Origin of the sequence: Marinovum algicola, from assembly GCF_900109145.1 — a bacterium.
In the GTDB taxonomy this organism is placed as follows: Bacteria; Pseudomonadota; Alphaproteobacteria; order Rhodobacterales; family Rhodobacteraceae; genus Marinovum; species Marinovum algicola.
Genome location: NZ_FNYY01000016.1, coordinates 1 through 112,885 on the forward strand (window position 1 = coordinate 1; position 112,885 = coordinate 112,885).

Genomic DNA, 112,885 nt, shown 5'->3' on the forward strand with positions numbered 1-112,885 from the left:
AGCGGTGGTTCCGGTTCCGGCGGCAGCAAAGGGTCGGGCTCTGGCGGCTCGGGCAGCGGCGGCTCCGGTTCGGGTGGCAGCAAGGGCTCCGGTTCTGGCGGCTCCGGCAGCGGTGGCTCCGGTTCCGGTGGCAGCAAAGGCTCCGGTTCCGGCGGCTCGGGCAGCGGATCCGGAGGCTCCGGTTCCGGCAGCGGTGGCTCTGGCTCTGGCTCGGGCGGTTCCGGCAGCGGATCCGGTGGCTCGGGCTCCGGTGGGTCCAAGGGATCCGGCTCTGGCGGGTCAGGCAGCGGTGGCTCCAAGGGCTCGGGGACCGGCGGGTCCAAGGGCACCGAGGATTGGGCGGCGGCGTCCGGTCTGCCGGCCTTTACCCCCGATCCGACCGATTATCCCGACATGTCGGAAGACGCGGTCATGAAGATGATGACCCAGGGCGCGGACGATCAGGAAACGCCCGAAGACGAGACCCCGGACGACTGGGACGACAGCGACATCATGGTCTGAGCCTCCGGCCCGACATGACGAAAACGCGCGGCACGAGAAATCGTGCCGCGCGTGCCATTTGCAGGCCAGGCCCGCGCGAGGTCAGTAATTCCACATCGTGCCGTCTTCGAGCCGCACGACCGGATGGCTGCCGGGCTGGTATTCGTAGCGCGCGACTTCGGTTTCGTCGAAATCCACGCCAAGCCCCGGCGCGTCCGAGACATAGACCATGCCGTTCTCCATCCGGTGCTCCGACGGAAACAGCGCGTCGCATTCCGGGGTGCCCAGCACCAGGTATTCCTGCACGCCAAAGTTCGGCGCCCAGGCGTTGAGATGCGCCTGCGCCGCCATGCAGAGCGGTGAATGGCTGGGCGCACCGTGGAAACCGGTCTTGACGTGGTGCAGCGCGGCCAGATCGACGATCCGTTTCACATGGGTGATGCCGCCGGCATAGGTCACCGCGACGCGGATGTAATCGATCAGCTCCTGCTCGATCAGCTTGTTGCAATCGTAGATCGAATTGAACACCTCGCCGATGGCCACCGGCACCGTGGAATGCCGGCGCAGGAGCTTCAGCGCGTCCTGATCGTCGGCCGGGGTCGGATCTTCCAGCCAGAACAGGCCGACCGGCTCCACCGCCTTGGCAAATTCCGCCGCCTCGCGCGGGGTCAGCCGGTGGTGCACATCGTGCAGGATGTGCAGCTCGGGGCCAAACCGCTCGCGGATCCGCATCAGCGCCTCGGGCATGAAGCGCATGTATTTGCCGCTGTCCCATATCTCGACCGTGGGCCGGATGCCGCTGTAATCGGTGATGTAGTTCCGGGCGCCCTTTTCCTCCGGCACCGCATAGCTGGCCGTCGGCATGCCGGGAATGCCGCATTGCACCCGCACCGCCTTGTAGCCTTCGTCGACATAGGCGGCGACGGAGTCCATCAAATCCTCGAGATCGGCGCCGGTGGCATGGGCGTAACACATGGCGCCGTCACGGCTCTTGCCGCCAAAGAGCTGATACAGCGGCATGTTCGCCAGCTTGCCCTTGATATCCCAGAGCGCCATGTCGATGGCGCCATATGCCGCCATGGCAATCGGCCCGCGCCGGAAATAGGCGCCGCGATAGAGGAATTGCCAGATATCCTCGGAATTGCGCGGGTCCATGCCGATCAGATTGGGGATCAGGTAATCCTGAAGGTATTTCGCCGGCAGGGTCTCGCGGTTGTTCAGCGTCGCATCGCCGAGACCGTAGACACCCTGATCGGTCATGATCTTGAGCGTGACATAATTCTTCTTGGGGCCGCCGACAAAGACCCTGGCGTCGGTGATTTTCATGCTGTCTCCTCCTGAAAAAGCCGCCCCCGCGCCCTCTGCGCGGCACCGGGCGGGGAATACCTGGGGCGGGCTCAGCCCAGATCGGTCACATCAGTCCAGCTCCGGTTCTGGCGGAGCCGCTCGATGATCTTCTGGTCGCGGCTGCCCTCTGCAAAGGTCGGGTAGGGCGCCACCGTCTCGCCCTGGATGTCGCGCAGGAACTCCCGCGCGAGGTAATGCCAGCACAATTCGGTCTCGCCCGCGACTTCAGGCATCCCGGCGGCAATCTCCGGCGGCAGGGCCTGCGCCTGCCACTGTTTGTCGGCGCCGTAGTGAAAGAGCTGGCCGCTGCCGTAATGGCCCTTGATGTAGATCGCGCCGGCGGTGCCATAGACCACGATGTGATCTTCGTGAAAGCGCGGCACCAGACCGCCGTGCTTGAACAGCACCGACACCGGCTTGTCGGCCAACGGGCTTTCGAGCTGCGCCATCACGGTATACGACCATTCGACATTGCTCTCGCCCCATTGCAGCGCGGGATCCTCCAGGTTCTCGGGGATGAAGTTCCGCCGCGTGGCAAAGTTGTGCACCCCCTCGACGATGGGCGCGCGACCCAGATCGTCGCGCACCTCGCCGGCGATGTTGAGGATGCGGTCGCCGACAAGAGCGCAGGCAATCGACAGCGTGTGGGTGAAATTGTTGTTGAGCCGCCCGCCGCCCTGTTCGCGGCGGTGCGACCAGCCGAAGGGGATCGCGCGCTCGAGGTTGAAATGCGAGATGCATTCGATTTCGGTCGGTTCGCCAATCGCGCCTTCGGCCACTAGTTGCCGGGCGTGCAGCACCGAGGGCGTGTAGCGGAAGCTGGCGGCATAGGCGGTTTTCACCCCCCGGGCGGCCGCCAGATCGCGCAGTTCGACGGCGGTTTCCGCGCTCTCGGTCATCGGTTTGTCGCAGAACACATGGCAGCCGGCGGCAATGGCGGATTTGATCGGCGCGTAATGCGCCCCGCCGGGGGTGGCGATCGAGACGATATCGGGCTGGCAGGCGGCCAGCGCCGCATCCCAATCGGTGCCGGCATAGGGAATGCCGCCGGCCTCGGCCACCTCTTCGACCACCCGCGGCGTGCGGCCGACGATGCCGACAATCTCGGCCCCGGCGCCGCGAAAGGCATCGGCATGGCCTTGGCCGGCAAAGCCGGTGCCGGAAATCAGAACTTTCAACGGGGCGCTCATGGGGTCCTCCTCAAATTAGACGACTAGTATACTAGATGCTTTACTTAAGCGGAGCAATGGCAATTTACACCCCTGCGCAGGACTTGGCCGGTGCGATTTTCCGGTTACATTTCCTCCTGAATTCAGATATTTAACGGGGGATGGCCGGGAATTTCGACAGGAGTGACTTGCATGACGCCCGATTGGATGCGCGACGCCGCCCGACGCTACGAAAGCTGCAACCGGGCGACGCTTCGCTGGCTTGTCGCGCGCGACGATCCGGGGGCCGGCTTCCTCGACACCAAGGTGCATTCGATCACCGGGCAGGATTACGATGCCACCTCGGGGCTGCGCGGCCCCGGGTATACCTATGGCTGGATTCAGGGGCGCGGGCTCGAGGCACTGGCCACATTTGCCGGCCACTACCGGGGCACCGATGCGGCCTTTGCCGCCGAACTGGAAACCGCCGCCTCGGCGCTGTACCGGCGGCTGGCCGAGCTGCACGCCCGCGACGGGCACGCCTATTTCCTGTATGACCGCGACCTGCGGCCGGTGGTGTCGCGCGACGGCGACCTCGCGCCGCAGACCGAAGCCGGCGCGATCTTCAGCTATTCAGATGCCTTCGTGGCCAAGGGGCTCTGTGCCGCCGCGCCTCTGTTCGCGCCCGAGGCACAGACCCGCCATCTTGCCTCTCTGATGTCGGTGATCGACGCGATCGAGGACGGCCGGTTCCAGATGGACGAAACCAGGCCATTGTTGCCCGCAAGCGTGGACGCGGAGCCGGACGATTTCGGCCCGCGCATGATCCTGCTGGCGGCGGCGGGGCTGCTGCACCGCCTGGGCCATTCCGACAAGACCGGCTTTGCCGACCGGTTCATCGATCACGTGCTGGAGCGCCATTTCGACCCCGCCTCCGGCCTGCTGCTGACCATCCGCGGCGAGGACATCTGCAACATCGGCCATGCCGTGGAATTCTGCGGCTTTGCCTTCGAACATCTCCTGACCCGCCCCGACGATCCGCGGATCGCGCCGCTGGTCGACATCCTGCTGCGCTGTCTCGCGGTCGGAATGCAGGGCCCGGGGATCGCGCTGTATCTGTCGGCGCGAACCGGCGACCTGGCCTCGCCGTATTTTCCCTGGTGGCCCATGCCCGAGGCGATCCGCGCCTGTGCCCTGGGCTTTCAGCTGACCGGCGACCGCCGGCTGATCGCGCCCTGGCAAGAGGCCGATGCGGCGTTCTTTTCGCACTATTGGCGCGACGACAAGAGCTTTGCCTATCAGACCAGAACCCTCGAGGGCCCGGTGGATTTTGTCCCGGCGACCCCCGATCTCGACCCCGGCTATCACACCGGGCTGAGCCTTCTGGCCGCGATCCGGGCGATCGGCGCCTAGGCGTCGATACGCGCGCCGGTTTCGGCGTCGAAGAGCTGGGCGAAGACGGGGTCCACGGTCAGGCGGTGGCGCTCGCCGGGATGGCAATCAAAGCGTTCGCGCAGCAGCGCGGTGATCGACTGGCCGGCCAGATCGGCCTGGATCAGGGTTTCCGATCCGGTCTGCTCGCTCGACTCGATTGTCACGTTCAGCCCGGCTGGCTCGGCAGTATGGCGCAGGTGTTCGGGCCGCAGCCCGAGGTCGAAGGCACCCGAAAGCGCCCGGAACTGCGGCAGGTCGAGGCTCTGGCCATCCGCCAGCACCACGGCATCCGCGCCCGCCGTGCTGGTCACCGGCACGAAATTCATCGCCGGCGAGCCGATAAAGCCGGCAACAAAACGGTTGACCGGGCGGTCATAAAGCTCGAGCGGCCGGCCGACCTGTTCGACGTGGCCGTCGCGCATGACCACCACGATATCGGCCATTGTCATCGCCTCGATCTGGTCATGGGTGACATAGATCGTTGTGGTGCGCAGCCTTTGGTGCATCGCCTTCAGCTCGGCGCGCATCTGCACCCGCAGCTTGGCGTCGAGGTTCGACAGCGGCTCGTCGAACAGAAACACCTGCGGCTGCCGGACGATGGCGCGGCCCATGGCGACCCGCTGGCGCTGCCCGCCGGAAAGCTGCTTGGGAAAGCGGTCGAGAAGCCCGTCGATCCCGAGGATCGTGGCCGCCTCATGCACCGCCGTCTCGATGTCCTTTTTCGGTTTCTTCAGCAGGCGCAGCGAAAACCCCATGTTCTGGGCCACCGTCATATGCGGGTAGAGCGCATAGTTCTGAAACACCATGGCGATGTCGCGGTTCTTGGATTCGACGTCGTTGACCACCCGGTCGCCGATCCGGATGTCGCCGCTGGTGACCTCTTCGAGCCCGGCGATCAGCCGCAGGATGGTCGACTTGCCGCAGCCCGACGGCCCCACCAGCGCGGCAAAGGCGCCTTCGGGGATCTCGAAAGAGACGCCATGCAGGGTCTCGACGGGGCCAAAGCTTTTCCGGAGGTCATTGATTTCAACTTGGGTCATTGCCGGTCTTTCAGAGGTCGGTGAGCGGAGGTCGCGCCTGGTTTCATTCTTTCATGCCGCTTGCCGCGATGCCTTCGACGAAGTTGCGGCGCAACAGGACAAAGGCGAGCACCGAGGGCACCATGACGGCGGCCGAGGCGGCGCTGAGCAGCGAAAGCTCCACGGTATAGGCACTCTGGAAATTCGCCAGACCGACCTCGATGGTGAACGAGGTCTTTCGGGTCAGGGTGATGATCGGCCAGGCAAAGGCGGTCCAGGCCTGGAAGAACGCCAGAACCGCCAGGGCGGCCAGCGGCCCGCGCAACAGCGGCACCACGATATGCCGGAAAATCCAGAATTCGCCGGCGCCATCGATCCGCGCGGCTTCCAGCAGCTCGTCGGGGATCGAGGCGATGACATTCTGGCGGATCAGGAAGATCCCGAAGCTCATCACCAGATAGCCGATCAGCAACCCGGTGATCGAGTTCAGCGCGCCAAGCGCCTTTACCTGGAAATAAAGCGGGATCATGTAGACTTCGAAGGGGATGATCGCCGTGGTCAGGAACAGGATGAAGATTACATTGATCGATCGGAAGGGGAACTTGGCCACCACATAGCCGGCCAGCGCCGAGGTTGCGACAATGGCGATCATCGACAGCGTCGCAAAGGCCAGGCTGTTGAACATCCAGCGCAGCAGCGGCGTCTCGGTGAAGACCGTGACAAAGTTTTCCAGCGTCGGGTTGCGGGGCAGGATGGTGGGCGGCCAGACCAGCATTTCCGCCGGTGTCTTGAAGCCGTTGGCGATCAGCATGATCAGCGGCAGCAGCAGCGCCAGGCAGATGAAGAACAGGCAGACATCGATCAGGAAGTTGCTGCGGCGGGCACGGGCCTTGGCGGACATGGTCACTTCCCCCCTTTCTGACGCAGCATGCCGAACTGCACCGCGGTCAGCACCAGCACGATGGAGAGCAGGATGACAGCCTCGGCGGCGGCATAGCCGACACGGAAGTTCTGAAAGCTGTTTTCCAGCATGTCGAGCACCAGCACCCGCACCAGCCGGCCGGGCGCGCCCTGGGTGTCGGACGCCAGCACATAGGCCTGGGCATAGACGTTGAAGCCGGAAATCAGCGTCACCACCGAGACGTAGAGCGTGATCGGCTTCAACAGCGGCACCGACATGAAGAAAAACGATTGGATGCCGTTGGCGCCGTCCAGCTTGGCGGCCTCATAGACCGATTTCGGCAGGTTGCGAAAGCCGACCAGATAGATCAGCACCGCATAGCCAAGGGTTTGCCAGGACACCAGAAGGATGATGCAGACCACCGACAGCACCGGATCGAACAGCCAGGCCTGCGCCTCGCCGCCAAGTGCCACGATGACCGCGTTGAGCGGCCCGAGCTTGGCATCGAATATCCATTTCCACGCCATCGCCGCCGGCACCAGCGAGACCACATGCGGAATGAAGACCGCGGTTTCGTAGAACCCGGCAAAGCGGCTGCGGGTGCGGTGATAGATCACCCCGGCCAGCGCCATGGACACCGGGATCGTCACCGCCATGGCGCCAAAGGCGATGATGGCGGTATTGGTCAGGGCATCGAGAAACTGGTCGTCGCCAAACAATTCGATGAAATTGGACAGGCCGACAAAGGTCTTGTCCCGCGACAGAAGGTTCCACTGGAACACGCTGAGCCGAAGCGTCTCGACGATGGGATACATCCGCACCCAGCCAAAGATCGCAAAGGTCGGAATGATCGCCATCACGGCGAACAGGAACCGTTTTCGTTTCAGCATCGTCATACCCCTGGTTTCGGGCGGCCCGGCTAGAGAGAGAGGCGCCGGGCCGCCGGATGGCGTTTACTCGGCCAGGATGCCGGCGCGATCGAGGATCGCGTTGGTCTCTTCCTCGGCGGATTCGAGCAGTGCCATCATCGCCGCGTCATCCCCGGCAAGCGAGGGGTCGGCAAAGGCTTCGGTTAGAACCGCCGCGAAACGCGTCAGGATCTCGTTGATCGGCTCGATCGAGGGCAGGGTGAACAGATCGTAATCCTCGGGCAGATCGACAAAGGCCGAAAACTGCGGCTTGGCCTCGATGACGCCGCTGTAATCCACGCCCGCCCGGTTCGGCAGCCAGCCGACATTGTCGAGCAGCCAGATCAGGTGCTCGGGCTTGTTGGCCTCGATGGCAAAGGCCCAGGCCGCGTCCTGCGCCGCGTCGGAGCCGCCGGAAACATAGAGATTGACCGGCAGCGCGATGGAGCCGCGCGGCAGCAGCGCCGTGTCATAGTTGAGCTCGGGCGCCTTTTTCTCGGTGTCGCCGATCACCCAGCTTTCCCGGATAAACATCGCGGTCTGGCCGCGTTGAAAGGCGGCCGCATCGGCCGGCATGTCGATGGTGACGGTCTTGTCGCCGCTGACCGCGTTCACATATTGCCGCAGCGCCGCCAGACCAGCCTCATTGGCATAGGCGGCGCGGTATTTGTCGCCGACCGGTTCCAGCAGCGCGCCGCCGAACTGGTGCATGTTGATCCAGAACTTCTCGGCAATGCCGCCGCCGCCGCCGGACAGGCGCAGCGACCAGCCCGAGACCGTCGGATTGCCATCGGCATCGCGCTGGGTCAGCTTGGCGGCATAGTCGTCATATTCCTCCATCGTCGTCGGCGGGCCGTCCAGGCCGGCCTCGGCCAGCATGTCGGTGTTGTAGAACAGCGCGCCCTGGCCACGGAACAGCGGCACGCCGTAGACGGTGCCGTCCACCGTGGCGGTGTCGCGGAAGAACGGTTCGAAATTGCCGGCATCATTGACGAAGTCGGCGATGTCGTCGGGCGCGGGCGGCAGCAGATCGTTCACGATATAGCGGTTCGCCGTCGATCCGATGAGTTCGAGTACCGTGGCATCGTCAAGCCCGGACGACAGGCCCAGCGCCACCCGCTTTTCGTGATCGCGCAGGCCGATCGGCTCGACGATCACGTTGAGATCGGGATATTCGTCGCTCATGCCCTCGGCCACGCGCTCGTAGAAATCCGCCAGTTCCGGGAAGCCGCCCCAGATCACGACGTCCTGCGCCTGGGCCGACAGCGTGCCGGCCAGCATCAGCCCGGCAGACCACATGGTCGCCCTGGCGACGGTTCCGTTTCTACCCCTGAATGTCATGTGAACTCTCCTTGTTGTTGGACGTTTTGATTGAACAGCCTTCAGCGGTCGCAATCGCCGCTGTTTCGGCGGCACGTTGGGCTGCTTGGGACAACGCCTCCGCCACGCCGGGCGCGATCGACGCACCCATTCCGTAAAATCTATGTGCTTCCTCAACCTCGTAGCCGCCCGCGTCAAATTCTTCGCGGGGCGGGATATAGCCGGGATTGTCATCGGCATAAGCGATGATGTGGAGCGGCCCGGTTCCGCCCAGCGACTGCCGCAGGTCAAGCGCGGTCCGGGCGAAGATCTCGCCCGGCAGCCCGAGGATGCGCGCCCCGGCCCAGTGCAGCGCGGTGCAGCGGGCGGGCATCGGATCGATCTTGCGGCCCATCCTCTGTTCGGCCCACTCCGCCCAGATCGCATGGATATCGCCCGGCGCCTGCGACGCGGCACGCCAGCGCCGCGCCAGATCTGCGCGGTCGCCCACCTCGCGCGGCGCGAACCTGAGGCTGTCAAAGCCCTCGCCGGCGCCGCTTGCGCCGGTCAGCGGCGCCAGATCGGCGGCGAGCGCGGCCTGTGCCACACCTTCGCCGATGATGCGGGCCCGGTCGTAAGTCCGGTCACTCTGACGCGCACGGCTCAGCGAGGCGGCGGCGCTGTGCCCGGTGTTCACATCGCCGGCGCAGCCGGTGGCAAAGATCGCAATCGCCCCGGGGCTGGCCGCTTCGAGACGGGCGCGCAGGAAATGCGGATAATCGGCGGTCCAATGCAGGTTGTCGGCGCCCAGCACCACCGGATGGCAGGCGTAAGAGACGAAATAGGCCAGAACCGTCCCGTCCATCCGGTCAAACCGCAGCACCGGCACCCCCCGGTCGACCGGCCCGCCGGCGTGCCGCCGGTTGCTGGCAAATCCGGGCTCGGCGCCGCATCCGCCGTACAGCCTGGCCGGCTGGCGCGCCTGCGCGGCCTCTTCGATGGCGCGCAGGATACCGGTTTCCAGCCGCCGCAGGAATTCGGCATCGGCGCGGCCCGCCAGCCGGCCCGGCATCGAGACCGGGCCGCCATGGGTATGGGTGGCCGCAAGGGTGATGTTCTGCGCCGGCAGAGGGCTGCGGGCGCGGACCCGCGCCGAGAGCGCGGCGTCGATGCCGATCACGTCCACCGCCACCAGCGCCGTGTCCTCCACCACCAGGGCCCGCACCGTCAACGCATCATGCGCGCCCTCCGCCGGAGCCTGCCGCGCCGCGAACCCGGACATGGCGCCCCCCGGCGGCGGGGTGATATCGACGACCGAGACCCCGACCCGCGTCATGAGCGCACGCTGACGCCGTCAAAGACGATCTCGGCCGGAAGCAGCCGGCCATCGGCGGCGGCGCCTTGGAACAACAGGAAATTGGCCGGCGCACCGGGGCTCAGGGCCAGGTCGCGGCCGATCATCCGCGCCGGGTTGACCGTGGCCATGCGCAGCGCGTCAGTCGCCGGAAAGCCGGTAAAGGCCTGATAGCCGCAGACGATATCCAGCAGGCAGGCGCCGCTGCCGGCCAGGTATTCGGTGCCCGCAATCGCCACTTGGCCGCAGTCGCTGACCTCGACATCGCCGCCGATCGGCGATTGGTAGCGGCCCGGCGCCATGCCGGCGAATTTCACGCTGTCCGAGACAAGAACCACCCGCTCGTCCCCCTTGGCGCGGATCATGGCGCGGGCGGTGGCGCGGGACAGGTGATGACCATCCAGGATCAGACTGGCGGTGAGCCGGTCGTCGGACAATTGCGCCCAGATCGCATTCGGGTGGCGCGGCAGGGTGGCAGCGATGCCGTTGCCCAGATGGGTCGACATCCGCGCCCCGGCGGCAACGGCGCGCGCGATATCCTCTTCCGTCGCGTCGCAATGGCCCAGCGCGACACAGATGCCGCGATCGGCCAGAGCTTTGATATAGGTCGTCGCCCCGGCTGTTTCGGGGGCGAGGGTGACCATCCGCACCAGCCCGCCGGCGGCGTCCTGCCAGCGGGCGAACTCCTCGGTCGCGGGCGGGCGCACATGCGCCAGCGGATGCGCCCCCCTCGGGCCGTCCTTGGGCGAGATCGACGGGCCTTCGACATGGATGCCAGCGATCATCTTGCCGGCCAAGGGCAGGGTCTCCTGCGCCCTGCGGATCGCCGATAGCCGCTGGCAGAGCGCGGCCTCGGAGGCGGTGATCAGCGTCGGCAGAAAGGCCGCCACCCCGACCTTGACCAGCGCCTTGCACAAAGCCTCGACCGCCTCCGGCGTCAGCCTGCCGTCGTTCAGATCATGGCCGCCAAAGCCGTTGACCTGAAGGTCCACGAAGCCGGGCGACAGCAGCGGCAGATCCGCCTCGTCGCACCTGGTCACGGCGGCGATCCGACCGTCGCGCAGATGCAGGGTCTTGCCTTCGCCGCTCAGAACGTCGCGGCCCGAGAACGTGGCGACAGAGGTCAAAGCGCGCGTACCCTTCCGCGAAAGTTGCCCAGGAATTTCCGGTTTGCCTCGTCGCCGCCCGGCGCATTGCCGCTGCGCCAGACCGGCGGCTCGACGCCCTTGTCGCGCAGATGCAGCACCGTGCGGATCACCAGCGTGTTCAGCGCCGTGGCATTGGCAAAGGTCGACACCGCCGCGATGCGTTCCGCCATGCCGGGGATCTCGACGATGGCGTCGCCGATCTGAACCTTGCTGTCGATGGCCACGTCGACCAGATCATGCAGGTTCTGTTTCGACGGATGCCGGGCCGGGTGATCGGCGGCGGTGCTCTCGGCGTGCTGCCGCGAGGAGATGCCGATGGTCTTCACCCCCCGTTCCTTCGCCACCAGTGCCGCGTCGATCAGCGCCGCGTTGATGCCATAGGCGTTCACCAGGATCAGCAGATCGCCGGCGGCCAGCCCCTGGTCCTCGATCACGATCCGGCCATAGCCCGGCGTCCGTTCGATCGCCATCGAGCGCAGAGCGCCGTTCGACAACAGCGTGCCTTCGTCGAGGATGGCATTGACATGCATCAGCCCGCCGGCCCGGAAAAACACCTCTTGCGTGGCCAGGTTGGAATGGCCGCCGGGGCCAAAGACATGCACCAGCCGATCCTCGGCCACATGATCCGCGATCATCCGCGCGGCGGCGTCCAGCGGGCCGGTCTCTTCGCGCTGGATGCGGCGCATCAGCGTGACGACATCCTCCAGATAGCCGGTGCAGATCTCGTCGGCGGTGCGGGGGGTCGGGTCATCCATGCGGGGCGGCCTCGCGGTCAAGGTAGATGGTGCAATTTCGGTGGGTCCGAAGGATACTGGCCGGGCAATCGGTGCTGATCGGCCCTTCCAGCGCCGCCTTGACGGCTGCACGCTTGCGGGCGCCGGGCACCGCGCAGAACAGCGCGTCTGCGGCCATCAGCGTCGGAATGGTCAGCGTGATCGCCCGCTCCGGCACCGCCTCGAAACGCGCGAAACATCCGTCGTCGACTTGTTGCTGGCGGCAGACCCCGTCCAGCTCGACAACCCGCACCGCCTGGCTGTCGTGGAAATCGGCGACCGGCGGGTCGTTGAAGGCGATATGCCCGTTCACCCCGATGCCGAGACAGACGATATCGATCGGCGCCTCGGCCAGACGCGCGGCGTATCCCGCGCAGATCTCGTCGGCGGTGCCCTCGGCGGCAATCCGGTGCACCGCGCCAAAGGGCACCTTGGAAAACAGATGCGCCTCGAGCCAGTTGCCGAACCGCTCCGGCGCCGCGGCCTCGAGGCCGAGGTAATCGTCCATGTGAAAGGCGGTGACCTGCCCCCAGGGAATATCCGGCAGGGCGACCAGGCTGGCCAGCATGTCCGACTGGCTGGGGGCGGCGGCAAAGATGATCCGCACCTCGGCCTTCCGCGCGGCCACCTGGCGGATCCGGGCCGCGACATCCGCGGCAACGGCGGCGCCCAGGGCCGGGCGGGATTCATAAATCTCGACGCAGTATTTTTCGCTCAGCCCGCTGGCCCTGCGGCCCGGCACCTCTGAAACACGCTCGCTACTCTTCATGACTCACATTCCCCTGATTGACAGTCAGCACACCATGCAATCGATTGCATGTCAACGCCTGTCTCTGCAAACCGCCGATTTGGCCGGTTCAGCCCCGTCCGGGTGCGCTCACTGTCTGGCGAATGACCAATTCGGTCTCGAGGACCACGCGCAAATCGCCCTCGGGCGGGGCGCCCAGCGAACTGGCCAGCATTTCGACGGCTTTCTGCCCGGCCTGCGCCGAGGGCCCCGAGACCGTGGTCAACATCGGATAGCCCAGGATGTCATCGCAGCCGACGACGCTGTAATCGGCCGGATTGCTCAGCCCGTTGTCCACCAGACCGCTACAGATGCCATGCGCCAGAACATCGTCGAAGGCGATGCAGGCGGTGGCCCCAAGCGCCAGTAGCTGGGGTACGATCTCGGCCCCCCGGGCGAAAGAGGCGGTTCCGGCGGACAACGTGCTGAGCGTGAGCCCATGCGCCGCCGCGGCGCGGGTGACCGCCTGATGCCGCTGGTCGTTCGACCACGAGTTGTCGGGCCCGCCGGCATAGGTGATGTGGCGATGGCCCAGGCCCGCCAGATGCGCAACCGCCTGCGCCATGCCCTGGCCGGAATCGATCAGCACCCGCGGCACGCCCTCGATGTCGCGGTTGATCAGCACCAGCGGGGTATCGCGCGCCAGATCGTGGATCTGCTGCGACGCCGAGCGGGGCGAGGCCAGAATGGCACCGGCCACCTGATCGGCCAGCCGGTTCAGCAAATCCACCTCTTGGCTGGGGTTTTCATCCGCATTGCCGATGAACACTGCAAACCCGCGTTTCGCGGCTTCTTTCTGCACCGCCAGCGCGATCGGCGGCATGAAGGGGTTGGTCAGATCGGGCACGATCAGCGCGATATTGCTGTTGCGCCCGGTGCGCAGCGCCCGCGCCGCCGAATTCGGCGAATAGCCCAGCTTTAGCGCCACGTCCTTGACGCGTCTGACAGTCTCTTCCAGCAGGATATCGGGATTGTTGAACACCCGCGACACCGTCGAACGGTCCACGCCGGCCGCATGCGCGACCTGTTGAATGGTGACCCGTTTGGTCGCTCTCGGTTTTGGTGCCATGCGGCTGATCTGCCAAAACTCCGGGAATTTTGCAACTCGGACGAGAGCGCATAGGACGAATTATGTAATTGGATGGGCGCCGCGCGCCTCACGTTTGAGTGATTGCTCAATTCATCTATTGAGTGATCGCTCAAAGTTGCCATATCAGTCCGACGCGACCCGGACGGGCTGCATTGTTCACGCAAGCTACAGACCAACAAAGGATGCCAATGACCGATTTTCCGCTTCACACCGAAGAGACCGCCCCAGACGCCGCCAAGCCGCTGCTGGCGAAATCCAAGGCAGCCTACGGCATGATCCCCGGCCTGCACGCCGTTATGGCCGAGGCGCCCGGCCTGCTGGAAGCCTACCAGCGCGTGCATGAGCTCTTCGTGGATTCGAGCTTCGACAAGGACGAACTGACCGTCGTCTGGCAGACCGTCAATGTCGAGAACGCCTGTCACTACTGCGTGCCGGCCCATACCGGCATCGCCAAGAGCATGCAGGTCGACGACGCCATCACCGACGCCCTGCGCAACGGTACGCCGCTGCCGAACGCCCGGCTCGAAGCGCTGCGCAGCTTCACCCTGCAACTGGTCCGCCAGCACGGCAATCTCGAGGAATCCCAGGTGCAGGCCTTCCTCGAGGCCGGCTTCACCAAACGCCACATCCTCGAGGTGATCCTGGGCTACAGCCAGAAGATCATGTCGAACTACACCAACCACCTGGCCGAGACCCCGGTCGACAAGGTGTTCGAGAAATTCGCCTGGGCGCCCGCCGACAAGGCCGCCTGAGCCGCACGTCCCGCCACAGCCCGAGGGGCGGCCCGCCGGCCGCCCCTTACGCCCGCGCCGGCCGCGCCTTATATCGCCAGGCAGACAGGCCCCAACCCGCCGAAAGGCCGCAAAATGACCGATCAGACCCTTCGTATCGACATCGTCTCTGACGTGATGTGCCCCTGGTGCATCATCGGCTATCGCCAGCTCGCCCAGGCGCTCGAGGCGACCGGCACGCCGCATGAAATCCACTGGCACCCCTTCGAGCTCAACCCCGAGATGCCGCCCGAAGGCCAGAATCTGCGCGCGCATATCACCGAGAAATACGGCTCCACCGCCGAACAATCGGCGCAGAGCCGGGCGCAGATGACCGAGCTGGGCGAAAGCCTCGGCTTTACCTTCGCCTTTGCCGAGGACATGCGGATGCACAACACCTTCGCGGCGCATCAGCTGCTGCACTGGGCCGGCGAACAGGGCCGGAAACAGGCGCTGAAGATGGCGCTGTTCAGCGCGCATTTCACCCACCGCCGCGATCTCTCGGATCCGCAGGTGCTGGCCGATGTCGCCGGCGAAATCGGTCTCGACCGGGCCGAGGCGCTGGCGGTGCTGGCGGACGGCCGCTTTGCCGATATCACCCGCGAGCATGAGCGTTTCTGGCTGCAACAGGGGGTGCGCGGCGTGCCTGCCATGGTGTTCGACAGCAAACATCTTGTCACCGGCGCCCAGGGCGAAGAGAATTATGCCCGCATCCTGACCCATCTGACCCAGCAAGAGGCCTGACCCATGCCGCGCGCCGCGCCCTATGACCGCGACACCACCCTCGAGGCGGCGATGGGGCTGTTCTGGCACAAGGGCTATCACGCCACCTCGCTCAAGGATCTCGAGGCCGCGCTGGCAATGAAACCGGGCAGCATCTATGCCGCCTTCCAGAGCAAGGAGAACCTCTATCTCCTGGCCATGCAGCGTTATTTCGACCGGTTTCGCGGCCAGTTCCGCGACCGGATCGTCGCGGCGGCATCGCCGCTTCAGGCGCTGGCCGATCATCTGCGGGCCTATGCCGCGCTCTCGCCCGGGGATGCCAACGCCCAGGCCTGCATGCTGATCAAGAGCTTTGTCGACACCCGCGGCACCGAACCCGCGATTGCCGAACAATCGCAGGCCTATCTCGCGGCCATGCGCGACGAGATCGCCGCCGCCTTCGCCGCCGCGAAGGCCCGCGGCGAGATTGCCGAGGACAGCGATTGCCCGGCCCTGGCGCGGCGCTATCAGGCCTATGTCAACGCCCTGCGGCTGGAGCTGCATCAGGGCACCGCGGCCGCCGAGGTCGCGGCGCTGGCCGACAGCCTCGCGCGCGAGGTCGAGGCGCTGCGCCGCGCCGGCTAATCGGCGATCCGGCAATCGGTCGCGGCATATTCCGTCATCAGCAGCTCATAGACAAAGATCTCGGCGTCGAGCTCGTTGAGCATGAACTGCCGCCATTCTGCCAGGCTCTCCGGCAGCCCGGCGCCCTCGGCCTGCATCGCGTGCAGCGCCTCGGCAGCGGCGTCGAGATGCCTGCGCAGCCCGGCGTCCTCGTCGGCCTCGGCGATGTCCAGGGCCACCGCCGCCGCGCCAAGCGCCCGGGCGGCCACCAGCCGCCGATGGGAAAAGCCGCCGCCGGGCCCCGCCACCTGCGGAAGAAAACACGACCAGCGCCCGGCCAGGCAGATCAGCGCCGCTTGTTGCCGGTCGACGTAATCATCGGCGCAGAGCGTCTGGATCACCAGCCGGCCCGACCGCGCCACAAGCTGCGCCCCCTGCGCCGCGCCCAGAAGCTGCGCCCCCCGGCTGTGCACCGACAGCGCCCGGAACAGCCCGCCGCTCAGCAGGATCGTCTCGCGCGCGCGCAGCCGCAGCCCCTTGCCGGAACTGTCGATCACCGTGCGCAGCCGGGTCTCCAGCGTCGCCCGCAGGCTCGGCCGGCCGGCCAGTGCCGTCATCGCCCGGCGCGCGCATTCCTCGATCTCGCGCTGTGGCGCCCGGGTCAGCAGGGCATAGCGGCTGCTCGCCTCCTGCCGCGCCTGCACCAGATCGGCACAGCCCGCGACCGGGCAGGCACTGACGCGGCCGACCTCCAGCCGGATCGTCATCGGGCCTCGCCCCGGCCCGCCAGGGGCCGGCATCTCCGGTAAGCACTGCGCCGAAACAAAGTCACCCAAGCCCCCAAAGCCCAAAGCCTGACTTCAGAATAGGTATTCTTTCCCGGATGTTACCATCGGTGCGGCCGTTAAAAAGACGTCAATGGCCACAGCGCCGCCGCGTCAGACCGATTTGACCAACCCGATCGCCCGCAGCCCCGGAACCGGGTATTCCTTGTCGCGGAGGGAATCGATGGTGAACTCCGGTTCAAGCCGCCGCAGCCGCCGGATCGCCAGCCGCAGCTCCTCCATGTCACCGCGCGCCGCATGGATCGCGGTGAGATAGCGCAGCGGCGCCCGGTAAAGCGGCGCCTTCTTCGACGCCCGTTCGGCATAGCGCACCGCATCATCCAGCATCCCGGCGCTGGTGGCGGCGGCACAGCTGAAGGTATCGACCACATAGGAATAAAACCCGCCGCCCTGGATGCGCTGGGAATATTCGCTGTCGCGCAGACCGCGCTCGCCATCGCCCTCCAGCGAATAGGCGGCGCCGCGAAACAGCCAGGCCAGCGGATTGGCACGGTTGATCTCCAGCGCCTGGGTGGCCAGCTCGACGCCGCGCGCCCGGTCGCCCAGGATGAAGGACGAGGTATAGGACACCAGCGCCAGCGTCATCGAGCCATAGGGATCGAGCTCCAGCGCCTTGCGGCACAGCGCATCGGCGTTTTCCTGCAAGGCGCGCTGGTCGCGAAAGTCCTTCTCGGCGCGCTCCAGCGTGGTGACATAGGCCAGCCAGGCCAGGTAGATGCCCTTGCGGTGCACTTCGAAGTTGCGCGCCAGCTGGGTCTTGGCCAGCTTGAGATCGCCGGGCCGATTGCGAAAGATCAGCCGCACCGCGCCCAGCGTGCCGGCGGCCAGGTAATCATTGGTCGCCGCATCCGCATGGCCCGGCGCCAGATCGAGCATGGTGCGCTCGACCGTGCGGTTGACCAGCCGCAGCATCTCGGAATCGTCGAGCAGCGCCACCGGATCGGCGGTGATCGCCGCCGACATCGACCATTTCGGCGCATAGGGTTCCCCCTCCGCAAGCGCCACATGCGCCGCCGCCCGCTCGCCGTTGGCCTCGACCCGGGTCGAGAGCAGATATTGCGCCAGATCCTCGGGGCCATTGCGCGCCAGCCTGTCGGGATCGTCGGCGATGGCGGCAATGCGCAGCGCGCACCAGTCGCCGATCGAATTGGCGATGCCATGCGTCAGCAGCCGGTGATGCATCTCGTCGGCCGAGCCGGCGCTGCGGATCTCGACCGGCAGCCGCCGCGCCAGCCGTTCCTGCACGCTGAACTGGCCGCGCATCTGCGCCAGCCACTCCGACAGCGCGCCGTCGGTGCTCTGGACATCCTCGAGAAAGGGCAGGCCCTGCGCGGTCTTTTCCTGCGCCGCGTCGATATCGGTCTCGACCGCGCCGGGACGAAAGGCCACCGCCTTGCGGTCGGCCTGAAAGGCGTCGGCGGCGGGGCCAAGCGCGCTGCGGATTTCGCTGATCGCCTGCCGCAGGCTGGCCAGCGCCTGGGCCTGCGCCCGGTCCGACCACAGGCTCTGCGCCAGATAGGGCCGCGACCGGCACTGATCCGGCGCCATCAGCACCATGGCGACAAGCGCCTTGGCCTTGGCGCCCTTGGGCGTGCGGTCCGCGCCAGCGGCATCGGTGATGCGGAACGGGCCGAACAAGCCGACGCGCAGCTCTGCCGCCCGCGCAGCCGAACCGTCCCCCCCCGGTGTCTGTGCGAGTTCGTTCAAATCACTTGTTCCTCGCGTCGGATTGTTCAAAAGATATCACAAAACAAGGCGCTTACCCCAGCAAAAGCGTTAAAAATTCGCAATTCGGGGCCTTGCCCGACCTGCATGGTTGAGAAATTAATCGCATATAAACGAATTCTTAACGGATTCGTTCGCGCGGGCCGATCATTTTTTCTACGGCCCAGATAGTCAACCAAGGGAAGAGCCATGTCATTGAACAATATTGGGAATATCGGAAACATCGGGAATATTGGAAACATCGGCAATATTGGAAACATTGGCAATATCGGCAACATCGGGAATATCGGAAACATAGGCAACATCGGCAATATCGGTCTCGAAGCGGTGCCCGGCGCGGCCTCGGGCGCGATGATGCTGGCGCGTGACGGGGTGGTTGGCGCCCGTCAACCGGCGGCCCACACTCCCACCCATCTGCCGATGAACAGCCCCGAGAACCTGTTCCGCTGGGATCCCGGCTCGCGGCAATCGGCGGTCTTCGTCGACACCATGTCGGGCCTCGACGTGGCGTTCGACGCCGCGGCCGAAACCGCCAGCGTCACCGTCGCCGGCGCCAAGCTGTTTCACACCGACCGGCCGAGCGAGGCCGGGTTCACGGCGCAGGTCGATGACATCAAGGCCGCCGCCGATCTGCGCGGCGACCGGGCGCCCGAAATCCTTGCCCAGACCACCGATATCCTGTCCTTCCTCGCGATGCCGCTGTCGCTCAACCTTGCGCGGCACAAATGGACCATCGAGCTGTTGCAGGCGGTGATGCTGCCGGTGGTGGCGGTGGAAAAGGCGCTGAAAAACGGCCTCGCCTGCCGCCGGCCACAGGAATACGACGCCCAGATCCAGCCGATGATCACCGCGCCGGCGCATAGCGCCTTTCCCTCTGGTCACGCCACCGAGGCCTTTGCCATCGCCGAGGTGCTGAGCCTGGTTTCCGGCGCCAGCGGCGACCGGGCCGCCTATGGCGAGCAGATGACGCTTCAGGCCGCGCGCATCGCCCACAACCGCGTGGTTGCCGGCGTGCATTTCCACGTCGACAACATCTGCGGCGCCGCCCTGGGCCGCAGCCTGGCCCGGATGCTGCTGCACCGCGCCGGCGCGCTCGGCGGCCATCACTGCATCGGCGTCAAGGCGCAGACCGCCGCACTGGCCGGGGCGAAGCTCTCGCTCGACGATCTCGACGCCGCCTTTTCCGGCGGCACCGCCGATCACTACGACGCCAGCGAGGTCGCCAGCGTCGCCCCCGCGCCGCTGCTCGCCGCGCTCTTTGCCGCCGCCCAGGACGAATGGACCTGAGATGCCCGGCTGGACAGAAACCCCGCTCGACGCGGATGAGGCGCACCGCCATCCCTACGAGCTCTGGTACGCCAGCCCGCCGGGCGCGGCCGAGATCGGGGCCCCCCGGCCCGACCGCTATTATCCCCAGATCGTCGCGCTCGAGCTCTCGGTCAGCGGCAAGACGACGCCGCTCGGCGCCTTCCTCTCCCGGGCGCACGCAGCCTGGCAGGCGCTGACCCGGCCGGCCCCCGCCGGGGGCAGCGCGCCCTTTGTCGCCACCCCGCATGATGCCGCCTATGCCTTTGCCGCACTAATGCGCGCCATCCACGCCGGCGAGGCGGCCAGAACCGAACTGCTGCTCTTTCTGCGCGGCGACCTGCTGCAATCGCCGCTCGAACGCCATCTGCCGCGACCGGAAAACGCCGCGCTCGCCGTCACCTCGGCGCAGATCCTGCGCGGCGACACCGGGCTGACCCCGGTGCGCGGCTGCCTGCCGCCCGAGGGCTCCGACACCGCCCTGCTCGCCCCGCTCGAAACCGCGCTGACCGCGGGCACCGCCCTGCCTCCGCGCCCGTCCGAGGCGCCGCCGGTCGGCGTCGTCATCGATCACGCCATCGGTTTCGCCAATCAGGTGTTCCGCCGCCGCACCCCGAAAACCGCCAGCCTGCGCAGCCGCTTCATCCGGTTCTGGGCCCAGGGCGACGGGCTGGACGACAGCCCCGGCATCGGCACCGCGCTTGACGCTGCCCGGATCAACCGCGCCCTGCACGAACTGACAGACAGCCCCTATCGCACCGAAGCCGACCTGTACGAACGCCTCGGCCTCGCCGCCGACGGCCCCGATCACCACCACCTGAAGAAACGCGCCTCGCATGGCACGGCGGTCGGGCATGTGGCCTTTGGCACCGATCCCGATGCCCCCGAGGCCGGCCTTGACGGCGTCGATCTGATGGGCATCCAGCTTCCCGCCGCCTCGGTCGCGCGCACCAACGGCCACCTGCACGATCTCTACGTGATCTCCGGGCTCAACTGGCTCTGGTATCACCGGCTGCAAGAGGCGATCGCCGGCCGCCCGGCGCCGGATTACCTTGTCACCCATTCGTTCGGCACCTTTGCCGGGCGCCATGACGGCCTTGACGGGCTCAGCGCCGAGTTCGACCGCAGGCTCGACGCCGGCGAGATCCGCGCCGTCGCCGCCGCCGCCGGCAACAGCCTGCAAAGCGCCACCCACGCAAGGCTCACCGCCGCCGACCTCGCCGACAGCGCGAAATGCGACATCGGCCTTGCCATCCAGCCCGACGACCGCAGCGCCAGTTTCGTGCAGCTCTGGAGCGACCTGGCGGCGCCCGCCGGGGGGTCGGGCTTTCCGGTCGGCCTCTCGCTCACCCTGCCCGACGGCACCAGGCTGGACCCGCCACAGGGCGGCTTCCGCCCCGGTCATGCCTATGATTACGCCATGCGCGGCCAGACCGTGGCCCGGCTCTACTGCCAGCGCAGCCTGCCGCGCGCCGTGCCGGGCGCCCAGGGCCACGAACGCCGCAGGCTCACCCTGGCCATCCCCGCCACCGCCGATGGCCAGGGCCGGCCCGGCACCGCGCCCGAAGGCCTCTGGCGCCTGCGCCTCGGCCCGGCCGAACAGGGGTTCGCCGATCAGGTCGCCCTCTGGGTCGAACGCGGCGAAACCCCCGAGGGCTTTGCCCCCGCCGGCCGCCAGGCCTATCTCGAACACCCGGCCTATCTGCGCTTTGACGCCGAGGGCCGCCGCCCCGCCGGCGACACCGGGACCGCGCCGATCAAACGCTTCGGCACGCTTTCGGCCGCCGCCGGCTCGCGCGGGGTCATCACCGCCGGCTCCTGCCGCGCGTCCGATGCCAGCGTCTCGGCGTTTTCCTCGGCCAGCGCCGGGCCCGATCCAGCGCAACCCACCTGCGCCGCCGTGTCGGAAGCCAGCGACATCCGGCCCGACATCCTGGTCACCGGCACCTACAGCGGCAGCACGGTCGCGGTTCGCGGCACCAGCTTCGCCGCGCCCTTCGCGCTCAGAACCGCGCTGGCCAGGCTGCTCACCGGCGCCCCCGGCACCCCGCGCGAGATCCTGACCCGGAGCCTCGCGCCGTCGGAGGCCGATCCCCGCCACATCGGCCAGGGCCGGGTTCCCGGCATGTTCAGCCCGACGCCCGACAGGTTCACCCGCCGCTAGGATGCCCCCGGGGCGGCGCGGTCAGGGCGCCGCCCCGGCGCCGACCAGCCAGTCACAGAGCAGATGCGCCTGATGCGAGGCATGCGGGCTGACCTTGATGTAGAAATCCAGCGGCGAGGGCACGCTCACATCGAGCAGCGGCACCAGTCGCCCGGCGCGCTCCAGCCCCGCCGTCAACCCCTCCCAGCCCAGCACCGCGCCCATGTCGTCCTCGGCGGCCTGCAAGCCGATGACGTAATTGTTCACCCGCAGCCCGCCGCCCACCGGCCCCTCGTGCCCCAGCGCCCGGCACCAGTCGCGCCACGAGGTCCAGCCGGTCTCCGCCCGGTCGACATGGACCAGCGGCAGCCGCTCGAAATCCGCCACCCGCCGCACCGCATGCCGGGCGGCAAAGCGCGGGCTGGCCAGCGGCTTGATGCAATCGTGGATCAGCAGCCGGCAATCGCCGCTGTCGCGCGCCATGTCGCCGTAATGGATCGCCAGGTCGCTGTCCTCGCCGCCGCTGTCCAGATCGCTGACATTCTGCGCCACGGTGATATGTCCATGCGCGCGCCAGAATGCCCCCAGTCGCGGCGTCAGCCAGAGCGCGCTGACCGCGGTTGTGGCCCGGATCGTCACCGCCGGCCGGGTCGCCCGCGACCGCAGCTGATCCACCGCCCCGGCCATTTCCTCGAAGCCGCGTTGCAGCGCCACCAGCAGATAGGCGCCGGTCTCGGTCAGGCTGACCCCGCGATGATGGCGGCGAAACAGCACCTGCCGCAGCTCGGCCTCCAGCGCCTTGACCTGATGGCTGATCGCCGCCGGGGTGACGTTCAGCTCCTGCGCGGCGGCCTTGAAGCTCTCATGCCGCGCCGCGGCCTCGAAACTGGCAAGCGCGGTCAGGGGCGGCAGATCATAGGGGCTTTGCGACATGAACCTGTCTTGTGCAAGGGGGCCACGATCCGCGATCATGCTGTGCCGTGACGGGATCATGACTCAATCAATCTAAGTCATAGCCGAATATTTTTGCGATTGCCAGCCCGCCCCGCCCGGGCCGAAACTGTCGCGCAACCGCAAAGGAGCGCCGCCGCCATGCTCGACCGCACCGACAGACCTGCCCGCAAGTCCCGCCGCAAATCCCGGCCCGAACGCAGCGCCGCGCCGGGCCAGAACCCGCATCTGCATGTGCCCTTCATCCGCCGCAGGACGCCCCCCTATGACATCCTCGACCCGGCCAGCCTGGCGCGGATCGAGGCCGCCGCCGACCGCATCCTCGCCGAGATCGGCATCGAGTTCCGCGACGATCCCGAGACCGTGGAGCTGTTTCGCAAGGCCGGCGGCGTGGTCACCGATCATGGCGAGAACCGCTGGCGCATCCGCTTCGAGCCCGGGCTGATCCGCGCGCTGCTGAAAACCGCCCCCGCGCGCTTTACCCAGCACGCCCGCAACCCGGCCCGGAATGTCGAGATCGGCGGCGATGCGGTGGTCTTTGCCCCCTCCTACGGCTCGCCCTTCGTGATGGATCTCGACCGGGGCCGGCGCTACGGCACGCTCGAGGATTTCCAGAACCTGATCAAGCTCGGCCAGTCCTCGCCCTGGCTGCACCATTCCGGCGGCACCATCTGCGAACCGACCGACGTGGCGGTGAACAAACGCCATCTCGACATGGTCTACAGCCACATCCGCTATTCCGACCGGCCGTTTCTCGGCTCGATCACCGCGCCGGAACGGGCGGCGGATTCGATCAAGATGTGCCGCCTGCTGTTCGGCGCCGATTTCGTCGACCGCCATTGCGTCATCATCGGCAATTTCAACACCACCTCGCCGCTGGTGCTCGACGGGGTGACAACCCGCGGCATCCGCGAATATGCCGGCGCGGGCCAGGGCTCGATCATCCTGCCCTTCCTGCTCGGCGGCGCGGTCGCGCCGCTGACCATGGCCGGCGCGGTGGCCCAGAGCCTGGCGGAATCCATGGTCGGCTGCGCCCTCACCCAACTGGTGCGCCCCGGCGCCCCGGCGGTGCTGGCGGGGTTCCTGTCGTCGATGTCGCTGCGCTCGGGCAGCCCCACCTTCGGCACGCCGGAACCGGCCCTGGGATCGCTGGTCCTGGGCCAGCTCGCCCGGCGGCTGGGCCTGCCGCTGCGCTGCGCCGGCAATTTTAGCACCTCCAAGCGCCCTGACGGCCAGGCAATGCAACAGGCGATGATGTCGATGCTCTCGGCGGTGCAATGCGGCGCCAATTACGTCCTGCATTCCGCCGGCTTCCTCGACGGGCTGCTGTCGATGTCCTACGAGAAATTCGTGATGGATTGCGACATGTGCGGCGCGCTGCACGCCTATCTCGGCGGGGTCGAGGTCAGCGACGACAGCCTCGGCGTTGAGGCGCTGGCGCAATACGGGCCGGGCGAACATCTCTTCGGCACCGATCACACCCTGCGCCACTACCAGACCGCCTATTGGGACAGCGGGCTGAACGACGACCAGCCCTGGGAAACCTGGGACGAACAGGGCGCGGAAGATTACGCCGTCCGCGCCAATGCCCGCTGGAAACAGCTCCTGCATGACTATCAGGCGCCCCCGCTCGATTTCGACACCGACATGGCGCTGCGCGATTTCATCGCCCGTGAGAAGGCATCGAAAGAGGACATGTGGTACTGACGCCTTGCGCTGTGCAGGCGGCCATGATGGCCTGCCCCAAAGGATAGCCGGCGCGCCCTCTGCTCGGATCTCTACGCATTCGCGACCCGGATCGCGGCCGTTTCCCTTGGTAATGTGATCTCAACCGCTCAGACACCAAGGGAGCCAGAGACCATGACCAACTACATTAACAAAGCCCGGCAAGGCCGCGTCAAAGCCCTCGCCTTTCTGCAACAGAAACAGCTCGGCACCGCCGAGGGCTACGCCTCGCAAAGCCACTTCGGCACCCCGGAAATGATCCGCCGGTCCGAACTCAACCTCTGGGCGCCCGAATTCGGCGGGATGGCACGCACATGATCCTGGTTCTGCTTCTCCTCTCCATCGCCCTCGGCGGCGCCTGCGGCCTGACCGCCTTTCTCTGCGACTACGGCATGTTCCAGTCGCTGGTGATCTACGCCGTCGCCGGCCAGCTGCCCTTCCTCCTGGCGCCGCTGATGGGGCCGATGCTCGGCATCTTCACCCCGTCCGAACCCGACCGCACCCAGGCCTATCACCCTGGTTTCGCCCCTCTCGAGGCGCGCTGACCACCGCCCCTGGTGTCACGGACAGCCCGGCTTGCCTGCCTTCTGCCTCTTCCGGAGCGCGGCCCTCCAGACCGGCCCCCGGAGCTTCAGGCGCCCAAGCAAAAACAAAATACGAAGGCACCCAAGCGGGCAGCCCGGCACCGAAAGGCGCCGGGCTTTATCGTCCCGGGCGCGGGCTGGCATCACCGCCCCGAGGCCGTCCATCCCCGGCCCCGCCCCGGGCTCACAGGCTGTCGAGGTACGGCGCCTCACCGTCGATCAGCAGGTCCACCAGCTCATGCAGGGCCTGCATCTGCGCCGCCGTGAGCTTGCGGGAAAAATGCGTATTGTTGTCCTGAACCAGCGGCTTGCAGGCCATCAGCTTGCAGCGGCCCGCGGCGGTCAGCGTCAGCTGCCGGTTGCGGCCATCGTCGGGATCAAGCGTGATCTCGATCAGCCCGTCGCGGGACATCGCCTTGATCAACCGTGACAGCATCGGCCGCGTCACACCCAGGTTGTCGGCAATGCCCGACGGCGTCGAAATCCCCTCCAGCCCGATGCTGCTCAGAACGCACCAGGTCAACCGCGTCAGCCCCTGCGGCGCCAGAACCGCCTCCAGCCGCTGCTGCATCAGGCGCGAGGTCCGGCTCAACTTGAAGCCGAGCTGCTGCCGCAAGGCATACTCGGCCAGCTGCCGATCTTCGACTGTCTCTTCGCGCACAAGGGCCTCCGTCATCCGAGCCGGCAGGGTGCCGCAAATTCAATTTGCATTATTTGATTAACCATGGCAACTATAAACTCAGGCAATCTTTTACCCGACACAAGAGGCACGCCATGGGCATCCGTCTGTTCTCCGACAAGAACCGCCCCGTCCACATGGGCCGCTATCCTTCGGAACTGCTGGCGCGCAGCTGGACCCTACCGGATCTGGCGCAGGTTCCGGCCTTTGTGCCGCTGTCCTTCGACCGGTCGGACAGGCCCCATTGCATCGTCAATGCCATGCGCGAGCATCAGGCCATGCTGGACGTGATCCGCGACGGCATCGTCAACCCCGCGATGGCGGCATGCCCGACCGACCCGCTCGAGCGCGCCAACCATATCAAGGCGTTCTCCTACTTTTCCGATGCCGCCGTCACCGGGGTCTGCGCCCTGCCCCGGGCCGCGCGCCTGCCCGAGCCGCACCAGAACCCCGATGTCGCGCATCTGGCGCAACAGCTGAAAACCCGCCAGACCAAGACCTTGGCCGCCGGCATCGATCAGATCATGGCCGATCTCAAGGAGTCCGCCGAGGCGCCGCCCTCCTCGATCGACGGCCACACCCACGCGGTCGTCTTCCTCTATGAAAACCCGCGGGATCCGCGCCCCGATGAGCCCGGCACCGCCTGGTTCAAAGAGGCTTACGCCCATCGCGCGGCGCTGCTGGCGGCGGAAACCGCCTCGGTGCTGGCGAATTACCTGCGTGTTCTGGGCCATGACGCGCGGGCGCATACCGCCTCCTGCGCCGACGTCGATCTCAACCGGCTGGCGGTCGCGGCGGGGCTGGCCACGGTCGAAAACGGCGTGCTGACCCATCCCTATATCGGCACGCGCTTTGGCCTGTCCGCCATCACCACCAGCTTTGAACTCGCCCCCGATCTGCCGCTGGTGCCGCTGGAACAGCAGCCCAAAACCGCCTTTGGCACCGCCTGGAAGCTGGGGCGCGGCTTTGCCAAGAACGCCTCCAACGCCCTGCCCTACCGCACCCGCCGCTTTGTCGATGGCGCGCATCCCTTCGAAACGCTGAACCGCGTGGACACCCCCACCACCTATATCGACGAGGCCAATGTCGCCCGCGTGCCCAAGCGCGCCGACATGTTCGCCCGGTCGGTGTTCGGCGATCTCGGCAAACATGTGCAGGACGGCGCCCGTGGCGGGCATTACGTGTTCAAGGCCGCGCCCTCCACCGCGCAGCGCCGGGCGCTTGGCGCCTTTACGCTGTTGCAGGACGGTGACCCCGCGCCCGACAAGGCCCGGATCGCGCCCGAGGCCGCCGCCGATCTGATCAAGGCCACCAGCTATTTCCTCGGCCTCGATGCCGTGGGCATTTCCCGCTGCCCGGAGTGGACGTGGTACAGCCACGACGCGCGCGGCGAACCGATCCGGCCCGACCATGACCAGGCGATCAGCATGATCGTCGACCAGGGCTATGAGACCATGGAAGGCTCATCCGGCGACGACTGGATCGCCGTGGCGCAATCGATGCGCGCCTACCTGCGGTTTTCGCTCCTCGGCGGGGTGATCGCCAAACAGATCCGCAACCTCGGCTACAAGGCCAAGGCGCATACGGTGATGGATGGCGAGGTGCTGCAACCGCCGCTCCTGCTGCTGGCCGGGCTGGGCGAGGTCAGCCGCATCGGCGAGGTGATCCTGAATCCGTTTCTCGGCCCCCGGCTGAAATCCGGCGTCGTCACCACCGATCTGCCGATGACCCCGGACAAGCCGATTGATTTCGGGCTGCAAAGGTTCTGCGAAAGCTGCAACAAATGCGCCCGCGAATGCCCCTCGGGGGCGATCACCGCCGGGCCGAAACTGATGTTCAACGGCTATGAGATCTGGAAGAGCGACAGCCAGAAATGCACCACCTACCGGATCACCACCCCGGGCGGGGCGATGTGCGGGCGCTGCATGAAAACCTGCCCCTGGAACCTCGAAGGCCTGTTTGCGGAAAAGCCGTTCCGCTGGGCCGCGATGAACATGCCCGGGGCCGCGCCGCTGCTGGCCAAGCTCGATGATTACGTCGAAAACGGATCGCTGAACCCGGTCAAGAAATGGTGGTGGGATCTCGAATTGCAGGCCGATGGCGCCTATCGCCCCACCGACAAGCCGGTCAACACCCGGTCGCTGCAAACCGATCTGGATCTGAAATACGAAGATCAGACCCTGGCCGTCTATCCCGCGCCCTTGGCGCCGCCGCCGCATCCCTACCCCTTCCCGATGGACCGCGAAGCCGGGATCGAGGCCTATCAGGCGATGATCACCGCCGAGGAATACCAGCGCCGCGCCGCCGAGGGCACGCTCGAGCCCTTCCTGCACAAATACACCGCCGATGGCGAAAGCCCGGTTATCCAGGTCACGATCTCCAGGGCCGAGATCATGGCCCAGGGCGTGACGAAATACGAGTTTCGCCCGGTCGATGGCCAGCCGCTGCCCGAATGGCGCGCCGGCGCGCATCTGGATATTGTCGTCGCGCCGGATTTCCTGCGCCAGTATTCCCTGTCCGGCAATCCCGCCGACCGCGACCGTTTTCAGATCGCCGTGCTGCGCGAAGACGCCGGCCGGGGCGGCTCCAAGCTGCTGCACCGGATTTTCAACGAGGGCCGCCGGGTCTTCGTGTCGAAACCGATCAACCATTTCCCGCTGGCGCCCGAGGCCAGCCATTCGGTGCTGATGGGCGGCGGCATCGGCATCACCCCGATGCTCGCCATGGCGCATGAGCTGCACGCCGAGGGCCGGAGCTTCGAGATGCATTATTCCGGCCGGTCCCGCGACACGATGGGCTTTCTGGCCGATATCGAGGGCTTTGCCTGGGCCGACAAGGTGCAGCTCCACATCTCGAACGAAGGCAGCCGCGTCGACCTTGCCGCCATCATGCGGCGCTACGCGCCCGGCTGGCATGTCTATACCTGCGGCGGCGACCGCTACATGCGCGCCGTGATCGACGCCGCCGCCGAAGCCGGCGTCCCGGAAGAGGCGCGGCACCTGGAATATTTCTCGGTGCCCGAGCAGCCCGATTACGTGAACCACGATTTCGAGATCAGGCTGGCCAGATCCGGCAAGCGGCTCACCGTCCCGGCGGACAAGACGGCGGCGGATGTGCTGGTGGAAAACGGCTATCCCATCGACATCAAATGCGCCGACGGCATCTGCGGGGTCTGCAAATGTGGGCTGGTCTCGGGCGCGGTCGAGCACCGCGATTTCGTACTGTCCAAGGCGCAGCGCGCCTCCGGGATCATCCTGTGCCAGTCGCGGGCGGCGGAAAAGGACGGCGTTCTGGAGCTTGATCTCTAGATCGGGCGGGCCCGGATTTGCGGCCCGGCGAGGCCCGGCGGCTTTGCCGCTGATCCTGCCCGTGGCGTGAAAGCAAAAGGCCCCGCCTTCGCAGCTCGCTTCGGGCGCCGCCTCTCGTCATCTGATCCGGCGGGGCCGGTGCCGGTCAATTCGGCGCCGGCCGCTCGCCTCACTCCGGCCGCACCGCCACATCCAGGAGCACCGGCAGACGCTGGTCGCGGATGACCGTCACCGCCTCTTGCAGCACGGCCGGCAGATCCTCGGCCCGGTCCACCCGGCGCGCCCAGAGCCCGCAGGCCTCGGCCACCTGCGCATGGTCCGGGTTCGCCCCGAATTCCGTCAAAGGCACCTGCGCCGCACCCGAGGTCACACCCTCGGGATAGACCTCCAGCGCCGACAGCCGCACCGCGTCCCAGCCGGAATTGTTCAGCACCACGGTCAGCACCGGCAGCGCATTGGCCTTGGCGACCTGGTGGCAGACCACCGGATTGGCAAAGAGATGCGACCCGTCGCCCACCACGCAGACCACCAGCCGGTCGCGATCCGCAAGCTGCACGCCCAAGGCCGCCGGGCCGCCCCAGCCCAGCCCGCCGGCGGGCGTGTTGCCAAAGAACCGGTTGGCGCCAAGCTCGGGATAAAACGGCGCCGGCGCGCCCCGCTCCGACACCACAACCCCGGTTTCGCCCAGAATGCCGGAGACACATGCGGCCACGTACGCCTTGCTGGCGGTGCCGGTCGATCCGGCCCGGGCCGCCCCGGCCACGCGGGCCAGATAGGCCGCGTGGTCCGCCGCGATGGCCGCGCTGTCCCGCGCCCTGGCCGGCACGGTCTCGAGCGCCGCATCCAGCGCCGCCAGCGTGGCGGCAGTATCGCCCGCCAGCCCCAGCGTGGTGCGATACGACCGCATCGGCATCCGCGCATGCAGCGGGTCCGGCCCGACATGGATCACCTTGGCCGAGGCGCGGGGGCGGTTGTGATGTTCGATCCAGGCCACCGGCGCATCGACCACCAGCACCACATCCGCCTCCGGCAGCCGCTGCGACAGGTCCGGCCCGACCGCCATCGGATGGGTGCCGCGAAACACCTTGCGCGTGGCAAAGACCTCGGCCACCGGCAGGTCATGCGCCTCGGCCAGATGCTCCAGCACCGCCGCCACCCTACCGCCGGGATCGCCGCGCTGGCAGATGATCAGCGGATTTTCCGCCGCCGCCAGCCAGCCGGCGGCGGTGGCAATGTCCTCCTCCGCCGCCGCCCCGGCCCGCGACGGCGCCTGAAGCGGATCGGCCGCGACATCGGCGCCGGTCAGCTCGGTCAGCGGCTCGCGCGGCAGGCTGAGGTACACCGGCCCTTCCGGCGCGCTCTTGGCGACGGCCAGCGCGCGCGACAGCAGCGCCGGAACCGTTTCCGGGTAGCGCAGCTCGAAATGCCACTTCACCACGTCGCGCACCAGCGACGCCTGATCGAATTGCTCCTGCCCGTACTGGATCGGCGTGCGCCGGGCGCCGGGGCGGTCGTGTTCGGTCAGCGGCGTGCGGCCCGACATCAGCAGCACTGGCACATCGTCGGCGCGGGCATTGATCATCGCCATCGCCGCATTGGCCAGCCCGACATTGACGTGCACCATCGCCGCCTGCGGCCGCCCGGTCGCCAGCCAATAGCCATGCGCCATGCCCACCAGCGCCGATTCATGCGGCACGATCACCGGTTCCGGCAGATCGGGCGAGCCGCTGCCCACCCGCGCATAGGCTTCGACGATCGGGGCGAAATCGCTGCCTGCATTGGCAAGGAAATGATCCATGCCCTGCGCCTTCAGGCTGCGCAGCAAGAGCTCGCCGCCCGACATGGAGTTCTTGAGATCTTTCATATCGATGTTCCCTTGGTTCCCGTCAGACCCGCTGCATCCTGTCGCGCACCGCCAGCACCGAGGAATAGGTCGATACGCAATAGGGCACGAGAAAGGTCAGCCCGATCCGGGCCAGCGCGGCGCCGTCTGTCGCGCCGGCGATCAGCCGGTGGCCATGGTTGATGAGCGCCAGCACCACCCCCACCACCAGCGCGATGCGCGCGGCCCGGATCACGACGCTGCGCTCGGTGGCGATGGCCCAGAACGCCGGCGGGGTGTCTTGGCGCGCGGCGCTCACAGAAGAAAGCCCCCGGGCCCGGAAATCGAATGCGCCTCGGTAAAGGCCAGCACGCCGTCATAGCCCAGATTGCGCCCGATGCCCGAGTTCTTCACGCCACCAAACGGCCCGCGCCCGTCCTGCGCCATCGGCCCATGGCCGTTCAGATAGGTATAGCCCGCCTCCAGCCTACGCGCGACGCGCAGCGCGCGCTCGGCATCCGGCGTCCAGACCGACGAACAGAGGCCGAATTCGCTGTCATTGGCCAGCGCAACGGCCTCGTCGTCGTTGCGGAACTTCATGATCGGCAGGCAGGGGCCGAATTGTTCCTCGCGCACGATCGACAGGCCGGGATCGGCATCATAGACCAGCACCGGCTTCTGGAAATAGCCGCCACCGTCATAAAGCGCCGGGTCCGGCACCTGCCCGCATTCGCGCAGCTCCGCCCCGCTGGCGCGGGCCTCGGCGATCATGTCGGTCACCACCTTCAGCTGTCTGGCATTGTTGACCGGCCCCATGGTCGTCTCGGGCAAGAGCCCGTCGCCCACCACCGCCCGCTCGCAGGCGGCGGTAAAGCCATCGACCACCTCGTCATAGCGGCTCTCATGCACATACATCCGCTTCAGCGCCATGCAGATCTGGCCCGAAGATGCGAAGGCGGCCCAGTACATCTTGTCGAACACCGCGTCGTTCAACTCGATGTCTTCCAGCATCAGCGCCGCGTCATTGCCGCCCAGCTCCAGCGTCACCGGCGTCAGGTTCTCGGCCGCGACCTTCATCACGTGTTTGCCCACCGGCACCGAGCCGGTGAAGTTCACCTTGCGCACCAACGGATGGCCGGTCAGCACATCGCCGATCTCGCGGCTCGATCCGGTGAGCACGTTGACCACGCCGGGCGGCAGCAGTTTCGCGATGATCTGCAAGGTCAGCATCGGCGCCAGCGCCGAGTTTTCCGCCGGCTTGACCACCACGGTATTGCCGGTCACCAGCGCCTGCGGCAGCTTGGCGCCGAGGATCGACAGCGGCCAGTTCCACGGCACGATCAGCGCCGCCACCCCGCGCGGCTGGCGGGTGATGATGGTGTCGAACGCCGGGCCGGCCTCGGCCGGGCCCATCTTTTCGTCAATCGCCATGCGCTCGCCATAGGCGGCGGCCTGCATGAAGCGATCCCCCAGCCGCGACATCTCCAACAGGGTCTCGCGGGCGATCTTGCCGTGTTCGCGGGTAAAGAGCCGCGAGCGGAACTGCACATCTGCCTCATCCGCCGTCAGCGCCCCGGCCACCTCGCGCAACAGGCGCGCGCGTTCGGCAAAGCCCAGATCGGCCCAGGCCGGAAAGGCCGCATGCGCCGCGCCGACAGCGGCCTCGACATCCCTGGCCGTGGCCGCCGCCGCATGGCCCACCAGCTCTGCCGGCCGCGCCGGGTTGAACAGGTCATAGGTCGCCCCGTTCGATGCCGGGCGCGCCGCGCCATCCACAAAGATCCCGGTCTCTACAATCCGGTCCATGGTGCTCATGCCGGCCTCCTCCCCTTGTTTCTGATCCGCCACGCCGGCGCGAACGCCGCAGCCCTGCTGATGCGTGCTTTGTATCCAAAAAACGCGGATACCCTCCCATATGACATATTCGTAGCATGAACGTATCCGTATTTCAAGAACGGATGCATATTCCGCCAAACACCGGCAACATCGCGACAAATGCTCGATCAATGTATTCAAAGCGGCCGAGACCCGGGCTCCGACGCCCTCTCGCAAAAACGCCCCCGCATCGCTGCGGGGGCGCATGGCCTTGCGATCGCCGGGGCCGTCAGCCGCCGAGAAACCGGTCGAGCTGGTCCCACAGGCTGTCGTCCAGCTTCAGCCGCAGCTTGAGGTAAAACCCGTCCTCGAAGATGGCGCTGTCATAAGGCAGGGTTTCGCGGGCGTGGGTATACCCCAGCGATACCATCACCCCCTCATCCACCACCAGCCCCGCCTCGACCCCCAGCGCCTGGCTGGAAAAGCCGCTGTTGTCCCACATGTGGTAGGCATTGACCGAGGCCTCGAGCCGGTTGGCGATCACCTCGCCGGTCACCCCGGCCTGCACCAGCTGCATCAGCCCGGTCGCATCGGCGCCGTTCTCGAAGCCCTGGGCGCTGTACTGGCCGGCGTATTTGCCGTTCAGCCGCAGCCGCGGGTTGGCGTCCCAGGTGCCGGCGACCGACCAGAGATGATCGACGCTGCGGATGGTGTTCACCTCGAGTCGGTTCTCGTACCAGGCCAGCACATTGGCCCGCGCCTCGTTTTTCGGCCGATAGGACATGCCGGTGCGCAGCCGGTGCCGGTGCTTGTCGGCGCCGTCGCGGCCGTCAAAGGCGTAGCGGCTGCGCGCCAGCAAGGTCAGATCGGGCGAGACCTGCCCGGCCAGGCCAAGATCGGTAAACGCGGTATAGCCGGCCGACTCGACGGTCTGGTCAAACGCGGCCTCGCCGATCCACCGGCCATCTTCCGAGGTCCACTTGGCCCCAAGCGCCAGGCTGGTCAGGCCGCTGTCGGCCGCGCCCAGGTCAAAGCTGTGCTCCAGCCCGGCGCGCAGCGAGACCCGTTCGCTCAGCTCCCATTTGCCATCGAGGCCCTGCACGACCCGGGTGCCCTGATCGACGGCCGAGGTCATCTCGGACCGGCCGGTCAGCCATTCGGTCATGCGGTATTCGGCGCCGATCTGCGCATCGGTCAGCGCGTCGCCCAGCGGCCCGAAGGACAGTTCGGCCTGGCCAAAGATCCGCAGCCCGTCGCGCAGCTCGTAATCGCCACCGATCCGCAGCGTGCCCTGCTCGACCCCGACGAGCGGCAATTCGAGATCGAAGGAGAGTTTCACGCCCGGCGTGCTCTCGGGCCGCCATTCGGCGTTCTGCACCCAGAGCAGCTCGGTGCCCTCGTCGGCATCGGCTTGCAGATCGCGCGACAGGCGCAGCGCGTCGGTCCGGCGGGTGGTCTCGCTGATCTTGCGGCGCACCCCCAGCTCGGCATTGGCGCGTTCGGTCCCGGCAATCCGGTCCTGCACGTATTCCGCGCTGGCGGTCAGCGCCGCGGTCTCGGTCAGCTTGGTCTCATACGACAGCTTGGCCTGGGTCGTGCCGGGGCGCACCGGCGCACCGGGCGGGGCGAAATCCTCGCTCGCGGTCGAGGCCTCGATCTGGAATCGGCTCTCGTCGGTGGCGTATTCGTAGGCGATCCGCGCCGCCGTGCCCTGCGCGCCCTGTCCATTCTCGGACCGGGCGATCTCGGCGGTGACGCTGGCGTTGCGGCTCAGCTGGTGTTCGACAAAACCGGCATCGATGGCAAAGCGCTCGTCGCTGCCCTCGCGCCCGTCAGACCGCACCACCCGCACCCCGGCGCGGCTGCGCTCGGAGAGGTCGATCCCGGCTTCGGCACCGTACAGCCAATAGGTCTCGTCGCCCTCGCCTTCGATCTGATAGGTCACCCGCACCGAGATCGGGTTGCCCTCCTCGTCGGCCTGCCGCAGCGGGGTGTCAAAGATGATCGTGTTGCGGAAATAATCCAGCGTGTAGTCGATCAGCCGCCGCAGCCGCGTGGTCGACAGGATCTCGCCGGTGTCTTCGTCGCGCACCAGCAGCTCCACCAGGTCCGAGCCCTCGCGGAAATCGCGCAGGTCGATGTCATAGGGCCCCGAGATGCCGCGGCCGCGAAGCTCGACGGTGCGGCTTTTCTGCGCCGTGCGCGCGGCAAAGACGGTCACCCGGGCGGTCTCGCCTTCCCAATGCGCCTTCACGCCGGTGGTCACATCGCGGTAGCCGCCCAGCTTGAAGGCCGGATCCTCGGGTTCGATGGCGATATCGCCATAGAGGATGTAAGAGGCGCCCTTCTCGACCTTGACGAAGAGGTTGGTCGAGGATTGCGCGTCGAACCCGCGTTCGGAATTGTCGCCGTAGACCGGGTAATATTCATCGGCGCGAATGTCGCGGAACAGCCGGTCCTCGGTGTCGCGATCCGAGCTGTAGCGCAGGGTCAGCAGCGCGTCGCCACGGATCCGGCCCTTGAGATAGACCTCGCCGCGCAGGCCCGAAACGCTGTCCTCAAAGGGGCTGAGCGCGGTGTCCTCGACGTGCAGCGCCCCGTCCCGCAGACCGACCGCGCCTTCGATCAGGCCGACCAGAATGCGATCGGCCAGGTCGGGCTTGAACAGGATGCGGGTGCTGGCGTCGCCAAAGCCGCTTTGCACGCCGATGGTCTCGGGGCCGGCGTTCTGCGGCGCCAGCAGATCATAGGTCGCCTCGCCATTGTCGAGATAGACCTGCACCCCGGGCTGATCGTCGCGGATGTCGGTCACGTCCCATTCGGCGTTGCGCGCCATCAGCGTCACCACGGCGGCGGCCTGCGCCGGGTTGCCGCGCGCGTCGAGAATGCGCACCAGCACCGGGATCGCGCTGCCGGGGGCGGCCTGGGCCTCGGCCGGGGCGACGATCTCGATCCGCGCCGGATCGCCGGGGGCGGTGATGGTGATCTCGGCGGATTTGCGGGCGATGCCAAAGGGATCGGTGCCGCTCAGCCGGATCTTGTTGGCGCCGGGATTGAGCCGCAGGGCGATATATTCCTTGGCCTGAAGGTTGCCGCCTTCCCAGACCGCATGTTCCCCCACCCGGTCGCCGCCGACCTCCTTGCCATTGACCTCGAGCCGCAGGGTCAGATCCGCCGGGCCCTTCACCCGCAGCTTGAGGCTGCGGCGGCTGACCCGGTCGCCATCGGCAAGCCCGAGAAAGCCAAAGCCCTGATCGAGCTGCTTGATGATCTCTTCCAGCGTGCCGGGCTGATTGGCGGCCTCGGTCTGATCGGCCGGCAGGTCCGCGGCACCGGTCAGCGGTGTCTGGCTGCCATAGACCTGGGTGGTGGTCGCAAGTCCGGCCTCGGAGCGCGCCGAACGGCTGTCCGGGTTGCCGCCGTCGATCGGCAGATCCGAGAGCAGCTTGGCCTCGCCGTCGTCGCGGTCCTGCATCGCCTCGGCACGGCGCTGCACCTCGGCAAAGGCGGCCGGGGTACAGCCTTCGAGCGGGAAATTCTCGGCCCGTAGCTCGCCCCGCTTGAGCGCCACCAGCCGCGAGCCGGCTTGCAGCATGTCGGCGGTCCGCGACACCCGCGGTTTCGCCGAAAGCGGCAGGGTCGAGGATTGCAGCGCCAGCACATGGCTGATCGGTTTCAGCCCGAACAGCGAATATTTTCCATCGCGGTCGGTAACCACCGCCAGCCCCTGCTGGGTGACAAGACGCACGCCGGGCACACCGATCTCGGCGTCACCGTCCATGATGCCGTTTTCGTTGCAGTCGAGAAAGACCGAGCCGAGGATCGTGCCTTCGCGCGAAAACACCCCGCCCTCGGCGTTCAGCCGCACCTTGGCGCGGGCGATGTTCGACAGCCGGCGCTGGCCGGTGCCGGCCTGATCGCCGAACAGCACCGCCTCGTTGATCCGGTCGCCGCTCTTGGTGGTGGGGGTGAAGCGCAGCACATATTCCAGCGTCACGCTCTCCAGCGGCGCCAGATCGCCAAGCTCGAAGACCACCGCGCCGGCGCCATCGGCCTGCGGATCGTCGATCTTTTCGCCGGCCAGCCGGGCCGAGTCGCCGACCATCACCGCATTGCGCGGCAGCCGGTCCGAGATCCGCGCCCCGATCAGCGCCTGGTTCATGTTGTTGGTGGCGGTCAGGGTGTAGAGCACGAATTCGCCCGATTGCACCTTGGTCTTGTTGGCGGATTTCTCCAGCGCCAGCGGCACGCCGTAAAACGGATCAAGCGGGATGTCCATCCGCGCCATCATGCCGCCGCCATGGGTCCAGACCTGACCGAAGGAGGCCCGCGGCATCACCTTCCGGCCATAGCCGCCAAAGGCATCGCGCACCGAGGGAAAGCTGTATTCGGCGGGCGGGCGCACCATCAGGCTGTAATCGCCGGGCACGGCCTGGCCCATCGCGGCAAAACCGTCGGGCCCCGAGGTCGAGGTGGCGACAACGGTGCCCGAGGCATCGGTCAGCTCGATCACCGCGCCGGCGACAGCGGCGTTGGTGACGCTGTCGAACACCATCAGGCCGGGGGTGATCATCAGGTCGTCGGCGGCGGAAATCCCGGCGCAGACCACCAGGCCCGACAGCAGGTCACCCTGCACCGAGGCCATCACGCCATCGCCCGCCACCGGAGTCAGCATCTCGGCGATCGGCAGCGCGGCGGTGTCGAAAATACCGGTGTTGGGGCCGGTTTCGGTGGCGGTGACATATTCCACATCGCCGGTGATGGTGCTGCGCACCTCGATCTCGACCCGGTCGATCTCGCGGCTGATGTTGCAGGCGCCGGACACCACGCGCAGCGCGGTATCGGTGCCGGGATCGGTGAAATCGACGCGCTCGTCGGTCTGCGGATCGACGAAATCGAGCGTGATGCTGGCCTCGGCCGCCCCGGCCAGGCGCACCCGGTTCGAGGGCACCTGATGCATGCGCGAGGCGCCTTCGACAAAGGTCTCGGCGATGTTGAGCACTTCGCCGGCGCTCAGCGCGAGCGGGCGCAGCACGGTGAAATGCACCTCGCGGAACTGGCCCACCGGATAGGCCCCGCGGTGAAAGAACGCCACCGCGTCGACGGTGGCCGGATCGGCCGGCCGGGACGAGACATATTGTTGCTCCGGCGTACCTTGCAGATGGTAGAGCGTGACCAGCGACATGGTGCTGCCGGCCGAGACGAACTCGGTGTTGAGCGGGATCGCATCGCGCACCACCACGCCGGTGGCGGCCGTGCCGTCGATCATGATCGGCGCGCCGTTGACGCTGTCATAGGCGGCAACCGGGCTTTGCGAATTGTTGTAGAGCCGCAGGCGATAGGTGATCTGCGTGCCTTCGGCGGTCTGCATGTGGCTGAAGGTCTTTTCCAGCTGCAAGGCGGCATCGACGATCTCGACGCTGCCCATCGCCTGGCCGTGGCTGGCGGCGGCGACGGCGCCGTTGGCGGATTTGCCACTGGCCATCAGCTCGGACATCAGGGTATCGCCGGGGGTGGCGTCATGGGCCACGTCAAAGACATAGATCAGCGCGAGGGTCTCGTCGACGCCCAGCGTCACGGTCTCGCCCATGGCAATCTCGCGGTCGGCGCTGTCGACGATGCCGTTGCCGTTGACGTCGATGAACAGGCTGCGGTCGGTGATCACCCCGGTGGTGCCGCTGTCGGCGACGTCGAAATCCATCTCGAGCACCACGTTGCCCACGTTGGTCACGTCATACTGATGAAACGAGGTGGCGCCGCGCGCCAGGATCAGGTCGCTTCGGCCCGAGAGCTCGAAGGCCGGAACGGCGACAACCGTGGCGGCGACGGTGTTGGAACGGACGGTTTCGACCAGGCCGAGGCGGGCGTTGAAATAGCTCGCGGTGGCGGTGTTGCGGATGATCAGCCCGGCGCTGGCGGTCTGGCTGCCGGCGGTCTGGGCAAAGGCGACCGCCGCGCCGCAGGTGGCTGCCATGATGAAGGCGAGCAGGAGCGGCGCGAAAAGCTTGAACCAGTCTATTCTTGAGAACCACATGAAACACAACCCGAACTCTGAAGGGAAAGGAGGGGGGTCCACCCGGCCCCGGGGAGGGCTGGGCCGGGTGGACCGGGGGTCGTTACTCGGAGACCTTCACGGTGAACTCGAGCCGGGCAAAGTCACCGGGCAGAACCGTGTTGTGGAAGCTGTCCGCAGTGGTGCCGGTGATGGTCACCGAGGATGCGGGCTCGGCCGGATAGACCGAGTAGGTGCAGGCGCCGCCGCAGGTGTGGATCGTCGAGTAGGCCGGGGCCACGTCGCGGATACGCACGTTTCCTGCATTGGTCGTGCCGGTGTTCTCGGCTTCGATCTGGTAGCGGATGCACTGGCCCGGCTCGACGTCGAGACGGTTCTTGGTGAAGGTGCCAGGCGCACCGGTGCAGAGCGGATCGATGTACTGCATCTTGGTCAGCGTCACGTCACCCGAGACGATCACCACCTTGTCGTTCACCGCGTTGTCGGCAGTGTCGACATCGGTATCGGCGCCCGCGTTCAGCGTGTTCGCCAGGGCGATGGTGCCGATTTCGGACAGGCCGGGGGTGGCGCTCGACGGGGTCTGCACCCGGTAGATCAGCGAGATCTGGTCGCCTGCGGCAAGCCCGTTGGTGCCCGCTGCAACACCGTCAACCAGGTCGTCGAAGTTGTCGACGATGACCTCGGTCGCATCGATCACGCCGTTCTGGTTGGCGTCCCAGTAGATCGCGCCGGAGAAGTCGGTCAGACCGCTCTGGGAGATCGCACCTTCGGTGATCGCGACGTTCGAGTTGTTGGTCACGGTGTGCACCATGTCGACGATGCCGCCGGGGGCTGCCTGGGCTTCCTGATCGGCCTCGATGGCCACGTCGACAACCTTGTTGATGGTCAGCTGGTTGACGATGCGGTCGGATTGGCCGGTGACGGCCGACGACACCAGGATGTCGATCGGGTTGTCGCTCGGCGGATAGCCTTCGGTCGGCGTGATGACGACGTTGAAGTCCTTGCTGCCGCCCGCCGGGATGGTGCCGGTGTTGGAGACAACGGTTCCGTCAAGCGTCTGGAACTCCACGGTCCAGCCCGCCGGAATGGCCTGCGCCAGTTCCAGGTTGAAGCTGTCCGAGGTGGTGCCGCCGTTTTCGACATTCATCGGGAAGGACACCGCCACACCGGGATCGGTGGTCTGGGTCACCCAGGGCAGGCCGCCATTGGTCGGCGCCGCGCCGTCACCTTCGGATCCCGCGACCTTGTTCTCGAGGTCGATGGCCGAGGCCAGAACCGCACCGGTGTATTCCGCGGTCGAGCTGTCGAAGGTGCCGCTGTTTTCCGAGGTCGCCACCACATTGGCGGTGTACTCGGTGGTCGGAACCGGGGTCACATCGGTCGGCAGGGTCGCCAGCAGGGTCACCTTGACCGCGTCACCCGAAACCAGCGGGCCGACGGTGCCGACGATCGGCGTCGCGCCGTCTTCCGCGACCATGCGGAAGGTGGTGCCGGCCGGGAAGTCGACGTTGTTGACGTCAAGCGTGTAGCTGTCGGTCACGTTCGAGGTATTCGAGATCACGAATTCGAACGGGATCGTCGCGCCCTGATAGACATCGGCATTGTCGGTCACCACGTCATTGGCGGCGGCGTCGGTGTCGGTGGCCGAGGCGACGGTGCCGTCACGGGTGCCGTCCAGGTTGATCTTGGTGTCGTCGATTTCCAGGCTGAACTGCTCGTCCACGGTCACCGAGGCGGTGTTCGAGTCCGGGAAGGCCGCGCCGTCGACGGTCTGGGTGGCGGTGTTGGGGATGATGCCGGCCGGGGCACCGTCGGCGATGGTGGCCTTGAAGGTCACGCTGCCGGAGCGGCCCGAGGGCACTTCGGACAGGATGAACTGCAAGGTCTGGGCGTTGTCGTAGGACCAGGCGATGGTCTGGCCGCCGCCGTTGGTCTGGTCGGTGGCATTGGCCGCGTTGGCTTCGCCCAGGGGCCCGGTCGCATCCGACCAGGTGGCCGAGTTCGCCACATAGTTCAGGCGGCCGTCGAGGATGTCGCGGACCACGTAGTTGTTGGCCGAGACCAGGCCGGTCGACGAATAGGTCAGCGTGATGGTGACTTCATCGCCGGAGTCGACAATCGCGTTGTTGCCGGTGCCCGAGGCGGGATCGACGGTCATCGACTTGACGACTTCGACAATCGCGCCGTTCGAGATGGTCAGCGTGTCGACATTGGCGTCGGTGACGGTGTTGTCGAGCGCCGAAACGGCGAGGACGTCAATGTTGTCGGTGCCGGTCTGGGTCGAGGAGGCCGAGGCCTCGATGATAAAGCCGTATTGCTCACCGGGCGCCAGCACCGGGGTGCTGGTGATCGGCGTGGCGCTGTCGGCGACACCGTCCATGTTGGCATCCGGGTAGAACACCAGGGTGGTGTCCAGGGCGCCCGAGTCCTGCTCGGTCGCGGTCAGCGCGAAGCTGTCGGGGCCGTTGCCGTCGTTGGTCACGATGTGCGGCAGAAAGGCCTTGCCGCCCGGGGCGATGGCTTCCGAATTGTCGGAGATCATCGTCAGGCCGGCGACCTGCTGGACGACGGTCTCGACCTTGTTCGACGTGACCGTGATGGTATCGCCGGAGCTGTTGGTATAGGTGGCAACCGCCTGGTTGCCGATGACCGAACCGGCCTCTGGTGCGGCAGCATAGGCTGCGGCCCCGAAAACCGACATGAGAGCGACAGCACTACAGCCGCGTTTGAAGTGCGCTTGAGTATTCACTTGTATTCACCATTGAACATATTGAGTTGACGGGGCTCCACCCCCGGGGACGAGGACCGGAGGGATCAGTTGACGACCACCCGGTAGGAGTTCAGGGCCTCGTCGCCGGCGGCGAGCGAGGTGCCGAGCGTCCAGCGGACGGCTTCGACGATGTCTTCGGGAACCGGTTCCATGCGCACGGTTCCGTCGTCTTCAATGATCTTGCGCAGCGCCGGCAGGGTCGACCATTCGAGGCCGGGCAGCTCGGGGTCCATTTCGGCCTGGATCTCGAAGGTGGCGTCATGCGAGCTCTGCTCGGTGCCCAGCTTCAGGGTCACGCCCTCGGGCACCGGACCGACGATGACCAGGTCGGCCATGGCGTCATCGCTGAGGTTCTCGTGCTGGATCGCGAAATGGATGGTCTCGCCGGGCTTGACGCTCTCGCGCTCGACGAGCTGCTCGAGGCCGGCCTCATCGCTTTCGACGATGAACAGTTCGAAATTGGCGCGCAGCTCCTCGGCCTGAAGGGCCAGGGCCGATGTGGCGAGCATCGCCACTCCCAGACCTGCGCGGGTGATGGTCGTTACGAGGCACATAGTTAAAGTCTCCTGCTGTCAGGCGGGCCGGCGGGCCGGCATCGCTTGTCGGGTTGATCGGCCCACCTCGGAGATGAGGCGAACTACAGCGACTTTTTCGCGTGAATGGCCTGCTGCTCACATCCCCGAGACCGGATAGGAGAGGGCACCGGTTGGCGGATCCCGCACTGCCAAAGCGCGCCGCGCGTCCGGTTGGACGGCAGGCTCTGCACCATGGGCGGGTCGCCCTGTCCGAAGGGATAGGCGGTTTTGCCGCCCGGCGGGCGCCTCGGCCCGGGAAATCCGGTCAAAGCGCAGGCTCCGGGCCGGCGGCTGCTGGGGATTCGCTATCAGAGGCGGCGGTCAAGCTCTTGTCGGCAAAGGGCGAATCGGTCGGGCGACCGTATCGGAGCGACGCCGCGAAGGATCAGCGCCGCCAGCAAAGGGCACGCCGCCTATACCGCCGGAGAGGCCCGCCAAGACGAAAGAAGCCGCCCGAAGGCGGCTTCTTTCTGCAAGGAGATGCGGTCTGGGATGTTCTCCGGCTCGGTTTGAGCCCGGCGCGCGCGGGGTGGGATCAGACGAAGCCGGCTTCCTTGGCGATCAGCGCCGCATGGGTCCGGTTGCGGGCGTTCAGCTTGCGGCTGAGGGTCTTGACGTGCAGCTTGACCGTGACCTCCTGAAGATCGAGATCGCGGGCGATGGCCTTGTTCGACTGCGCCTTGGTCAGCCCGATAAACACCTGCTTTTCCCGGTCGGTCAGCAATTCGTCGAAGGCATGCGCCGGATCGTCTTCCTTCTGCGCCATGAAGCTCACCGGGGCAAAGGTCTCGCCGGCGGCCATGAAGCGCACCGCGTTGCGCAGCGACCGCGCCGCCATGGTCTTGGGCAGGAACCCCGCCGCCCCGGCCTCGAGCGCCTCTTCGGCGACGGTGCGCGAGGCGGTGCCGGAGAGAATGCCCACCGGGTTGCGGCCATTGACCTCGATGGTTTCGGACAGGCCGTCGAGCCCGTTCATTCCGGGCATGTCGAAATCCAGCAGGACCAGATCGAACGGTCCTTTCTGCCGGATCAGCGACAGCGCCCCGCCCAGGTCGTCGGCGGTGTGTACCTGGATGCCATCACCTTCGAGGAAGGCCGCAATGGTGTCGCGCACCAATTCATGATCGTCTGCTATCAGAACATGCATTCTGTCTTGTTCCTATCTCGGCGACCCTTCGGCCACTTGTTACCCATTTCGCTCATTCCGCGCAAGTCTATGGAATAGTTCTGCCTTAGAGTGAACGCATTCTACAATCCGTATGTATGCTCTAGCGGCGGCGCTTACGGTCGATCAACCCTAATGTGCGACACCAATACCACTGACACTCGGCGACTATACCAAAGGTTATAACGAGCATCCTAATACGCCAATGCAGTATGCGATCAGGACGGATTAATATGGCTCGTACAAACCCTGCACTTTAAAGAGTAAGGACCCCGCGATGACCTTGACCCTCAGGCCCCCTTCGACCATGGCCGCGATGCTTTTGCTGACACTGGCCTTTTTTGCCACCACCGCCCTGTCCGAAACGTTGAAGGCACCGGAGGGCGAGGTCATCCTGACGGTCACCGGCAACGTGCATGTCACCAATGCGATGGACAAGGCGGAGTTCGATCTCGAGATGCTCGAGGCGCTGCCGGCCACCGAATTCACCACCTCGACGATCTGGACCGCCGGCGAACAGACCTATACCGGTGTCGAGCTGAAGACCTTTCTCGACAGCCTGGAGGCCACCGGTACAATGATCGATGCCACCGCGATCAACGATTATTCGGTCGAAATCCCGATCAGCGACGCGGTCGAAGGCGGGCCGATCCTGGCCTACAAGAGCGATGGCGCCTATATGTCCCGCCGCGACAAGGGCCCGATCTGGCTGATCTATCCCTATGATCAGAACGCCGACTACCGGTCCGAAACGATCTACAGCCGGAGCATCTGGCAGCTTGACCGGCTCAACGTCAAGTAATTCAGAAGTTAAGACAAAAGGGCGGACCGCATGGCGATCGGCGCAAATATTTCGCACGACAACAGCCTGCGATTTCGCAGGCTTCGCCTTGTGGTGCTGGTCATTGTCCTGGGCGGCCTGGCCACCGCCGGGCTGATCGCGGTCGAGCTTGGCGGCAAGATCCGCGAGCTCAGGCAGGTGCCGCGCGACAATATCCAGTGGAATACCGCGCAGCTCGAGGTGGATTTCCTCAAGCTGCGCACGGCGCTTGACGCCGCCATCGAAGATCCCGCCACGCTCGACGAGCTGCGCAAGCAATTCGACATCTTCTACAGCCGGGTGAAGACGCTCGAAGGCTCGACCCAGACGCTGAACCTCGCGGACAACCCCGAGCTGCGGACGCATCGGCACGACCTCGAGCATTTCCTGATGATGACGGTGCCGCTGATCGATTCCTCCGATGCCGTTCTGATCGATGCGCTGCCGCAGATCGATAGCTGGATCGAGGAGCTCGTCGCGACCCCGCGGCTGTTCGCGCTGGGGGCGGTCCAGGTCATGGCCAGCCTGTCGGACCAGCAGCGGACCGAGATCGTCGAGCTGTTGCGCCGCCTGGCGCTGGTTGCTCTCGGGGTGTTCGGCGCGCTGATCCTGACCCTGGCGACGATGACCTGGCAGCGGCTCGAACTGTCGCGCCGCGCGGCCGCGATCTCCCGCGCCGGGCGGATGCGGGAATCGACGCTGCGCGCCTCGCTCGACGCCATCGTGGTGATCGATGATCAGGGGCTGATCACCGATTTCAACGGCTCGGCGGAAAAGATCTTCGGCTTTCGCAAGGACGAGATCATCGGCCGCAAGCTGTCCGAAACCATCGTGCCGCCGGCCTTCCGCGAGGCCCATGCCGAGGGATTTGTGCGCTACACCTCCTCCGACACCTCCAACATCGTCGATCAGGGCCGGCTCGAGCTGATCGCCATGCACCGCGACGGCCACGAATTTCCGATCGAAGTGTCGATCTCGGAAACCGCGGGCGAGACCGGGCCGGCCTTTGTCTCTTATATCCGCGACATCACCGAGGAAAAGCGCGCCAAGGCCGAGTTGCAGCAGGCCCGCGACGACGCGCTCACCGCCTTCCGCGAGAAATCGCATTTCTTCGCGGTGATGAGCCACGAGATGCGCACCCCGCTCAACGGCATCATGTCGGCGCTCGACCTGATGACCGACGATCCTTTGACCGACAAGCAGAAACGCTATGTCACGATTGCCGAATCCTCCAGCCAGGTGTTGCTGGGCCATATCAACGACGTGCTGCTGATCGAACGGCTCGATTCCGGCGAAAGGACCGCCCCGCTCGCGCCCTTCCGTCCGGTCGCACTGGTCGACGCCGTGGCCGACAGCATGCGGCCGGTGGCCGGGCAGCAGAACACCACCGTGGTGACCGAGCACAGCGGCCCCGACGCCTGTGTCCTGGGCCAGTCGCGGGCGCTGCAACAGGTGGTGATGAACCTGCTGAGCAATGCCGTCAAATTCACCCCCAGCGGCAAGGTGACGATCCGCACCGCCACCCGCGCGGCCGGCAATGACGAGGTCGAGCTTGCCATCGCGGTGGCCGACACCGGCATCGGCATCTCCGAGGAGGATCAGGCGCGGATCTTCGAGGATTTCGTCACCATCGATTCCCCGTACGAGCGGACGGCCACCGGCACCGGCCTCGGGCTGGGCATTGTCCGCCGCCTGGTGCAGCAGATGCAGGGCGAGGTGACCTGCGAGAGCGTGCACGACGAAGGCACCACCTTTCATGTCACCCTCACCCTGCCCCGCGCCGAGGACGAGGACCGGCCCGCCGCCGCCTCCGGCCCCGCCCGCGACACCGCCGAGATCGCCCCGCTCGATGTGCTGGTGGTCGAGGACAACCCGATCAATGCCGAGGTGCTCGAGGCGATGCTGCTGCGCGAGGGTCACAAGGTCTCGCATGCCAGCGACGGCTTCGAAGGCGTCCATGTGGCCAGCCGCACGCATTTCGACCTGATCCTGATGGATGTCAGCATGCCGAACATGAACGGCATCAAGGCCACTCAGGAAATCCGCGCCTCGCGCGGGCTGTCCAAGAATTCGCCGATCTATGCCGTCACCGCCCACGCCATGCCGAACGAGGTCAAGGAGTTTCTCGCCGCCGGGATGGCGGGCTGCGTGCTCAAGCCGATCCGGCCCGACGCGCTGCGCAAGGTGCTGCACGAGGTCGCGCGCGACCAGGAACACGGCCAGGTGACGGCCCAACCCCATGCCCCGGAGGAAACCGACATGACAAACGCCATGCTGATCGATCTCGACAGCCTCGAAGACATCGCCGCGCTGCTGGGCCAGGAGCGGTTCGACGCCAAGCTCGACAGCTTTGCGACCGAAGCCGAAGACGTGTTGCGCCAGATCGATGCCGCCGCCGCCGCCGGCGACCTGCCGGCGCTGCAATCCGACGCCCATCGTCTTGCCGGCTCTTGCGGGGTCTTTGGTGCAGTGGCGCTGCACCGCGAACTTCAGGCGATCGAGGCGCGCTGCAAGGCCGATGACAAAACGGCCGCCCTCGACATGGCGGCCGGTCTCCCGCAAACTTGGGAGGCGACGCGCCGGGCGCTCAACACGGCGCGGGTCTGAGCCCTGCCCCCGGTCACTGACCGAGGATGCGTTTGACGTAGTTGCGGGTCTCGCGGAACGGCGGCACGCCACCGTATTTGCGCACCGCCCCCGGCCCGGCATTATAAGCCGCCAGCGCCAGCCGCCAGTCGCCGAAGCGGTCATATTGCGCGCGCAGGTACTTGGCCCCGCCGCGCAGGTTCTGCACCGGATCATGCGGATTGACCTTCAGCTCGCGCGCCGTGCCCGGCATCAGCTGCGTCAGCCCGATGGCGCCGACATGCGACCGCGCCTTGCTGTTCCAGCCCGATTCCTGCTGGATCAGCGCCAGAAAGAGCTCTTCGGGAATGCGAAAGGCCGAAGCCTGGCGCTTGGCCTCGTCCAGATAGGCCCCGACATGTTTGCCTCGCGGCCTGACCTTGATCCGGGCCAGTTGCAGGCTGCCGGCGGTGGCAATCACCGCCGAGGCGCCCACCGGCGGCGGCGCGGGCGCCACATCGCTGCGGGTCGACGTCACGCCGACACGTCGGTCGATCACCGCCGATTGTGCCTGCAAGATCTCCATCCGGCTGGCGCCTGCGGCGCTGAACAGCGCATCCGCCAGCATCGGGGTCGGGCAGGCCAAGAGAACGAGGGGTAGCAGTCGCCTTGTCACAAACACGTCACTCACTCCTAAAGTTGATTACCAAAGAAGCAGTAGCGGTTTCCCGGCGAGATTTCGGCGACCCGGATGTCGAGCGCAGGGCGCAAAAGGTTAGCCGCCCCAAGGCTTTCGAGAGCGCGCGGCACCGCACCGGACGACACAGGCCAAGGAATGGGTTGCACGGCGGCGCCGGCATGCCTATACGTCAACCCACGCAGGGGAGTCCCGCCGAGGGGACTGAGAGGCAGACAGGGCTTTGGCCCGGTGACGCGACCCTTTGAACCTGACCCAGTTGACACTGGCGTAGGAAGCTGAGGGCGCATCATGGGGGGTTCCCCCGGCTCCCTGACAAGTCGGCCCCGCGCCGCCGCCTCCTCTCCCGGATCATCTGGTGTCTTTTTGAGACTTGAGCTTGAGGAGCGCCACAATGAACGTGCCAAACCCCACCATCACCACCGGCCCCCTGCCCGCATCGCGCAAGATCCACGTGCCGGGCGTGCTGCACCCCGAGATCCGCGTGCCGATGCGCGAGATCTCGGTGCATCCCACGGCCGGCGAGCCGCCGCTGCCGGTCTATGACAGCTCCGGCCCCTATACCGACCCCGACGCGCAGATCGACATTGCCAAGGGCCTGGCGCCGCTGCGCCGCGCCTGGATCGAGGCGCGCGGCGATGTCGAGGAATACGACGGCCGCGAGGTCAAGCCCGAAGACAACGGCTTTGTGCAGGGTGACCGGCTGACGCCGGAGTTCCCGGTGCGCCCGCGCCCGCTGCGCGGCAAGGGCGCCGTCACCCAGCTGGCCTATGCCCGCGCCGGCATCGTCACGCCCGAGATGGAATTCGTCGCCATCCGCGAGAACCAGCTGCGCGAGGCGGTGGGAGAGCGCGACGGCGAGGATTGGGGCGCCAACCTGCCCGACCACGTGACGCCCGAATTCGTGCGGGACGAGATCGCCGCCGGCCGCGCCATCATCCCGGTCAACATCAACCACCCGGAAAGCGAACCGATGATCATCGGCCGCAACTTCCTGGTCAAGATCAACGCCAACATGGGCACCTCGGCCGTGACCTCCTCGATGGAAGAGGAAGTCGACAAGCTGGTCTGGTCGATCCGCTGGGGCGCCGACACGGTGATGGACCTCTCGACCGGCCGCAACATCCACAACACCCGCGAATGGATCATCCGCAACAGCCCGGTCCCGATCGGCACGGTGCCGATCTATCAGGCGCTGGAAAAGGTCAACGGCATCGCCGAAGACCTGACCTGGGAGGTGTTCCGCGACACGCTGATCGAACAGGCCGAACAGGGCGTCGATTACTTCACCATCCACGCCGGCGTGCGGCTGCACATGGTCCCGATGACCGCCAAACGCGTCACCGGCATCGTCTCGCGCGGGGGCTCGATCATGGCGAAATGGTGCCTGCACCACCACAAGGAGAGCTTCCTCTACGAGCATTTCGACGAGATCTGCGACATCTGCCGCCAGTACGACGTCAGCTTTTCGCTGGGCGACGGTCTGCGCCCCGGCTCGATCGCAGATGCCAATGACGAGGCGCAGTTTGCCGAGCTGGAGACCCTGGGCGAGCTGACCAAGATCGCCTGGGCCAAGGACTGCCAGGTGATGATCGAAGGCCCCGGCCACGTCGCCATGCACAAGATCAAGGAGAACATGGACAAGCAGCTCGAGTGCTGCCACGAGGCGCCGTTCTATACCCTCGGGCCGCTCACCACGGATATCGCGCCGGGCTATGACCACATCACCAGCGGCATTGGTGCCGCGATGATCGGCTGGTTCGGCTGCGCCATGCTCTGTTATGTCACGCCCAAGGAACACCTTGGCCTGCCCGACCGCGACGACGTGAAAACCGGGGTGATCACCTACAAGATCGCCGCCCATGCCGCCGATCTGGCCAAGGGCATGCCCGGCGCGCAGCGGCGTGACGATGCGCTGTCGCGCGCCCGCTTCGAGTTCCGCTGGGAAGACCAGTTCAACCTGGCGCTCGACCCGGAGACCGCGCGGGATTTCCACGACCAGACCCTGCCGAAAGAGGCGCACAAGGTGGCGCATTTCTGCTCGATGTGCGGGCCCAAGTTCTGCTCGATGCGGATCAGCCACGACATCCGCGCCGAAGCGCAGAAAGAGGGCATGGAAGCGATGGCCGCCAAGTTCCGCGAGGGCGGCGAGCTGTATGTGCCCGCGAAAAAGGCGGAACCGGCGGAATGACCACGCTCCGCATTGCCGGGGCGGGGCTCGCGGGCCTCGTCTGCGGCTATGAGCTGGCGCGCCGGGGGGCGCGGGTGGTGCTCTATGAGCGCGCGCCCACCCTCGGCACCGCCAGCGTGGCGCGCTTTGCCGGCGGCATGCTGGCGCCCTGGTGCGAGGCCGCCACGGCCGAGCCCGAGGTGGTGACCCTGGGCCGGGGCGCCGCCGATTGGTGGGCGCAGGTGACAGAGGTGACGCGGCGCGGCACGCTGGTGCTGGCACCGCCGCGCGACCGGGCCGAGATCTCGCGGTTCGCCCGGCGGACCGAGGCGCATCGGCCGGTGGATGACGCGGCGATCACCGCGCTCGAGCCCGACCTTGCCGGGCGCTTCTCGCAGGGGCTGCATTTCGCGCAGGAGGCGCATCTCGACCCTTCCCGGGCGCTGCAAGATCTGGCGCGGGGGATCGCGGCCCATGGCGGCGAGATCCGCCATGGCACCGACGCCCCCCGGCGGATCGACATCGATTGCACCGGCATGGCGGCCCCCCTGCCCGATCTGCGCCCGGTGCGCGGCGAGATGGCGGTGCTGCATTGCCCCGAGGTGTCGATCACCCGCACCCTGCGGCTGTTGCACCCGCGCATCCCGCTCTATCTCGTGCCGCGCGGCGGCGGCACCTATATGATCGGCGCCACCATGGTCGAGAGCTCGTCGGACCGGCCCGCCACCCTGCGCGCGCTGACAGAGCTGTTTTCCGCCGCCTTTGCCCTGCATCCCGGCTTCGCCGAGGCGGCGGTGATCCGCAGCGGCGCCGGGCTGCGCCCGGCTTTCCCCGACAACCTGCCGCGCCTGACCTGTCAGGAGGGCATCTGGCACCTCAACGGCCTTTATCGCCACGGCTTCCTGCTGGCCCCCGCCATGGCGCAACGGCTGGCCGACACACTGATCCCGGAGACTGGACATGAAGATACTGGTGAACGCAGAACCGCGTGAGGTCTCGGGCCTCACCCTGTCCGAGGCGCTGGCCGAGCTGGGCTTTGACAGCCCCGCCGTCGCCACCGCGCTGAACGGCGATTTCGTGCCGCGCGACAGCCGCGCCGCGACCGCCTTGCAACACGGCGACCGGCTGGAAGTGCTGGCCCCGATGCAGGGAGGCTGAAATGCGGATCTACGGAGAGACAATCGCCTCGCGGCTGCTGCTCGGCACCGCGCAATACCCCTCGCCCGCCGTGTTGCAGGACGTGATCCGCGCCAGCGGCACCGGCCTTGTCACCGTCTCGCTGCGTCGCGAAACTGCCGATGGCGCCGGCGAGGGCTTTTGGCGCACCCTGCGCGAGACCGGTGCCCGCATCCTGCCCAACACCGCCGGCTGCCACACCGTCAAGGAAGCGGTGACCACCGCCCATATGGCGCGCGAGGTCTTTGCCACCGACTGGCTCAAGCTCGAGGTGATCGGCCATGCCGATACCCTGCAACCGGATGTCTTTGCCCTGGTCGAGGCAGCGCGGATCCTCACCTCGGAGGGGTTCAAGGTGTTTCCCTATACCACCGATGATCTGGTGGTCGGCGAACGGCTGCTTGATGCCGGCTGCGAGCTGCTGATGCCCTGGGGCGCGCCGATCGGCTCGGGCCAGGGGCTGCGCAATCCCGATGCCCTGCGCGCCATGCGGGCGCATTTCCCCGGTGTTCCGCTGGTCGTCGACGCCGGCATCGGCCGGCCCTCCGACGCGGCGCAGGCGATGGAGCTGGGCATGGATGCGGTGCTCCTGAACACCGCCGTGGCCCAGGCCGGCGACCCCGCCGGGATGGCACGCGCCATGGCGCTGGCCGTCGAGGCCGGGCGCGCGGGCTTTGACGCCGACCCGATGGACCGCCGCGACCTGGCGGTGCCCTCGACCCCGGTGCTCGGCCTGGCGGAGCTGGCGTGATGCAGCGGTTCTATCTGATCGTGGGCCATGTCGCCCGGCTGGAACTCTTGGTGCCGCAGGGGGTGAAGCTGGTGCAGCTGCGCATCAAGGACCAGCCCGAGGCCGAGGTGCGGCGCCAGATCGCCCGCGCCCGCGATATCTGTGCCGTGCAGGGCGCGCAGCTGGTGGTCAACGATTTCTGGCAGGCGGCGCTCGATCTGAACTGTTCCTTCGTGCATCTCGGGCAGGAGGACATGGAGACCGCCGATTTCGCCGCCCTGCGCCGCGCCGGGGTGCGCTTTGGCCTGTCGACCCATGACGACGCGGAACTGGAGCGTGCCCTCTCGCTCGATCCGGCCTATGTGGCGCTTGGCCCGGTCTATCCGACATTGCTGAAAAAGATGAAATGGGCGCCGCAGGGCCTTGACCGGGTGACCGCCTGGAAACGCCGTACCGGCCAGGTGCCGCTGGTGGCCATCGGCGGGCTGACGCCCGAGCGCGCGCCCGGGGTTCTGGCGGCCGGCGCCGACAGCCTCGCGGTGGTGACCGATGTGCAGCAGGCCGAAGACCCCGAGGCGCGGGTGCGCGACTGGCTGAAGGTCTGCCAATGAGCCGCTATGCCCGCCAGGAGATCCTGCCCGAGGTCGGCGCCGCCGGCCAGGAGCGGCTGCGCCAGGCGCATGTCGTTGTGATCGGCGCCGGCGGGCTGGGCTGTCCGGTGCTGCAATATCTCGCCGGTGCCGGTGTCGGGCGGATCACGCTCTTTGATCCCGACCATGTCGAGGAAAGCAACCTGCACCGCCAGCCGCTCTACCGCATGGCGGACCTTGGCCGCCCCAAGGCGGAGGCCGCCGCCGAAGCCTTGCGCGGCTTCAACCCCGAGGTACGGCTGCGCGCCCATGTGGCGCCGCTGGGGCCCGGCCTTGCCCCCGGTCTGGTGCAGGCGGCCGATCTGGTGATCGATGCCGCCGACAGTTTCGCGGTGTCTTACATCTTGTCCGACGCCTGCCTCGCCGCCGGCACGCCGCTGATCTCGGCCAGCGCGCTGGGCCAGTCGGGTTATGCCGGTGGATTCTGCGGTGGCGCGCCGTCGCTGCGCGCGGTTTTTCCCGATCTGCCAACCTCGGGCGCCACCTGCGCCACCGCCGGCGTCCTCGGCCCGGCGGTCGGCATGATCGGCAGCTTGCAGGCGCAGCTGGCCTTGCAGCTTCTGCTCGGCACCGGCGCGCCGCTGGGCCGGGTGGTCTCGGTCGATCTGGCCACGATGCGCTTTGGCGGTTTCACCTTCCTCGGCAGCCCCGAACCGGCGCGCCCCTGGCCCTTTCTGGCGCCCGCGATGCTGCGCCCGGACGATCTGGTGATCGAGCTGCGCGACGCCGCCGAAGCCCCCTGCCCGATCACGCCAGAGGCGCTGCGGCTGCCCATGGAAGAGGTTCCCGGGCTGACCCCCGCCCCCGGGCAACGGCTGGTCCTGTGCTGCGCCTCGGGGCTGCGCGCCTGGCGCGCGGGCTTGACGTTGCAGGCGCAAGGCATTGAAAATATGTCGATTATCGCCGCGAAGGCCTGCGCGTGACGGGGAAATTGCCCATGGGCAATTTTGTCATTCCGCCGCCATCTCCTCTTCGGCCGCCGGCAGCCAGACGGTAAACTCGGCGCCGCCGGCCTTGCGGTTGCGCACCGAGATCAGCCCGCCGGCGCGCTGGATCAACGTCTGCGAGATCGACAGGCCAAGGCCGGTGCCCTCGCCCCGTTTGGTGGTGAAAAACGGATCGAAAACCGCGCTCAGCATCGCGTCGGGCACCCCGGGGCCGCTGTCGCGCACCTTGAGCGCGGTGCCGCGGCGGCCGTTGCGGCGCGCTTCGGTCAGGAGAAGCGCGAGCCGGCCGCCCTGGCCCATGGCCTGCACCGCGTTGATGATCAGGTTGACGACCACCTGCTGCATCTCGCCGGGGGCAATGCGCACCGGCGGCACGTCGTCCAGCCGGGTTTCGACACGGACACCGGCCTTGTCGATCACATGCTCCACCAGAACCAGGCAATCGCCGAGCACCGGGGCAAGATCGACCTGGCCGCCCATTTCCTCGATCTCGCCGGGGGCGGCGAATTTCAGCAGCTTGCCGACAATCGCCTGAATGCGCCCGACCTGGGCGTCGATCAGGTTGAGCTCGGTCGCGACCGGGGCGGCGCGCTCCTGCAAGGCCTCGCGCATCACGTCGAGATTGCCCTGGATCACCGCCACCGGATTGTTGATCTCATGCGCCACGCCGGCGGTGATCTCGCCGATCGAGGCCAGCTTTTCGCTCATCACCAACTGCCGGTAGGTTTCTTCCAGCTTGGCGTTGGCCGCACGCAGCTCGGCGGTGCGTTCCTCGACGCGGGTGTTCAGCTCATCGGCCCAGGCGCGCAGCTTGCGGTCGCGGTCCTGCACCTGGTCGAGCAGATCGTCGAGATGGCCGGCGACGGCGGCAATCTCGTCGCGCCGCTTCATCCGCCCGATCCGCGCCGAAAGGTCGCCGCGTCCGACCCGGGCCATGGTCTGTGTCATCCGCTCCAGCGGCGCAAAGATTCCGCCGGCCATCCAGAGAAACACCGGCGCCGAGAGCACCAGAACCGCAAAGAACGCCGCCAGCATCCACAGGAAGGCCTGCCGCTTGGCGGCGGTGAACGGCGCCTCGAGAAAGCCGACATAGAGCATGCCCACACGGTCGCCGAAACTGTCGGTCAGCGGCATATACGCCGAAATATACCAGTCGTTGACCACGAAGGCGCGGTCGAGCCAGGTCTTGCCCTGGCCCAGAACCTGGCCGCGCACCGCCGCCGAGACCCGGGTGCCAAGCGCGCGCACATCCTCGAACAGCCGCACGTTGGTGCTGACCCGCACGTCATCAAGGAACAGTGTCGCCGTGCCCTGCCGTTCGCCGCCGGTGACGGCGTTGAGATAGACCAGCGCGTTGATCGAATCGATGAAATCCAGGTTGCGGTTCAACAGGATGCCCCCCACCAGCACGCCGTCATGTCCGGGCAGGCGCACCGGGCTGGCGGAATGCACCACCATGCCGCGATCCTCGACCTCGCGGTCGGTGGGCACCGCGGCCTCGGTCTCGATCAGCGGGATGCGGGCCTGTGCGGCCAGCGGCGCCGGCAGCGCCCCGGCGGGAAAGATATCGATCCGGGTGTCGGGGCGGCTGAGCCCGGCGGCGATCACCGGCCAGCGGTCGGCCTGCGCGCCGGCGGCCTCGGCCGGCAGGTAATACAGGAAATCGAGGCCCAGTTCGGCCTGCTTTTGCCGGAAATACGCCGCCGGATCGCCCTCGGCCAGCACTTCGGCGAATTCGACCGAGCCGGCCAGCCCGTGCAGCTCTTCGCCGGTGCCGGTCATCAGCCGGTTGAGATATTGCTCGGCAATCCGCAGGTCGCTTTCGACATTGGCGATCAGCACCTTGTCGTAATCCGCTGTCCAGCGGGTCATGCCGAGCAGCAGGAGCAGCGGCATCAGCAGGATCAGGGGGGCAAGCGCCAGGATCAGCAGGCGCAGGCGAACCGATTGCATCAAGAGACCCTCCCGCCGGCCAGACTATCGGCGGCCGACGGGGCGCGCAAACTCAGATCGGGTTTTTCTCCGCATAGGTCCGAAAGAACGCCAGAAACGCCCGGTCGGGATCGCGTGCGGGCTCTCTGCCCCGGCTCCAGTCGCGCCATTCGCCCTCGACGTGATAGATGTCATACCCCGGGTGGCGCAGCCGCGCAGTCTCGTAGGTTTCGCTGCGCAGGGCGGTGCCGCGGCTTTCCAGCCAGGCCGGCCGCGGCCGGGGTTCCGGCACCAGCCGCTCTTCGGTGCCGGCCATCCGCGCCTTGCGGCCCACCTTGGAAAAGCTCAGCTCGCGTTCCGCCTGGGCCGAGGTGCCGCTGTCCTTGCGCCACCAGCGCAGCTCGACATGGGTCACCCGCCGGCCGGTCTTGACCGGCTCGATCTCGACCACGTAGTCGCTCAGCGCATTGACCTCGGCCATCGCCGGCTCGATCGCCCGCAGCTTGAGGTTCGACCAGGAGGTGAGCTTGCCCTTCGCGACGCCGAGAATGCCGCGCAGATCCTCGAGGCTGAAGCGTTCCGACGAGCGATAGCGCAGATTGCCGCGTTTCTGGATCATCTCGTAAAGCGTCAGCGCATATTTCGACGACAGCGCGAACATCACCTCGCGTTGCAGGCGGGCAAAGACGGTGCTGTCCTTGATGATCCGCCGCAGCCGCTGCGGGATCTCGTATTCCAGCAGCCCGTCGCGCCGCGTGGTCTCGATATTGCCACCCAGAAGCTGCACCCGCTCGATCGCCTCTTCGCCGTCACGGGTGACGCGGACCTTGACGATCGAGGACATCAGCCGCTCGATGCTCTCGCCGACCCGGTCGTTGGAATTGTGCGAACCGCGCAAATCGGCCTTGGCGATCACATGGGTCACCGGCTTGTCGATGGCATCCCAAGCGTTTTCCAGCAGCTGGTTGTAGATCCGGCGGTCCGCCAGCGTCAGCGGGGTGACCTCGACAAGGTCGACCAGCTCGCCGGGTTTGACGAGGCTTTCGGCGTTTGGCCGCGCCTCGATGGTGCGATAAGGTTTGCCTGTGGCCACGTGCGTTACCTGACTGCTCTTACTTTTGTAGGCCTTTGGGCGTAAGATATCAAAAGCCGACGCCCCCGTCCATCACCCGAAAGGTAAGCTTTCGCGCCGGGGATTCGCGCCACCCGATTCGCAATGCCCTGCCCCGCAAGGCTTTTTTCAACGGTTTTTTTGCCCCTGTGGCGCGCACCCGAAAGGTAAGTTTTCCGCCCTGCCCGATCCGTAAGCCCCGCCGCCCCGATGCGTAAGGACAAACACCCCGAAGCGTAAGCCATGCCGCCCCGGGACGTAAGAATTGGGCGGAATTCCCGTGGTTTGGCAATGCGTTGGATGACGCGAACAAGGAATCCTTGAATCCAGAACAAGAGGGTTTTTTAAATTTGGATTTTTGGGGGTTTTGCCTGCCGCCCGGACACCGTTTGAAGCCGCGACCCGGCCAAGCTTACTTTTCGGGTGCCGCACGGTGCGAAAAAGCCCCGAGGTTCGGAAATTGGGGGCCTCTCCGGTGTTTTCGCGGCATTGGCGGGCAATCGCGCAACTTCCGCTATTTTCGGCATCCGCTGCCGGATTTCGCACTTGAGACGGCTGGCCACAGGGTCCATGATTCGCGTCAAACCATCCCCCTGAGAGGTAGGACATGGAGCAGTCAGCCCTTCCCCCGGTGTCCCTGCGCGAGCTCGACCAGCTTGCCGGGCGCGCCTCCACCGTCATCTCGCGCCTGCGCGACCGCCTGTATGCCCCCGGCACCGAAAAGCGGCTCGAGCTGCAATTCAACGTGCGCCGCGCCGCCGAGATGGTCGGACGCAGCGAAAAGGCGATCCGCGACGCCGAGGCCGACGGCCGCCTGCCGGCGCCGGAGAAAGACCCCGAGACCGGGCGGCGCACCGGCTACAGCCTGACCGATGTGAACCGCATGCGCCAGCTTTTCGGCACCTTGCCGCATCGGGCGCCCGACGATCCGGCGATGGTGCTGGCGGTTCAGAACTTCAAGGGCGGTGTCGGCAAATCGACCACCGTCTGTCACCTGGCGCAATATCTCGCGCTCAAGGGCTATCGCGTCTGCGTCATCGATTGCGACAGCCAGGCTTCGACCACCTCGGTTTTCGGGTTGAACCCCGACGTCGATGTGGATGAAGACGAGGACACGCTTTACCCGTTCTTTCGCCATGGCGGCCCGCCCGATCTGAGCTATGCGCTGCGCGCCACCTATTGGCCGAACATCGCGCTGATCCCCGCCAATTTGGGCCTCTATGACGCCGAATATGAATTCGCCGCCCGCATGGCGCGCGAGAAATCCTTTGTGCTCGACCGGCTGCGTCACGGTATCGAGACCATCAAGGACCGCTTTGATGTCATCCTGCTTGATCCGCCGCCGGCGCTTGGCATGCTTTCGCTGTCTGTGCTGCGCGCGGCCGAGGCGCTGGTGATCCCGGCGCCGCCCAACAACATCGATTTCGGCTCTACCGCGCATTTCCTCAAGATGCTCGGCGCCACGCTCAATGAGCTGGCCGAGGCCGGAGGCGCGCGGGATTATGCATTTGTTAAAATTCTTGCGACCAAGATGAATGACACCAAATCGGCGCATGTCGCCATCAAGCGGATGATGGATGCGGTCTTTCCCATGGATATGCTTCTCTCTGTGCAGAAGGACAGTGCCGAGATCGACAACGCGACGGCCAATCTCTCGACGGTCTACGAGCTGACCGGCGCCGCCACCCGCACCGAGACCCACAAGCGCTGCCGCGCTTATCTCGATGCGGTGGGCCGCGAGATCGAGATTCTGATCCGCAAGACCTGGCCGAGCCATCACGCGCAGCTGCGCAAGGAAGGACTGCTATGACCCGCAAGCATGATGCCATTTTCGACGATGTTCTCAGCGGCTTTGACGCCCCCGACCCGGCCGAAGAAGACCGGGCCGGCGCGCGATTTCTCAAACGCACCACCACGATCTCCGAGCGGCTTTCGGGCGAGCTCGAGGAGAAGACCCTGCGCTGGGTCGACCCCGCCCGCTGCCGCATGTGGGACCGGCACAATCGCGAATATGCGCTGCTCAACGAAGACAATTGCCGCGACCTGATCGATGGCATTCGCTCGCAGGGGCGGCAGGAATTTCCCGCCATCGTGCGCACCTCTGACGATCCGGATTACGACTTCGAGGTGATCTGTGGCGCCCGGCGGCATTTCGCGGTGAGCTGGCTTCGGGCCAACAATTACACCCAGTTCAAATATCTCGTCGAGCTGCGTGACCTGTCGGATGAAGAGGCCTTTCGTCTTGCCGATATCGAGAACCGCGACCGCGAGGACATCTCGGATTACGAGCGGGCGATCGATTATGCCGATGCCGTGGAGCGCTATTACGGCGGCAAGCAGAAGGCGATGGCCGAGCGGCTCGAGGTGTCGCAACCCTGGCTGTCGCGTTACCTGCAACTGGCGAAACTGCCCGAAGAGATCGTCGCCGCCTTTGCCTCGGTGCGCGACATCCGCGAGCGCAACGCCCGCGAGCTGAAGCCGCTTCTGGGGGAGGCCGTGGTCGCCGAACGCGTGCTCGATGCCGCCCGGACCATCGCCCGCGAGCAGGCCCAGGCGCGGCGCGGCAGCGGGGCCTTTGTCGATGGGGCGGCGGTCATGCGGCGGCTGGTCAACGCCGGCAAGCCGGCCGCCCCGAAGCCGCCGCGCGCGGGCAAGATCTATCGGCGCTCATCTGGCGAGGCCGGCATCGAAGTCCGTCGCAAGGGGCGCAAGGTTCTGGTGGAATTCGAGGATTCGCTGTCGCGCCCGCAGCTTGTGGCGGCTTTTGACGCCTACTTGAAAGATCGCTTCTCGCACTGACCCGGAAAATTGCCCATGGGCAATTTTTGCACGGTGAGGCCCCGGCGCGAGGCCGGGGCGCGCCGGCCCCCGTCCCGGCCTCGCGCCGGGACCCCGTGGCTCGCACGGCACAATTGCCCATGGGCAATTTTTTGCAGCCGGACAATTTGACCGGGTTTTGTCGGGCGAGCGACCTCGTTGCGGCCAGTCTGACCCAATCGCTGATCCGTCGTCGAAACCGGCTGGCATCCCTCTGCGGGGAATGCCAGTTTGCCCGAAACGGGAGGGACATCCGGGGATGGTGGATATCTGGAGCGGTCTGGTGCAGGCGGCCTGGCTGGTGGGGACGCTTGATGCGGAACTGCTGGAAATCGCCTTGCGCTCGCTCAAGGTCACGCTCTCGGCGCTGGTTATTGCCAGCCTGATCGCCCTGCCCCTGGCGGCCTTGCTCGCGGTGCGCCGCTTCAGGTTTCGCCGCACGGTGATTGCGGTGCTGAATGCGTTGATGGGGCTGCCGCCGGTGGTTGTGGGCCTGGTGGTCTATGTGCTGCTGTCGCGCTCGGGCCCGCTTGGCGTGCTGGGGCTTCTGTTCACGCCGACGGCCATGGTGATCGCCCAGGTCGTCATAATCGTGCCGCTGATTGCCTCGATCGCGCATCAGTCGATCCGCGATCTCTGGCAGGAATACCACGATCTGCTGATCTCGATGAACGTCACCCAGGGACAGAAGATCCGCACCCTGCTGTGGGACAGCCGCCGAGCGCTGCTGACCGCCGCGCTGGCGGGGTTTGGCCGTGGCATCGGCGAGGTGGGCGCGATCATGATCGTCGGCGGCAATATCGATCATGCCACGCGGGTGCTGACCACCGCGATTGCGCTCGAGACCGGGAAAGGCAACTTCGCGCTGGCGCTGGCCTTGGGGTTCGTGCTGATCGCCTTGGCGATTGCGGTCAATCTCGCGATCCATGCGCTCAGCCGGACCGAGCGGGAGGGGCGCTGGTGAGCGACTTGTTTCCGGTCAGGCTCGAGGCGGCCCGAGCCACGCGGCGCGGCAGGACGCTGGTCGGCCCGGTCGATCTCGAACTCGACGGCGCCGGGACAACCGTGGTGATCGGCCCCAACGGCGCCGGCAAGACGACCTTTCTGCGTATGTTGCACGGCACGGCGCGGCTGGGGGGCGGGCGGATTCGCTGGAATTGCACCACCGAAGAGGCGCGGCATCACCAGTGTTTCGTGTTTCAGCAGCCGGTGATGCTGCGGCGCACGGTGATGCAGAACCTGATCTACCCGCTGCGCATGCGCGGCATGTCGCGCGGCGAGGCCGAAGACCGCGCGCGGCGCTGGGCCGCGCGGGTGGGGCTGGGCTCGATGCTGACCCGACAGGCGCCGGTGCTATCCGGCGGCGAGCGGCAGAAGCTGGCGCTGGCGCGGGCGATGATCACCGAGCCGAAGCTGCTGTTTCTCGACGAGCCCTGCGCCTCGCTCGATGGCCGGGCGATGCGCGAGATCGAGGAGATCCTGCAAGAGGCCCGGGCCGGTGGCATGCGGCTGATCCTCTCGACCCACGATATGGGCCAGGCGCGGCGACTGGCCGACGAGGTGCTGTTTCTGCTGCATGGCTGGCTGCACGACCGGGGCGCCGGACCGGAATTTTTCACCCAGCCCGCCACGCCTCAGGCGCGGGCCTTTCTGAACGGAGATATTGTCGAATGAAACATCTGATCCTGTCGCTGGCGCTGATCGCGTGTTCCGGCGCCGCCCTGGCCGCCGAGACGATGAAAATGGCCGTTACCACGTCGTTCCATAATTCCGGGCTGGCGGATGTGTTGCTGCCGCGGATCGCGGCGGACCTCGATCTCGAGGTGCAGCTGCTGGTGGTTGGCACGGGGCAGGCGATCCGGCTGGGCGAGGCGGGTGACGTCGATGCCATCCTGGTGCATTCGCGCGGCGCCGAAGAGACATTTGTCGCGGCAAGGAACGGCACCCACCGGCGCGAGATCATGTACAACGATTTTGTCTTCATCGGGCCCGAGAGCGACCCCGCCGATATCGCCGGTGCGCCGAGCGCCACCGAAGCGCTGCAACGCATTGCCGCGGCCGAGGCGCCGTTTGTCTCGCGCGGGGATGACAGCGGCACCCACAAGAAGGAGCTGAGCCTCTGGGACGACGCCGGGCAGGATCCGGCGACGCTGCACGATTGGTACAAACCCGTGGGCGCCGGCATGGGTGCGGCGCTGAACACCGCCGCCGGCATGGGCGCCTATATCATGTCGGATCGGGCGAGCTGGCTGAATTTCGGCAACAAGGGCGATCTGGCGCTGCTGTTTTCCGGCGATGCGGTGCTGTTCAACCAATATGCCTATCTTCCGGTGAACCCGGAGAAACATGGCCATGTGAAACATGACCTGGCAATGAAGCTGGAAGACTGGCTGGTGTCCGACACCGCAAAAACGCTGATCGATGGCTACACCATCGACGGCGAGACGCTCTTTGTCTTCAACGCCAAGGCGGCGGACTAGGCGCACCCGAAAGGTAAGCTTTCGCAACTGTGGTGCAAGCTTATCGGACATTTTCGGGGAGGGCAGGGCAGGGCGGTTTCCTGCCCGGTGTGCCCTGACAAGCGCCGCCCGGCGGCATTGCCGTGCGGCCGCGCCGCGGCCGCCACGAAAGACTACGCCGGATGGTGGGCCGGGTCACGCGGCGGCGTGAGAGACCCGAGACGTTGTGGCGTTTTTGCCGAGCCCTGCGGCGCGGGTAATCCCGGCCGGGCCGGGGGGCGCTCAGGCACAGCCCAGATGGCGGGAGATCGCGCGGGCGCAGGATGTGACCGCATCGATCACGCTCTGATCGGGCGGCGCGGGCGCATCGAAGGCGCGGGTGGCGTTGATCGCCCCGACGATGCCGCCGGATATGTCGCGGATCGGGGCGGCGACCGAGGCCATGCCACGTTCGAAACTGCCGAGCTGCACCACGACATCGCGCGCGCGGTCGGCGCGCCATTGCGCCAGCAGCGTTGCCATGTTGCGCGGCGTCCCGCGGGGCGCATGATCGTAATGTTCATCCCGGTAGAGCGCGATCAGCGAGGCTTCGTCGAGATCGGTCAGCAGCACCCGGCCCATGGTGGTGGCCGCCGCCGGCAGCCGGCTGCCGACATGCACGATGCTGCCCATGCCCATGCGGCTGGCGACCCGCAGCATGTAAAGCACGCTCTTGCCGTCGCGCACGCCAAGATGGGTCGACCAGTCGGTTTCGTCCCGCAGCGCCTCGATCTCGGGCAGGGCGATCTGCACCAACTCGCGCGAGGCCATGTATCCATGCCCCAGCCGCAGCACCGCCGGCCCCAGCGCATAGGTCTGCCGCCGCGCGTCGTGCAGCAGGAAGCCCAGATGCGCCAGGGTATAGACCGTGCGGAAGGCGGCCGACCGGCTGAGCCCCAGGCTGCGCGCGATATCGCTGAGCGTCAGTTCCTGCCGCTCGGTGGTGAAGGCATCCAGCACCGCGAAGCCGCGGAGCAGGCCGGGGACCAGATAGCGGTCTTCATCGGCGTCCGTTTTATCCATGAAACGCCATGTATCAGGTGAAACGCGTGCCGGCTACAAATCTCTGCATCGAATTTTGCACGACAGCCACCACGGAGGACCCGACATGAACATGCGCGCAACCGCCTCGCCGCTCGCGGCGGAACTCAAGGCCCATACCGGGCGCTTCACCGACAAGGAATTCGACTGGAACGCCTTTCCCTCGAACGCCGGTTTCCCCGATCTGGCGCGGGCGCAGATGCGCTATGTCGGGGCAGGGGGCTCGCCCAAGGTGGGCGATACCTCGACGCTCAAGGCCGACAATTTCACCGTCTCGCTGATCTACAAGGAGCCGGGCAAATACGCCGCCTGCCACAGCCATGAAATCGAAGAGAGTTTCCTGATCATCGATGGCGCGCTGATCGTCGGCTGGGAGCGGGACGGCGAGGTCTGCGAGGTCAACCTCGGGCCGAAGGACATGATCCTGAACGCGCGCGAGATCGGCCATGGATTCCGCGTCGACGGGGTGGAGCCGGTGCTGATGTCGATCTCGGTCGATGTCGGCAAGCCGCTGCCGCCGGTCTATCACTATCACCCGAAGGAACATGCGCCCGAGCTCGCCCGGGCCTTTGGCGCCAAGCCGGGCGAGACCATCAAGTTCGATCCCGCCGGCGATCATCCGTTGCAGAAGCTGATGGCGCAATATGTGATTCGCCACGTCGACCAGCCGACGATCTGGGAAGACGCCGGCTTCAGCCGCAAGGTCTATGTCGGCGAGGGCGGTCTGGGCCATGATACCTGCCGCAAGGAGATGTGGGGCGTGCCGTCGCGTGTGGGGATCAAGGGATTCGTGCGCGATGTCGAGGATGCCTTCCTGGTGCTCGAAGGCAGCCTGACCGTGGGCTGGGAAGACAATGGCGAAACCGTCGAGGTCGAGCTCGGGCCGCGCGATCTGGTCAAGACGCCGGCCGGCCGCAAGCACTGGATTCGCAACGATGGTGCCGGCGCGGCCACGGTCTGGCACGTGATCGGTTCGTCGAAGGGCGATGATGTGGTCTACGAAGCCGCCTGAATGCCCAAAACCTGATCACCCGGGCCATGGCGGCTGATCCGCCATGGCCGAGAAGGCCGCCTGCCTGCCGGTGAAACGGTGAATGCGGCCTGTGGGGCATCGCCGGTTTCCTTTGGATATCAGCGGCTTGCCCTGACTTCTACGGTTCAAGACCTGACCGCGCCTGCCCAAGAAAAACTTTTCGAAAACACTTGACTCACCGGGGTGGCCTTCAGTTATCATCAATAGTGAACAAGTTGTTCATATTTGAACACCTGCAAGACGGACGAAACATCAAGCAACCGAGAGGAGCCACGTCATGGATGCTTTCAAGGACAGACTTGCACAGCGGGCCGCGGACACCAGCCGCCCGGCGCTGGCGCATCAATGCCGGGGGCGGGAGCTGGAGCCGCAGGAGGCGGATTTCGCGTCGGTCCTGATGGAGGTCTATGACGCCGTGCGCCATGACTATGACGCCGTCGCCACCGCCCTGACCGAGCGCGGCTTTGCGGCGCCGGTCTCGGGCCGCACCGACTGGACCGCCGATCTGGTTCACGATGAGCTGGTGGCGATCAACGCCGCGCTTGACGCGGCATATGCGGAGCACGGGTATGGCGCTTGAGTTCCGCAATGTGACCAAGAAGTTCACCACCAATGCCGGCGACCGGCTGACCGCGGTGAGCGACGTGAGCTTTCGGGTCGACGAGGGCGAGTTCGTCTCGGTCGTCGGGCCTTCGGGCTGCGGCAAATCGACGATCCTGTCGATGACCGCCGGGCTCTATCAGCCGAGCGACGGCGAGGTGCTTGTTTCGGATGCGGCGGTGACCGGTCCCAATGCGCATGTCGGTTTCATGCTGCAAAAGGATCTGCTGCTGCCCTGGCGTTCGATCATCTCGAATATCGAGTTCGGGCTGGAGGCGCGCGGCGTGGCCAAGGCGGAACGGCGCGCACGCGCCATGAAGGAGCTGGAGCACTGCCAGCTTGCCGGGTTCGACAGCCATTATCCCTATCAGCTTTCGGGCGGGATGCGGCAGCGCGCGGCGCTGGCCCGCACGCTGGCCATCGACCCCGAGATCATCCTGCTCGACGAGCCGTTCTCGGCGCTGGATGCGCAGACCAAGCTGCTGTTGCAGAATTCCTTTGCCGGCACCATCGCCAAGACCGGCAAGACGACGCTGCTGATCACCCATGATCTGGTGGAGGCGGTGCTGATGTCCGACCGCATTCTGGTGCTGTCGGAACGCCCCGGCACCGTGGTGGCGGAAATCAAGGTCGACCTGCCGAAACGCGACCGGCCGATCGAGCGGCGCGTCATGCCGGAGGTTTCCGACTATGCCGCTCAGCTCTTCAAACACCTGAAACTCGAAGAAAAGGCCGCCTGAGGCGCCGCTCGGAACAGGGAGTCCCGAACATGAAACATCGCATTCTTTCCACCTTCGCCGCCGCCGCCCTGGCGCTGTCCGCCAGTGCCGCCGCTGCGGCCGAAGAAGTCACCTATCTGTTTCCGGCGCCGGATTTCCTTCCGGCTTTCGCGCCGTTCCAGCTTGCCAAGGGCAAGGGCTATTTCGAGGAGGCCGGGCTCGACGTCACCTTTCAGGTGGGCAAGGGCGGCGCCGATGTGGCGACCCAGGTCGCGCTTGGCAATGCCGATCTGGGCGGCGGGATCGGCGACACGCCGATCATCGTGCGGGCCAACGGCCTCGAGATCCGCGGCGTCGCGCTGCTGGGCGGCCGCGGCCTGACCCAGCTCGCCTGGCGCGAGGATGCCGGCATTTCCGGCCCCGAAGACCTCAAGGGCAAGTCGATCGGCGTGCTGTCGTTCCAGGACACCACCTATTACAACTTGCTCGGCGTGCTGGCCTCGGCCGGGCTGAGCAAGACTGATGTCGATATCCAGGCGGTGGGCCCCGGCGGCATCATCCAGTTGAGCATCGCCGGCAAGCTTGACGCCATGTCGGGCGTGCCCGAGTGGATCGCCGCCATCGAGGCCGCCGGCGTCGCGATGGATCAGATGCCGGTCGATTCGGTGTTCCCGGCGATGGCCCAGGCGGTCATCGCCTCGGACGACACCATCGAGGAACGCCCCGAGGTGGTGCAGGGGTTTGTCGAGGCGGTGCTGCGCGGGCTGCGCGACATCTCGGCCGATCCGGCGGCCGCGGCGGCGGATTACGTCAGCTTTGTGCCGCAGCATTCCGAAAATCTCGCCGGGATCGAGGCGATCCTGCGGGCCTACGCCGAGCTGATCTATCCCGAGGGCGAGAACCAGCCGCTGGGCAGCTTTGATCCGGCACGGATCAAGGCGGTGCAGGATTTCTATGTCGATGCCGGGCTGGTGCGCACCGCGGTGCCGGTCGACGAGCTGTACACCAACGAGTTCATCAAATGACCGATACAACTCAGGCCGTGGCCGGGCGCTCTGCCCCGGCCGCCAAGGCCCCCGCTTCCAAGGGAACCCGCCCCATGCGCCTTGCCAATCCGCTTTATGCAAGCCTCGGACTGCTGGTCCTCGTGCTTCTGGCCTGGGAATTTCTGCCCCCGGCGCTGGACGTGCCCAAGTTCATCATTCCGACGCTGACCGATTGCCTGGCCGAACTCTCCCGCATGTGGGCCTTCGAGGGGCTGCTGGGGCATTTCCTGTCGACCGCGCTCTACACCGTGCTGGGCTTTGCCATCGGATCGCTGCTGGGCGCGGTTCTGGGCTATCTGCTGGGCATGTCGGAATTCTGGGAGAAGGTGCTTTCGCCCTATATCCTGGCCTTGCAGATCGCACCCAAGGTGGCCTTTGCGCCGCTGTTCATCATGTGGTTCGGCTATAACGCCATGCCCAAGCTGCTGGTCACCGTGCTGATCGTGTTTTTCCCGGTGCTGGTCAATGTGCTTCAGGCGATGCGCACCGTCGACCGCGATCTGGTGAACCTTGCCCGGGCCTACAACCTCGGCCGGCTGGGCGTGTTCTGGAAAGTCGAGATGCCCTCGACCCTGCCCAACCTGATGGCCGGTCTGCGCATCGCCTCCACCCTGGCCGTGATCGGCGTGACGGTGGGCGAGCTGGTGGGCGGCAACACCGGGCTGGGTTTCCTGATCTCCTACGGCGGCGGCCAGGCCAATGCGGCGATGGTGTTCAACGCGATCCTGCTGCTGACGGTGATCGGCTACGCGCTCTATTTCGCGCTGGTCAAGATCGAGACCCGCGTGCTGCATTACCTGCCCCGCGCCGAGCACTGACGCCGGGCCATGACATCGGGTCGCCCTGCGGCGGCGGCCAGCCAGATTAGGGAGAACGCAAATGACTGTCGTCGACAAGAAAGCGCTGATCGAGAAGCGCGTGAACGAAGGCCTGCGCGGCCAATGGTATCCGGTGGCCAAATCGGTCGAGATCAAGGGCGCGCGCCCCTTCGGCACCAAGCTGCTGGGCCAGAAGCTCGTGCTGTGGCGCGACGGCGCCGGCAAGATCCGCTGCCTCGAGGACTTCTGTCCGCACCGTGGCGCCCCGCTGTCCTATGGCGAGGTGCATGACGGCCATGTCGCCTGTCGCTATCACGGCGTGGTGGTCGATGGCGAAGGCGTGGTGCAGCGGGTGCCGGCGATGCCGGAATGCGCGCTCGAGGGCCGCAAGGCGCTGCAATCCTACACCGTGCAGGAAAGCAACGACGCGGTCTTTGTCTATGTGCCCTCGGCCGACCGGCCCGAACCGCCGGAGCTGGTGCTGCCCAAGGAGATGACCAGCGACGCATGGACCGGCTTTCTCTGCACCTCGGTCTGGGAAACCAACTATCGTTACGCGCTGGATAACCTCGCCGATCCGATGCACGGCTGCTACCTGCATGCCGAGAGCTTTACCCTGGCGTATGGCTCCAAGCAGGACCTGATGCAGCTCAACAAGACCGACGAGGGTTTCCGCATCGAGCGCGTCGGCCAGACCGGCGAGAACTTCGACTGGACCGAGTTCGAGATCCATGACGGCTCGATGTTCTGTTTCCTCGACATTCCCTATCCGCCGGCGGCCGGGCCGGGCGGCGTGTTCCGCATCATCGGCTTTACCACGCCGGTGGATGAGACCACCTGCCGGGTGTTCTTCTGGCGGATGCGCCAGGTCGAGGGCACGGCGCGGGAGAGCTGGCGTTTCCTGTATCGCGCGGTGCTGGAAACCAATCACTGGAACGTGCTCGAGCAGGACCGGGTGATGCTGGAAGGCATGTCGGACGACGCGCGCAAGCGCGAGATGCTCTATCAGCATGATCTGGGTGTCAGCCGCATCCGGCAGATCCTGACCCGGGCGGCCAAGGCGCAGATTGAGGCCGAGCTGAAATCGGCCGCGGTGGCGGCGGAATGAGCCTCGATGGCCGTCATATCCTCGTCACCGGCGCGGCGAGCGGTCTGGGTGAAGTGATCGCCCGGTCGCTTGCCGCCAAGGGCGCGCGCCTGATCCTCGCGGATATCGCCGAGGAGGAGGGTCGGGCCACGGCCGACAGCCTCGGGGCGGCATTTGTGCGGGTCGATCTGGGCGATCCGGATTCGATCCGCGCCTGCGGCGAAGCGGTTGCGCGGCTGACGGCGGGCAAGCTGCACGGGCTGATCAACAACGGCGCGATTGCCACCGGCATCGGCGGCATTCCCTACGACGAGATCGAGCTGGAGAGCTGGGATCTGGTGCAGCGGGTCAATGTGCGCGGCACCTGGCTGATGGTGCGGGCCATGGCGCCGCTGCTGAAAGCCTCGGGATCGGGCCGGGTGGTCAACATGGCGTCGGATACGGCGCTCTGGGGGGCGCCGCGGCTGATGTCCTATGTCGCCAGCAAGGGCGCGGTGATCGCGATGACGCGGTCGTTGGCGCGGGAACTGGGGCCGGACCGCATCGGGGTGACGGCGGTGGCGCCGGGCATCCTGACCACCGAAAGCACCGATTACGTGCCCGAAGCGCGGCACAGGCAGTATTCCGAAGGCCGTGCGGTGCCCGGGGCACAATCGCCGCAGGACATCACCGACGTGGTGGCCTTTCTCGTGGAGGAGGGCGCGCTGACGCTCACCGGGCAGGTGCTGCCGGTCAACAACGGGTTCGTTTTCGCATGAGCTGGGATGCGCATACCTCCGAGGGCATCGCCTACCTCGAACGCCCCGGCAACGGGCCGGTGCTGGTGCTGCTGCACGGGATCGGATCGAACGCCGCGTCGTTCACGCCGTTGCTGGCGCATCTGCCGGCGACGGCCCGGGTGATCGCCTGGAACGCGCCGGGTTATGGCGGGTCCGAGCCGCTGACCCAGGTCTGGCCGCAGGCGCAGGACTACGCGGCGGCTCTGGAAGGGTTTCTCGACCGGGTGAAGGTGCCGCAATGCGCATTGCTCGGCCATTCGCTGGGGGCGCTGATCGCGGCGTCCTTTGTCGCCTGTCGCGCCAACCGGGTGACCCATCTGACGCTGGCCGCGCCGGCCATCGGCCACGGCGTTGCGCCGGGCGAGGTGCTGAGCGCCAAGGCACAGGCGCGGATCGACGATCTGGAGCGGCTGGGGGCGGTAGACTTCGCCAAGGCCCGCGCTCCGCGGCTGGTGTACCGGCCCGAGGATAACCCGGAGACGCTGGCGTTGGTGCAGACCGCGATGAGTCAGGTCTCGATGCCGGGCTATGGCCAGGCGGCGCGGATGCTGGCCTCGGGGCGGCTTCTGGATGATGCCGACAGGCTCTGGGTGCCCACCGACGTGATTGTCGGCGGCAAGGATCAGGTGACGCCGCCCGAAGGGGCGCGCCGCGTGCACCACAGGCTGCACGCCAAGGCGCGCGGCACATACACGGAGCTGCCGGGCCTCGGCCATGCGCTCTATCAACAGGATCCGGCGCGTTTTGCCGCTGCGTTGCGCCAGGGCGCCGCGGCGGTGGTGTGACCGGAGAGGGAGACCGAGATGAGTGAGACCATTCGCACAGAGGCGCTTCGCGGCATCATGATGCGCGGCCCGGGGCTGACCCAGACATTGCCGTTCTACGAGGACATGTGGGGGCTGAAGCTGGCCCATGCCGAAGAGGGCACGGCGCTGTTGCGCGGCACCGGCGAGGAGGCGTTCCTCTACGGGCTGAAGGACGGGCCGGTGTTTGGCATCGAGTACATCCATTTCGCCATGCCCGACCGCGCCAGCATGGATGCGCTGCATGCGCAATGCCTGGCCCGGGGCGCGCCGGTGCTGGGCACGCCTTCGGCGTTCGACGATTGGGCGGGCGGCTATGGCTTCGAGGTGCTGGACCCCGACAACCGCCGGCTGCGGTTCCGCTGCGACGCCCGGACGCTGGACGAGAAACCGGAATGGGCCAAGCCGCGCAAGGTCAGCCATGTGGTGCTGAACGCGCCCGACATGGAGGCGACGCAGGCCTTCTACGAAGAGGTTCTGGGCTTCCGGGTGTCGGATTATTCCGCCGACCAGATGGTTTTCCTGCGCTGCAACACCGATCACCACGCCATCGCGCTGGTGCGCGGCAATTATGCCAGCGTGAATCATGTGGCCTTTGAAATGCCCTCGCTCGACGAATTCATGCGCGGCATCGGCCGGATGAAGCAGAAGGGCCATGTGCCCACATGGGGGCCGGGGCGGCACGGGCCGGGGGACAATCCCTTTGCCTATTTCGTCTCGCCCTCGGGTTTCGTGATCGAGTTCACCTCGGAGGTGCAGCAGATCGACGAGGCCACCCACGAGGCCCAGGTCTGGCCGCGCGACGACCCCGAGAAGATGGACCAGTGGATGACCGCCGGCCCGCCGACCCCGGCGCAGCGCGCGGTGATGCAGGGCCGGCCCGATCCGGGCTTTCCCGAACTGCGCGCCAAGGCGAAAGGAGCCGCGTGATGCCATACGATTACGACAAATGCGTTGCGGTGGTGACCGGGGGCTCTTCTGGCATTGGCCTGGCCACGGTGCGGCTGCTGCTGGAAAGCGGCGCGCGGGTTGCCTTTTGCGCCCGCAACGAGAGCCGGCTGAACGAGGTGGCCGCCGTGCTGAAGCGCGATTTCGGGGACGACACCGTGCTGACACAGGCGTTTTCGGTGCTCGACAGGGACGCCGTACAGGGGTTTGCCGATCTGGTGCATCAGACCTGGGGCCGCTGCGACCTGCTGGTCAACAACGCCGGGCAGGGGCGGATTTCCACCTTCGAGGACACCACGGATGACGACTGGCGCGCGGAATATGAGCTGAAGCTGTTCAGCCAGGTGCTGCCGGTGCGGGTCTTCCTGCCGATGCTGCGCGAGGCTGGGGGTGCGATTGTCGCGGTGAATTCGCTGCTCGCCTACCAGCCCGAGCCGCATATGGTCTGCACCTCTTCGGCGCGGGCCGGGGTGCAGAACCTGCTGAAATCGCTTTCGGTCGAACTGGCGCCCGAGGTGCGGGTCAACTCCGTGCTCTTGGGGCTGATCGGCTCGGGCCAGTGGACCCGACGGTTTGCCGAACGCGAGGACCAGTCGGTCAGCCGGGCCGAATGGTACGGCGCCCTGGCCGAAAAGAAAGGCATTCCGCTCGGCCGTCTGGGCGAGGCCGAGGAAGCCGCCCATGCCATCGCCTTTCTGGGCTCCAGAGCGGCCAGCTACATCACCGGCGCACAGCTCGAAGTCTCGGGCGGCCTGTCCCGTCACATCTGAGGATGCATACCATGAAACACGATCCCATCAGCAAGACCGACACGGTCGGCGATTTCATCGCGCACTACCTGGCCGAGATCGGGGTGTCGGTGATGTTCGGCGTGATCTCGATCCACAACATGCCGATCTTGGATGCGGTGGCCCGGCAGGGGCGGATCCGCTTTGTGCCGGCGCGCGGCGAGGCCGGCGCGATGAACATGGCCGATGCCTATGCACGGGTGTCGGGCGGGCTTGGCGTCTGCCTCACCTCGACCGGCACGGCGGCGGGCAATGCTGCCGGCGCCCAGGCCGAGGCTTTGACCGCCGGCAGCCGGGTGCTGCATATCACCACGCAGGTCGATCTGGGCTATGCCGACCGCGACCGCGCGGCGATCCACGATGTGCCGCGCCAGCCCGAGATGCTGCGCGGGGTGTCGAAATCGGTGCATCGGATGTGGGATTCCAACGGTGCGATCGGCGCCCTGACGGCGGCGGTGTCGGATGCGCTCTCGGCGCCTTCGGGGCCGGTCAGCCTCGAGATTCCGGTGGATGTGCAGCGTGCGCCGGCGGTGGTGATGGCCGCGGTACACGCGCCGGTGCCGACCCGGCCTTCGGCCCCGCAATCGGCGGTGGAAGAGATGGCGCGGCTGATCACCCAGGCGAAACGCCCGCTGATCTGGCTGGGCGGCGGCGCGCGCGGCGCGGTGGAAGAGGCGACCGAACTGATGCGCCGGGGTGTGGGCGTCGTGACCTCGACCAACGGGCGCGGCGTGGTTTCGGAGGAAGAGGCGGCCAACCTCGGCGCCTTCAACATGGGGCCGGACGCGATGGAGCTTTATGGCTCCTGCGACCTGATGCTGGTGGTGGGCTCGCGCCTGCGCGGCAACGAGACCCGCAACAACAAGATGCCGCTGCCGCGTCCGCTGTTGCAGATCGACGCCGACGCGGGGCAGGGCGGTCGCAATTACCCGGTGGATGTCTTTGCCCATGGCGATGCCGCCGATACGTTGCGGCGGCTGCTCGCGCTGCTGCCCGAGACGCTCGACACCGATGAGGCGCTGGCGTTCGATATCGCGCGGCTCAAGGCACAGGCCGAGGGGCGTCTGCGCGACACGCTGGGGCCTTACACCGTGGTGGCCGAGGCGATCAGCGGTGCGGTCGGCGCCGGCGGCAACGCCTGGGTGCGCGACGTGACGATCTCGAATTCGACCTATGGCAACCGCTATGTGCGGCTCTCCGATCCGCGTCAGGGCGTGCATGCGCTGGGTGGCGGCATCGGGCAGGGCGTGGCGATGGGGATCGGCGCGGCGCTGGCCTCGCACGGCCCCAAGGCGATCACGCTCTTGGGCGACGGCGGCACCATGCTGGGGCTGGCCGAGATGATCACGGCCGTCGATGAGAAGGCGCCGCTGGTCTATGTGCTGATGAATGATCAGGCCTATGGCGTGATCGAGAACATCCAGGATGCGCAATACGACCGCCGCCGGCATTACTCCAAGGTGGCGGTGCCGGAGTTCGGCGCCTTCTGCGGATCGATCGGCATGCCGCATGTGAAGGTGGACAGGGTGGACGCGTTCGAGGCGGCCTTGCAGGCGGCGCTGGCCACGGAAGGGCCGCGCGTGATCGAGGTCGACATGTGCGCCATCGGCCCCTTTGCCGAGGCCTTTGCCGGGCCGCCGGCGGGCGCTGCGGGCAAGAAGGAGTAAGCCATGCATCTCGGTCTGGTCGGATACGGCAATATCGGCAAGGCGCTGCTGGGCCTCATGGGCGCGGGAGAGCCCGCGCGCCTGACGGTGCTGGCGCGGCCCGGCAAGACGGTGGACCTGCCGGGGGCCGAGGTGGTGGAGACGGTGCAGGAGCTGATCGCCGCCGCGCCCGATCTGCTGGTGGAATGCGCCGGTCATGCGGCGGTGCGCGACACTGCGGTGCCGGCGCTCAGGGCCGGGATCGACGTGGTGCTGGTGTCGATCGGCGCGCTGAGCGATGTCGCGCTGGAACGTGCCCTGCACGCGGCGGCGGAAGAGGGCGGCGCGCGGCTGATCCTGCCGGCGGGGGCCATCGGCGGCATCGACCTGCTCTCGGCCATGGCGCCGGCGGGCGGGCTCGAGGTGACCTATCGCGGCACCAAGCCGCCGCAGGCCTGGCGCGGCACCCCGGCGGAAGAGCTGATCGACCTTGGCGGGCTGACAGCGGCGACGGTGTTCTTCTCGGGCACCGCGCGCGAGGTGGCGCAGGCCTTTCCGAAGAACGCAAATGTGGCGGCAACGCTGGCGCTGGCGGGGGCGGGAATGGACGCGACGCGGGTGGAGCTGGTGGCCGACCCGCAGGCCAGCGGCAACCGGCACGCCTATTCGGTGCATTCGCCGCTGGGGGATTACGAGATCCGGATCGACAATCGGGCCTCGAACGGCAACGCCAAGACCAGCGCGGCAACGATCTATTCGGTGCTGCGCGAGATACGTAACCGCAAAGGACCGGTGGTGATCTGATGAAAATGGAACGCGATATCCTGCCCTCCGGGGCGCTTTACATCGGCGGCGACTGGCGCGAGGGGCGCGGCGCCGAGATCACTTCGGTCTTTCCCGCCGACGGGACGGTGACCCGGGTTCTGCGCGGCGCCTCGACTGAGGATGGCGAAGAGGCCATCGCCCGCGCCAGGGCGGCGCAGCCCGCCTGGGGCGCGCTGAAACCACATGAGCGGGCGCGGGTGCTCCATGCCATCGCCGAGGGGATCGAGGCCAACATCGGCCGCATCTCGCAAATCCAGTCGCAGGACACCGGCAAGACGCTGGCCGAAACCGCGGCGCTGGCCGCATCGGCGGCCGGCACCTTCCGCTATTTCGCCGCCGTGGCCGAAACCATGGACGAGGACATGACCGCGCAGCGCGGCGGGGCGCTGACGCTCTCGGTGCATGAGCCGATGGGCGTGGTGGGGGCGATCACGCCGTGGAATTCGCCGATTGCCTCGGACGCGCAGAAGCTGGCGCCGGCCCTGGCGGCGGGCAATGCCGTGATCCTGAAACCGGCCTCCTGGTCACCGCTCACGGCGCTGGAACTGGCGCGGATCGCGGATGCGGCGGGGCTGCCCAAGGGGCTTCTGTCGGTGCTGCCCGGTTCGGGGCGCGAGATCGGCAACCTGCTGGTGGAACACCCGGATATCGCCAAGATCAGCTTTACCGGCGGCACGTCGACCGGCCGCAGCCTGGCCGAAAAGGCCGGGCGCAAGCTGATGCCGGTGAGCCTGGAACTGGGCGGAAAATCCCCGACCATCGTGTTTGACGACGCGGATATCGAGGTGGCGCTGGCGGGCATTCTCTTCGGGGTGTTCTCGTCCACCGGGCAGAGCTGCATCGCCGGCTCGCGGCTGTTCGTGCAGCGCGGGATCTATGATGCCTTCGTCCCCCGGCTGGTGGCGGCGACCAAACGCTTGCGCGTCGGCCATCCCTTCGCGGAGGGCACGCAGGTTGCCTCGCTGATCCATCAGGACCACCGCGACGAGGTGGCGGGCCATGTGGCGCGCGCGTTGGAGGATGGCGGCAGGCTTCTGTGTGGGGGCGGAGCGCCGGACGGGGCGGAATACGCCGAGGGCAGCTATTACCTGCCGACCATCATCGAGGGGCTGGGCAACGATGCGCGGCTCTGCCGCGACGAGGTGTTCGGCCCGGTGCTGGCGGTGCTGCCTTTCGACGGGGAGGACGAGGTGATCGCCCAGGGCAATGACAACGACTATGGATTGGCCTGCGGCATCTGGACCCGCGATTTTCCCCGCGCCTGGCGGGTGGCACGGGCGATTCGGGCCGGAACGGTCTGGATCAACACCTACAAGCAATTCTCGATCTCGACCCCCTTCGGCGGCGATGGCGCCAGCGGGATCGGCCGGGAGAAGGGCCGGCAGGGAATGCGTGCCTACATGCGGCAGAAGGCGATTTATGCTGATCTGACCGGCGCGCCGCACCCTTGGGCCGCGGATGTGGTGAGGGCGTCATGACCGGACAGATCGCGATCATCGGTGCCGGGCCCTCGGGCTGCTTTCTGGCGCAGGCGCTGCTCAAGGCGCAGCCCGATCTGCGGGTCGATCTGATCGACCGGCTGCCGGTGCCCTATGGCCTGGTGCGCTATGGCGTGGCGGCGGATCACCAGGGCACCAAGGGCGTGACACGGCAGTTCGCGCGGCTCTTTGAACGGCAGGGCGCGCGGTTTTTCGGAAATGTGAGCATTGGCTCGGATGTCGGGCTGGAGGATCTGCGCGGCGCCTATGATGCCGTGGTGCTGGCCGCCGGGCTGTCGGCGGATCGGCGGCTGGAGATCCCCGGCAGCGATCTGCCGGGGGTGCATGGCGCGGGCAAGCTGACCCGGGCGCTGTACGAGCATCCCGAGGCCGAGGCGCTGCCCGAGCTGGGGGCGCGGCCGCTGATTGTCGGCAATGGCAATGTGGCGATAGACCTGCTGCGGCTCTTGGCGAAATCGCCGGAGGAACTGGAAGGCTCGGATCTGGGCCAGGGGCCGACGGACTGGCTGGCGGCCAGCGGCATCGAGGAGATCACCATCACCGGGCGCTCGCCGGCGGCGGCGGCCAAGTTCGATACGGTGATGATCAAGGAGCTGGGCAAGCTCGCCGACGTGTCGATCCGGGTGATGGACGCGGGCGAAAGCGACGACCCGGACGCGCAGAAGAAGCTGGCGGCGCTGGACGCGCTGGAGGGCGGCGCCGGGGCGCGGCGCATCACCTTCCGTTTCGGGCTGACGCCGGTGGCGGTCGAAGGCACCGACAGGGCCACGGCGGTGCGGTTTGCCACGGCGCAGGGCGAAGAGACGCTGGCCTGCACCTCGGTGCTCACCGCCATCGGCTTTGACACGCCCGGCGATCTGCCGCGCGACGCGCTGCTGCGAGAGGAACGGGATGGCGGGCTGGCCGAGGGGCTTTATGCCACCGGCTGGTTCCGGCGCGGCCCGCGCGGCACCATTCCCGACAACCGCGCCGATGCCGGGGCGCTGGCCGAGCGAATCCTCGGCGCGCTCTCCCCCGATCCCGGCAAAGTGGGCGCCGGCATTCTGGCCGGTCTGGACGAGATCACCGATTACGACGGATGGTGCCGCATCGACAGCGCCGAGACCGCCAACCCCCCGCCCGGACGGTGCCGGGCCAAGATCACCACCCGCGAGGGCATGCTGGGCCTCGCCCGACAGGAGGATACGCAATGAACATCCAAGTGCTTTACGGAACCGAAACCGGCAATGCCGAGATGCTGGCCGAGGATATCGTCGCCGAACTTGAGGCCGATCACGCGGTCGCGGCCGTCAACCTGGCGGATTTCGACCCCTCGGAATTCGACACCGGCACGCTCTATCTGATGGTCTGTTCGACCTATGGCGACGGCGAGCTGCCGGCCTCGGCGCAGCCCTTTGCCGAGAAGATGGCGGCCGGCAAACCCGATCTGACCGGCGTGCATTTCGGCATCTTCGGCATGGGCGACCGGGAATATGACGAGACCTTCAATGGCGGGCCTGCGACCCTTGCCGCGCTGATGACCGCAGCCGGGGCCACGCAGCTGGGCGAGCGGATCGCGCATGACGCCTCGGGGGCGGAAATGGCCGAAGATCTGGCCTTTCCCTGGGCCGAGGACATCGTGGCCATGGCCGGCGACGCGCTTGGTCAGGCGGCATGAGCACGGCGGCGGAGATCAGGACGCGGCTGACCCGGCCATGGCAGCACGGGACGCATGCGGATTTTCGCGGCGTGACCTGCGAGGCGCCGCTGGATCTGTCGGGCGTGGCCGTCGATGGTGTCGATTTCACCGGCGCGCGCTTTCTTGGCGGGATCGACGCCAGCGGCGCGCGGTTTGACGGGCTGGCCTGGTTTCGCGACGTGGTGATCGAGGGGCCGGCGCGGTTTGACGGTGCGGTCTTTATGAATGACGCCCGGTTCGAAGGCGCGCGGTTCCAGCGCCCGGCCGGATTCCGCAACACCGAATTCCGCGGCATCGGCCGCTTTGACGGCGCGCAGTTTCCCGAGGGGGCCGACCTCTCCGGCACCACCTGTTACGGCAATTTCTCGCTGCAATCGGTCACCGGCCGGGGCACGGTCAGTTTCCGGGGCAGCGAATGGCTGGGCGGGCTCTGGTGCGACAATGCCAGCCTGCCCGACACGGTCGACCTGTCCGAGACGCAGGTGCATGGCCGGCTCTGGCTGCGCCGGGCGCGGCGTGGCAATGCGGCGCTGCACCCGTCGGATTTCGGCATGTCCTTCGGCTATACCTATATCTGATCGGCGGCCCAGCCGCGATAGCCCAGCGCTTCGGAGATCTCCTGCGCCGCGGCTTTCAGGGTGGTTTCGATCAGCGCCGCCTGTTCGGTGCCTTCGGTAAAGATGCCGGCATGCCCGGTGACATTGATCGCGGCCACGGCCATGCCGCGATGGTCATAGACCGGCGCGGCGGCCGAGCCGATCTCGGGCTCGAAATTCGCCACGCTCCAGGACACCCCGCGCGAACGGTCGTTGGCCAGCTGCTCCATCAGCGTCTCGAGCGAGGTGCGGGTCTTGGCGGTGAAGGCCTCGAGCGGATGCGCCGCGTAGAGATCCTGCAACTCCTGCCGGCTCAGCTCGGCCAGCAGCACCCGGCCGATGGTGGTGGCATGGGCCGGCAGGCGGGTGCCTTCGCGCACCGTGCTGGCGAGATGCGAGACCGGGGTTTCGCGCGCCAGGTAGACGATCTCATGGCCTTCGCGAACGCCGAGATGCGCCGAGAGCTTCAGCCTGTCGACCAGCTGGCACAGCACCGGCCGCGCCGTCGGAACGATGCCCCGGTCGTTCAGCGCCTCGGCGGCCAGCGAGATCAGCCCGGTGCCCAGCCGATAACCGCCCTCGTCCGGCAGCGCCTCGATGATGCGCTCGGCCTCGAGCGTGGCGAGGATGCGGATCAGCGTCGTGCGGTTGATGCCGGTGGCCTTGGCGGCCTGGCTGATCTTGCGGCAGCGGTTGCCCGCCGCGATATAGCGCAGCACCGCCAGCGCACGCACCACCGGCTGCACCGAATACTCCGGCCCCTTGGTCTTGGTCCCGCTCTCAGCGTTCATCATCTGCCCAATCTGTTCAATAATGAACTGCATACGCAACCCCAGCGGGCAAGGCAACCATCTGCCGCCGGCCGTCGCGGTGCTATCCGGCGCAGCAGGACAGGGCGGCCACGTCCGTTTCGAAGGCCTGCGCCGCGAGCTTCAGGCCCTCGACCGTGGTGAGATAGGGCATGATCGTGGCGCCGAGGTCATCGTAGGTCATCCCCGCCTTGAGCGCCATTGCCGCCGTCTGGATGCTGTCGGCGCCTTCAGGTGCGAGGATCTGCGCGCCGAGCAGCCGCCGGCTGCCGGCCTCGGCCACCAGCTTGATGAGCCCGCGCGTGTCGCGGGCGGCGCGCGCCCGGGGAACGGCATCGAGCGGCAGGACCGAGGTGACAACCCGGTGGCCTCGGGCGCGGGCCCGGGCCTCGCTCAGCCCGACACCGGCGACCTGGGGATCGGAGAAGACCACCCAGGGCATGGTGGTGTTGTCGTAGGCCTCTGTCGCGCCGGTCACGGCGTTGCGGGCGGCGAGCCGGGCGCCATAGGCGGCCATGTAGACAAACTGGTCGCGCCCGGTGACATCGCCGGCGGCCCAGACCGTCGAATTGCCGGTGCGCATGTGGCTGTCGACCAGGATGCCGCCGCCCGTGTCGGTCGCGATCCCGGCAGCGGCAAGGTTCAGCCCGGCGCTGTTGGGCACCCGGCCGGTGGCCAGCAACAGCCGTTCCGCTTCGAGGATGTCGCCGCCCGCCAGATGCAGCCGGGCGCCCGCGGCCCCCGGCGACAGCCGCTCGTAGCCGCGCGCGCGGACCAGCCGGATGCCCTCTTTGGCGAGGCAGCCCTCCAGGGCCGCCGACACCTCGGGTTCGGCCTCGGGCAGGACGCCGCGGCGGCTGACCAGGGTGACTGCGACCCCGGCCCGGGCAAAAAGCTGCGCCAGTTCCACGCCGATGTAGCCCGCGCCCAGCACCAGCAGCGAGGCGGGCAGGTCGGTCAGGGCCAGCGCCGACGTGCTGTCGAGGGGGGCGATCTCTTCGATGCCGGGGAGGGCCGGCACATGCGGCCGGGCGCCGGTGGCGATGACGATCCGGGCGGCCGGGAAGCGCCTGCCCGCCACCGTCAGCCGGCCGGTGTCGTCGAAGCGCGCCCGGCCTTCGAGGTAGGTGATGCCCGGGTGGCGGGGCAGGACATCGGCGTATTTCGCCGCGCGCAGCTCTTCAACCAAGGCCTGCTTCTGCGCGACGGTGGCGGCCCAGTCGGTGAGGCGGCCCTGTGCCGTGATCCCGTCGAACCGCGCGGCGGCATGGGCGAGATGCAGGTTCTCGACGGCGCGGATCAGCGTCTTGGAGGGGACGCAGCCGAGGTTCACGCAGGTGCCGCCAAGGGTGCCGGCGCCGATCAGCGCCACCCGCGCCCCGGCTTCGGCGGCGGTGATGGCGGCGGAAAACCCGGCCGAGCCGGCGCCGATCACGGCGAGGTCGGGGGGCGCGGCCCGATCGCGGGGGCTCACGTCTCGGGCGCCCCGGCCAGTGTCGCGCCATAGCCGACGCCGGTTACGGCGGCGAGGATGGCGGCCGGATCGGTCGCGGCATCGTCATAGCGCAGGTCGTAGACCCCGGCGTCGTCCCCGGCTTCGGTGAAGGACAGGATTTCGACGCTCTCGACGCGTTTCATCGCGGTGGCGACGATATAGCTGCACGACGGGCAGGTCAGCCCGGTGACGGCGATGCGGGTGGTGGCCTCGGCGGCCGGGGCCGCGCCCGCCACAAGGGCGAGAGCAACGGCGGAAAGGAGGGATTTCATAAGGAACCTCATGGGTCAGAAGGTCAGAAGAAGGGGTGAAAACGCCGGAAAGGCCAGCGCCAGCAGCACGACAGCCAGCGCGCCCCAGAGCAATCCGCGCATTACACTGCGGTCGATCGGTCGGGCGCAGTGGCCGTCCTGGCAGGCGGCGGCAGGCACCGGGCGGTAGGCTTTCCAGAAGCCGAAGGCGAGCGCCGCCGCCGCCAGCGAAAATGTCACCCACTTGTAGGCATAGAGCGCGGTGAGCTGGCCGATGAAGACGCCGGTGACGCCAAGGCTCACCAGCACCAGCGGCAGGATGCAGCAGGAGGTCATGGCCAGCGCCCCCAGTACCGCGGCGCCGGTGGCGGCCCGGCCGGAGCGGTCGGTCTGGTCTGTCTGGGGCAGGGTCGTGTCGTCTGTCATCACGTGATCTCTGTGTTGCCGCGGAATGACAGACAGTGTACGGTCTGTAGCTGCTACAGGATCAAGGGGGATCGCGATGCCGGATCATCACACCGCCGCGAGCGGGCTTAAGCGGTCGGAGCTTGCCCGGCTGACCGGCTGCAACCTCGAGACCATCCGCTATTACGAGACCGTCGGCCTGATGCCCGAGCCGCCGCGCAGCCCGGCCGGCCATCGCCGCTATGGCGCGGTGCATGTGGAGCGGCTGGGGTTCATCATGCGCGCCCGCGAACTGGGTTTCAGCATGGCCGAGATCCGCGGGCTGCTGGCGATGGTCGACCGGGGCAGCCACAGCTGCGCCGAGGTCGAGAAGATGGGCCGGCATCACCTTGCGGCGGTGCGCGCCAAGATCCGGGATTTGCAGAATATCGAGGCGGTCCTGGCGGAAACCATCGCGCAATGCAGCGGCAGCCGGACGCCGGAATGTCCGCTGCTGGAGGTTCTATCCGCTCCGCCACGGTGAGATTGGGGGTGTGGCGGGTTGGCGGGGGGCCCCGGATCAAGTCCGGGGCGGGTTATCTGGCGGGGAGGCTTCGGATCAGGTCCGGGGCGGGCTATCTGGCAGGGAGGCCCCGGATCAAGTCCGGGGCGGGGTTATGTGGGGGATCAGGGTCGGGGCGGGGTCATTCGTCGAGTGAGCCGTGGATTGCGAATTGCTCGAGCCCGGCGGCCTGGGCCTCGATCACCCGGAATGCCTCGCGCACGCCGGCCTCGGTCAGCTCGCGGGCGACGGTGAGCAGGGTGTTGGCGTCGTGATCCTCGCAGAGCGTCGCCATATGGGCGATCTCCTCGGCCGCGACCGGGCGGGCGGCCTCGACCGAGGGGGCGGCGTAATAGGTGACGAAATGCTGCGCCAGCGCCTCGGTCAGCGCCTCGACCTCCTCGGGCTGTGCCTCGATGACGGCGACGAAGGTGACCCGGCCGAAGGTTTCGAGCCCAAGCCAGCCGTTGGCGAAGGCCTGCCGCGCCTTGCCGGTGAGGTCGCCCTCGGACCAGTTGGAAAACTCGAAGCCGCCCGAGACGCACCATTCGCCGGTGCGGGCAGGCGAGGCATAGACGCGGGCGTCGCTTTCGTCGAAATGGATCGCGCGGGCGAGTTTCATGGCGCTTCCTCCAGCAGGGCGGTCAGGGGGATCAGGCGGGTTTCGTCGCCCTGGCGCAAGAGCGCGCCAAAGTCTTCGTCGGCCCCGAGGAAGCTGCCGGACTGGCCGCAGAGCGTGATCTCTTCGCCGATGCCATGCACCAGCCCGCGCCATTCCGCGTGCAGCGCGCGGGGGCCGTCGGCGTCCCAACGGGTGACCCAGTTCAGGGTGTGCCGCGCCCAGGCTTCGAGCAGGGCGGGCGGGGTGACATCGGCGCAGCCTTCGACATAAAGCGCGGTGGTCTCGGGCGTTGCGCCCATCTCGGGCACGCCGGGCAGCAGCGGCAGCTCGAAACCCACCACCAGCCAATCCGGCGTGTCGGCGGGTTCCTGCGTGGCGGCCATCACCCGGAAACCGCCGCAGGAGGCGCCGTTGACGCGAATGCCGCCGTCCCAGTCGAGATGCACGGCAACCTCGGGCGGGGCCAGCGCGCCGAGCGCGTTCTGAAACCCCACCGCGCAGGCCGGCAGCATCGCCATGGCCCGCGACAGCGCCACCTCGGGGGCAAAGACCAGCGCCGCCTGCATCAGCTCGGGCTTGAGCCGATGCGCGATCAGCCCGGCGTCGCAGCCCGTCACCGCCCGCATCACCGCATGGTCGAAGGCCGGCCCGTTGGCCGCCTCGTCCCACATCAGCGGCGGAAAGGTGAGCGTCTCGGTCATGCGACGCCCTCGGCGACCAGCGCATTGGCCACGTCGCGGAAGGCCCGGGCCTGGGCGCTGTCGGGCTGGCTCACGACGATCGGCGCGCCACCGTCGGCGGCCAGCCGGATGTCGATATGCAGCGGCACTTCGGCCAGCAGCGGCACGCCCAGCTTCTGCGCCTCTGCCGCCACGCCGCCGTGGCCGAAAACATGCTCTTCATGGCCGCAGGAGGAACAGATATGGGTGGACATGTTCTCGATCATGCCGAGCAGCGGCACTTTCAATTGGGTGAACATGTCGATCCCCTTGCGGGCATCCAGCAGCGCCACGTCCTGCGGGGTCGAGACGATCAGCGCGCCATCGACCTGGGTTTTCTGCGCCAGGGTCATCTGCACGTCGCCCGTGCCGGGCGGCAGGTCGACGATCAGGCAGTCGAGCGCGCCCCATTGCACCTGGAACAGCATCTGCTGCAAGGCGCCCATCAGCATCGGCCCGCGCCAGACCACCGCCTGATCGTCATTGGTCATCAGCCCCAGCGACATCAGCGTGACGCCGTGGTTCCTGAGCGGCAGGATGGTCTTGCCGTCGGGCGAGGCGGGCCGACCCGAGACCCCCAGCATGCGCGGCTGCGACGGGCCGTAGACGTCGGCGTCCAGAAGCCCGACCTTGCGGCCCTGCTGCGCCAGCGCGCAGGCGAGGTTGGCGGCGACGGTGGATTTGCCCACGCCGCCCTTGCCCGAGGCGATGGCGATGATATGCGCCACGCCGGGCACCCGTTCGGGCCCCTGCGCCTTGGGGGCCTGCGGTTTCAGGTCGGGCGGTGCCTTTTCCTCATGCGCGGTCAGCACGATCGAGACATTCGTGGCGCCGGCGGATTTCAGCACCTGTTCGGCCTGGTCGCGCGCGCGGGTGTAAGCATCGGCGCGCGACGGCGGGATCTCCATGACAAAGCGCACCGCGTCCTGTTCGACATTCAGCGCGCGCACCACGCCCGAGGCCATCAGGTCGCCGCCCGAGACCGGATCGGAGACCTGTTTCAGTGCGGCCAGTACCTTTTCGCGATCCAGCAAGATTTACTCCTGACCCTTGATCTGGCCGGTGACCTCATGGGTCAGGTCCAGTTCTTCGATGGTGACCACGGCCTTGACCGCATAGGTCTTGCCGCGGGTGTCGGCTTCGCGCATGGCCTCCTCGATGGCCTGCTGCGAGGTGACGCCCACCTGTTTCAGGAATTTGCGCATGGACATGTTGAAATCGTCGGACATCTCGTTTCCTTTGTTTGACTGCGCGGCAGGGCTCACCCTAGCATGGGCCATGGCCCGCCGTCTGATGATAATGCTGTTGATCCTCGGCCTGCCCCTCGGGGCCCGCGCCGAGGACCGGCTGTTGCGGCTCTATGCGCCCGAGGCGCTGGCGGCGACCGGCGTGCTCGACTACATCCTGCCGCGGTTCTCGCTCAAGACCCAGGTCAAGGTGCAGCGGGTCGCGGACCCGGAGGCGGCCGACATGGTGCTGGGCGACGCGGGCCGGGCGCTCTTCGAAGGCGCGGGGCAGGTCTGGCACATGGCGCTGGCGACCGACGACGCGGATGCCGCCCGTTTCGCCGACTGGCTGACCAGCGATGTGGGGCAGCGCACGGCGCTGGCGTATGCGCCGGACGGGGTGGCGCTTTTTTCCGAGGCCAGCAAGGCCGAGGCCGAACCCGTCGAGGTCAGCTTTGACGGCGACGCCAGGCTCGGCCATGAGGTGTCGCGCGCCAAGTGCCGGCGCTGCCATGCGGTAGACGAGGCCAGCCGGATGAGCACCATCGGCTCCACGCCGTCCTTCGGCATTCTGCGCAGCCTGCCCGACTGGAACGAGCGGTTCGCCGCCTTCTACCTGCTCAACCCCCATCCGGCCTTCATGATCATCGACGGCGTGACCGAACCGTTCAGCGACCAGCGCCCGCCGCCCATCGTGCCGATCGAGATGAGCCTCGACGAGGTCGAGGCCTTGCTCGCCTATGTCTCGGCGATGCAGGCCAAAGATCTGGGGGCGCCGATCCAGCATCAGTGATCGCGCCGCTTCGACAGGTAATCGTCGGTGGTGCGGACCCTGGGGCGCTCGCCGCCGCTGAACGGGTTGTCGGTGCTGTGGAACTGCGCCTGCACCCGGCAATCGTCGCACATCTGGATCATCCGCAGCTTGTCGCCGGTGAACATGGCGTGGCCCTCCAGCTTGGCCATGATCCGCTCGACCGAGGATTTCACCCCGAAGAGCGCGCCGCATTCGATACAGGCAAAGGGCTCTTCCTCGTTCAGCACGCGCTGCGACAGCGCCGCCTCGGTCAGATCGAGACGCGGCACGTAGGTAATCGCATCCTCGGGGCAGACATTGGCGCAGAGGCCGCATTGCAGGCAGGCGTCCTCCTGAAAGCGCAACTGCGGCAGGTCGGGGTTGTCGCCCAAAGCGCCCGAGGGGCAGAGCGAGACGCAGGACAGGCAGAGCGTGCAGGCCTCGGTATCGACCAGCACGGCACCGTAGGGCGCGCCTTCGGGCAGCGGCAGGGTTTCGGTGCCGGGGTTGAGCGCGCGGGCGGATTGGCGCGCGATCTGGCGGCGGGTGCCGATGGGGCGGACCGGAGTGGCCAGCGGCGCCGGCGGCGTGGCGTCAAAGAGCGCGTCGGACAGGGCGTCGGGGTCGGTGGTGTCGAGCACCGCCACCGTTTCGCCGGCCATGGCGCGGGCCAGTTCCACCTGCGCCTCCATGGCGGGGCGCTCGGTCTTGGGGCCGGGCAGCAGGGTGACATCGGCGAAACCGGCGGCCAGCGCGGCCAGCGCCTCGGCATGGCCGAAGGCGTTGAGCTCGGGCAGTTCCAGCGGGATGACGGTGGCGGGCAACCCGCGGCCATGGCGGGCCGCGAGGCGGATCATCTCGGCGCCGTGGCCGTCGTGGACCAGCAAGCGCGGGGTGGCGCCGCCGGCCTCGCGGTAGGCCGTGGCCAAGGTCTGGACGCGGGCCATGATGAGATCGACGGGGGGCGCGTCATAGCTGATCGCGCCGGAGGGGCAGGCGGCGGAACAGGCGCCGCAGCCGGCACAGATCATCGGATCGACGGTGACGAATTCCCCGGTGGGCGAGATCGCGCCGGTAGGGCAGAGATCGAGACAGCGGGTGCAGCCGGTCTGCTCGGCGCGGGAATGAGCGCAGAGCAGCGGCTCGGTGCGCACATGCAGCAGCTTTTCGAAGGTGCCGACAAGGTGCGAGGCGGCCATCACGGCAGCGGCGACCGAGGGCGGATGCGCGGGATCGGCGCGCAGGTAGCCTTCGCGTTTCTCATGCGCCGGGAACAGCGGCGGTGCGCCGCGCAGGTCGAGCAGGATGTCGCATTCGCTCTGGCCGCCGTCGCGCGGCGCGGTAAAGCCCAGCGGGCCGCGCCCGGTGGGGTCGATCATGCGCAGCGCGTCGATGGTGACCGAGAACTGGCCAAGCGCGCCGCTGGCCTTGCGCAGCCGGCCGGCGATGACGTCGAAATCGGGCCGGTCGGCCAGATCGGTCGCATCGTCGAGCAGCACGGTCACGCTCAGGTGCGGCGCAAGCTGCGCCGCGGCTTCGAGCGCCACCTCGGCCGGGCCGAGGACCAGGCAGAGCCCCTCGGAGACCACGTCGAGGCTGCGGTCGGACCGCGCGGGCAGCAGGGCCTCGGCCAGAAGGGCGGACATTTTGGGCAGCTTCGGGGCCGGATCTGCGCTCCAACCGGCGCGGTCGCGCAGATCGAGCAGGGCGGGGGCCTCGACCCCCAGCTCCTCGGCCAAAGCGCTAAATGTCCGGCCCTCCTGGGTGCAGCAGAAAATCGCATCTCCGGATGTCAAGGCCTCTGCGGCGCGGTCGATCTGGCCCTGGCACAGCGCCTGACAGGGGGCGGCGACGTCCAGGCCGGCGCGCTCGGCGAGGGCCTGCGAATCGATTTGCATCGATCCCTGACAATCGCATGTTATCAAGGTCTTGGGCATGATTTTCTCCTCCGGAGCCGCGCCCTCTCCCCACCTCTTTCGAGGCCCGGCGCGGCATCACGCTAATCGCGTTCGCCCCGGGACCACAACCGGTTTTCTGCCGCTCCGGGCCGGTGCCCCCAGTGCTGCGCGGCAGCATCCGGGGCAGTTGATTCGCCGCAGCTGCGCGATCGGCTAATCAGACAAAAATCATCAGGTTGGACAAATCGACCGAGGCCGCCAAATCCCCCCGGTCGGGCCGGTCAAATTGTCCGGCGCACCGGGAATTTCCGCCGCGATCGCAGAAAGCGCTTGGCGGCCGTGGCAGGCGCATTTCAAGCTGACGGCAGGGAGAGACAAGTCAAAGTGATCCACAATCCGAAGATGTACCGCACGCTGCCGGTCGGCGTGGTCCTGCGCAAGACGCCCGGCGCCACGCGTTGGGCGGCCTGGCACTGGACGGCGAGCGCCGTGCTGCCGGGCGCGGGGCCGGCGGATTGGCGGGTGATGCGCCAGGAAGACGGGGCGGTGGAATATCACGCCGCGACCATGACGCTCGAATTGCACGGCGCCGAGACCGAGGCCTATCTGCACGGCATCAGCGCGCGGGTGCCCAGCCTCTATGTGGTGATGCGCGAAGCGGCGGGCGATCCGCCGCTCGAGGTGGTGCTGGTGACGGCCTCGCCCTACGAGGCGCAGGATTACACCGACAGCGGTGAAGAGATCGTCGAGAAGGTGCCGATGCCGCATGGGCTGGTGGCCTGGGTGCGGGAGTTCGTCGAGGATTTCCACCAGGACGAGGTGTTCGTGAAGCGGCGCCGCGACCGGACGCGCGTCGATCTGGTGCAGGACGGGGTGGGCGATCCGCGGATCGGCAAGCCGGCGGATATCTATGCCTCGCCGGCCCTGAAGCGGAGGCGGCTGTCATGAGCGCCTGGCTGAAACGCCGTGCCGCGGTGGCGGCCGAGGCCCGGGCCGAGGCAGAGGCGCACGAGGCCTCCTTGCGCCAGGCCGAGGCGCAGGCGCTGGAGGCGCGGCCGGATGCCGAGCTTTTGGCCGAGGCCGGGCTGAAGGAGCCCGAGGCGCTGGTCAGTGCCGAGGAGATCCGGGCGTTCCTCAAACATGCGCTGCCCGACCGGCTGAAGCGGCGGGCCCTGCGGCGGCTCTGGGGGCTGAACCCGGTTCTGGCCAATGTCGACGGGCTGGTCGATTACGGCGAGGATTTCACCGACACGGCAATGTGCGTCGAGAACATGCAGTCGCTCTATACGGTCGGCAAGGGGATGCTCGAGCAGTTCCGGGGGCTGGAGGATGCCGATGAGGCCACGGAGGTCGCGCTGAACCAGGCGACCGCGGTTGATGCCGAGGCTCTCGCGTCCCGGACCTGCTCCGGGACTTCTGTCTCTGACGATGAGACCGAGACAAACACCGAGGCCCCCCCGGATCGGGTCCGGGGCGGGCAGGATCAGCTCCGGGGCGAGTTGGCCGAGGCCGGCGATGCGGTCCCGGAACGGGTCCGGGACGGCAGCGCGCTGGCGGGTCTGCCGGCGGACGCGGAGGATCCCGCCCCCCTCGCACCGCGCCACCGCCGCATGCGTTTCACTTTCGAAAGGGTTTGAATGACCACTGCCACCGCACCCAGCATTGCCGAAGAGGACCGCCTGCGCGCGGATCTCTATAATTTCCTCGGGGTGATCCTCTCCGGCCCGCCGGACGAGATGCTGCTGGCGCAGACCGCCGGGCTGACCGGCGATGACAGCGCGCTGGGCCAGGCGATCACCACCCTGGCCAAGCTGGCCAAGGTGACCAAGCCGCAGGCGGCCGAGAGCGAATACAACAAGCTGTTCATCGGTCTGGGGCGCGGCGAGCTGCTGCCTTATGCCTCTTATTACCTGACCGGCTTTCTCAACGAAAAGCCGCTGGCGCTGCTGCGGCAGGACATGGCCAAGCTCGGGCTGGAGCGGGCCGACACCGTGTTTGAACCCGAGGACAATATCGCCAGCCTGATGGAGATGATGGGCGCGATCATTGCCGGGCGGTTCCGCGATCCGGCGGATCTGGGCGCGCAGAAGGACTTCTTTGCCAGGCATATCGGCCCCTGGGCCGGGCATTTTTTTGCCGATCTCGAAGGCGCCCGGAACAGCGTCTTTTACGCGCCGGTGGGCCGCATCGGCCAGGTGTTCATGAGCGTCGAGACGGAGGCCTTCCGTCTTGGCTGAACCGGTGCCTGCGGGCGCCACAACGAGCGGCGGGCGACCGTCGGAACCAGAAGGGGAGAGACGTCATGGCTGACGACAGTGCCAAGGACCGGGGCGCAAGCCGCCGCGATTTCCTGAAACTGGCCGGGACCACGGCGCCGATTGCGGCGGTCGCGGTGGCGGCCAGCGGGACGGAGGCGGAGGCCTCGGAACCCGACCTGACTTCCGAGAGGATGCAGGACACGGCCCATACCCGGGCCTACTTCGCCAGCGCGAAGTTCTGAAGACAACGCGGCCCGGAGCCAACCGGACCGAAGACAGGCCAAGAGCGACTGGTTGCGTGACGCCCGACTGCCCGGAGGCCAACAACAGTACCAAGCGCGCGGCTGGAGCAAGGGCTCGCAGGCTGCCTGCAAGGGAGGAAACGACATGTTGAGGAAAAAGACCAACGGGGTTGCGCGACGCCCCCAGCGGGGCTCGATCCTGTCAGACGTGGCCAAGGCTTCGGTGGACCGCCGCGCGTTCCTGCGCGGATCGGGTCTGGCGATCGGCGGAATGGCCGCGATTGCCGCGACCGGCGGCACGGTGAAACCGGCTTCGGCCCAGACCGCGCCGCGGGGCAGCGTCGAAATTCGCAAATCGGTCTGCACCCATTGCTCGGTCGGCTGCACCGTGATGGCCGAGGTTAGCGACGGCGTCTGGATCGGGCAGGAGCCCGGCTGGGACAGCCCGTTCAACCTGGGCGCCCATTGCGCCAAGGGCGCGAGCGTGCGCGAACACGCCCACGGCGAGCGCCGGCTCAAGTACCCGATGAAGAAAGAGGGCGGCGAGTGGAAGCGGATTTCCTGGGAACAGGCGATCGACGAGATCGGCGACCAGATGATGACGATCCGCGAGGAAAGCGGGCCGGATTCGGTCTATTGGCTGGGCTCGGCCAAGCATTCCAATGAACAGGCCTATCTGTTCCGCAAGTTCGCGGCCTATTGGGGCAGCAACAACGTCGATCACCAGGCCCGGATCTGCCATTCGACGACCGTTGCGGGTGTGGCCAACACATGGGGCTACGGCGCCATGACCAACAGCTACAACGACATTCACAACAGCCGCGCGATCTTCATCATCGGCGGCAACCCGGCCGAGGCGCATCCCGTCTCGCTGCTGCACGTGCTGCGCGCCAAGGAGCAGAACAACGCGCCGCTGATCGTCTGCGATCCGCGCTTCACCCGCACCGCGGCCCATGCCGATGAATACGTGCGGTTCCGGCCCGGTTCGGACGTGGCGCTGATCTGGGGCATTCTCTGGCACATCTTCGAGAACGGCTGGGAGGACAAGGAGTTCATCCGCACCCGGGTCTGGGGGATGGATCAGATCCGCGCCGAGGTGGCCAATTGGACGCCGGAAGAGGTGGAACGGGTCACCGGCACGCCGGGCAGCCAGCTGCGCCGCGTGGCGATGACGCTGGCCAACAACCGCCCCGGCACCGTGATCTGGTGCATGGGCGGCACCCAGCACACCAATGGCAACAACAACACCCGCGCCTATTGCATCCTGCAACTGGCGCTTGGCAACATGGGCACCACCGGCGGCGGCACCAACATCTTCCGCGGCCATGACAACGTGCAGGGCGCGACCGATCTGGGCGTGCTGTCGCACACATTGCCGGGGTACTACGGGCTGTCGAACGGCGCCTGGGCCCATTGGGCGCGCGTCTGGGAGGAAGACCCGGAATGGCTCGCCGCGCAGTTTGCCAAGGTCACCGACAAGGACGGCAAGGAGAAATCGCTTCAGACCCTCACCGGCATCCCGGTGTCGCGCTGGATCGATGGCGTGCTGGAAGACCCCGAGAACATGGACAACCCCGACAAGGTGCGGGCCATGGTGCTCTGGGGCCATGCGCCCAACTCGCAGACCCGCATGACCGAGATGAAAAAGGCGATGGAGATGCTCGACACCCTGGTGGTGATCGACCCCTATCCCACGGTCTCGGCGGTGCTGCACGACCGCACCGATGGCGTCTATCTGCTGCCGGCGGCGACGCAGTTCGAAACCCGCGGTTCGGTCACCGCTTCCAACCGCTCGCTGCAATGGCGCGAACGGGTGGTGGCGCCGCTGTTCGAGAGCAAGCCGGACCAGGAGATCATCGGCCTGTTTGCCAGGAAGTTCGGCTTTCACGACCGCATGTTCCGCAATATCGCGCTCGAGGAGGACGGCATCACGCCCGACGCCGAGGACACCCTTCGCGAGATCAACCGGGGCATGTGGACGATCGGTTATACCGGCCAGTCGCCGGAACGGCTGAAGCTGCACATGGACAACCAGCACACCTTTGACCGCACCACGTTGCAGGCCATCGGCGGCCCGGCGGACGGCGATTACTACGGCCTGCCCTGGCCAAGCTGGGGCAATCCCGAGCTGAACCATCCCGGCACGCCCAATCTCTATGACATGTCGAAGCCGGTGGCCGAAGGCGGGCTGTGTTTCCGGGCCCGGTTCGGCGTCGAGCGGGATGGCGACAATCTGCTGGCCGAAGGCGTGTCGAACCCCGGGGCGGAGCTTCAGGACGGCTATCCCGAGTTCACCTATCAGATGCTGGTGGATCTGGGCTGGGATGGCGATCTGACCGAGGCGGAAAAGCGCACCATGGGCCGGATTGCCGGGGTCGAGGGGCTGAACGACTCGGCGGTCGGCAATCAGGACGACGGCGAGGAAGCGGCCAATGCGACACCGGAGGCCGATCAGAGCGACACGGTGCAGCAGACCGCAGAAGGCCAGAACCTGGCCCAGCCGAACGGCACCCAGGGCGCGGCCGAGGAGGTCGGCGAGCAGGCGATGTCGCCCTTCCCCTCGGATTTCAACGAGAAGGTCAGCACGATCAACTGGAAGACCGACCTGTCGGGCGGCATCCAGCGGGTCGCGATCAAGCATGGCTGCGCGCCCTTTGGCAATGCCAAGGCCCGTGCCGTTGTCTGGACCTTCCCGGATCCGATCCCGCTGCACCGCGAGCCGCTTTATACCAACCGGCGCGATCTGGTGGCGGATTATCCGACCTACGAGGACCGCAAGTTCTACCGGTTGCCGACGATGTACGCCTCGATCCAGAAGCAGGACTTCAGCAAGGATTACCCGATGATCCTGACGTCCGGCCGGCTGGTCGAATATGAAGGCGGCGGCGACGAGACCCGGTCGAACCCCTGGCTGGCCGAGTTGCAGCAGGACATGTTTGTCGAGATCAACCCGCGCGACGCCAACAACCTGGGTGTGCGGGACGGCAGCCAGGTCTGGGTCGAAGGGCCGGAGGGCGGCAGGGTCAAGGTCATGGCGATGGTGACGCCGCGGGTGGGCGAGGGCGTGGCCTTCATGCCCTTCCACTTCGGCGGGCACTACCAGGGCGAGGACCAGAGGTCGAAATACCCCGACGGGGCCGACCCCTATGTCCTGGGGGAATCGACCAACGTGGCCCAGACCTATGGCTATGACAGCGTGACCCAGATGCAGGAGACGAAAGCGACTCTCTGCAAGATCATGCCAGCGTAAGGAGAAAGAGATATGGCTAGAGCGAAGTTTCTCTGTGACGCCGAGCGCTGCATCGAATGCAACGCCTGCGTCACGGCCTGCAAGAACGAACATGAGGTGCCCTGGGGGATCAACCGAAGGCGCGTCGTGACCATCCAGGACGGGTCGCCCGGCGAGCGGTCGATCTCGGTGGCCTGCATGCATTGTTCGGATGCGCCCTGCATGGCGGTGTGCCCGGTCGACTGCTTCTACCAGAACGAGGAGGGCATCGTCCTGCACTCCAAGGATCTGTGCATCGGCTGCGGCTATTGCTTCTACGCGTGCCCCTTCGGCGCGCCGCAATATCCGCAGGCGGGCAACTTCGGATCGCGCGGCAAGATGGACAAATGCACCTTCTGCGCCGGCGGCCCCGAGGAAAACCACAGCCAGGCCGAGTTCTCGAAGTACGGGCGCAACCGGATCGCCGAGGGCAAGCTGCCGCTCTGCGCCGAGATGTGTTCGACCAAGGCGCTTCTGGCGGGCGACGGCGACGTGGTGTCGGCGATCTACCGCGAGCGTGTAGTGGCCCGCGGCTTCGGCTCCGGTGCCTGGGGCTGGGGCACGGCCTACGAACAGAAGGGCGGCTGATCAGGGGCACCCGACACCCGACCGCGCGCGCGCCGAAGGTGGGGTGAGACCCCACCCGACGCCTGCGGCGGGCGGGGCCGGATCGGCCCGCCGCCCTGACATATTCCACTGGCGCGGCGGCTCTCGGGTCGCCGCGTTTGCGCCTCCGAATTGATCGCGGGAGACCTCCATGCTGCGCCATCTGATGGCCGTACTCTGCCTTGTCCTGTTCACCGCCCCGCTGGCGGCGCAGGAGGCCCAAACCGAATTCGAAGCCCGCCCGCCGGTCGAGAGCACGGCCCCGCCGGTGGACCGCACCGCCACCGGCGGCGCGCAGACGCTGGAGGACATCCTGCGGCGCCAGCGCGGGCTGCCGGTCGACGACAGCTTTCGCCGGGGCAACGATCTGGACGAACCCGCAGCGGTGCCGCAGCTCGGCCCGCTGGGCGGCGCCTCGGACAGCGATTTCTGGCGTGCGCTGCGCTATAACGAGGCCAATGTGAACGTCAGCACCGCGCATCCGGCCGGCGGTGTGCTGGTGCAGGACAATGGCATGTGGTGGCTCGAGTTGCGCGAGGGGCCGCTGCGCATCTATGGCGGCTGGCTGCTGCTTGGCACGATCGGCCTGCTGGCGGTGTTCTTTCTGCTGCGCGGCACCGTGCGGATCGAAGGCGGCAAGGCCGGCCGCACCGTCACCCGCTTCAAGGCGATCGAGCGCTTTGCCCATTGGATGATGGCGGGCTCGTTCCTCCTGCTGGCCTTCACTGGGCTGTTCACGCTGTTCGGCCGCAAGTATTTCATCGGCTGGTTCGGGCTGGAGTTCAACTCGCAGTTGCTGATCGCCTCGAAGTTCATCCACAACAACGTTGCCTGGGCCTTCATGCTGGGGCTCCTCATGGTCTTCGTGATGTGGGTCTGGCACAATCTGCCGGACCGCACCGATCTGACCTGGTTTCGCTATGGCGGCGGCATCATCGGCAAGAAGCACCCGCCGGCCAAGAAGTTCAACGCCGGGCAGAAGATCGTCTTCTGGTCGGTGATCCTGTTCGGCGCCTCGGTGTCGGTCTCGGGGCTGTCGCTGCTCTTTCCCTTCGAGCTGCCGCTGTTCGACGCGACCTTCCGGCACCTGAACGACTGGGGGGTCTACGACTGGGTCGGGTTGCAACCCTTCCCGACCGCGCTGTCGCCGCAGGAAGAGATGCAATATGCCCAGCTCTGGCATGCGATCGTCGGGTTCGTGCTGATGGCGGTGATCATCGGCCATATCTATATCGGCACGCTGGGCATGGAAGGCGCCTATGACGCTATGGGCTCGGGCCAGGTCGACGAGAATTGGGCCGAGCAGCACCATTCGCTCTGGCTCGACAAGGTGAAAGAGCGCGAGGCCGGACCCGAGACCCCGGCGCAGCCGGCGGAATAGCCATGCGGGCGGCGCTTGCAGGGCTGGCACTGGTGTGCGGGGCGGCGGTGTCGGCCGCCGAGTTCACCACGCTCAAGGGCCACGGCGGGCCGGTGATGGCGCTGGCGGTGTCGCCGGACGGCCGCGTGGCCAGCGCCAGTTTCGACAATTCGGTCGGGCTGTGGCGCGGCCGGGTGCCGCAATGGCTCGAAGGACATGCGGCGGCGGTGACGGCGCTGGCCTGGGGGCCGGGAGGTCTGCTGGCCTCGGGCGGGGACGATTTCGCGGTGCGGCTCTGGCAGGTGGAGGTGGAGCCCGAAGCGGCGGGCCAGGAGGCCCCGGATCAGGTCCGGGGCGGGCCGCGCCAGACCGGGGGCGCCGGTGCGCGGGAGCTCGGGCGGCATCGCGGCAAGGTGGCGGCGCTGGCCTTTGCGCCCTCGGGCGGCTGGCTGGCCAGCGGCAGCTGGGACGGCAGCGTGCGGATCTGGCCCCTGGAGGGCGGTGCGGCGCGCGAGCTGGCCCCGCCCGGGGCGCCGGTGAACGCGCTGGCCTGTCTCAGCGACACGGTGCTGCTGGCCGGGACGGCGGGCGGCGAGATCCTGCGTTATGATCTGGCGACCGGCGCGGCGCTGCCGCTGGTGAAACATGGCTTCGGGGTCAACACGCTGGTGGCGGGCGACGGCTGGATCGCCTATGGCGCGGTGGATGGCGGCACGCGGATCGTCGACATGGCGGGCGCGGAGATCGCCGATTTCACCCTCGACCGCCGGCCGATCCTCGCCATGGCCTGGCACGCGGAGACCGCGCAGCTCGCGGTGGGGGACGGGCAGGGCTATATCATGATCGTCGACACCGACAGATGGCAGATCGCCCGCGATTTCCGCGCCACCCGCGCGGGCCCGGTCTGGGCGCTGGATTTCGGCCCCGAGGGCGCGATGCTCTATGCCGGCGGCATCGACGACGTTGGCTATGGCTGGCCGGTGGCCAGCCTCGATGCCTTTGCGCCGGGGATCTCCGGCGAAAGATCGTTCCTGCGCGATGCCGCGACCATGCCCAACGGCGAACGCCAGTTCATGCGCAAATGTTCGATCTGCCACGCGCTGGAACCGGGGCCGTCGCGCAAGGCGGGGCCGAGCCTGTTTGGCGTTTTTGGCCGGCGCGCCGGGGTTTTGCCAGGCTACAGCTATTCCGCTACGCTGGACGGGGCGGAGATTGTCTGGAACGAAGAGACCATCGACGCGCTGTTCGATCAGGGCCCGGACCATTACATTCCCGGCTCGAAGATGCCGATGCAGGTGATCGCCGGGGCGCAGGACCGCGCCGATCTGATCGCCTTTCTGAAAACCGCCACCACGAAGGAAGCCAAGGAATGAAAGCCATGTTCGCCGGATTTGCCGCCATCGTCCTGATCGGCGTCGCGGCCTATTACGGGCTCCATGAACTCGGGTTCTCGGCGCAGGAGGCCTATTCCGGCCCGAATGTCCGGGTCCAGTGAGCGGCGCGCGGCGATGACCCCTTCGGACGAGTTTGGCGGCACGCTCTCGGGTGCGCAGGTTCTGGTGATCGACGACGAGCCGGGGATGCGCAATTTCCTCGTCAAGATCCTCGAGCCGCGCGTCAAGCGGGTCTCCGGTGCCGGGTCACCGGCCGAGGCGACGCGGGCGCTGGACGAGCATCATTTCGATCTGGTGATCCTCGACAATATCATGCCGGGGGGCACCGGGCTCGACTGGGTGACCGAACAGCGCCGGCGCGGCTTCTTTGCCGATACCATCCTGATCACCGCCTATGCCGATCTCGAGACCGCGATTGCCGCGCTCCGGGCCGGGGTGTCGGATTTCGTGCTGAAACCCTTTCGCGCCAATCAGATCCTCGGCGCCATGGCGCGCACGCTCGACCGCAAGAACCTGCGGCGCGACAACCTTCTGCTGCGCCGCGAGCTGCATGCCGGGGCGGGGGCGGGCAAGCTTCTGGGGGCCTCGCCGGCGCTGGCCGAGGTGCGCGGGTTGCTCGACCGGCTGGCGCCCCTGCCGACGCCGGTGCTCTTTACCGGCGAGAGCGGCACCGGCAAGGAGCTGGCGGCGCGGCAGTTGCACGGGCTGTCGGATCGGGCGGAAAAGCCGTTCGTGGCGGTCAATTGCGCCGCCATCGCGGTGGACCGGATCGTGCCCGAGCTGTTCGGCACGGTCGAGGGCGACGGGCGGTTGAAACCCGGGCTGCTGCTGCTGGCCGATGGCGGAACGCTGTTTCTCGACGAGGTGGCGCAGATGCCCGAGACCTTGCAGGCGGCGTTGCTGCGGGTGCTGGAGGATCAGAAGATCCGGCCCGACGGGGCAGAGCGCGAGATTCCGCTGAACCTGCGGTTTCTCTTTGCCACCAACGCCGATCTGGCCTCGGCGGTGGCGGCCGGGCGGTTTCGCGCCGACCTGTATCACCGGGTCAACGTGATGCGGATCGAGATGCCGCCACTGCGCGAGCGCTCCGAGGATATCGTCGAGCTGGCGGCGCTTTTCATGCGCCAGTTCGCCACCACGCTGGGCATGCCGGGGCTGGCGCTCGACGAGGAGACGCTGCTCAAGCTCCGGCGCTACGATTGGCCCGGCAATGTGCGCGAGTTGAAGAACCTGATCGAGCGGTCGGTGATCCTCGGCGGGTTCCCGGATGAGTTCGCGGGCCATGGCGCGGTGACCGGGGCGCAGGCCATCGAGAACCTCGATCTGGTGGTGCAGCGGCATGTGCTGCATGTGCTCGATCTCTGCGACGGCAATCGCGCCGAGGCCGCGCGGCGGCTCGGCGTGTCGCGCAAGACCATCGATCGCAAGGTGACCGCCTGGGCGGAGTGAACCGGCGGGCGGCGGCGCGGCAGCGCGGGCCAAGGCCCCCGTCCCGGACCTGCTCCGGGTCAACTTGATTTACGGAAATGGTGGTTTGCGCGCCGAGGGAGGCGGCTGGTTGTCACAAGTCGGCATGCGGTCCTGAGGCGCGAGGCCCCGGCGCGGGGGCCGGGGCGGGGGGCTCGAAAGGGCGGGTCAGGATACCCGTCCCGGGCTTGTCCCGGGACCTCCCGGCCTGCGGAAGCGGCGGCCCTGGGGGGCGCGAAGGTGGCGGCGATTCGAGAATCGGCCAGGGGGCCGGACGCGCGAGGCCCCGGCGCGGGGGCCGGGGCGGGGGGCTCGAAAGGGCGGGGCAGGATACCCGTCCCGGGCTTGCCCCGGGACCTCCCGGCCTGCGGAAGCGGTGCCCCGGGGGGCGCGAAGGTGACGGCGTTTCGGGGATCGGCAAGTGGGCCGGATGCTCGAGGCCCCGGCGCGAGGGCCGGGGCGGATGCGTCCGCTGGCCCCGTTTGCAGGAATTTTGCGCATTTCAATTTTTTACCGTTTGATAAAATTTTGATCTGTGGCAGGCTGTCAAAAAAGAACAGGGAGACGACATGACCCACCCATTGACCCCAGGTGTGGCCGCAGGGCGGCTCACGACCGAGGAGATAGAGGCGAACTTCGCGGACCTGCATCCGCCGCTCGATCAACACGAAGCCCATGTGGCGGCGGACCGCTGCTACTTCTGTCACGATGCGCCCTGCATCACCGCCTGCCCCACCGACATCGACATTCCGCTGTTCATCCGGCAGATCTCCACCGGCCAGCCCGAGGCGGCGGCGCGGACGATTCTGGAACAGAACATCCTTGGCGGCATGTGCGCCCGGGTCTGCCCGACCGAGACGCTTTGTGAACAGGCCTGCGTGCGCGAGATGGCCGAGGGCAAGCCGGTCGAGATCGGGCGGCTGCAACGCTTTGCCACCGATGCGATGATGACGCGGCAGGGCCATCCCTTTGTCCGTGCCGCTGCGACCGGGAAACATGTGGCGGTGGTCGGCGCCGGGCCGGCGGGGCTGGCCTGTGCCCACCGGCTGGCGATGAAGGGCCACAAGGTCACCATCTACGAGGCCAAGGAAAAGCCCGGCGGGCTCAACGAATACGGCCTTGCCGCCTACAAGACGACCGATGATTTCGCTGCGCGCGAGGTGGACTGGCTGCTGGGAATCGGCGGCATCGAGATCGCCTATGGCCGGATGCTGGGCGGGGATCTGTCGCTCGACGCGCTGCGCGAGGGCCATGACGCGGTGTTCCTCGGGATCGGGCTTGGCGCGGTGAATGCGCTGGAGATGCCCGGTGACGCGGAGGCGGCGAATGCGGTGGATTTCATCGCGGCGCTGCGCCAGGCCGGCGATCTGCGCGCGCTGCCGGTGGGGCGCAACGTGGTGGTGATCGGCGGCGGCATGACGGCGGTCGATGCCGCGGTGCAGGCGCGGCTGCTGGGCGCCGAGAACGTGACGCTGGCCTATCGCCGCGACCGCGACCGGATGGGGGCCTCGAAATTCGAGCAGGACCTGGCGGCCTCGAAAGGCGTGCGGATCATCAGCAATGTGATGCCGGTGGCGCTGGAAGATGGTACCATGGTGCTGGAATACACCGCCGACGTGGACGGCCGGCTGCAAGGCACCGGCGAGCGCATCGAGCTGCCCGCCGACCAGGTGTTGCGCGCCATCGGGCAGATGCTGGTGCCGCTGGGCGATCTCGGGCTGGAGCGCGGCAAGATCGCCGTGGCTGGTGCCGGGCGCAGCGGCATCGCGGGTGTCTGGGCCGGCGGCGATTGCACGCCGGGTGAAGACCTGACGGTGGTGGCCGTGGCCGAGGGGCGCGACGCCGCCGAGGACATCCACGCCGCGCTGATGCAGGCATGACCCCGCCCCGGACCGCGTTCCGGGGCCTGTCCCGGACTTTGATCCGGGGCCTGTCCCGGAGAGTGATCCGGGGCGTTCGTTTCAAGCGCCGCCCAGGAGGCCCCGGATCGGGGTCCGGGGCGCGGAGAGCAAGATCCGCGGCGCTGCACCAAGATTTCGGAGACCTGACCCATGGCTGACCTGACCACCAATTTCCTCGGAATATCCTCACCCAACCCGTTCTGGCTGGCCTCGGCGCCGCCGACCGACAAGGAATACAACGTCCGCCGCGCCTTCGAGGCCGGCTGGGGCGGCGTCGTCTGGAAGACGCTCGGCGAAGAGGGCCTGCCGGTCGTCAATGTCAACGGCCCCCGCTATGGCGCGATCTACGGCGCCGACCGGCGGCTGCTGGGGCTCAACAACATCGAGCTGATCACCGACCGGCCGCTCGAGGTCAACCTCGAGGAAATGGCGCGGGTCAAGGCGGATTATCCCGACCGGGCGCTCATTGCCTCGATCATGGTGCCCTGCGAAGAGGCGGCCTGGAAGGCGATCCTGCCGCGGGTGGCCGAGACCGGCGCCGACGGCATCGAGCTGAATTTCGGCTGTCCGCACGGCATGTCGGAACGCGGCATGGGCTCGGCCGTGGGCCAGGTGCCGGAATACATCGAGATGGTGACCCGCTGGTGCAAGCAGAACTATGACCGGCCCGTCATCGTCAAGCTGACCCCCAACATCACCGACATCCGCAAGCCGGCGACGGCGGCCAGGAACGGCGGCGCCGATGCGGTGAGCCTGATCAACACGATCAATTCGATCACCTCGATCGATCTCGACAATTTCGCGCCGGAGCCGACGATCGACGGCAAGGGCAGCCATGGCGGCTATTGCGGCCCGGCGGTCAAGCCGATCGCCCTGTCGATGGTTTCGGAGATTGCCCGCAACCCCGAGACCCGGGGCCTGCCGATCTCGGGCATCGGCGGGGTGACCACCTGGCGCGATGCGGCCGAATTCATCGCGCTCGGCGCCGGCAACGTCCAGGTCTGCACCGCCGCCATGACCTATGGCTTCAAGATCGTCGAAGAGATGAAACGCGGCCTCAGCGAATGGATGGACGAAAAGGGCTTTGCCCGGGTCGAGGATTTTGTCGGCATGGCGGTGCCCAATGTCACCGACTGGCAATACCTGAATCTCAACTATGTCACCAAGGCGCGGATCGATCAGGAGGCCTGTATCAAATGCGGCCGCTGTTATGCCGCCTGCGAGGACACCTCGCACCAGGCCATCGCGATGACACCCGACCGCACCTTCGAGGTGATCGACGCGGAATGTGTCGCCTGCAACCTCTGCGTCGATGTCTGCCCGGTCGAGAACTGCATCTCGATGGAGCGGCTGGCCGCCGGCGCCGTCGATCCGCGCACCGGCCGCGTGGTGCAGGAGGACTATGCCAACTGGACCACCCATCCCAACAACCCGATGGCACCGCAGGCGGCAGAGTGACGCCGCTGCTTCACCCTGGTGTCAGCAGGCGGCGGAACAGCGTCTCCAGATGCGCCTCCGCCGCCTCGAAGGGGTTGTCCTGGCCCAGCACCGCCGTGACCTGCACCTGGAAATCGGCGTAATGCTGGGTCAGCGCCCAGATCGAGAAGATCAGATGCACCGGATCGACCGGCGCCAGCCGGCCGGCGGCGCACCAGCCGCGAATCGTCTCGGCCGTCTCGTCGACCAGCGCGCGCAGGTCGGTTTCGAGGATCGGCAGGATGCGCGGCGCGCCTTGCAGGATCTCGTTGGCGAACAGCCGGCTTTCGCGCGGGTAGTCGCGGGCCAGCTCGAGCTTGCGCTTCACATAGGCCAGGATTTCCTCGAGCGGGTCGCCGCTGGCATCCAGCGCGCGCAGCGGGTCGAGCCAGGCGGTCAGCAGCGCCTGCAACAAATCCTGGTGCATCGCCTCCTTGGAGGGAAAATAATACAGCAGGTTGGGCTTGGAGAGGCCGGATTCGCCGGCGATCTGATCGAGGGTCGCGCCGCGAAAGCCGTATTGCGAAAAGACCTGCAAGGCGGCCTGAAGGATGCGCTCGCGGTTGCGAAGCTGAATCCGGGTGCGCGATTTGCCGTTCGCCGTGCGGCGGGCCGCGCCTTGCGCGATTGCCGAAGTCTCCGTCATGCCGTGGAATTCCTGCCCAAAAATAAACCAATTGCCTGCCACAGCCGAGAGTGCCTTGACTGACTTCTCACCCGTGGTAGCGTTCTTTTGACCGATTGGTCAAATTCAATGAGAGCCCGAAGGGCCTTTATCACCGACAGGGGGTGACATGACCGAACCGACAGCCAACATGACCGTCGATGGCGACCGTCTTTGGGACAGTCTCATGGAGATGGCCAGGATCGGCCCTGGCGTGGCCGGCGGCAACAACCGCCAGACCGTGACCGACGAGGACGGCGAGGGCCGGGCGCTGTTTCAGCGCTGGTGCGAGGCGGCGGGCTGTTCGATGGGGCTGGATCAGATGGGCAACATGTTCGCCCGGCGCGAAGGCAGCGACCCCGAGGCGCTGCCGGTCTATGTGGGCAGCCATCTCGACACCCAGCCCACCGGCGGCAAATATGACGGCGTGCTGGGGGTGCTGGGCGGGCTGGAGATCCTGCGCACGCTGAACGATCTGGACATCCGGACCAGGCACCCGATCGTGGTCACCAACTGGACCAACGAGGAGGGCACGCGTTTTGCCCCCGCCATGCTGGCGTCCGGCGTCTTTGCCGGGGTTCACGCCCAGGACTGGGCGTATGACCGCGAGGATCACGACGGCAAAAAATTCGGTGACGAACTGGCGCGGATCGGCTGGAAGGGCGAGGAAGAGGTGGGCGCCCGCAAGATGCACGCCTTCTTTGAGCTGCATATCGAGCAGGGGCCGATCCTCGAGGCCGAGGGCAAGGACATCGGCGTCGTCACCCACGGCCAGGGCCTGAGCTGGACCCAGGTGACGGTGACCGGCAAGGAGAGCCACACCGGCTCGACGCCGATGCCGATGCGCAAGAACGCCGGGCTCGGCATGGCGCGCATCCTCGACAAGGTCGACGAGATCGCTTGGTCGCACAAGCCCGATGCGGTGGGCGCGGCGGGCCATATCGAGGTCTTTCCCAATTCGCGCAACGTGATCCCCGGCAAGGCGGTGTTCACTGTCGATTTCCGCTCGCCCGAGCTTGCGGTGATCGAGGACATGGAAGCGCGGCTCCGCAAGGAGGCGCAGGCGATCTGCGACGAGATGGGGCTCGAGGTCGCCTTCGAAAAGGTCGGCGGCTTCGATCCGGTGACCTTTGACGAAGGCTGCGTGACGGCGGTGCGCGCGGCGGCCGAGCGGCTGGGCTATTCGCATCGCGACATCATCTCCGGCGCGGGGCATGACGCCTGCTGGATCAACCGGGTGGCGCCGACGGCGATGGTGATGTGCCCCTGCGTCGACGGGCTGTCGCACAACGAGGCCGAGGAGATCTCGAAGGCGTGGGCCAAGGCCGGGGCCGATGTCCTGCTGCATGCGGTGGTGGAAACGGCGAGGATCGAGGGGTGAGGTTTCACGTCTCTCCCGTCCCGGACTTGATCCGGGACCTCGTGGCTGACCGCGAGGCCCCGGCGCGATGGCCGGGGCGCGGCTCGCGAACGGAGGCGTGTTTGCCCCGGCGCGTGTCATCCACACCGCCCGTCCCGGACTTGATCCGGGACCTCATGGCGGAGGGCGAGGCCCCGGCGCGGGGGCCGGGGCGGGGTCGGCGAACGGAGGCGTGTTTGCCCTGGCGCATGTCACCCACACCGCCCGTCCCGGACCTGATCCGGGACCTCGTGGCTGACCGCCAAGCCCCGCCCCGGGATTCACGTGGCGTTAACCCGGCGCTGCCCACCATCGGGCATGGGGCATTTCGTCTACATCCTGGCGTCGCGGCCGGGCGGCGCGATCTACATCGGCCGCAGCCGCAACCTGCGCGCCCGGATCGCGGCGCATCGCGCCGGGCTCTCGCGGCACACGGAGCGCTACAACATCCGCACCCTGGTCTGGTTCGAGGCGCATGCGGATTTCGAGACATCGCTCTTGCGCGAACGCCGTCTCAAACGCTGGCGGCGCGCGTGGAAAGACGCGCTGATCATGGAACACAACCCGCAGTGGCGGGACATCACACATCTCGTTCCCGAGTAGCCGCCGGTGAGATCCCGGCGCATGGCCGGGACGGGCGACCGGAGGAGACACACACATGAGCAAAGTCATCAAGAACGGCACCATCGTCACCCACGACCGGACCTACAAGGCCGATGTGCTGGTCGAAAACGGCGTTATCGCCGAGATCGGCCCCGACCTGAAAGGCGACGAAACCCTCGACGCCAGCGGCTGTTATGTCATGCCCGGCGGCATCGACCCGCACACCCACCTGGAAATGCCTTTCATGGGCACCTATTCCACCGATGATTTCGACAGCGGCACCCGTGCCGCGCTGGCCGGCGGCACCACGATGGTGGTGGATTTCGCCCTGCCCAGCCCCGGCCAGGGCCTGCTCGACGCGCTCAAGATGTGGGACAACAAATCCACCCGGGCGCATTGCGATTACAGCTTCCACATGGCCGTCACCTGGTGGAGCGAACAGGTGTTCAACGAGATGGAGACCGTGGTCAAGGAGCGCGGCATCAACACCTTCAAGCACTTCATGGCCTACAAGGGCGCGCTGATGGTGCAGGATGACGAGATGTACGCCAGCTTCCAGCGGATCGGCGAGCTGGGCGGCATTGCCATGGTCCATGCCGAGAACGGCGATGTGGTGGCCGATCTTCAGCAGAAGCTGCTGGCCGAGGGCAACACCGGGCCGGAGGCACATGCCTATTCCCGCCCGCCGCAGGTCGAAGGCGAGGCCGCCAACCGCGCCATCATGATCGCCGACATGGCCGGCGTGCCGCTCTATATCGTCCATGTCTCCTGTGAAGAGGCGCATGAGGCCATCCGCCGCGCCCGCCAGCAGGGCAAGCGGGTCTGGGGCGAGCCGCTGATCCAGCATCTGACGCTGGATGACAGCGAATACATGAACAAGGATTGGGACCACGCCGCCCGCCGCGTCATGTCGCCGCCGTTCCGCAACCAGAAGCACCAGGACAGCCTCTGGGCCGGATTGCAAGCCGGCTCGCTCTCGGTCGTGGCGACGGACCATTGCGCCTTTACCACCGAGCAGAAACGCTATGGCGTCGGCGATTTCACCAAGATCCCCAATGGCACCGGCGGGCTCGAGGACCGGATGCCGATGCTCTGGACCCATGGTGTCGAGACCGGCCGGCTGACGCCCGAGGAATTTGTCGCCGTGACCTCGACCAATGTCGCCAAGGTGCTGAACTGCTACCCGCGGAAAGGCGCGATCCTGCCCGGGGCGGATGCCGATATCGTGGTCTGGGATCCGGAAAAGACCAAGACCATTCACGCCGACACACAGGTTTCGGCGATCGATTACAACGTCTTCGAGGGCAAGGAGGTCAAGGGCCTGCCGCGCTTTACCCTGACGCGCGGCCATGTGGCGGTGCATGACGGCGAGCTGCGCAGCCAGGAGGGCCATGGCGAATTTGTCAAACGCACGCCCAATACCGCCACCAACAAGGCGCTGTCGAGGTGGAAGGAGCTGACCGCGCCGCGTCCGGTGGAACGCTCGGGCATTCCGGCGAGCGGGGTCTGACGACCGGTGGCGCGCCCCCGGTGCAGCAGCGGCACCGCCGCCGCGTGTTCCGCCGGCGGCCGGCGTCTGGCTAGGCGGGCCGCGTGCCGGCCCGGCGACATGCGGCTTGCCTTCTGTGACAGCCGTGGCAAGGATCAAGAGGAGACACCCAACCCGTGAGCATTCCCGCCCCCCAGGCCGACCCCAAGGTGATATCCATGGACAGACCGGCCAAGGCAGCCGCAGAGATCGTGATCCGCGCCGACCATCTCGACCTGACCTTCGAGACCAATGACGGCCCGGTTCATGCGCTGCGCGACATCACGCTCGACATCCCGAAAGGCGCCTTTGTCAGTTTCATCGGCCCCTCGGGCTGTGGCAAGACCACCTTTCTGCGCTGTATCGCGGCGCTGGAGCAGCCGACCGGCGGCAGCCTGACGGTCAACGGCATGACCCCCGATGCGGCCCGCCGGGCGCGGGCCTATGGCTATGTGTTTCAGGCGGCGGGGCTCTATCCCTGGCGCAGCATCGGCCGCAATATCGCCCTGCCGCTGGAGATCATGGGGTTTTCCCGGGCGGAACAGAAAGAGCGCATCGCCCGGGTGCTCGATCTGGTCGATCTCGGCGGTTTCGAGAAGAAATTCCCCTGGCAGCTCTCGGGCGGCATGCAGCAGCGGGCGTCGATTGCCCGGGCGCTGGCCTTCGATGCCGATCTGCTGTTGATGGACGAGCCTTTCGGCGCGCTCGACGAGATCGTGCGCGACCGGCTCAATGAAGAGGTGCTGCGGCTCTGGGCGCGGACCCAGAAGACCATCGGCTTCGTCACCCATTCGATCCCCGAGGCGGTCTATCTCTCGACCCATATCGTGGTGATGTCGCCGCGGCCCGGGCGGATCACCGACGTGATCGAGAGCCCGCTGCCGGCCGAGCGCCCGCTCGACATCCGCGACACGCCCGAGTTCATCGAAATCGCGCACCGCGTGCGCGAGGGCCTGCGCGCGGGGTACGAGGAATGAGCGCGCCGGCCTTTCCCGTCCCGGGCCTGACCCGGAACCTCGCGGCCAGAGGCGAGGCCCCGGCGCGGCGGCCGGGGCGTGTGGTGCTTGAGACATCCGTCCCGGGCTTGCCCCGGGACCCCGCGGTCAAGGAGGTGCACCATGACTGAAGCCGCAGCCGTCACGAGCGCCCGCGCCGCGTCGGGGACGCGGTGGGGCCTGCCGCCGGTGTTGGCGGTGGTCCTTGCGTTGATCGGCCTGTGGTATCTCGCCGTGGTGCCGATGAACGTGCAGGAGGTGCTGACCCGGGCGGAACGCGCCGGGGTGACCGTCCAGCCCGAGAGCGCCGTGGCGCGGCGCGACATGGGCACCTGGGCGCTGGTCGCCGGCAATCCGCATGCGCTCGGCGAAAGCTGGTCGCTCGACCGCCCGCGCCTGCCGGCGCCGCATCAGGTGGTGGCCGAGCTCTACAAATCGACCTGGGTGGAAGAGACCCGGGGCCGCCGCGGCCTGGTGAACTCGGGCAGCCTGTCGAACCGGGGCCTGCTGCATCACGCGCTGGTCACGCTCAACGCCACGCTGGTGGGTTTCCTGATCGGCACCGGCCTCGGCATCCTCCTGGCGGTGGGGATCGTGCATTCCCGGGTCATGGACATGTCGGTGATGCCCTGGGCCATCGTCAGCCAGACCATCCCGATCGTCGCGCTGGCGCCAATGATCATCGTGGTGCTCTATTCGGTGGGCGTTCAGGGCCTGCTGCCCAAGGCTGTGATCTCGGCTTACCTGTCGTTCTTTCCGGTGGTGGTCGGCATGGTCAAGGGGCTCAGGAGCCCCGACGCCATGCAGATGGACCTGATGCGCACCTACAATGCCTCGCCCGGCACGGTGCTGGCCAAGCTGCGGCTGCCGGCTTCGGTGCCTTATCTCTTCGCCTCGCTCAAGATCGCCGTGGCGGCCAGCCTCGTCGGCGCCATCGTCGGCGAATTGCCGGTGCAGAAGGGCGGGCTTGGCGCGCGGATGCTGGCCGGCAGTTATTATGGCCAGACGGTGCAGATCTGGTCGGCGCTGTTTCTGGCGGCGGCGCTGGCGGCGCTTCTGGTCTGGGCGATCAGCGCGGTCGAACGCCGGGCCTTGCAGCGGATGGGGATGGGCGCATGACACAGGTGATCGGAGCTCTGGCGGTCTGGGCCGCCGGCTGGCTGCTCAATCTTCGGCTGGCCAACGGGCCGGCGCATGACAGCCGCGCGGTGCGGCTGGCGGTGCCGCTGATCTTTGGCGCGACGCTGCTGGTGATGTGGGAGCTGATCGTGCGCGGCCTGGGCGTGCCGACGGTGATCCTGCCGCCGCCCAGCCAGATCGCCGCCACCTTTGCCGGCAACCTGGTGATGCTCTGGGGCGATTTCGTGCAGACCATCCTCAAGGGTGCGCTGGCCGGCTGGGTGATCGGCTGCGGGGCGGCCTTTCTGACGGCGCTCTTGGTCGACCGCTTCGACTACCTGCGCCGGGGGCTGCTGCCGCTGGGCAATTTCATGGCCGCCCTGCCGATTGTCGGCACCGCGCCGATCCTGGTGATGTGGTTCGGCTTCGGCTGGCAGTCCAAGGCGGCGGTGGTGGTGCTCATGGTCTATTTCCCGATGCTGGTGAACACCGTCGCCGGCCTTCAGGAAACTTCGGCCATGCAGCGCGACCTGATGCGCACCTATGCCGCCGGCTGGGGCCAGACCCTGCGCAGCCTGCGCCTGCCTGCGGCCTTGCCCTTCATCTTCAACGGGTTGAAGATCACCTCGACGCTGGCGCTGATCGGCGCCATCGTTGCCGAGTTCTTCGGCTCGCCGACGCTGGGGCTGGGATTTCGCATCTCGACCTCGATCGGACAGCTTGACCTCGGGCTGGTCTGGTCGGCAATCCTTGTGGCGGCGCTCACCGGCACGCTGGTCTACGGGATCATCGCGCTGACCGAGAAGACCCTGACCTTCTGGCATCCCTCGCAGCGGGGCTGACCGGCGAAACAATAAAACAAGTCCAACAGGAGAGACGATCATGAAACAGACCTTCCTTGCCGCCGCGCTGGCCTCGACGGCGCTCACCGGCGCCGCCCTGGCGCAGGATCAGGACGTGACCCTGCAATTGAAATGGGTGACCCAGTCGCAATTCGCCGGCTATTACGTGGCGCTGGAAAACGGCTATTACGACGACGAGGGCCTCAACGTCACCGTGCTGCCCGGCGGGCCCGACATCGCGCCCACGCAGGTGATCGCCGGCGGCGGCGCCGATGTGATCGTCGAATGGATGCCGGCGGCGCTGGCGGCGCGCGAAAACGGGCTGCCGCTGGTCAATATCGCCCAGCCGTTCAAGAGCTCGGGCATGATGCTGACCTGCTGGAAGGACGCCGGCATCGAAGGCCCCGAAGACCTCGACAACCGCACCCTCGGCGTCTGGTTCTTTGGCAATGAATACCCGTTCCTGTCGTGGATGAGCAGCCTCGGCGTCGCCACCGACGGCAAGGCCGAAGGCTCGGTCGAGGTGCTGAAACAGGGCTTCAACGTCGATCCGCTGTTGCAGCGCCAGGCCGATTGCATCTCGACCATGACCTACAATGAATATTGGCAGGTGATCGATGCCGGCGTCGCGCCCGAGGAGCTAGTGACCTTCAAGTACCAGGATCAGGGCGTCGCCACCATGGAGGACGGGCTTTACGTGCTGGAAGAGGATCTCGAGGATCCCGACTTCGTGGCCAAGATGGAGAAATTCGTCCGCGCTTCGATGCAGGGCTGGAAATGGGCCGAGGAAAACCCGGAAGAGGCGGCCATGATCGTGCTCGATTATGACGAGACCGGCGCCCAGACCGAAGAGCACCAGATCCGCATGATGGGCGAGGTCGCCAAACTCACCGCCGGATCGAACGGCGCGCTGGCGGAAGAGGATTACCAGCGCACGGTCGACACTTTGCTGGCCGGTGGCTCCGATCCGGTGATCACCAAGCAGCCCGAGGGTGCCTGGACCTCCGAAATCACCGACGCCGCGCTGAACTGAGCGGCACCGGGCCGGCCCGGCGGGGAACCTGCCGGGCCAGCCCGTCTCAGACCGTTGCGCCGGCGGTCTCCGGGTGCCGGCGGTGCGGCTGGGCCAGCCGGTGGCGCAGCAGGCGCAGGGCCCGGCGCGGCCAGCAGAACCGCCAGCCGGGCGGGCGCGGCGGCTCCAGCCGCTCGGCCCAGATCCAGAGCGACAGCGCCAGCATGACGGCGAAATGGCCGCCCGGCAGCATCAACCCCAAGAGCATCAGCGGCGCGCAGCTCGTCAGGCAGGCGCCGCCGCTGCGCGCCCCCAGCCACAGCGCGTCGCGCCAGAGCCGCGGCGCGAACCCGGCCAGAACCGGGCGGCGATGGCAGCGGTTGAGCGCGCGCTGTTTGGCCGGGCTGGCCTGCCAGAGCAGCGCCAGCCCCAACGCCAGCGGCCAGAGCGGCACGCCCGACAGCAGCCGCAGGCCCAGCGCCAGCCCGATCAGCCCGACGCCGGCCGCCATCCAGACGCCGAAATAGCCCGCCAGCACCAGACATTCGGCCACCGGGCGCAGATCGGCGAAGGTCCGGGCCCGGACATGGCCCAGCACCGGCAAGAGCGTCGGCAGCATCATCGCCGCCACCATCAGCGCCCAGCCAAGCGCCAGCGTGCCGGGCGGCACATAGGTGAAGAAAAAGCCGAGGCTCTCGGGCGAGGGTAAAGACCAGATCCGGCCCGGGGAACAGAGCGGGGATAGCGCCAGGCCGGTGTTTCCAAGCGCCAGAAGCCCCCAGGCCGGCAGGGCCAGAAGCGCGAGCGGCAGGGCGGTTCTCAGCCGCTCGCGCCGGGCCGGAGTGGTGATGCGGAGCCGGGCGGTCACTCGTGCTGCCGGTGGATGCTGACGCGGCCGATGTGGATGCGGCCGGCCTCGGGCACCGGGTCCAGCGGCACCAGCCGGACCGAGAGCGCCTCGGCGGTGAAACCGCCTTGCAGGTGCAGAAGGTCGACGATCTCGGTGATCTCCAGCGCGGCGTTCAGCCCGCTGCCGGCATGTTCGGCGTCGGGCGCGCTGGCCTGCCGCACACCAAAGAGCGAGACGGTGCCGGCCTTGTGCTGCGCCGCCTCGTCGCCGCCGGCCGGGCCGAGGAAGACATGAAACAGCGTCGCATCGTCCAGCCCGGTGATGTTTTCGAGGTTGAGAAACACCCGGTCCGGGGCGGAACGGGTGCCGGGATCGCGGCTGTCGGCCATGCGGGCGCGGGCGGCGGGATCGGTGCGCACCGTGGTACGCTGGGCCGCGCTGCCCGACAGCGAGAGGCCTTCGTCGCTGGCGCCGACCATTTCCGATTTGTTCCTATCTGCCATTCCGGCGCCTCCCGCGCGCTCCGCCATGCCCAGGGTCCGCATCCGGGTCTCGGCGGCCACCAGCACCGGCGCCGCGGCGCCCGGTGTCAGATCGTCGTAATCATAGCCCAGATCGGCGAGCTTGCGCATCATTTTCGGCGTGTAGGGCCAGGGGCTGCCGTCCGGTTTCGGCATGGCAAAGCCGCGCTGGCCAAGGCTCTCGGGCCCGTCGAGCCAGTCGAGGTTGTTGGGGTTGGTGAAATCGCTGAGATCCGCCTTGGGCTTGTCGGCGGGAAAGCGGTTCCAGCTCTCCCACAGCCGGTCGATGTTGCAATGGTGCAGGTAGAAGACCGGGTCGAGCGCGGCCGAAATCGGCGTCGACATCAGCCCCAGAAGCGGCCCGCCCTGAAACAGGCCGCCGTCGGGGTCGCGCCCGCCCACCAGCCCGTGCACGGTGTTGTGCGGCGCGGATTCGCAGCCGCCGTTGTTGCCGCCATTCCAGTTGAAGCCGGTCGAGGGCCCGCCAAAGCCGGTGCTGACGCCGCCACCCGGCCCGGTATAGACCGGATCCTGCATCGGCTTGAGATCGGTGGCGCTGCCCACGTCGAACGGGGTCTGCCCGCCCATCACGCCCCAGCGCTGCGCGACAAACAGCGGGTTGTCGCCCGTGCCGTCGGGCCAGTCGGGAGAGTGAAACGCCGGCGGCAGCAGGTTCTGGCCCTCGCCGAAATAATTCCAGTAGGGCAGGGCCCAGCTCTCATGCGGCCCGTTCTGCGCCTTGATCTCGGCGCGCAACACCTCTTCCAGCGCCAGAAGATAGCCACGGTGCCAGGGCAGGAAATACCAGGATTGGTGCTGGCACTGGTTCAGAAAGGTGCGGGTGAGCGTGGCGTCGGGGTCGGGCTCGGCGGGATCGGTCAGCCCGTAGTGATCCCAGAGATCGCGCCAGATGCCGTGGATCGCGCCAAAGAAATTCCAGCTGGTCGGCTCGGCCAGCGGCCGGGCCTTCATCGCCTTGACGGCGCGGGCATACCACAGGATCGGCGCGGCCCAGGGGTCTCCGAGATCAAAGACATTCTGACGGGTACGGGTGTCGGACATGGCAATATCCTTTGCAAATGCGATGCGGTCGATCGAACTGCCGGACAGCCGCGCCGAAAATGCGGCGCGGTTTATCTTACCGGTAGTGGTGCGATGGTAGCACAAAAACCGCTATAGTTGAAATCTATTTGCCCGGCCCCCATGTCGGGCCGGGCTCTGGCATAGGGTTATTTCGACAGATAGCCTTCGAGCGCCGCCACCTCGCCCTTGCTGCCAAAGAACAGCGGCACCCGGTCGTGCAGATGGCCGGGCACCAGATCGAGGATCGGCGTAAAGCCGTCGCTGGCGGCGCCGCCGGCCTGTTCCATCAGATAGGCGATGGGAAAGGCCTCGTAGGCCAGCCGCAGATAACCTTCCTCATAGCCTGGCCGGCGGTCGGCGGGATAGAGGAACATGCCGCCCGAGCGCAGCACCCGGTGGACATCGCCCACCGCCGCCGCGATCCAGCGCATGTTGAACTCGCGCCCGCGCGCGCCTTCGGGGCCGCGCAGCAGGTCTTCGGCGTAATATTGCAACGGCGGGGTCCAGCGACGGATGTTCGAGGCGTTGAAGGCGACAACCGAGGTCTCTTCCTTGATCGAAACCCCCTGATCGTCGACGTAGAACTGACCGCTGGCCTGATCGAGCGTGGCAATCGCCACGCCCTGGCCCATGGAAAAACCCATGTCGACCGAATGACCGAAGGAGACATAGCCGGCCGCGATCACCTCGCGCCCCGGCCGCAGAAAGCTCTCGCCGGCGGGAAAGACGCAGAACAGCGCCCCAAGGGGCGCGCCGATGCCGATGCTGCCGGATCCGTCGATCGGATCCATCGCCACATCGAACAGCCCCTCCGGGTCGAGCGCGATCACCTCTTCGGATTCCTCCGACAGCACCCGCGCCACCGAAACCTCGCGCAGCGCCTCGATCAGATAGTCATGCGCCGCCATGTCCAGCGCCTTTTGCTTGTCGCCGGATTCATTGGTGCCGACGATGGCGGTGGGGTCGCCGGGCAGGCGGCCCTGACCCAGCCGCGCGGCCAGCGGTATGGCGGCGCGGGCAAAGGTGCGGATCACGCCGGCGAGCGCCTGCTTGCCGGCATCCTCCCCCGCCTGATCGGCCAGAAATTGCGTCAGTTTCGGCGCGGCGATCTCGCCATCGGCGGCGAGCGTCATCGGGGGCAGGGTCATGGGGCTCCTCTGGGGGCTGGCGTTTTGGCCTGAATACCGGCTTGGCCCGGTGACGCAAAGGCAGCCGCGCGAGAAAAATCCCGATTGCGTCTCCGGCGCCAAGGCGCCGGCGCCACGGCTGCACCCCGCGCCATTGACCGGGGCCGAGGTGAGGCCATATATACTACTCAGTAGCATAAGGGAGCCCGTGGATGAGCGTGAAAGCATCGATTTCCCTGACCGAGGCGCAGGAGGCCTATGCAAGGTCGCTGGTGGCCGAGGGCCGCTATGCAAGCCTGAGCGCGGTGTTGCAACAGGGGCTGGAACTGTTGCGCAACCAGTCGGAAACCAGCGATGCCCTGCGCGCGCTGCTGGCGGAACGGCAGGCCGGCGGCTTTGTCACGCCGCAAGAGGGGCGGGCCGGCACGCAAGAGATGATCGCGCGCAAACGGGCCGAACGTGGCCTATGAGGTGCTGCGCGCGGCGGCTGTCGCGCGCGATCTGGAACTGATCTTCGATTTTCTCACCGAAGTCGCCGAAGGGTTCGGCGAAAGCCCGGACCGCGCCTTTGCGCTGGCCGAGGCCCGGCTGGCCGAGATCGAGCGGGCGCTCGACGCGCTGGGCCGCGCGCCGCATCAGGGCACGCTGCGGCCGCATCTGGGCCAGGCCGTGCGCAATGTCACCAAGGGCCGCGCGGTGATCTACTTCGACACCGACGACGACCGCCGGATCCTGCGCGTGCTCGCGGTGTTCTTTGGCGGGCAGGATCACCACAGCCACATCCTGTTGCGGCTGTTGTCAGGCGGGCCGTAACGTCAGGACAGCACCCGGGCGAGCTGGGCGCAGGCCTTCATCGCCGCCTCGGTCTTGCCCTTTTGCAGGAACTCTTCCATCCGCCGCAGCGCCGCCCCGGCGCAGATGAAATCAAAGGCCAGCGCCGGGTCATAGTCCGTCCGCTTGATCTCGAAATACAGCACCGGCGTGTCGACCGCGCCATAGCTGTACTTGTAGCGTTCGTTGCCGTGGCAGAAATCGTAACAGATCAGCCCCTGGTCGATCGCCCAGTCGATGCTGTGGAAATGCAGCAACTGGCCGATGCCCTTTTCCTCGGCCGCGGGATCGCGGCCGCCGGCGATGAAATGCGCCACGCCGTTGCGCCGGTCGATCACATGGCCCAGCGCGC

Annotated in this window: 104 protein-coding genes (1 of these 104 cut by a window edge); 63 read left to right on the forward strand and 41 right to left on the reverse strand. The window is 67.2% G+C overall.

Features of this window, described 5'->3' with window-relative positions; translation table 11 throughout:
• Positions 1–501 (forward strand): hypothetical protein (locus BMW90_RS26885; protein ID WP_211568955.1); only part of this gene is annotated, 501 nt, incomplete at its 5' end.
• An 81-nt stretch (positions 502–582) separates the two neighbouring features.
• Here BMW90_RS26885 and manD read toward each other — a convergent pair.
• Positions 583–1,806, reverse strand: coding sequence for a D-mannonate dehydratase ManD (gene manD / locus BMW90_RS18560; protein ID WP_074837928.1), 1,224 nt, complete (start codon positions 1,804–1,806; stop codon positions 583–585).
• 71 nt (positions 1,807–1,877) lie between these two features.
• Positions 1,878–3,017 (reverse strand): Gfo/Idh/MocA family protein, encoded by a 1,140-nt coding sequence (locus tag BMW90_RS18565; RefSeq protein ID WP_074837929.1) that lies wholly within the window; start codon positions 3,015–3,017, stop codon positions 1,878–1,880.
• 171 nt (positions 3,018–3,188) lie between these two features.
• Here BMW90_RS18565 and BMW90_RS18570 point away from each other — a divergent pair, with 171 nt between their 5' ends.
• Entirely contained in the window at positions 3,189–4,388 is a 1,200-nt protein-coding gene (locus BMW90_RS18570; RefSeq protein WP_074837931.1) for an AGE family epimerase/isomerase, read from the forward strand.
• Here BMW90_RS18570 and BMW90_RS18575 read toward each other — a convergent pair.
• The 9 genes from BMW90_RS18575 to BMW90_RS18615 all read right to left on the reverse strand — a co-directional run bounded on the left by BMW90_RS18575 (position 4,385) and on the right by BMW90_RS18615 (position 13,667).
• Positions 4,385–5,449 (reverse strand): ABC transporter ATP-binding protein, encoded by a 1,065-nt coding sequence (locus BMW90_RS18575; RefSeq protein WP_074837934.1) that lies wholly within the window; start codon positions 5,447–5,449, stop codon positions 4,385–4,387. The genes BMW90_RS18570 and BMW90_RS18575 overlap by 4 nt on opposite strands.
• A 43-nt stretch (positions 5,450–5,492) precedes the next feature.
• Positions 5,493–6,329: a carbohydrate ABC transporter permease gene (locus BMW90_RS18580; RefSeq protein WP_048535696.1), complete on the reverse strand. Its 837-nt coding sequence runs from the start codon at positions 6,327–6,329 to the stop codon at positions 5,493–5,495.
• A 2-nt stretch (positions 6,330–6,331) separates the two neighbouring features.
• Entirely contained in the window at positions 6,332–7,219 is an 888-nt protein-coding gene (locus tag BMW90_RS18585; RefSeq protein WP_048535729.1) for a carbohydrate ABC transporter permease, read from the reverse strand.
• A gap of 63 nt (positions 7,220–7,282) precedes the next feature.
• Positions 7,283–8,578: an ABC transporter substrate-binding protein gene (locus BMW90_RS18590; protein ID WP_074837936.1), complete on the reverse strand. Its 1,296-nt coding sequence runs from the start codon at positions 8,576–8,578 to the stop codon at positions 7,283–7,285.
• The gene (locus BMW90_RS18595; RefSeq protein WP_074837938.1) at positions 8,562–9,872 is read right to left on the reverse strand and encodes a neutral/alkaline non-lysosomal ceramidase N-terminal domain-containing protein; all 1,311 of its coding nucleotides are present in this window, start codon (positions 9,870–9,872) and stop codon (positions 8,562–8,564) included. The genes BMW90_RS18590 and BMW90_RS18595 overlap by 17 nt, the downstream gene beginning before the upstream one ends.
• The gene (locus BMW90_RS18600) at positions 9,869–11,017 is read right to left on the reverse strand and encodes an N-acetylglucosamine-6-phosphate deacetylase (protein ID WP_074837940.1); all 1,149 of its coding nucleotides are present in this window, start codon (positions 11,015–11,017) and stop codon (positions 9,869–9,871) included. Before BMW90_RS18600 ends, BMW90_RS18595 begins: the two co-directional genes overlap by 4 nt.
• Complete coding sequence (locus tag BMW90_RS18605; protein WP_074837942.1) at positions 11,014–11,793, reverse strand: sugar isomerase domain-containing protein; 780 nt, start codon at positions 11,791–11,793, stop codon at positions 11,014–11,016. Before BMW90_RS18605 ends, BMW90_RS18600 begins: the two co-directional genes overlap by 4 nt.
• Positions 11,786–12,580: a 6-phosphogluconolactonase gene (locus tag BMW90_RS18610; protein ID WP_074837943.1), complete on the reverse strand. Its 795-nt coding sequence runs from the start codon at positions 12,578–12,580 to the stop codon at positions 11,786–11,788. Before BMW90_RS18610 ends, BMW90_RS18605 begins: the two co-directional genes overlap by 8 nt.
• An 88-nt stretch (positions 12,581–12,668) precedes the next feature.
• On the reverse strand, positions 12,669–13,667 hold the full coding sequence (locus BMW90_RS18615) for a LacI family DNA-binding transcriptional regulator (RefSeq protein ID WP_074837945.1): 999 nt from the start codon (positions 13,665–13,667) through the stop codon (positions 12,669–12,671).
• Positions 13,668–13,876: 209 nt separating this feature from the next.
• Here BMW90_RS18615 and BMW90_RS18620 point away from each other — a divergent pair, with 209 nt between their 5' ends.
• From BMW90_RS18620 to BMW90_RS18630, 3 genes are all read left to right on the forward strand, one after another.
• Positions 13,877–14,440: a carboxymuconolactone decarboxylase family protein gene (locus BMW90_RS18620; RefSeq protein ID WP_048535686.1), complete on the forward strand. Its 564-nt coding sequence runs from the start codon at positions 13,877–13,879 to the stop codon at positions 14,438–14,440.
• A gap of 114 nt (positions 14,441–14,554) precedes the next feature.
• The gene (locus BMW90_RS18625) at positions 14,555–15,202 is read left to right on the forward strand and encodes a DsbA family oxidoreductase (RefSeq protein WP_048535685.1); all 648 of its coding nucleotides are present in this window, start codon (positions 14,555–14,557) and stop codon (positions 15,200–15,202) included.
• A 3-nt stretch (positions 15,203–15,205) separates the two neighbouring features.
• The gene (locus BMW90_RS18630) at positions 15,206–15,805 is read left to right on the forward strand and encodes a TetR/AcrR family transcriptional regulator (protein ID WP_074837947.1); all 600 of its coding nucleotides are present in this window, start codon (positions 15,206–15,208) and stop codon (positions 15,803–15,805) included.
• Here BMW90_RS18630 and BMW90_RS18635 read toward each other — a convergent pair.
• From BMW90_RS18635 to BMW90_RS26755, 3 genes are all read right to left on the reverse strand, one after another.
• Positions 15,802–16,551, reverse strand: a complete 750-nt coding sequence (locus BMW90_RS18635; RefSeq protein WP_074837949.1) for a hypothetical protein — start codon at positions 16,549–16,551, stop codon at positions 15,802–15,804. The two genes, BMW90_RS18630 and BMW90_RS18635, sit on opposite strands and share 4 nt — an antisense overlap.
• A gap of 171 nt (positions 16,552–16,722) precedes the next feature.
• Positions 16,723–18,336: an AfsR/SARP family transcriptional regulator gene (locus tag BMW90_RS18640; protein ID WP_074837951.1), complete on the reverse strand. Its 1,614-nt coding sequence runs from the start codon at positions 18,334–18,336 to the stop codon at positions 16,723–16,725.
• 210 nt (positions 18,337–18,546) lie between these two features.
• On the reverse strand, positions 18,547–18,744 hold the full coding sequence (locus tag BMW90_RS26755) for a hypothetical protein (RefSeq protein ID WP_170850584.1): 198 nt from the start codon (positions 18,742–18,744) through the stop codon (positions 18,547–18,549).
• A gap of 30 nt (positions 18,745–18,774) precedes the next feature.
• Here BMW90_RS26755 and BMW90_RS18645 point away from each other — a divergent pair, with 30 nt between their 5' ends.
• Both BMW90_RS18645 and BMW90_RS18650 read left to right on the forward strand, forming a co-directional pair.
• Positions 18,775–19,641 (forward strand): phosphatase PAP2 family protein, encoded by an 867-nt coding sequence (locus tag BMW90_RS18645; protein WP_170850585.1) that lies wholly within the window; start codon positions 18,775–18,777, stop codon positions 19,639–19,641.
• A 1-nt stretch (position 19,642) separates the two neighbouring features.
• Positions 19,643–21,823: a S8/S53 family peptidase gene (locus BMW90_RS18650; protein ID WP_074837954.1), complete on the forward strand. Its 2,181-nt coding sequence runs from the start codon at positions 19,643–19,645 to the stop codon at positions 21,821–21,823.
• A gap of 21 nt (positions 21,824–21,844) precedes the next feature.
• On the opposite strand, the gene BMW90_RS18655 is transcribed toward BMW90_RS18650, so the two are convergent.
• Positions 21,845–22,735, reverse strand: coding sequence for a LysR family transcriptional regulator (locus BMW90_RS18655; RefSeq protein ID WP_074837956.1), 891 nt, complete (start codon positions 22,733–22,735; stop codon positions 21,845–21,847).
• A 159-nt stretch (positions 22,736–22,894) separates the two neighbouring features.
• Between BMW90_RS18655 and BMW90_RS18660 the strand changes: the two genes are divergently transcribed.
• The 3 genes from BMW90_RS18660 to BMW90_RS18670 all read left to right on the forward strand — a co-directional run bounded on the left by BMW90_RS18660 (position 22,895) and on the right by BMW90_RS18670 (position 25,023).
• Positions 22,895–24,460, forward strand: coding sequence for a trimethylamine methyltransferase family protein (locus BMW90_RS18660; RefSeq protein ID WP_074837958.1), 1,566 nt, complete (start codon positions 22,895–22,897; stop codon positions 24,458–24,460).
• Positions 24,461–24,613: 153 nt separating this feature from the next.
• A complete protein-coding gene (locus tag BMW90_RS18665; RefSeq protein ID WP_048535666.1) occupies positions 24,614–24,796 on the forward strand; it encodes a hypothetical protein in 183 nt (60 codons plus the stop codon).
• Positions 24,793–25,023 carry a hypothetical protein gene (locus BMW90_RS18670; RefSeq protein WP_074837959.1) on the forward strand — a complete coding sequence of 77 codons (231 nt, stop codon included), beginning with the start codon at positions 24,793–24,795 and terminating at the stop codon, positions 25,021–25,023. Before BMW90_RS18665 ends, BMW90_RS18670 begins: the two co-directional genes overlap by 4 nt.
• 223 nt (positions 25,024–25,246) lie before the next feature.
• On the opposite strand, the gene BMW90_RS18675 is transcribed toward BMW90_RS18670, so the two are convergent.
• A complete protein-coding gene (locus tag BMW90_RS18675; RefSeq protein ID WP_170850586.1) occupies positions 25,247–25,723 on the reverse strand; it encodes a MarR family winged helix-turn-helix transcriptional regulator in 477 nt (158 codons plus the stop codon).
• 113 nt (positions 25,724–25,836) lie between these two features.
• Between BMW90_RS18675 and BMW90_RS18680 the strand changes: the two genes are divergently transcribed.
• A complete protein-coding gene (locus tag BMW90_RS18680) occupies positions 25,837–29,049 on the forward strand; it encodes a reductive dehalogenase (RefSeq protein WP_074837961.1) in 3,213 nt (1,070 codons plus the stop codon).
• Between the two features lie 169 nt (positions 29,050–29,218).
• On the opposite strand, the gene BMW90_RS18685 is transcribed toward BMW90_RS18680, so the two are convergent.
• The 7 genes from BMW90_RS18685 to BMW90_RS18715 all read right to left on the reverse strand — a co-directional run bounded on the left by BMW90_RS18685 (position 29,219) and on the right by BMW90_RS18715 (position 43,191).
• Positions 29,219–30,913: a thiamine pyrophosphate-requiring protein gene (locus tag BMW90_RS18685; protein WP_074837963.1), complete on the reverse strand. Its 1,695-nt coding sequence runs from the start codon at positions 30,911–30,913 to the stop codon at positions 29,219–29,221.
• A gap of 22 nt (positions 30,914–30,935) precedes the next feature.
• Positions 30,936–31,190, reverse strand: coding sequence for a nitrate/nitrite transporter NrtS (gene nrtS / locus BMW90_RS18690; RefSeq protein WP_074837965.1), 255 nt, complete (start codon positions 31,188–31,190; stop codon positions 30,936–30,938).
• Entirely contained in the window at positions 31,187–32,686 is a 1,500-nt protein-coding gene (locus tag BMW90_RS18695; protein WP_074837967.1) for an aldehyde dehydrogenase family protein, read from the reverse strand. Before BMW90_RS18695 ends, nrtS begins: the two co-directional genes overlap by 4 nt.
• Before the next feature lie 289 nt (positions 32,687–32,975).
• Positions 32,976–38,720 carry a DUF11 domain-containing protein gene (locus BMW90_RS18700; protein ID WP_074837969.1) on the reverse strand — a complete coding sequence of 1,915 codons (5,745 nt, stop codon included), beginning with the start codon at positions 38,718–38,720 and terminating at the stop codon, positions 32,976–32,978.
• An 82-nt stretch (positions 38,721–38,802) separates the two neighbouring features.
• The gene (locus BMW90_RS18705) at positions 38,803–41,400 is read right to left on the reverse strand and encodes a hypothetical protein (protein WP_048535655.1); all 2,598 of its coding nucleotides are present in this window, start codon (positions 41,398–41,400) and stop codon (positions 38,803–38,805) included.
• Between the two features lie 113 nt (positions 41,401–41,513).
• The gene (locus BMW90_RS18710) at positions 41,514–42,023 is read right to left on the reverse strand and encodes a hypothetical protein (RefSeq protein WP_074837971.1); all 510 of its coding nucleotides are present in this window, start codon (positions 42,021–42,023) and stop codon (positions 41,514–41,516) included.
• A 556-nt stretch (positions 42,024–42,579) separates the two neighbouring features.
• Positions 42,580–43,191: a response regulator transcription factor gene (locus BMW90_RS18715; RefSeq protein ID WP_074837973.1), complete on the reverse strand. Its 612-nt coding sequence runs from the start codon at positions 43,189–43,191 to the stop codon at positions 42,580–42,582.
• 295 nt (positions 43,192–43,486) lie between these two features.
• On the opposite strand from BMW90_RS18715, the gene BMW90_RS18720 reads away from it, so the two are divergent.
• Entirely contained in the window at positions 43,487–44,011 is a 525-nt protein-coding gene (locus tag BMW90_RS18720; RefSeq protein ID WP_244526547.1) for a putative pterin-binding protein, read from the forward strand.
• Between the two features lie 30 nt (positions 44,012–44,041).
• A complete protein-coding gene (locus BMW90_RS18725) occupies positions 44,042–46,636 on the forward strand; it encodes a hybrid sensor histidine kinase/response regulator (RefSeq protein WP_074837974.1) in 2,595 nt (864 codons plus the stop codon).
• 13 nt (positions 46,637–46,649) lie between these two features.
• Here BMW90_RS18725 and BMW90_RS18730 read toward each other — a convergent pair whose 3' ends face one another.
• Complete coding sequence (locus tag BMW90_RS18730) at positions 46,650–47,276, reverse strand: lytic transglycosylase domain-containing protein (RefSeq protein WP_244526548.1); 627 nt, start codon at positions 47,274–47,276, stop codon at positions 46,650–46,652.
• A gap of 409 nt (positions 47,277–47,685) precedes the next feature.
• Here BMW90_RS18730 and thiC point away from each other — a divergent pair, with 409 nt between their 5' ends.
• Genes thiC through BMW90_RS18760 form a run of 6 tightly spaced genes read left to right on the forward strand, consistent with a single transcriptional unit; the run spans position 47,686 to position 52,940 of the window.
• A complete protein-coding gene (gene thiC, locus BMW90_RS18735; protein ID WP_048535648.1) occupies positions 47,686–49,482 on the forward strand; it encodes a phosphomethylpyrimidine synthase ThiC in 1,797 nt (598 codons plus the stop codon).
• Positions 49,479–50,453, forward strand: a complete 975-nt coding sequence (locus BMW90_RS18740; protein ID WP_074837977.1) for an FAD-dependent oxidoreductase — start codon at positions 49,479–49,481, stop codon at positions 50,451–50,453. The genes thiC and BMW90_RS18740 overlap by 4 nt, the downstream gene beginning before the upstream one ends.
• Positions 50,422–50,619, forward strand: coding sequence for a sulfur carrier protein ThiS (gene thiS / locus BMW90_RS18745; protein WP_048535645.1), 198 nt, complete (start codon positions 50,422–50,424; stop codon positions 50,617–50,619). The genes BMW90_RS18740 and thiS overlap by 32 nt, the downstream gene beginning before the upstream one ends.
• Position 50,620: 1 nt before the next feature.
• Positions 50,621–51,388: a thiazole synthase gene (locus BMW90_RS18750; RefSeq protein WP_074837979.1), complete on the forward strand. Its 768-nt coding sequence runs from the start codon at positions 50,621–50,623 to the stop codon at positions 51,386–51,388.
• Positions 51,388–51,978, forward strand: coding sequence for a thiamine phosphate synthase (locus BMW90_RS18755; protein WP_074837981.1), 591 nt, complete (start codon positions 51,388–51,390; stop codon positions 51,976–51,978). Before BMW90_RS18750 ends, BMW90_RS18755 begins: the two co-directional genes overlap by 1 nt.
• The gene (locus tag BMW90_RS18760) at positions 51,975–52,940 is read left to right on the forward strand and encodes a HesA/MoeB/ThiF family protein (RefSeq protein WP_074837983.1); all 966 of its coding nucleotides are present in this window, start codon (positions 51,975–51,977) and stop codon (positions 52,938–52,940) included. Before BMW90_RS18755 ends, BMW90_RS18760 begins: the two co-directional genes overlap by 4 nt.
• Positions 52,941–52,967: 27 nt before the next feature.
• Here BMW90_RS18760 and BMW90_RS18765 read toward each other — a convergent pair whose 3' ends face one another.
• Both BMW90_RS18765 and BMW90_RS18770 read right to left on the reverse strand, forming a co-directional pair.
• On the reverse strand, positions 52,968–54,917 hold the full coding sequence (locus BMW90_RS18765) for a sensor histidine kinase (protein ID WP_048535639.1): 1,950 nt from the start codon (positions 54,915–54,917) through the stop codon (positions 52,968–52,970).
• Between the two features lie 52 nt (positions 54,918–54,969).
• A complete protein-coding gene (locus BMW90_RS18770) occupies positions 54,970–55,989 on the reverse strand; it encodes a replication initiation protein (RefSeq protein ID WP_048535638.1) in 1,020 nt (339 codons plus the stop codon).
• A 625-nt stretch (positions 55,990–56,614) separates the two neighbouring features.
• On the opposite strand from BMW90_RS18770, the gene BMW90_RS18775 reads away from it, so the two are divergent.
• The 5 genes from BMW90_RS18775 to BMW90_RS18795 all read left to right on the forward strand — a co-directional run bounded on the left by BMW90_RS18775 (position 56,615) and on the right by BMW90_RS18795 (position 61,304).
• Positions 56,615–57,817, forward strand: coding sequence for an AAA family ATPase (locus BMW90_RS18775; RefSeq protein WP_074837985.1), 1,203 nt, complete (start codon positions 56,615–56,617; stop codon positions 57,815–57,817).
• Entirely contained in the window at positions 57,814–58,806 is a 993-nt protein-coding gene (locus tag BMW90_RS18780) for a ParB/RepB/Spo0J family partition protein (protein WP_074837987.1), read from the forward strand. The genes BMW90_RS18775 and BMW90_RS18780 overlap by 4 nt, the downstream gene beginning before the upstream one ends.
• A 277-nt stretch (positions 58,807–59,083) precedes the next feature.
• Positions 59,084–59,788, forward strand: a complete 705-nt coding sequence (locus BMW90_RS18785) for an ABC transporter permease (RefSeq protein ID WP_048535635.1) — start codon at positions 59,084–59,086, stop codon at positions 59,786–59,788.
• A complete protein-coding gene (locus BMW90_RS18790; RefSeq protein WP_074837989.1) occupies positions 59,785–60,498 on the forward strand; it encodes an ATP-binding cassette domain-containing protein in 714 nt (237 codons plus the stop codon). Before BMW90_RS18785 ends, BMW90_RS18790 begins: the two co-directional genes overlap by 4 nt.
• Entirely contained in the window at positions 60,495–61,304 is an 810-nt protein-coding gene (locus BMW90_RS18795; protein WP_074837990.1) for an ABC transporter substrate-binding protein, read from the forward strand. Before BMW90_RS18790 ends, BMW90_RS18795 begins: the two co-directional genes overlap by 4 nt.
• Positions 61,305–61,565: 261 nt before the next feature.
• Here BMW90_RS18795 and BMW90_RS18800 read toward each other — a convergent pair whose 3' ends face one another.
• Positions 61,566–62,345, reverse strand: a complete 780-nt coding sequence (locus BMW90_RS18800) for an IclR family transcriptional regulator (RefSeq protein WP_074837992.1) — start codon at positions 62,343–62,345, stop codon at positions 61,566–61,568.
• A gap of 85 nt (positions 62,346–62,430) precedes the next feature.
• Between BMW90_RS18800 and BMW90_RS18805 the strand changes: the two genes are divergently transcribed.
• The 16 genes from BMW90_RS18805 to BMW90_RS18880 all read left to right on the forward strand — a co-directional run bounded on the left by BMW90_RS18805 (position 62,431) and on the right by BMW90_RS18880 (position 77,210).
• Complete coding sequence (locus tag BMW90_RS18805) at positions 62,431–63,375, forward strand: cupin domain-containing protein (protein ID WP_048535628.1); 945 nt, start codon at positions 62,431–62,433, stop codon at positions 63,373–63,375.
• A 298-nt stretch (positions 63,376–63,673) separates the two neighbouring features.
• Positions 63,674–63,976: a recombinase-like helix-turn-helix domain-containing protein gene (locus BMW90_RS18810; protein WP_074837994.1), complete on the forward strand. Its 303-nt coding sequence runs from the start codon at positions 63,674–63,676 to the stop codon at positions 63,974–63,976.
• Positions 63,966–64,736, forward strand: coding sequence for an ABC transporter ATP-binding protein (locus tag BMW90_RS18815; protein ID WP_074837996.1), 771 nt, complete (start codon positions 63,966–63,968; stop codon positions 64,734–64,736). Before BMW90_RS18810 ends, BMW90_RS18815 begins: the two co-directional genes overlap by 11 nt.
• Positions 64,737–64,765: 29 nt before the next feature.
• The gene (locus tag BMW90_RS18820) at positions 64,766–65,740 is read left to right on the forward strand and encodes an ABC transporter substrate-binding protein (RefSeq protein ID WP_074837998.1); all 975 of its coding nucleotides are present in this window, start codon (positions 64,766–64,768) and stop codon (positions 65,738–65,740) included.
• Entirely contained in the window at positions 65,737–66,579 is an 843-nt protein-coding gene (locus BMW90_RS18825) for an ABC transporter permease (protein WP_082154704.1), read from the forward strand. The genes BMW90_RS18820 and BMW90_RS18825 overlap by 4 nt, the downstream gene beginning before the upstream one ends.
• A 61-nt stretch (positions 66,580–66,640) precedes the next feature.
• Positions 66,641–67,687, forward strand: coding sequence for an aromatic ring-hydroxylating oxygenase subunit alpha (locus tag BMW90_RS18830; RefSeq protein ID WP_074838000.1), 1,047 nt, complete (start codon positions 66,641–66,643; stop codon positions 67,685–67,687).
• Positions 67,684–68,424 carry an SDR family oxidoreductase gene (locus tag BMW90_RS18835; RefSeq protein ID WP_074838002.1) on the forward strand — a complete coding sequence of 247 codons (741 nt, stop codon included), beginning with the start codon at positions 67,684–67,686 and terminating at the stop codon, positions 68,422–68,424. Before BMW90_RS18830 ends, BMW90_RS18835 begins: the two co-directional genes overlap by 4 nt.
• A complete protein-coding gene (locus tag BMW90_RS18840; protein ID WP_074838004.1) occupies positions 68,421–69,230 on the forward strand; it encodes an alpha/beta fold hydrolase in 810 nt (269 codons plus the stop codon). Before BMW90_RS18835 ends, BMW90_RS18840 begins: the two co-directional genes overlap by 4 nt.
• Positions 69,231–69,248: 18 nt before the next feature.
• Positions 69,249–70,178: a VOC family protein gene (locus tag BMW90_RS18845; protein ID WP_074838005.1), complete on the forward strand. Its 930-nt coding sequence runs from the start codon at positions 69,249–69,251 to the stop codon at positions 70,176–70,178.
• On the forward strand, positions 70,178–70,966 hold the full coding sequence (locus BMW90_RS18850) for an SDR family oxidoreductase (RefSeq protein ID WP_074838007.1): 789 nt from the start codon (positions 70,178–70,180) through the stop codon (positions 70,964–70,966). The genes BMW90_RS18845 and BMW90_RS18850 overlap by 1 nt, the downstream gene beginning before the upstream one ends.
• 11 nt (positions 70,967–70,977) lie before the next feature.
• Positions 70,978–72,651, forward strand: a complete 1,674-nt coding sequence (locus BMW90_RS18855) for a thiamine pyrophosphate-binding protein (RefSeq protein WP_074838009.1) — start codon at positions 70,978–70,980, stop codon at positions 72,649–72,651.
• 3 nt (positions 72,652–72,654) lie between these two features.
• Complete coding sequence (locus BMW90_RS18860; protein ID WP_048535615.1) at positions 72,655–73,434, forward strand: aspartate dehydrogenase; 780 nt, start codon at positions 72,655–72,657, stop codon at positions 73,432–73,434.
• Positions 73,434–74,933: an aldehyde dehydrogenase gene (locus tag BMW90_RS18865; RefSeq protein ID WP_244526549.1), complete on the forward strand. Its 1,500-nt coding sequence runs from the start codon at positions 73,434–73,436 to the stop codon at positions 74,931–74,933. Before BMW90_RS18860 ends, BMW90_RS18865 begins: the two co-directional genes overlap by 1 nt.
• Entirely contained in the window at positions 74,930–76,147 is a 1,218-nt protein-coding gene (locus tag BMW90_RS18870; RefSeq protein ID WP_074838011.1) for an FAD-dependent oxidoreductase, read from the forward strand. Before BMW90_RS18865 ends, BMW90_RS18870 begins: the two co-directional genes overlap by 4 nt.
• Positions 76,144–76,611, forward strand: a complete 468-nt coding sequence (locus BMW90_RS18875) for a flavodoxin domain-containing protein (RefSeq protein WP_074838013.1) — start codon at positions 76,144–76,146, stop codon at positions 76,609–76,611. Before BMW90_RS18870 ends, BMW90_RS18875 begins: the two co-directional genes overlap by 4 nt.
• Entirely contained in the window at positions 76,608–77,210 is a 603-nt protein-coding gene (locus BMW90_RS18880) for a pentapeptide repeat-containing protein (RefSeq protein ID WP_048535610.1), read from the forward strand. Before BMW90_RS18875 ends, BMW90_RS18880 begins: the two co-directional genes overlap by 4 nt.
• Here the strand turns inward: BMW90_RS18880 and BMW90_RS18885 are convergent.
• The 4 genes from BMW90_RS18885 to BMW90_RS18900 form a co-directional block, all read right to left on the reverse strand.
• Entirely contained in the window at positions 77,201–78,022 is an 822-nt protein-coding gene (locus BMW90_RS18885) for an IclR family transcriptional regulator (protein WP_211568957.1), read from the reverse strand. The genes BMW90_RS18880 and BMW90_RS18885 overlap by 10 nt on opposite strands.
• A 79-nt stretch (positions 78,023–78,101) precedes the next feature.
• Positions 78,102–79,511, reverse strand: a complete 1,410-nt coding sequence (gene merA, locus BMW90_RS18890) for a mercury(II) reductase (protein ID WP_074838015.1) — start codon at positions 79,509–79,511, stop codon at positions 78,102–78,104.
• The gene (locus BMW90_RS18895; RefSeq protein WP_074838017.1) at positions 79,508–79,804 is read right to left on the reverse strand and encodes a hypothetical protein; all 297 of its coding nucleotides are present in this window, start codon (positions 79,802–79,804) and stop codon (positions 79,508–79,510) included. Before BMW90_RS18895 ends, merA begins: the two co-directional genes overlap by 4 nt.
• Positions 79,805–79,819: 15 nt before the next feature.
• Entirely contained in the window at positions 79,820–80,209 is a 390-nt protein-coding gene (locus BMW90_RS18900) for a mercuric transporter MerT family protein (RefSeq protein WP_082154703.1), read from the reverse strand.
• Between the two features lie 76 nt (positions 80,210–80,285).
• Here BMW90_RS18900 and BMW90_RS18905 point away from each other — a divergent pair, with 76 nt between their 5' ends.
• Positions 80,286–80,711 (forward strand): MerR family transcriptional regulator, encoded by a 426-nt coding sequence (locus tag BMW90_RS18905; protein ID WP_048535605.1) that lies wholly within the window; start codon positions 80,286–80,288, stop codon positions 80,709–80,711.
• Positions 80,712–80,871: 160 nt separating this feature from the next.
• Here the strand turns inward: BMW90_RS18905 and BMW90_RS18910 are convergent, their stop codons facing one another.
• From BMW90_RS18910 to BMW90_RS18925, 4 genes are read right to left on the reverse strand one after another with little or no spacing between them, the layout of a single operon-like run.
• Positions 80,872–81,351: a DUF6505 family protein gene (locus BMW90_RS18910; RefSeq protein ID WP_074838020.1), complete on the reverse strand. Its 480-nt coding sequence runs from the start codon at positions 81,349–81,351 to the stop codon at positions 80,872–80,874.
• On the reverse strand, positions 81,348–82,052 hold the full coding sequence (locus BMW90_RS18915; protein ID WP_074838024.1) for a biotin/lipoate--protein ligase family protein: 705 nt from the start codon (positions 82,050–82,052) through the stop codon (positions 81,348–81,350). The genes BMW90_RS18910 and BMW90_RS18915 overlap by 4 nt, the downstream gene beginning before the upstream one ends.
• Positions 82,049–83,107, reverse strand: a complete 1,059-nt coding sequence (gene apbC / locus BMW90_RS18920; protein ID WP_048535600.1) for an iron-sulfur cluster carrier protein ApbC — start codon at positions 83,105–83,107, stop codon at positions 82,049–82,051. The genes BMW90_RS18915 and apbC overlap by 4 nt, the downstream gene beginning before the upstream one ends.
• A complete protein-coding gene (locus BMW90_RS18925; RefSeq protein ID WP_048535599.1) occupies positions 83,108–83,299 on the reverse strand; it encodes a DUF6494 family protein in 192 nt (63 codons plus the stop codon).
• Between the two features lie 49 nt (positions 83,300–83,348).
• Here BMW90_RS18925 and BMW90_RS18930 point away from each other — a divergent pair, with 49 nt between their 5' ends.
• Entirely contained in the window at positions 83,349–84,089 is a 741-nt protein-coding gene (locus BMW90_RS18930) for a hypothetical protein (RefSeq protein WP_048535598.1), read from the forward strand.
• Here BMW90_RS18930 and BMW90_RS18935 read toward each other — a convergent pair.
• Positions 84,083–86,026 (reverse strand): 4Fe-4S binding protein, encoded by a 1,944-nt coding sequence (locus BMW90_RS18935; protein WP_074838028.1) that lies wholly within the window; start codon positions 86,024–86,026, stop codon positions 84,083–84,085. The two genes, BMW90_RS18930 and BMW90_RS18935, sit on opposite strands and share 7 nt — an antisense overlap.
• A gap of 375 nt (positions 86,027–86,401) precedes the next feature.
• On the opposite strand from BMW90_RS18935, the gene BMW90_RS18940 reads away from it, so the two are divergent.
• The 12 genes from BMW90_RS18940 (at position 86,402) to preA (ending at position 99,941) form a co-directional block, all read left to right on the forward strand.
• A complete protein-coding gene (locus BMW90_RS18940; RefSeq protein ID WP_074838072.1) occupies positions 86,402–86,935 on the forward strand; it encodes a DUF3305 domain-containing protein in 534 nt (177 codons plus the stop codon).
• Positions 86,932–87,624, forward strand: a complete 693-nt coding sequence (locus BMW90_RS18945; protein ID WP_074838030.1) for a DUF3306 domain-containing protein — start codon at positions 86,932–86,934, stop codon at positions 87,622–87,624. Before BMW90_RS18940 ends, BMW90_RS18945 begins: the two co-directional genes overlap by 4 nt.
• Positions 87,625–88,224, forward strand: a complete 600-nt coding sequence (locus BMW90_RS18950; protein WP_048535594.1) for a TorD/DmsD family molecular chaperone — start codon at positions 87,625–87,627, stop codon at positions 88,222–88,224.
• A 65-nt stretch (positions 88,225–88,289) separates the two neighbouring features.
• Positions 88,290–88,487 (forward strand): hypothetical protein, encoded by a 198-nt coding sequence (locus BMW90_RS18955; RefSeq protein ID WP_048535593.1) that lies wholly within the window; start codon positions 88,290–88,292, stop codon positions 88,485–88,487.
• A 145-nt stretch (positions 88,488–88,632) separates the two neighbouring features.
• Entirely contained in the window at positions 88,633–91,737 is a 3,105-nt protein-coding gene (locus BMW90_RS18960; RefSeq protein ID WP_048535592.1) for a formate dehydrogenase subunit alpha, read from the forward strand.
• A 12-nt stretch (positions 91,738–91,749) separates the two neighbouring features.
• The gene (fdh3B, locus tag BMW90_RS18965) at positions 91,750–92,343 is read left to right on the forward strand and encodes a formate dehydrogenase FDH3 subunit beta (protein WP_048535591.1); all 594 of its coding nucleotides are present in this window, start codon (positions 91,750–91,752) and stop codon (positions 92,341–92,343) included.
• Positions 92,344–92,512: 169 nt separating this feature from the next.
• Positions 92,513–93,742: a formate dehydrogenase subunit gamma gene (locus BMW90_RS18970; protein ID WP_074838032.1), complete on the forward strand. Its 1,230-nt coding sequence runs from the start codon at positions 92,513–92,515 to the stop codon at positions 93,740–93,742.
• Positions 93,743–93,744: 2 nt separating this feature from the next.
• The gene (locus BMW90_RS18975; protein ID WP_074838035.1) at positions 93,745–95,094 is read left to right on the forward strand and encodes a c-type cytochrome; all 1,350 of its coding nucleotides are present in this window, start codon (positions 93,745–93,747) and stop codon (positions 95,092–95,094) included.
• Positions 95,091–95,216, forward strand: a complete 126-nt coding sequence (locus BMW90_RS27220; RefSeq protein WP_274563795.1) for a hypothetical protein — start codon at positions 95,091–95,093, stop codon at positions 95,214–95,216. The genes BMW90_RS18975 and BMW90_RS27220 overlap by 4 nt, the downstream gene beginning before the upstream one ends.
• Before the next feature lie 13 nt (positions 95,217–95,229).
• Complete coding sequence (locus tag BMW90_RS18980) at positions 95,230–96,564, forward strand: sigma-54-dependent transcriptional regulator (protein ID WP_048535586.1); 1,335 nt, start codon at positions 95,230–95,232, stop codon at positions 96,562–96,564.
• A 587-nt stretch (positions 96,565–97,151) separates the two neighbouring features.
• Positions 97,152–98,462, forward strand: coding sequence for an NAD(P)-dependent oxidoreductase (locus tag BMW90_RS18985; protein ID WP_074838037.1), 1,311 nt, complete (start codon positions 97,152–97,154; stop codon positions 98,460–98,462).
• Between the two features lie 171 nt (positions 98,463–98,633).
• Positions 98,634–99,941: an NAD-dependent dihydropyrimidine dehydrogenase subunit PreA gene (gene preA, locus BMW90_RS18990; protein ID WP_074838040.1), complete on the forward strand. Its 1,308-nt coding sequence runs from the start codon at positions 98,634–98,636 to the stop codon at positions 99,939–99,941.
• Positions 99,942–99,951: 10 nt separating this feature from the next.
• Here the strand turns inward: preA and BMW90_RS18995 are convergent, their stop codons facing one another.
• Positions 99,952–100,605: a TetR family transcriptional regulator C-terminal domain-containing protein gene (locus BMW90_RS18995; protein WP_074838042.1), complete on the reverse strand. Its 654-nt coding sequence runs from the start codon at positions 100,603–100,605 to the stop codon at positions 99,952–99,954.
• Positions 100,606–100,753: 148 nt separating this feature from the next.
• Between BMW90_RS18995 and BMW90_RS19000 the strand changes: the two genes are divergently transcribed.
• The 7 genes from BMW90_RS19000 (at position 100,754) to BMW90_RS19030 (ending at position 108,142) form a co-directional block, all read left to right on the forward strand.
• Entirely contained in the window at positions 100,754–102,004 is a 1,251-nt protein-coding gene (locus BMW90_RS19000) for a Zn-dependent hydrolase (RefSeq protein ID WP_074838045.1), read from the forward strand.
• A 336-nt stretch (positions 102,005–102,340) separates the two neighbouring features.
• A complete protein-coding gene (locus tag BMW90_RS19005) occupies positions 102,341–102,625 on the forward strand; it encodes a GIY-YIG nuclease family protein (protein WP_074838048.1) in 285 nt (94 codons plus the stop codon).
• 55 nt (positions 102,626–102,680) lie between these two features.
• Positions 102,681–104,135, forward strand: coding sequence for a dihydropyrimidinase (hydA, locus tag BMW90_RS19010; RefSeq protein WP_074838050.1), 1,455 nt, complete (start codon positions 102,681–102,683; stop codon positions 104,133–104,135).
• Between the two features lie 197 nt (positions 104,136–104,332).
• Positions 104,333–105,130, forward strand: a complete 798-nt coding sequence (locus BMW90_RS19015; protein ID WP_048535578.1) for an ABC transporter ATP-binding protein — start codon at positions 104,333–104,335, stop codon at positions 105,128–105,130.
• Positions 105,131–105,271: 141 nt separating this feature from the next.
• Complete coding sequence (locus BMW90_RS19020) at positions 105,272–106,267, forward strand: ABC transporter permease (protein WP_082154702.1); 996 nt, start codon at positions 105,272–105,274, stop codon at positions 106,265–106,267.
• Positions 106,264–107,109, forward strand: coding sequence for an ABC transporter permease (locus BMW90_RS19025; protein WP_048535576.1), 846 nt, complete (start codon positions 106,264–106,266; stop codon positions 107,107–107,109). The genes BMW90_RS19020 and BMW90_RS19025 overlap by 4 nt, the downstream gene beginning before the upstream one ends.
• Before the next feature lie 40 nt (positions 107,110–107,149).
• Positions 107,150–108,142 carry an ABC transporter substrate-binding protein gene (locus BMW90_RS19030; RefSeq protein ID WP_074838053.1) on the forward strand — a complete coding sequence of 331 codons (993 nt, stop codon included), beginning with the start codon at positions 107,150–107,152 and terminating at the stop codon, positions 108,140–108,142.
• A gap of 46 nt (positions 108,143–108,188) precedes the next feature.
• Here BMW90_RS19030 and BMW90_RS27225 read toward each other — a convergent pair whose 3' ends face one another.
• The 3 genes from BMW90_RS27225 to BMW90_RS19045 all read right to left on the reverse strand — a co-directional run bounded on the left by BMW90_RS27225 (position 108,189) and on the right by BMW90_RS19045 (position 111,723).
• Complete coding sequence (locus BMW90_RS27225) at positions 108,189–108,989, reverse strand: copper chaperone (protein ID WP_083416119.1); 801 nt, start codon at positions 108,987–108,989, stop codon at positions 108,189–108,191.
• Positions 108,986–110,554 carry a tyrosinase family protein gene (locus BMW90_RS19040; protein ID WP_074838056.1) on the reverse strand — a complete coding sequence of 523 codons (1,569 nt, stop codon included), beginning with the start codon at positions 110,552–110,554 and terminating at the stop codon, positions 108,986–108,988. The genes BMW90_RS27225 and BMW90_RS19040 overlap by 4 nt, the downstream gene beginning before the upstream one ends.
• 167 nt (positions 110,555–110,721) lie before the next feature.
• Positions 110,722–111,723, reverse strand: coding sequence for a class 1 fructose-bisphosphatase (locus BMW90_RS19045; protein WP_053083416.1), 1,002 nt, complete (start codon positions 111,721–111,723; stop codon positions 110,722–110,724).
• Between the two features lie 191 nt (positions 111,724–111,914).
• Here BMW90_RS19045 and BMW90_RS19050 point away from each other — a divergent pair, with 191 nt between their 5' ends.
• Together BMW90_RS19050 and BMW90_RS19055 are read left to right on the forward strand one after the other, a co-directional pair.
• Positions 111,915–112,172 (forward strand): type II toxin-antitoxin system ParD family antitoxin, encoded by a 258-nt coding sequence (locus tag BMW90_RS19050; RefSeq protein WP_048535571.1) that lies wholly within the window; start codon positions 111,915–111,917, stop codon positions 112,170–112,172.
• The gene (locus BMW90_RS19055; protein WP_074838058.1) at positions 112,162–112,515 is read left to right on the forward strand and encodes a type II toxin-antitoxin system RelE/ParE family toxin; all 354 of its coding nucleotides are present in this window, start codon (positions 112,162–112,164) and stop codon (positions 112,513–112,515) included. Before BMW90_RS19050 ends, BMW90_RS19055 begins: the two co-directional genes overlap by 11 nt.
• 2 nt (positions 112,516–112,517) lie before the next feature.
• Here the strand turns inward: BMW90_RS19055 and BMW90_RS19060 are convergent, their stop codons facing one another.
• Positions 112,518–112,885, reverse strand: partial view of a GNAT family N-acetyltransferase gene (locus BMW90_RS19060; protein WP_074838061.1) — the final stretch only. 856 nt of this gene lie beyond the right edge of the window; the window shows 368 of its 1,224 coding nt (coding positions 857–1,224); the start codon falls outside the window, past its right edge — the gene reads right to left on this strand; the stop codon is at positions 112,518–112,520.

What these genes read in the sequence shown, in the direction of transcription:
- BMW90_RS18615 (WP_074837945.1), bottom strand. Translation starts at nt 13,667, where the DNA reads ATGGCACCAAAACCGAGAGCGACCAAACGGGTCACCATTCAACAGGTC.
- BMW90_RS18570 (WP_074837931.1), top strand. Translation starts at nt 3,189, where the DNA reads ATGACGCCCGATTGGATGCGCGACGCCGCCCGACGCTACGAAAGCTGC.
- BMW90_RS18740 (WP_074837977.1), top strand. Translation starts at nt 49,479, where the DNA reads ATGACCACGCTCCGCATTGCCGGGGCGGGGCTCGCGGGCCTCGTCTGC.
- BMW90_RS18850 (WP_074838007.1), top strand. Translation starts at nt 70,178, where the DNA reads ATGCCATACGATTACGACAAATGCGTTGCGGTGGTGACCGGGGGCTCT.
- BMW90_RS18775 (WP_074837985.1), top strand. Translation starts at nt 56,615, where the DNA reads ATGGAGCAGTCAGCCCTTCCCCCGGTGTCCCTGCGCGAGCTCGACCAG.
- BMW90_RS18780 (WP_074837987.1), top strand. Translation starts at nt 57,814, where the DNA reads ATGACCCGCAAGCATGATGCCATTTTCGACGATGTTCTCAGCGGCTTT.
- BMW90_RS18710 (WP_074837971.1), bottom strand. Translation starts at nt 42,023, where the DNA reads ATGTGCCTCGTAACGACCATCACCCGCGCAGGTCTGGGAGTGGCGATG.
- BMW90_RS18870 (WP_074838011.1), top strand. Translation starts at nt 74,930, where the DNA reads ATGACCGGACAGATCGCGATCATCGGTGCCGGGCCCTCGGGCTGCTTT.
- preA (WP_074838040.1), top strand. Translation starts at nt 98,634, where the DNA reads ATGGCTGACCTGACCACCAATTTCCTCGGAATATCCTCACCCAACCCG.
- BMW90_RS18970 (WP_074838032.1), top strand. Translation starts at nt 92,513, where the DNA reads ATGCTGCGCCATCTGATGGCCGTACTCTGCCTTGTCCTGTTCACCGCC.
- BMW90_RS18660 (WP_074837958.1), top strand. Translation starts at nt 22,895, where the DNA reads ATGCTCGACCGCACCGACAGACCTGCCCGCAAGTCCCGCCGCAAATCC.
- BMW90_RS19025 (WP_048535576.1), top strand. Translation starts at nt 106,264, where the DNA reads ATGACACAGGTGATCGGAGCTCTGGCGGTCTGGGCCGCCGGCTGGCTG.
- BMW90_RS18620 (WP_048535686.1), top strand. Translation starts at nt 13,877, where the DNA reads ATGACCGATTTTCCGCTTCACACCGAAGAGACCGCCCCAGACGCCGCC.
- BMW90_RS18855 (WP_074838009.1), top strand. Translation starts at nt 70,978, where the DNA reads ATGAAACACGATCCCATCAGCAAGACCGACACGGTCGGCGATTTCATC.
- BMW90_RS18665 (WP_048535666.1), top strand. Translation starts at nt 24,614, where the DNA reads ATGACCAACTACATTAACAAAGCCCGGCAAGGCCGCGTCAAAGCCCTC.
- BMW90_RS18655 (WP_074837956.1), bottom strand. Translation starts at nt 22,735, where the DNA reads ATGTCGCAAAGCCCCTATGATCTGCCGCCCCTGACCGCGCTTGCCAGT.
- BMW90_RS18695 (WP_074837967.1), bottom strand. Translation starts at nt 32,686, where the DNA reads ATGAGCACCATGGACCGGATTGTAGAGACCGGGATCTTTGTGGATGGC.
- BMW90_RS18805 (WP_048535628.1), top strand. Translation starts at nt 62,431, where the DNA reads ATGAACATGCGCGCAACCGCCTCGCCGCTCGCGGCGGAACTCAAGGCC.
- BMW90_RS18750 (WP_074837979.1), top strand. Translation starts at nt 50,621, where the DNA reads ATGCGGATCTACGGAGAGACAATCGCCTCGCGGCTGCTGCTCGGCACC.
- BMW90_RS18865 (WP_244526549.1), top strand. Translation starts at nt 73,434, where the DNA reads ATGAAAATGGAACGCGATATCCTGCCCTCCGGGGCGCTTTACATCGGC.
- BMW90_RS18995 (WP_074838042.1), bottom strand. Translation starts at nt 100,605, where the DNA reads ATGACGGAGACTTCGGCAATCGCGCAAGGCGCGGCCCGCCGCACGGCG.
- BMW90_RS18835 (WP_074838002.1), top strand. Translation starts at nt 67,684, where the DNA reads ATGAGCCTCGATGGCCGTCATATCCTCGTCACCGGCGCGGCGAGCGGT.
- BMW90_RS18685 (WP_074837963.1), bottom strand. Translation starts at nt 30,913, where the DNA reads ATGAAAGATCTCAAGAACTCCATGTCGGGCGGCGAGCTCTTGCTGCGC.
- BMW90_RS18645 (WP_170850585.1), top strand. Translation starts at nt 18,775, where the DNA reads ATGAACAGCCCCGAGAACCTGTTCCGCTGGGATCCCGGCTCGCGGCAA.
- BMW90_RS18860 (WP_048535615.1), top strand. Translation starts at nt 72,655, where the DNA reads ATGCATCTCGGTCTGGTCGGATACGGCAATATCGGCAAGGCGCTGCTG.
- BMW90_RS18705 (WP_048535655.1), bottom strand. Translation starts at nt 41,400, where the DNA reads ATGTCGGTTTTCGGGGCCGCAGCCTATGCTGCCGCACCAGAGGCCGGT.
- BMW90_RS18915 (WP_074838024.1), bottom strand. Translation starts at nt 82,052, where the DNA reads ATGACCGAGACGCTCACCTTTCCGCCGCTGATGTGGGACGAGGCGGCC.
- BMW90_RS18625 (WP_048535685.1), top strand. Translation starts at nt 14,555, where the DNA reads ATGACCGATCAGACCCTTCGTATCGACATCGTCTCTGACGTGATGTGC.
- fdh3B (WP_048535591.1), top strand. Translation starts at nt 91,750, where the DNA reads ATGGCTAGAGCGAAGTTTCTCTGTGACGCCGAGCGCTGCATCGAATGC.
- BMW90_RS18700 (WP_074837969.1), bottom strand. Translation starts at nt 38,720, where the DNA reads ATGTGGTTCTCAAGAATAGACTGGTTCAAGCTTTTCGCGCCGCTCCTG.
- BMW90_RS18960 (WP_048535592.1), top strand. Translation starts at nt 88,633, where the DNA reads ATGTTGAGGAAAAAGACCAACGGGGTTGCGCGACGCCCCCAGCGGGGC.
- BMW90_RS18985 (WP_074838037.1), top strand. Translation starts at nt 97,152, where the DNA reads ATGACCCACCCATTGACCCCAGGTGTGGCCGCAGGGCGGCTCACGACC.
- BMW90_RS18905 (WP_048535605.1), top strand. Translation starts at nt 80,286, where the DNA reads ATGCCGGATCATCACACCGCCGCGAGCGGGCTTAAGCGGTCGGAGCTT.
- BMW90_RS18765 (WP_048535639.1), bottom strand. Translation starts at nt 54,917, where the DNA reads ATGCAATCGGTTCGCCTGCGCCTGCTGATCCTGGCGCTTGCCCCCCTG.
- BMW90_RS18930 (WP_048535598.1), top strand. Translation starts at nt 83,349, where the DNA reads ATGGCCCGCCGTCTGATGATAATGCTGTTGATCCTCGGCCTGCCCCTC.
- BMW90_RS18785 (WP_048535635.1), top strand. Translation starts at nt 59,084, where the DNA reads ATGGTGGATATCTGGAGCGGTCTGGTGCAGGCGGCCTGGCTGGTGGGG.
- BMW90_RS19040 (WP_074838056.1), bottom strand. Translation starts at nt 110,554, where the DNA reads ATGTCCGACACCCGTACCCGTCAGAATGTCTTTGATCTCGGAGACCCC.
- BMW90_RS19030 (WP_074838053.1), top strand. Translation starts at nt 107,150, where the DNA reads ATGAAACAGACCTTCCTTGCCGCCGCGCTGGCCTCGACGGCGCTCACC.
- BMW90_RS18975 (WP_074838035.1), top strand. Translation starts at nt 93,745, where the DNA reads ATGCGGGCGGCGCTTGCAGGGCTGGCACTGGTGTGCGGGGCGGCGGTG.
- BMW90_RS18630 (WP_074837947.1), top strand. Translation starts at nt 15,206, where the DNA reads ATGCCGCGCGCCGCGCCCTATGACCGCGACACCACCCTCGAGGCGGCG.
- BMW90_RS18715 (WP_074837973.1), bottom strand. Translation starts at nt 43,191, where the DNA reads ATGCATGTTCTGATAGCAGACGATCATGAATTGGTGCGCGACACCATT.
- BMW90_RS18800 (WP_074837992.1), bottom strand. Translation starts at nt 62,345, where the DNA reads ATGGATAAAACGGACGCCGATGAAGACCGCTATCTGGTCCCCGGCCTG.
- BMW90_RS18910 (WP_074838020.1), bottom strand. Translation starts at nt 81,351, where the DNA reads ATGAAACTCGCCCGCGCGATCCATTTCGACGAAAGCGACGCCCGCGTC.
- BMW90_RS18820 (WP_074837998.1), top strand. Translation starts at nt 64,766, where the DNA reads ATGAAACATCGCATTCTTTCCACCTTCGCCGCCGCCGCCCTGGCGCTG.
- thiC (WP_048535648.1), top strand. Translation starts at nt 47,686, where the DNA reads ATGAACGTGCCAAACCCCACCATCACCACCGGCCCCCTGCCCGCATCG.
- BMW90_RS18635 (WP_074837949.1), bottom strand. Translation starts at nt 16,551, where the DNA reads ATGACGATCCGGCTGGAGGTCGGCCGCGTCAGTGCCTGCCCGGTCGCG.
- BMW90_RS18725 (WP_074837974.1), top strand. Translation starts at nt 44,042, where the DNA reads ATGGCGATCGGCGCAAATATTTCGCACGACAACAGCCTGCGATTTCGC.
- BMW90_RS18950 (WP_048535594.1), top strand. Translation starts at nt 87,625, where the DNA reads ATGACCACTGCCACCGCACCCAGCATTGCCGAAGAGGACCGCCTGCGC.
- BMW90_RS18900 (WP_082154703.1), bottom strand. Translation starts at nt 80,209, where the DNA reads ATGACAGACGACACGACCCTGCCCCAGACAGACCAGACCGACCGCTCC.
- BMW90_RS18650 (WP_074837954.1), top strand. Translation starts at nt 19,643, where the DNA reads ATGCCCGGCTGGACAGAAACCCCGCTCGACGCGGATGAGGCGCACCGC.
- BMW90_RS19020 (WP_082154702.1), top strand. Translation starts at nt 105,272, where the DNA reads ATGACTGAAGCCGCAGCCGTCACGAGCGCCCGCGCCGCGTCGGGGACG.
- BMW90_RS18880 (WP_048535610.1), top strand. Translation starts at nt 76,608, where the DNA reads ATGAGCACGGCGGCGGAGATCAGGACGCGGCTGACCCGGCCATGGCAG.
- BMW90_RS18925 (WP_048535599.1), bottom strand. Translation starts at nt 83,299, where the DNA reads ATGTCCGACGATTTCAACATGTCCATGCGCAAATTCCTGAAACAGGTG.
- BMW90_RS18845 (WP_074838005.1), top strand. Translation starts at nt 69,249, where the DNA reads ATGAGTGAGACCATTCGCACAGAGGCGCTTCGCGGCATCATGATGCGC.
- BMW90_RS18680 (WP_074837961.1), top strand. Translation starts at nt 25,837, where the DNA reads ATGGGCATCCGTCTGTTCTCCGACAAGAACCGCCCCGTCCACATGGGC.
- BMW90_RS18895 (WP_074838017.1), bottom strand. Translation starts at nt 79,804, where the DNA reads ATGAAATCCCTCCTTTCCGCCGTTGCTCTCGCCCTTGTGGCGGGCGCG.
- BMW90_RS27220 (WP_274563795.1), top strand. Translation starts at nt 95,091, where the DNA reads ATGAAAGCCATGTTCGCCGGATTTGCCGCCATCGTCCTGATCGGCGTC.
- BMW90_RS19045 (WP_053083416.1), bottom strand. Translation starts at nt 111,723, where the DNA reads ATGACCCTGCCCCCGATGACGCTCGCCGCCGATGGCGAGATCGCCGCG.
- hydA (WP_074838050.1), top strand. Translation starts at nt 102,681, where the DNA reads ATGAGCAAAGTCATCAAGAACGGCACCATCGTCACCCACGACCGGACC.
- BMW90_RS18755 (WP_074837981.1), top strand. Translation starts at nt 51,388, where the DNA reads ATGCAGCGGTTCTATCTGATCGTGGGCCATGTCGCCCGGCTGGAACTC.
- BMW90_RS19015 (WP_048535578.1), top strand. Translation starts at nt 104,333, where the DNA reads ATGGACAGACCGGCCAAGGCAGCCGCAGAGATCGTGATCCGCGCCGAC.
- BMW90_RS18875 (WP_074838013.1), top strand. Translation starts at nt 76,144, where the DNA reads ATGAACATCCAAGTGCTTTACGGAACCGAAACCGGCAATGCCGAGATG.
- BMW90_RS18595 (WP_074837938.1), bottom strand. Translation starts at nt 9,872, where the DNA reads ATGACGCGGGTCGGGGTCTCGGTCGTCGATATCACCCCGCCGCCGGGG.
- BMW90_RS18815 (WP_074837996.1), top strand. Translation starts at nt 63,966, where the DNA reads ATGGCGCTTGAGTTCCGCAATGTGACCAAGAAGTTCACCACCAATGCC.
- BMW90_RS18575 (WP_074837934.1), bottom strand. Translation starts at nt 5,449, where the DNA reads ATGACCCAAGTTGAAATCAATGACCTCCGGAAAAGCTTTGGCCCCGTC.
- BMW90_RS18565 (WP_074837929.1), bottom strand. Translation starts at nt 3,017, where the DNA reads ATGAGCGCCCCGTTGAAAGTTCTGATTTCCGGCACCGGCTTTGCCGGC.
- BMW90_RS18610 (WP_074837943.1), bottom strand. Translation starts at nt 12,580, where the DNA reads ATGAAGAGTAGCGAGCGTGTTTCAGAGGTGCCGGGCCGCAGGGCCAGC.
- BMW90_RS18980 (WP_048535586.1), top strand. Translation starts at nt 95,230, where the DNA reads ATGACCCCTTCGGACGAGTTTGGCGGCACGCTCTCGGGTGCGCAGGTT.
- BMW90_RS18885 (WP_211568957.1), bottom strand. Translation starts at nt 78,022, where the DNA reads ATGATGAACGCTGAGAGCGGGACCAAGACCAAGGGGCCGGAGTATTCG.
- BMW90_RS18795 (WP_074837990.1), top strand. Translation starts at nt 60,495, where the DNA reads ATGAAACATCTGATCCTGTCGCTGGCGCTGATCGCGTGTTCCGGCGCC.
- BMW90_RS18670 (WP_074837959.1), top strand. Translation starts at nt 24,793, where the DNA reads ATGATCCTGGTTCTGCTTCTCCTCTCCATCGCCCTCGGCGGCGCCTGC.
- BMW90_RS18955 (WP_048535593.1), top strand. Translation starts at nt 88,290, where the DNA reads ATGGCTGACGACAGTGCCAAGGACCGGGGCGCAAGCCGCCGCGATTTC.
- BMW90_RS18590 (WP_074837936.1), bottom strand. Translation starts at nt 8,578, where the DNA reads ATGACATTCAGGGGTAGAAACGGAACCGTCGCCAGGGCGACCATGTGG.
- BMW90_RS18945 (WP_074838030.1), top strand. Translation starts at nt 86,932, where the DNA reads ATGAGCGCCTGGCTGAAACGCCGTGCCGCGGTGGCGGCCGAGGCCCGG.
- BMW90_RS19000 (WP_074838045.1), top strand. Translation starts at nt 100,754, where the DNA reads ATGACCGAACCGACAGCCAACATGACCGTCGATGGCGACCGTCTTTGG.
- BMW90_RS19005 (WP_074838048.1), top strand. Translation starts at nt 102,341, where the DNA reads ATGGGGCATTTCGTCTACATCCTGGCGTCGCGGCCGGGCGGCGCGATC.
- BMW90_RS19050 (WP_048535571.1), top strand. Translation starts at nt 111,915, where the DNA reads ATGAGCGTGAAAGCATCGATTTCCCTGACCGAGGCGCAGGAGGCCTAT.
- BMW90_RS18935 (WP_074838028.1), bottom strand. Translation starts at nt 86,026, where the DNA reads ATGCCCAAGACCTTGATAACATGCGATTGTCAGGGATCGATGCAAATC.
- BMW90_RS18720 (WP_244526547.1), top strand. Translation starts at nt 43,487, where the DNA reads ATGACCTTGACCCTCAGGCCCCCTTCGACCATGGCCGCGATGCTTTTG.
- BMW90_RS18810 (WP_074837994.1), top strand. Translation starts at nt 63,674, where the DNA reads ATGGATGCTTTCAAGGACAGACTTGCACAGCGGGCCGCGGACACCAGC.
- BMW90_RS18585 (WP_048535729.1), bottom strand. Translation starts at nt 7,219, where the DNA reads ATGCTGAAACGAAAACGGTTCCTGTTCGCCGTGATGGCGATCATTCCG.
- BMW90_RS18580 (WP_048535696.1), bottom strand. Translation starts at nt 6,329, where the DNA reads ATGTCCGCCAAGGCCCGTGCCCGCCGCAGCAACTTCCTGATCGATGTC.
- manD (WP_074837928.1), bottom strand. Translation starts at nt 1,806, where the DNA reads ATGAAAATCACCGACGCCAGGGTCTTTGTCGGCGGCCCCAAGAAGAAT.
- BMW90_RS18605 (WP_074837942.1), bottom strand. Translation starts at nt 11,793, where the DNA reads ATGGATGACCCGACCCCCCGCACCGCCGACGAGATCTGCACCGGCTAT.
- BMW90_RS18840 (WP_074838004.1), top strand. Translation starts at nt 68,421, where the DNA reads ATGAGCTGGGATGCGCATACCTCCGAGGGCATCGCCTACCTCGAACGC.
- BMW90_RS18830 (WP_074838000.1), top strand. Translation starts at nt 66,641, where the DNA reads ATGACTGTCGTCGACAAGAAAGCGCTGATCGAGAAGCGCGTGAACGAA.
- BMW90_RS18825 (WP_082154704.1), top strand. Translation starts at nt 65,737, where the DNA reads ATGACCGATACAACTCAGGCCGTGGCCGGGCGCTCTGCCCCGGCCGCC.
- BMW90_RS18760 (WP_074837983.1), top strand. Translation starts at nt 51,975, where the DNA reads ATGAGCCGCTATGCCCGCCAGGAGATCCTGCCCGAGGTCGGCGCCGCC.
- thiS (WP_048535645.1), top strand. Translation starts at nt 50,422, where the DNA reads ATGAAGATACTGGTGAACGCAGAACCGCGTGAGGTCTCGGGCCTCACC.